Consider the following 91677-nt stretch of genomic DNA (forward strand, 5'->3'; position numbering starts at 1 on the left):
CACCAGCCTGCACCAGGTCACGCCGATCACGCGCGGAATACGTACCGCCTGTTTTTTCTGGGTGCAAAGCCTGGTGCGCGACGACGGCCAGCGCAGCATGCTGCTCGAAATGGATAACGCTATCCAGAAACTCAACCAGACCAATGCCGACGAACAGGCGCGGCGCAGCCTAATCGGCTGCTACCACAACCTGATGCGGCAATGGAGCGAGACCTGAACCAGGTTTCCTGGACCCTATCCCTCCCCTCCGCCTGACATTCGTCAGGCGCAAGTGTTACACTGGTTTGCCAGCCATGAATCCCAGGTCCGCGGACTTGATGCATACACGGCGGCATCGTTGAAACAACGTTTCTGGAATATTGACGATTCGCAGCGAATGCACGTTTCCAGGAAGAGTTGCAGCGATGTTTTCAGAATCCTCCGAGTGCCTCAGCGAAGCGCTGCGGCTGCACATGACCGATAGCCTGACAGAGCATGGCTGGTCGCAGCAAAATATTTTCCTGCCGGCAGACCTGACCCTGGAACTGGCCGCGGAATGCCGCGCGCTGGCGCTTGGCGGCGCCTTGCATCGTGCCGCCGTTGGCCGTGGCGAGGCGCAGGCGGTGCGCAGCGACATCCGCGGCGACCGGATTCTTTGGCTCAAGGCTGGACAATCGCCGGCATGCGACCGCTATCTGCTGATCATGGAAACCTTGCGCCTGATGCTGAACCGCACCCTGTTCCTGGGACTGGACGAGTACGAAAGCCACTTCGCCTGTTACGCGCCAGGCGCGTCCTACCAGCCCCATCTGGACCGCTTCCGCGACGACGACAGCCGCACCGTCTCGGTGGTCATCTACCTGAACCAAGACTGGCTGCCGGAACAAGGGGGCGCCCTGCGCCTGCATCCGGCCGGACAGCCCAGCGCAGACATTACCCCGCTGGGCAGCCGGCTGGTGCTGTTCCTGTCCGCCGACATGCTGCACGAAGTACTGCCGGCGACCCGCGACCGTATCTCGCTTGCCGGCTGGTTCAGGCAACGGCCGGCCTGACGCAGATGGACTTACTGCTTTGACTGCTCGCAGAAACGGATGCGGTTGCCGAACGGATCCGCGACTTCCATGTTGCGTCCCCAGGGCAAATCTTCGATGCCAGGTTTTGCATAAGCGTAGTTCCTGGCCAGCAGCTCGCGCTGCAAGGCATCAATATCCCGCACCGGCACAAACATGGTCGAACCCGGCGTCGCATCGCCATGGTGCTCGCTCAGATGAATGGTCAGGTCACCGCGTTTTATCTGGGCATACAGCGGAAAATTTTCCTCGAAGCGGTGTTCCCATTCCAGGGTGAAACCAAGAAAATCGAGATAAAACTCTTTGGCCTTCGCTTCCGAAAATATGCGGATGATGGGAATGGCGTGGGATAGGTGCATGAACTGTTTTCTCCTGATCGCGGTTAATTTGGCTTAGATTAAAAGCAGATACGGATCGTGCAAACTTATGCAGAGGCCGGCCCGAAAGTCCAGGTTGCGCTGAACTCGGCATCGAAGTGCAACATCGATCCGGTGCCAAAGCGGTAAATTGTCTCACCTTCTTTTTTCTTTAACAGATTCAGCTTGAGCGCAATCACGCCGCAAACCGAGGCGTAGCCTTGCACCAGATGGAATTTGAGCTCTTGCCCGCAAAAAGTCCTGGCCCCGCCTGCCGACGTTTCCACATATCCCAGCACTGCCAGCTGATGGCCAAACAATGCGATGTCAAGCGGCGCAAGAGCCAAGGTCACTTCGCTGATATCCTTGAGATAGCGCTCCGGCCGGAAGCGTGCGGCGTTATATTGTTTGCGGCTGATGCCGTCTTGTCCGGCATTCAGCCCGGGCCGGCTAAGCCTCAGGAAATCCTTGTCGTATTCCATGATGCTGGACGTAAAGGAGGCGCCAGAATCGACAAGATCCATATAGCGGAACCATGGAATTTCCTGACCGTCGAACTGGCGCCTGACCAGATCGGGGCTGGGCATATGGCCAAACTCTCGCAGGGCCGCGCAGGCACCCTCCAAGCCGCCCGCCTGATCCACGCCGAGGCAGATGCCGGCAGCACCGCTGGCCGTGTCGCCCGGCGACGGACCGAATATCTCGACGTAGGTCTGCTCGCCGTCGATATACAGGCCGCTCCAGCCACCACCGTCCCCAATGGCGACGGTAGCCGCCTCAAATGCCGCAAATTCATCTTTCAGGAAGGCCGATTGCGCGATAGCCGATCTGGTTGGGCCGTCTATATGGACGATGACGTGATTCAGATGCACTTGCGAATGAGTCATAGGTAAAGAGTCAGCAATAATGGAGGGCCAGGTTTCTCCCTGTGGCAAAATCGTCGCCTTTGACAACCTTGGCGCTACGCAGAAAGAGTCATCTGGGGTCAGAGTCAACTTTCGCGGTGCTTTATCGCGAAACTTGACTCTGACCCCACATGACGGATTCGAAGAAAGACAGAGCGCATTACATGGTTTTGCCTTCCTAACGGCGAGCCATGCACTCGGTGGCCCGCTAAGTGGGGTCGGAGTGAAGTTTCTGCAAAAAGCGCGCAGAACTACACCCCGACCCCAGTTAGCTACGTGCCTCAGGCGCGGCGAAAAACCAGGTTACGGTTTTGTCGCGGTCTATGAAATTCTCAATAAGAAACAGCAATTTAGCATACCCGGCCCCTGGAAGGATGTCTAAGTACAGTCCGGTCGCCTATACTGGTTAAATGACCTGCACGATACCTGCTCAAGCCGGCTTGCCGCCCGCTTCCGCAACCCGCGCCAGGCCATCTTCGACAAGGAAGGAGGCACAAAATGCCCTGGAATTTCGCCTGGTTCGGAATGGTCGCACTGTTTTTCGTCGTGATCATTCTGCTGAATGCATCGATTTACATCTTCCGCGAGTATGAACGCGGCGTCGTCTTCACCCTGGGACGTTTTTCCGGCGTCAGGGGGCCGGGGCTGGTGCTGCTGATTCCGGCGATCCAGCAACTGGTCAGGGTCGATCTGCGTACCGTGGTGCTGGAAGTACCGACGCAGGATGTCATCTCGCGCGACAACGTCTCCGTCAGAGTCAACGCAGTGGTCTATTTCCGCGTGATCGATCCGCGCAAGGCGATCGTGGAAGTCGCCAATTTCTTCAACGCCACCAGCCAGCTGTCGCAGACCATGCTGCGTTCAGTGCTGGGCAAACATCAGCTGGACGACATGCTGGCGGAACGGGAAAGGCTCAACCTGGACATCCAGCAAGCGCTCGACGCCCAAACCGACTCCTGGGGCATCAAGGTTTCCAACGTCGAAATCAAGCAGGTCGACCTCACCGAATCGATGATACGCGCCATCGCCAGGCAAGCCGAAGCGGAACGCGAACGGCGCGCCAAGGTGATCCATGCAGAAGGCGAGCTGCAAGCATCGGAAAAACTCTACCAGGCCGCCCACGTGCTGGCGCAGGAGCCGCAGGCCATCCTGTTGCGCTACCTGGAAACACTGACGGTGATCGGCGCCGACAAGAACACCACGGTAGTGTTCCCGTTGCCGATGGACTTGCTGTCGACGTTTTTAGGCGATAGAAAGAAAGCGCCCTGAAAACAGGCCAGTCCGGCGCGCACACACGCAGGTCGATGGGCGCAGACAATCGGCAGGCCGCGCAACGGATTGCGCGGTCTGCCATATAATTGCCTGACTGCAATCAACCTATCCGACCGCCCTGCCATGAACCCGATCACCCTGAACACCCTGGCGGCCTTTCCGCTGCAGCTGGAACAGCATTATGCCGCCATCCCGAACGCCTGCACGCACTGGAAACCGGCCTCCTGGGAAGGCGTACCGAGCGAGCCGTTCAGCGCCATCGAACAGATCTGCCACGTGCGCGATATCGAAATCGACGGCTATCATCTGCGTTTCCGGCGCACCCTCGATGAACACAATCCGCTGCTGCCATCCATCGACAGCGACCTCCTTGCCGGCGAACGCAATTACGCCAGCGCCGATCCGATTGAAGTCTTCAGGTCGTTCCGCGCCGCCCGCGCCAAGACCGTCGCTCTCATCTCCAGTCTGGCGCCGGAGCAATTCGATCGCCAGGCAGAATTCGAAGGCTACGGCTCCCTGACGCTGCGCAGCCTGGTGCATTATCTGTGCAGCCACGACCAGCAGCATCTGGCCGGCCTGCAGTGGCTGCTGGGGAAGATAGAGGCGGAATCGGCTACGGAGCCGGCTACGGCATGATCTTTTCATCTCCGGACCGCGCCGCCTGCGCCCCCTCTCTGCGCTCCTGCCGCCATCGCCGGCGAGAGCGCGACATGGTGCGCATAGCCAGCCGCGCCATCTTCAGCCAGCCAAACGGCCTCGGATCCGCCAGCATGCTCATCGCGCGCGCATAATCGAGCGTCAGGCCGGGAGTCCAGGCCATGGTTTTTGCACGCTTGCGGATTTGTCCCGCGACCCACAGCTCCGGCGTCAGGAACAGCCGCACGAAAGCCGCCCAGCTGCGGTCGTTCCCGCGCGCCCGGCATACCGCTCCCTCCAGCGCCGCTTCCAGCGCGCGCGCCACCGAACTCGAACAATTGCGATAGGTTAGATTGTAGGTATTGTCGCGCCGGTAGTGTTCCCAGAAAATACGCAGCCGTTCGGGACTATAGTTGCGGATCCTGACCTGGACGGTAGACTCGCACCAGGCGTGCGACTCGGTCCGGTAATCGGGCTGGAACACGCCGGCCACATCGTTTTCGTGAGTAGCGCGCAGCAGGCGGCCGAATTCATCCGGCGAGCGGTCGATTTCCACTCCGGGATACAAGCTGATATAGATGCCTTCGGGCGTTTCAAGCGCTGCGTGACCGGTCGATATCACGCCGGCGGAATCCACCGCGGCAATATAGCGGTCGATCACAGGCAGGCGCTGCGCCGGCATTTTCGATGAGCCGACCGGCGTCCATACGTGCACCGTCAGTGCCTTCTCGGCAGCGGCAGGCGGACCGTCCCATTCAAAAACGGCAGCCGTGCCGGCAGCATTGGGCTGAGGCGTGCGGGCGGCAGCGCTCTCCAGCACCGAGGCCACCGTGGCGCCTGCCGGCAGACGCCGCACGCGGTATGCCAGCAGCAGCATGTGCCAGCCGCCGAAAGCCAGCCCGAGCCCGATGCAATAAGGCACGGTGCCGACGTAATGGGTCGGATAGGGCTGGTAGAAAAAGATCGCAATCGCGCACTCCAGGATGCCGCTGGCGAAGGCCAGCCGCCAGCGCGGATAACGCACCACCGATGCCGAGATGGATTGCAGCAGACCGTCGGCCAGGAACAAGGTACCGAAGATCATCGACAGGATGAAATTGCCGTGATGGTGGCCGGCCAGGATCAGCAACGCCGCGGCGATAAACGCCACGCCCTTGATGTTGCGCAAGATGCGCTGTCCCGCCATCCCGGTCCACGCCACCGCCAAGGTAGCCGCGCCTTCCGCTAGCAGGAAATAGGCAAAGAAGCTGATCGGAAAATACAGCGCATCGTCCAGCGCGTCGATAAAAATCGCGACGCCCGCGATGCTCCAGATCCAGCCGATGATCCTCAGCCCGCGCCAACGCTCGCGCAGATAATCGACACCTAGCAACAGCAATACCAGACGCAGCATGATTCAGTCCTTTCAGTCGTCTTTTCTGCAGCAATCAGCGCAGCGCCAATATGGCTGCGGCGAAATCATGAGGCGCCTCCTGAGGCAGATTGTGCCCCGCTACAGGGATCACCCTGCGCTGATACGGGCCGCTAAAAAAATGCGCGTGCTGTTCCGACCCGCCGCTCAGGCTGACGCCGTCGCCGCCGCCGTCCAATGCGATGGCTGGCACGCCTATCCTCGGCTGCGCGGCCAGCAGCAGTTCCGTGCTCTCGACCGCAGGATCGCCTGGCGCCAGCCCGAAACGGTGGCGATAGGAATGAATCACCACTTCAACAAAATCGGGATTGTCGAAAGCGGCGGCGCTGCGGCGGTAAGTCTCTTCATCAAATCGCCAGTTGGGCGACCACAGCCGCCATAACAGTTTGCAGAATTCGTAGCGATTCTGCGCCAACCCGGCGCGGCCGCGCTCGCCATGGAAATAGTACTGGTACCAGTAGCGCAATTCATTTTCCGGCGACTGCGGCCTGGCGGCGCCGGCAATATCCTGGATGTTATAGCCGCCGGCCGACACCAGGCCGCGCACGCGCTGCGGCCACAAGGCGGCAACGATGCAGGCGGCGCGGCCGCCCCAGTCGTAGCCGGCCAGCAGCGCCTGCGGAATCGCCAGCGCATCCATCAGCGCCAGCAGGTCGTGGGCGAGCGCCGCCTGCTGGCCGGAGCGCGCCGTCTCCGCCGACAAGAAGCGCGTCGCTCCATAGCCGCGCAGATAGGGAGTAATCACGCGACAACCCTGCGCTGCCAGCAGCGCAGCCACTTCGTCGTAGGCATGGATATCGTAGGGGAAACCGTGCAGCAGAAAAACCGGGAGACCGGCGACGTCGCCGCCATCGTCATAGGTAACATTGAGAACACCCGCATCGACCTGTTTTAACACGACACCTCCCTGTTAATTTTTCCAGTCCATAGTGCACATCGATAGTTAGGCGCCAGCATCTAAAAATTTTATTGATGCTGCAACGCGATGCGTGGGTTAATAAATCCAGAATAAAAGAACGATCGTTCACTTATAAATCAGTTCGTCAGTTTGGCGGCAATCCATGCGCACTTGCAGGCGTCCAGCCAGAGACTGACCGATCACTACCATCCGCTGTTTCGCAATCCGCAGTCCACAGTTTCAATTAATGCAGCAATCATCATCCCGGCAACATGCTTTCCCGCGCCAGCGAGCATGCCAAACCCATGCTTACTTTGGCACAAAATAATCGATAATGTTCAGGAGAACGTCGCATGCGCATCCCGTCTTTCTTATCCTTGCCCGGCATTGCCCTGACGCTGGGCTTGAGCCTGGCGTCGGCAGCCGCCAACGCCGAACTGTGCCGCAGCGCCAGCGCGGCTGAAGCGGCAAGCTATTCCAGCCCCATGCAGTCGCCCGGCATCGTCTCGCCGATAGACGGCACCTGCTGGATTCCCGCCATGACCATCACCAGTTTCGACGGCACCAAGCTGGCCGCCAACCTGTTCCTGCCGAAACGCAGCAGCAGCGACCAGAAATTCCCGGCGATCGTCATGATCGCCAGCTGGGCAGCGCCCGGCCGTGTCGAATATATCGGCCAGCAGCAAAAACTGGCGCAGGACGGCTACGTAGTGGTGAGTTATACCGCACGCGGCTTCTATTTGTCGGGCGGCCAGGTCGACGTCGCCGCGCCGGAAGACGCGCGCGATGTCTCCTCGGTGCTGGACTGGCTGCAGGCCAATGCGCCTATCGATATCAACAACGTCGCCGCCAGCGGCATCTCCTACGGCGCCGGCCTGTCGCTGATCGCGCTCGGGCAGGACGCGCGCTTCAAGACCGCCGTGGCGCTGTCCGGCTGGGCCACCCTGGCCGATCAGCTGTACACCGCCGGCTCGCCCAACCTGACCTGGGCCACGGTGCTCGGCCTGGCCGGCAGCGTCACCGGCCGCCCGGCGCCCGAGGTGAACCAGAACATACTGGCCCTGCTTGATCCGAACAGCAGCGCGGCGACCATCGCCGGCATCACGGCCTGGGCCAAGCCGCGCTCGCCATCGAGCTACGTCGCCGCCATCAACAAGCGCAATGCGCCGGTATTCCTGAGCAAGAACTTCCAGGACGACATGTTCACGCCGAATTCATCGCTGGCGATGTTCTCCGCGCTCACCGGACCGAAGAAGATATTGCTCAATGCCGGCATCCATGCTTCCGCGGAATTGACCGGCGCTTTGCTGGGCGCCCCCAACTATCCATACGACCAGGCGCACCGCTGGTTCAACCGCTGGCTGAAGGGCGAGCAGAACGGCATCGACACCGAACCCAAGGTGACCATGCAAATCAAGTTCAGCGACCGCCGCGAATCGTTTTCCAACTGGCCGGCGCCGGAGCTGAGCAACCGGACCTACTACCTCGGCCCACGCGGCCCGGTCCGCTTCGATCTCAGCTGCTTCTGCGGCAAGGGCGACAAAGGGACCATCTCCGCAGCGCTCAATAACACCAGCGATTCCGACCTGATCCAGAATTTCTTCGACACCACTGCCACCAGCGGCCTGATTCCTATCCTCTCGACCCTGGGCGAAACCGTCAACCTGCCCGTGGTCAATTCGCTGCTGACGGTCAGCCTGGCAGCCGGCGTGCGCTATGAAGCGCCGGCCTTGGCGGCGACGCAAAAAATCCGCGGGATTCCAAAGCTGAATCTGCGCGTGACGCCGTCGCAGGCACGGGCGCAAGTAGTCGCCTATCTGTATGACGTCGACGCCATCGGCACCGGCATCCTGATTACCCATGGCGCCACCACCCTGCACTGGGCAACGCCTGGCCAGACCGTCGATTTCCCTATCGAATTCTCGGCCATCGCCTATGACGTGCCGGCCGGCCATCATATCGGCGTGGTGCTGGACACTGCCGACAGCCTGTACGCCTCGCCGGTGAATCCGGGCGAGCGTTTCGGCGTGCGCTTTGAATTCAACCCGGGTCAGCAATCGACTTTGACATTGCCAACCTTATAAGTCCGATGCGACAGCTTGCGCAATTTACCGCGCAAGCTGTTTTCTGAAGCAGCCATACCTCTAACAATTATCAACAAAAATAATATTTCCATATGAAAATATTTGTGCTATAGATATAAGCATCAACAGGGAACCGGACTTGAATAACAAGAAGTGGCAATCGGGAGATTCGTCATGCAAAAGTCTATGCAACATGGCATTTTGATCATTACCGCCCTCGCAGGCATGATCGCGGCAGGCAGCGCCTGGGCCGGGACCGCGACGGCCACCATGACCAATACGGTCACCATCGGCAACGATTGCATCATCTCCACCACCGGCTTTACCACCACCTACGATCCGGTCGTGGTCAACGCCACTGCTAATCAGGACGTCACCGCCAACGTCACCACCACTTGTACGCCGGGCGCGGCGCCGGTGATCACCCTGGGGCAAGGCGCCAACGCCAACACCGGCTCGACCGACAGCGTCCCGCTGCGCCGCCTCTCCAGCGGCGGCGGCTCGCCGACCTATCTCAACTATGCACTGTTCTCGGATTCCGGCCGCACCACGACCTGGGGCAATACCGCGGGCACCGCGCCCGCCAGCGCCACTGCCTCCGGCACGGCAACACCGCTGACCGTATATGCGCGCGTACCGTCTGGACAGTCCGGCATCGCCACCACTTTTACCGATACCGTCGTCGCTACCGTGACCTTCTAGCCCATCTCATCTGCCGGCATTTGGTGTATCCTGCCGATTATGAACAGTGAAACCGACATCAAACTCAGCGGCCCGTTCAGCGTCACCGACGCTGCAGGCCGCAAGCATGACATCCAAGCTATCCGCATCTTCGACGAAGGTTACGGAATTATCGACGTCTACGTCGATTTTGCCGTGGCGATCGGCAAGGAACGCTTGTTCGAGGACCAGCGCCTGATCGGCCAGATCCTGGCTCGCTTGCGCCAGATCGGCTACACCGGTCCCGACTTCGGCCACGGCGATCTCGGCCTGCAGGACGACAAGCTGATCGTGCTGGAAGCGCCGGAAGAATTCAATGCCTTCGCGGCGAGCAAAGGCTGGAAAAACCTGGCGGAAGAATTCGCCGAGGATGACCAGGAAGACTGGCACGGCGAAGACAGCAGCAGCGGCAGTGCGCCCTCCAGCTCCAAGCTGGATGCGCTCAAGAATAAATTCAAAGCCTGATCCTTGGCGCGATCAGCGTCATCAACGACGACGGCCGCTCGCATTGAGCCAAGCAAAAATTCACAGCCTGGCCGGCGGCGCCAGCATCCTGTCCTGCGCCTCGGGCGACAACGGTTTCTGTCTCATCCAGTCGGCCAAGAGCTGATCGTAGCCGGCCGCATAAGCCAGGTATTTGCGGCTGCCGTCAGGCATCACGGAAAAGGAACGGATGCCGTGGTCCGACTGCGGAAAAACCGCAATCGCGATATCCTTGCCGCTGCCGCGCAAGGCTTCCAGCCGGGCGATGGTCGGCGCGCTCGGAGCCACCGAATCGTCTTGCGCAAACACCCACAGCTGCGGAATGGCGAGCTGCCGCAGCACCGCCAGCGCATCGTAATGCCAGATCACTTGCGGGCTTTCACTGCGCGCCCGTTCCACCTCGCCGCGCAGCAGTTCGCCGCTGTACTGGCCATCGATTTTCGCCAGCCATGGCTCACCCGCATAATTGTCCCTGGCGCGCAGCAACTGCGGCATGCCGCGATGGAAATCCGATGCCGCTACATCGCCGGCCAGGGCAGTCAGGGTGCGCGCTTTGCCGATCACCTCGTCGCCATAGCCGAGCTGGCGCAGCTGATAATCTACCTGCCACTGGTCCTGCTCGATCGGCGTGCCGATCACGCCGTACCCGACCACCAGGAAATCCACCTGCGCCTTGACCGCCGCCAGCGGCGCGACCCAGCCGCCCTGGCTGAAGCCGGCGAGGCCGATGCGGCCGACACGGCCGGCGCTCAGCCTGCGCGCCTCCCTTGCCGCGGCGGCAACATCGTCCGCCAACAGTGCGAAATCCTGGGTATAGGCGCCGCCCGAGGCGCCGGTGCCGCGCTTGTCGAACACGAAGGAGGCGATGCCCTGGCTCGCCATCAGGAATGCATGGTTGCTGGAATCGACCGCGGCGGTCGATTCGGAGCCATGCACCAGCACGAATAGCGGCGGCTTGTCGCCGCCAGCCACAGGCTCGATCAATTCGCCGTTCAGCTGCACCGCGCCGGACATGAAACGGATGCGGGTAATCCGCAGCGGCAAGCGCGACCACTGTTGCGCGTCAGCGCCGGCAAACTGCAAGCTGACCGAAGCGGCCTGGCATCCTGCATAAGTCAAACGCCCAGCCAGCCTGGATGGATTATCGGCAACCGGCGCTGCGTTCAAAACACCCTCCTCGGCTGCCTCAAAGACGCCGCTGCGGCCGTTGAAATCGGTCGCCAGCAGTGTCTGCGGAAAGCCCGGACGCTGGGTCAGGGTGACGGTCTCGCCTGCCGGCGAACGATAGGCTCCGGTAAGGCAGGCAGGCGCCGCGGTCTGCACCGGCTCGGCAAAAGCCGTAGTTGAAAAGCAGGCAAGCGCAAGGACGAAGCAGCGCGGATTGGCAGAGGGTCGAGCTTTGGTGGATGGCATCTGAATTCCTTGACGTAGAGGGCAAATCCTACTCGACATACTTACCTCAAAGCAACCCCATTACCCGATCTGAACCGGCGACGCTAGCGCAAGCCGGCGATCAAACTGTTCACCAAAGCACTGACTTCTGCCTCCGCCGCTGCGATCGATTCATCCAGGCGCGCATCGCCGAACTCGTCGTATTCGATCGCGATGCTATGCAGGCGCTCGATGCCTATGTAGCCAAGCACGCTGCGAATGCCCGGCTCGACATGGTTCATGGACGCCATTCTTTGCCCGGCAGCATAGCCATAGTCGCCCCTGGACGAAAGCACCACCGCAAGCTTGCCGGCGTCTTTCAGCATCGGCCAGTAAGGCTCGCCCTGGCGCTGGCGGTCGAAACCGAAGGTGCGCCCTACCCTGACGATATTGTCGATCCAGGATTTGAATTGCGCCGGCACGTTGAAGTTATACATCGGCACGCCAAGCAACAGGATATCCGCGGCCAGTATTTCATCGATCAAGCCATCGCTTTCGGCCAGGGCCTCGGCCATCCACGGCTCGCGTGCCGCCGGAGCGGTAAACGCAGCGTGTATCCAGGCGCCGCTAACCGGAGACGGCGGGTTCAGGCCGACATCGCGCACTACTATCCGGTCGCCGGGACGCTGCTGCAGCCAGTGTTCGACAAAGCGATGCGACAGCCTGCGCGTATGCGAGCCATGCTGTTGCTGGTCAGAGCGCCCGCTACGCGCGCTGGCGTCCAGATGCAATAAGGTGGTCATTTTTCAGCTATCCTTCATCAATGGGAATTAATCTCATGCATCAATTTCAGAATCCACTGTAAATCCCCTTACTCATTGGGACAAACGACAATTTTTACTGATTACCTGAAAATAAAACTCATCTATGGATAACTCGAAAGGGCGCCACCTGCCGCCGCTGGCAGCCCTGAGGGCGTTCGAAGCGGCAGCGCGGCATGTGAGCCTCAAGTCCGCGGCAGCGGAACTCTCGGTGACGCCGACGGCGGTAAGCCACCAGGTCCGGCGCCTGGAAGATGCGCTCGGCATTGCGCTGTTCCAGCGCCAGCCGCGGCAACTGCATCTGACTGCCGCCGGCGCCGAGCTGTATGCCGCATTGCGCGACGGCTTCGATGCGTTCGCCGCTGTCATCAGCCGCATCCAGGACCGCACTACGCCGCGAGTGCTCACCATCTCGACCACGCCGGCATTTGCCGCACGCTGGCTGCTGCCCAGGCTGGGCGCCTTTCGCGCTGCCTATCCCAGACAGGATCTGCGGATTCACACTTCGGTGGAAATCGCGCCGCTGGACGGTCATACAGCTGACATCGCCATCCGCTACGGACTGGGGAATTGGCCCGGACTGGTCGCCAGAAAACTGTTTGACGACCGCATCGCACCGGTCTGCAGCCCGCGGCTAAAGGTAAGGAAACCCGCAGACCTGCTCAAGCAAACCCTGATTCATTGCGAATGGCAAAACACGCTGCGCAAACCGTCGACCTGGCGCGCATGGGCCCGGCACGCCGGCGTCGACCAACTGGACAGCCGCGCCGGCATGGTGTTTTCCGATGAAAGCCACGCCATCTCGGCAGCCATCGCGGGGCAAGGTGTGGCGCTGTTGAGCACCTCGCTGATCGAGCCCGAACTGCGTGGCGGCGTCTTGCGGCAACCGTTCGGTCCTGTGCTCAATACTTATGCCTTCTATCTGGTGTATCCGGGAACCAGGGAAAGCGACCCGCATGTACAAGATGCCTGCGCCTGGATCAGCGCGCAGGCCAACGCTTCAGCCCTGCTGTTTTAAAGGTCAGCCGCAGATCCTTGCCTAGAACTCAGTCGCATAGTAAAGCAAGGCAAGTATCGGCAACGCGAAACCAACCCAGGATGTAAGATGCCAGCCACCTTGCGCGTAAGCCCAGCCACCGACTGCGGAGCCGATGGCGCCGCCGGCAAAGAAGGTCGTCATGTACAGGCCGTTCAGGCGCGCGCGGAATTCCGCACCATGCATGAAGATTGCTCGCTGCCCGATCGTCATGTTGGCGGCGACGCCAAAGTCCAGCAAGATCGCGGCCGCCACCAGCAAGCCCAGGGACAGGGTCGTGCCTTGCTGGCCGACGTGCGTCATCAGGAAAGCGAGAGCCACCGCCAGCATCGCCAATCCGGTCGCCGGGCGGCTCCAGCCTCGGTCGGCGACCCTACCCGCAATCGGCGCAGCGACTGAGCCGGCCACGCCCGCCAGCGCAAACAGCGCGATGCCGCCCTGCGACAGATGGAATGACGGCCCTGCCAGCAGCAGCGGCGTGGTGGTCCAGAACAGGCTGAAAGCAGCGAACAGGAAGGCGTGATACAGCGCCCGCCGGCGCAACACAGGGGTGCGCAGCAGCAGTTGCCACATCGAAGCCAGCAGCGCGCCATAGGCCAGCTTGGCTGGCGGCATCCGCCGCGGCAAGGTCCGTGACAGCAGCAGCGCCAGCAGCACCATCAGCCCGGCGGACAGGAAAAACACCATGTGCCAGGACGACATTTGCGTGATGAAACCGGATGCCGGCCGCGCCAGCATGATGCCCAGCATCAGGCCGCTCATGACATTGCCCACCATGCGCCCGCGCACCGCTTCCGGCGCCATGTGCGAGGCGTACGGCACCAACACCTGCACCGCCACCGAGCCAAGGCCGACGAACAAGGCGGCGACTAGGAACTGCGCCGGATGGGAAGCCAGTCCCGCTCCCAGCAAAGCCAGCGTGGCCAGCCCGATCAGGACCAGCACCAGCCGGCGGTTTTCGAACAGATCGCCGAGCGGAGTAATCAGCAGCAGGCCGGCGCCATAGCCAAGCTGCGTCAAGGTCACGATCAAGCCCGCCGCTGACGGCGGCAGTCCAAGCGCGGCGGCGATCAGGCCGGCCAGCGGCTGGGCATAGTAGATATTGGCCGCGATCAAGCCGCAGGCGGTTGCCAGCAGCAAGGTAATCCACGGCGAAACCCCCACTTCTTCAGTCGCCGTATTGGCAGCAGTTGCAGTCAAATCCATTTACTTCCCCTTTAAAATGGAAACGATCACTTCCTAAATTGACAAAAAAATTTACGACAGTATTTTCATTGCCGCATCGACCACCGCCAGCATTTCCTTGCGCGTCTTACCGGTCTTGCCCACCACGCGCAGTCCTTGCAACAGGCAAAGCAACAGGCGGCCGGTGGCGGCGCTATCGATATGCGGCGGAATCGAGCCGTCGCTCTTGCCTTGCCGGATCAGCTGGTTCAGCAGCGCTTCGCGCCCCTGCATCGCCTCGGCGGCGCGTGCGCCGATCTCTGCATCAAGCGCCGCCAGCTCAACTGCCGTACTGACGACCAGGCAGCCTTCCCTGCCCTTGCTGCCGTGCGACAGTTCGGCATAGAACACAAGCGCAGCCTGCACTTTGTCGCGCCCCGACTGTGCCGCTGCCAGCACTTGGCTCAGCTCGGCGCCGCGTTGCGAAGACTGGCGGCCCAGGACCGCCAGGAACACCCCGCGCTTGTCCTTGAACGCCTTGTAGATGCTGCCGACCGTCAGCTGCATGCCTTCCGCAAGGTCGTTGATCGACGTGCCGTGATAGCCGCGGCTGCAGAACACGGGGATAGCCTTATCCAGGATTTCATCCATGTCGAACTCGCGCGGGCGTCCGCGCGGAGTTGATAATTTTGCATGCGATGAAGTGGTTTCGGTTTTCATTGATGGATTATGGAAGCAATCGTTTCCATAATCAAGTTTTTTTACGAACGGCGATGCCGTTCAGTGCGCCGCCACCTTCTCGTCCGGCGCCAAAGAGCGGTGACCGTAGCTGACGATCCGCGTCACCAGCCATTTGCCGTCCTTGTGCTCCCAAACCATCAGGAACCTGGCGATGCTTTCGCATTTGCCGGTATCGATCTGGCAGAAGCGATGCTCGCCTTCCTCGATCGCGCCATAATCCTTGATCGGATAGACCTTCAGAGTTTCCGGTAGCAGCTCGCGGCGCACTTTGCCGCAGATGTATTTACGCGTGTTTGCCACTACCGCATCGCGGTCCCAGGTCACTCCGCCCTGGTCATGATAAAACTCCACCTTGGGTATGAAATAGGCGCTGAAGGCGTCCATGTCGCAGCGATTGTAGGCATCAAACACCTGCGCATCCAGTGCCGCAACCGTCTGCGTCAGCGCCTCGCTGTCAGCGGCGACAGCCTGTGACGAAAGCAGCGCCAGCAGCGGCATGCCGATCGCATGGCGCAAGAAAAATATATAAGCCATCCGGAAAGCTCCTTGACGATTGGCGATAATGAATTCCTGGGATACCGAAGTTTCTGCCGCGGCAGCGTTTATTGTATCTGTCCGCGCAGGTAGCGCAGGAAAGCCGGGCTGCTGGCTAGGCGTTCCAGCACCGGTAGCACGATCTTGTAGCCGTTGTCGCTATTAGTCAGGATGACCGCACCGTCGCGGCTGCTCCGGTTCAGATAGGCGAACGTGAAGACACCCTCGTCCTTCCCGGTATGCATCAGCAGCGTCTCATCCTTGAAAGCCAGTATCTGCCAGCCCAGTCCAAAGCCGGCATTGGGCGGGCAGCTCTCGGCCAGCTTACCCTGACACATTTCATCCATCAAGCTGACCTGGATCTTGCCTCGCTCGCTCGCGATGGCCGGGCTCAGGCCCTGATCGGCCAGCACGCCGGCCATGAACAAGCCGTAATCATAGGCGGTGGTGTACAGCAGGTCGGCCGCATTGAAACGGCTGGCAAGCTGCGGTTGCAAGGCCTTGCCGGCGGCATTGGCGGGGACCGCGATGCGGCCCTTGAACCAGTCCCGGCCGCTATAGGCGGTCTCGGTCATGGCCATCGGCTTGAACAGATAAGCCTGCGCCAGGCTTTCGAAATCCTGGCCGGTCTTGTTTTCGGCAAAGTGCGCGAGATATTGATAGCCTTCGCCGGAATAACCCCATTTGAGGCCGGGTTCGCGCAGGATCTTCAACCCCTCCTTGCTGTCGCGCCAGTTGGGGAAACCGGTCCGATGGCTGAGCGCCAGGCGCGGCGTCAGCAAGGCGTGGCGCGGGTCGGCGGCGATGTCCGGATCCAGCCAGTAGCGGTCCATCGGCTCATCCAGCGAAATTTCGCCTTTCGAGGCCAGCCGCAAAATGATTTCAGCAGTCAGCGGCTTGGTCAGCGAGGCTGCGTTGTAAAGCGTGGCAGGCGTGGCAGGCACGCCGTCGCCCTGCTCGCCATAGGCGGCTATCAGCACCACCACGCCGCCTCTGATCTGAGCGATAGAGACGCTGGGAATCGCATGCTGTTTCAGCAGTTGCGGGATGTCCTGGTCGAGCTGCGCCTGCTGCTCGGCCTCTCCCGCCGGCAACGCCGGCGCTGCCAGCGCCAGGCTCGCGGTCAGGTTTGATAGAAGCATTAATGCCAAACGACGCATGGTGTCCCCTTGCCTTTGCTTTGCCAGCCTACGCCATTTTGCCCGAGCCTGCGATTCTCTTTGCGCAGGACGCTGCCGAGCACTGGATTGCCAAAAAATCAAGATAGTGTACTTGCGAGTTCCACCTTGTGTCCATCGCCCGGCTGCGAGCGCATGCAGTCGCTCCGCCGTCAGCGGCAGGCGGCGGGGTTTCCCGGTAAAATTGCTGCAAATCCAACATCGGAGGACAGCAATGCTGACCGATATCGCGCAACTGGAGCAAATTTACGGCAAGCCTCACGAGCGTTCATTGTGGAAGGAAATCGACCATCTGAACCAGGATTACCAGGCTTTCGTCAACGCTTCGCCATTCGTGGTGTTTGCCTCTTCCGGACCGGAAGGCATGGATTGCTCGCCCAAGGGAGACCTGCCCGGCTTCGTCCAGATCCTGGACGAACGCACATTGGCGATCCCTGACCGTCCGGGCAACAACCGCATCGACACCTTGCGCAATATCCTCAGCGATGCCCGGATCGGACTGCTGTTTATCGTACCGGGCATCGGCGAAACCTTGCGCGTCAATGGCCGCGCCGAAATCTCTGCGGAACCGGCCATGCTGGAAAAATTCGCCATCGACGGCAAGCTGCCGCGCACGGTGATCATCGTCAAGATAGAGGCGGTCTACTTCCATTGCTCAAAGGCGCTGGTGCGCTCGAAGCTGTGGGATCCCGGACAGCAAGTTGAAGCCGCCAGCTTCCCTAGCCCTGGCGCCATGCTCAAGCGCCTCAGCAGCGGCGGTTTTGACGCCGACGCCTATGACCGCGAGTTGCCGGCGCGGGTGCAGGCCAGCCTCTACTAGCAAGGAATACGCATCTGATGACAGTATTTTCTGGATGGGCCACAAGCCGCAAAATTAGCGACGGCGGCATGTCAGGCCGGCATTGGCCCATCCTCGCCGCTCAGCTCATCGCACTGGCATTTTCCGCGCCGGCCCATGCCGCCGAACCGTCGCCTTGCCCTCCCGACTGGGAATCCCAGATCTGCGAACTGAAATCGGTAGTGGAAATACTCAAGAAAGATCACCTGACAGAGATCGACGTCCCCGCCTTTCTCGACGAAACAATACGCCTGGGCGTCAAAACCCTGCCCTACGCCAAATTCATGAATGCCGAGGAACAGCAGGAGCAAGCGAAGAAGGACGAGCGCACCCGCAATGGCACGCCCGGTATCGGCATCATCTTCGAAACCCTGGCGGACGGCCTGCATATCATCGACGTAGTACCGGACGCTCCCGCGGCCCAGGCCGGCGTGCGCACCGGCGACATCGTGGTAGCGATGGACGGCAACAGCATGGCCGGCATCAGCACTACCGACATCGCCAAATACGCCGGCGGCGACGTCGGCACGCCGCTCAAGCTGACGCTGCTGCGCGGCGCAAAGCAGCAGCGGCTTGAATTCACGCTGCTGCGCGCCATCATCAAGCAACGGCCGGCAAGCGCCAAACGGTTGCCGGGCGATGTGCTGTACACGCGCATGAGCAGTTTTCCGGAACCTGCCATCGGCGACTACATCGATACAGTGCAGGCGGCACGGAAAAATGGCGCGCCGGTCAAGGCCGTGATCCTCGATCTGCGGCTCAACGGCGGCGGCGCCTTGAACGCTTCCATCGGCATCATCGGCCTCTTCACCGGCCGCAACAAGACCGCCATGGTCACGCTGCAACGCGACGACAAGATCCAGCACCGCATCAGCACCAACTGGCCGGACTACGACCTGCCGGTGCTGAAAGGCCAGGATCCGTTGGCGCCGCTGGAGGCAGACGATTGGTGGCGCAGCGTGCCGCTGATCGTGCTGGTCGACGGCCAGAGCGCCTCAGCCGCCGAAGCCACGGCGGCAGCCCTGAAGGACCTCGGCCGCGCCAAGTTGCTGGGCACGCCGACCTACGGCAAAGGCATGGCGCAAACCGGCATCGGCACGCGCGACGGCACCTACCTGAACTGGAGCAACGCCCGCAACCTGCGGCCGAACGGCTGCCCGATGGAAGGCTACGGCGTGGTGCCCGACTGGATCGTCGGACCGCGCAAGGATGCCGACATGGAGGGCGTTCTGCTCATTTACCGCGAAGTCGACATTCCGCGCGCGCCCTATGCCAACAAGCCCAATCCCGATCCCTTCGCCGATGTGCGCAAAGAACGCCAGCGCCAGCGCGACCAGCGCGCAAAAGCCAAGCCGGACCCGAACAAAAGCGCGTTGCCGCAAAAGGAATTCGGCGGCGCCAAGGATTGGCAGCTGCAGCAGGCTCTCAATGCGCTGGCCGGCAAGCCTGTGCAAGTGGTGAGCGTCAACCCGCGCTTCATGCCGGCGCAACCGGCATGCATTGCACTGGAAAAATAGGACGCTGGCGACAAGGATGACTCGGCCATTGACAACCGGCTTCAGGAAAATCCGGCATCGCCGCGTCCTGGCCGCCTCATCAAATCAGCTTGCCTTGCGCTTTTAATGCTAGATACAGCCGCTCAAGACCGATGCCGAAACCGGCCCCTTCGCGATAGGCGCCGCCGCCGACAAGCTGCTTTTGAGCACCCAGTTCAGGACAGCGTATTTCAAATCCCTCGCCCCGCAGGTAGTACGTCAATCCGCGTTTTGCAGCTATGTCGATTTCGTACTCCAGTCCTAGCGAACTCAAGAAGCCAGTACACAGATCGCGGGCTGCTTCAAGGCCACGCTCAGGACGTCCGGTCAGTATCTCGAAACCCAGCTGTGTGAATTCACGATAACGGCCGGCTTGCGGACGCTCGTATCTATAGCATCTGGCGATATAGAAATAGCTTGCCTCTTTCTTTGTACCCAACAACTCCACAGCTCGCTCCTGGAAAAGTGCGGTAGCTTCAGGAATCAGGCAGCAAGGCCGGCCCTTCTTGTCGTCAAACGCCCACATCTGCTCGAGCACTTCGCTTCCCCCGGCTTTGTCCGTGAACGTATCCTGTCCCCATAACGCGGGAACGATGGTTTCCTGGGCGTTAGCTTCAATGAAGGAAGCCCCGGAAGCGGGCCTCGATGGCGCGCAGGCTGGCAGCTTCTTGGCCGACAATAAATCTGGTTCCGCGAATCATGGTCATGATGGTTTCCTTGGTTGAATTTGAACAGGCAATAAAAAAGGCGCCATCGGCGCCTTTGATCTGGTTTTCCCACTCTTAGCATCTTGCCTGCGAAGAGTGGCTTATGGACATGACAGATTCCGGCGCAAAAATTGGCCATTGATGGTGCTTAGCGAGCTGGGTGTTCATGTTTTCCATGCATCGATGGTGTCACAATATTTCGTTCACTGTCAACTGCGGCCGAATCGCCAAGCGCATGCGCTTGATTCGCCTTTCGCCGATATCGGGGATAATAGGCGACCTCATCCGCGCTTGAAGGAAACAGAAAATGTCTGGCAATGATTCATCGGTAGCCAAGGGCCGTTACAGTGCGTTCCTGTTCGACATGGACGGCACCATCCTCAACTCCATCGCTGCGGCAGAGCGCATCTGGGGCGCGTGGGCGGCTCGTCACGGTCTCGATGTCGCGTCTTTTCTGCCGACCATACATGGCGCGCGAGCAGTTGACACGGTCGCCCGCCTGGCATTGCCCGGCGTCGATCCGGAACTGGAGGCGATTGGCATCACACAGGCCGAAATTGCCGATGTAGAAGGGATTGTCGAAGTGCCCGGCGCCGCAAGCTTTCTGAGATCGCTGCCGGCGGCCAAGTGGGCCGTGGTGACGTCAGCCCCAAGGGATCTGGCGGCGCGGCGCATGAAAGCGGCGGGCATTCCGGTTCCGGCCATCCTGGTGACGGCCGAGGATGTCGCGGCCGGCAAACCGAATCCTGATTGCTACTTGCTGGCTGCCAGCAAACTGGGCGTCGATGCCGGCGACTGCCTGATATTCGAAGATGCCCCTGTCGGCATTGCTGCCGGCGAGGCGGCAGGCGCTGCGGTGATGGTCGTTACGGCGACGCATCTCCATCCGCTGGATACTCCTCACTCGTCGATCAAAGGCTACCAAACGATGTTCGCCAAAACGGACGCAGATGGCTTCATGCTGCTTGAAGAAAGAGGCGCTTGATCAAGGGTCAGGGGCTGCCAGATCCGGGCATCAGATCGGATTTTGATCAATCCAGTCACCGGCAAAATCCAGGGCGTAAGCGAGCGCCTCGTCCTCGGTTTCGAATTCATTGCTAGGCGCCGTGCGGGTGTAACGGATTTCACCCGCGCCGTCTTTTCCTGATTGGATGGTAAAACATGCCGCGTACTTTCCACTGTCTTGTTTTTCCGGCCGCGGGAACACGGCATGTCCCTTATACGGAAAACCCTTTGTTTGAACCATAGTCATTTCTTCTGTAAGGATACGTTGCGCCCAGCATATCCTATTTTTTATCCGGCACGCTCAGTTCCCGGCTGATGCCGCCTTCCAGCGCGCTGCCGCTGGTCGTGCCTTCGCCATTCATGCGGCGCTGGCATGCATCGCGGTCGTCCACAGGAAGAGCATTGCAGCGCAACAAGGCATTTGCCTGATCCGCGGCCTGGTCGTCATGCAGGCGCCCCCTTCTCGCTTCTTGCAATGCAGCCCCGGCCTCTTTCAGGCAAGTAGCGCGGTCCTGATTCGACTGGCCGCTGATGCAACGTGCGCGCTCTTCCTGATAACGCGCGTTGGCGCCGGCGGAATCGCTTGCAGCTCCTGCCGCCGCGGCGGAGAACGACATGCTCAGAATGAGCAGCGCCAAGGCCGACAGGCAAGCGCTCTTGCTGGCGAGAATATCGGATGTTGAGGAAAGATGAAGTTGGCGATTTAGCATGATGCCCTCCGATTGGAGATTGGTGATTTAAGTCTACCGTAGAGCGTCGCCTGTTGTATGTACGCTGGCCCACATCGTTCAAATCAAAATCTGTCGCCTCCTAAGCAGACAAAGTGATTTCGATGCGCTCCTTGCCCTTGCCAAGCCGCTTACGTTTTAGCGTGAATGCGCCGATTTCAGCGGTGGACCTGGGGTGGGTGCCGCCGCAACCCATGCGGGCAAAGCCCTGGACTTGCCAGTAGCGGCGTTGAGACTGTTCATCGGTAAAATCTGTTTCTATCGGCTTGCCGGCGGCGACCAGGGCAGCGGCTTCCTGTTCAAGCAAGGGGAACAGCACGGCGATGCTGTCATCGCGGGCGAAGTCGATGCGCGCCTTGTCCTGCGAAATATGGGCGCCGATGCGCTCGATGCCCGGGCAATGCTTGTACACCAGCTGGAGAATCATTTCGGCGGCGAAATGCAGGCGCATCAGACGATAGCGCCGCTCCCAGTCAATCCGCAGTTCGACCGGGTCGCCTGCTTTCAAGGCGTGTCCAGGCGGCAACGTGTAGACGATATCCAATCCATCCTTCGCCGCGGTCAGGACCGGATAGCCGCCCAAGGTGCCGGCATCGCTTTCCTGGCCGCCCGAGAATGCGAAGAAAATCGTTGACTGCAGATACACCTGATCGCCGCGCACGGCGGCGACAGCGGTTTTCAGCTCGGTCAGATAGGGATCTTGCCAAAAGATTCTCTGCGTCATGGTTCACATTCGTCGATTGATCTGTCTTGCTCGGCCATTGCGTCGGCAGTCTCAGTGGCAATATACATCGATAATCCTGTCGCGTCAGGCGCTGAGCGCCCTCAGTTCACCACGGAAAACTCCGTACAAGGTACGCACCAGCAATCCCAGGATTGCAACCGTAGCAAAAGCCAGCAGAAACATGGCGATGCCGTCAGCGTACGCATTCTGCGCATATCCCGCGTACCGCAGCGCCGCGGTGGCGGATGCCGCCAACGGGAAGCTGACCGACCACCACGACACGCGGAATGGACAGCAGCTGCGCAGGTGCCGCAGACGTCCGGCCAGCACTGCCAATACGAACAGCATCAGCATGAACAAGGCTTCGGCGAATGCGTCAACCTGAGCGGTGGTAGTGACATAGGACGAAAAGCCGACCGAGAACGGCGCCACCAAGATCAACAACGATGGCTGCAGCGCAGCCGGCATCGTTTCGTGAAACATCAAGCGCGAAAAAATCATCGTGAATAGCGGAATGGCGAAGAACAGGCCCACCGCCAGCGCAAACATCATGACCCCATGCATCGATTGCAAGTGTAGCGACGGCACCGCGAGCGGCACATCCAGCAAGCCAACCACCGGTACGATCCAGGCCGGGGTAGCGTGCGTCGCATTCTGCTGGACACGCATCCAGCGGCTGACGATCAGCCAGGCAAATGCCGTCATGCCGACCGCACCCAGCATCCATAGCACGCGCGCCAGCGGCAGACTGATATCCGCCAACAGGATAGGCAGCAGCAGCAGGCTGATCAGCGGCGTCCCGAACAGGTTGCCGGCGATGGGATGATTGAATTCAGCTCGTACGCTGCCGAAACTGCTCAGCAGCTTGACGCCATAGCCGATTGCCATGGCGGCGAAACTCAGCATGGCGGCATAGCCGATATATTCGCCGGCCCATTGCGGCACGCCGAAATGGGCGTGCGCCATGCGCCATGCCACCGCCAGGCCGCTAAGGCCCATCACCGAACCGAACAGCGATACGGGCAGATACGCCATGAACCCGCTCTTCATATCGATTCCTGCTGGATTTGCAATGCTAGCCATATGCTCTCCTGTCGGTTCAGGCAAGGGATTGTATTGCGTTGAGAATGATCGCTTCGGCTTTGCTCAGGTTTGCAGCCTTGTCGCTGGCCAGTCCAACTGAATGGAGCAGCGCCGCGGCGGCATGGAACATCACTTGCGTGACGCCGTCCGTGTCTTCCCTGACCAGCACCCGCAGCGGCAGGTCCAGCGCAAGCGCCGGCGCCTCCAGCATCAGCGGCGTGCCGCCTTGTGGATTGCCGTAGACCAGCACAGTTGTCGGCGGCATCGCCAGGCCGACCTGCGCTGCCGCGGCCTGATGGTCAATGCGGGCAAAAAGTGTCATGCCGGATACAGCAATCGCATCGGTCAGTCGCTCAAGCGTTTGAGAAAATGTGAAAGCGCTGGCTGACTCGATCGGGTCACGGGGTGAGGTAGCAGCGCCGGCAGACGTAGATCCGGCCATCATCAAGAGAGGAGCGAAATTAACTACGTTCCAGCTTAAGCTTCCACTCCAACGCATCCAGTTCAGCACGGCCAGCTCCTCAATTTGTATGTCGAGAAATCCCTTGCACACAATATACGGCTGATGAAAGGCATGTTGAATGCTCAAATTCATCAAATTTAAGCTCAATCGTCTCAACAGGAAGATTCGTGAGGTATCACCATGGCGATCTCGGCAGCGGCAGCCTCACGGCTTGCCGTGCCCTGGCTCAAAGGTTCAATACTTCAGATGAGGACTTATATGGTTGCTGCTGACGTGCTCATGACGCTTCCTGGGAACTGTTGAACGAGATGGCGCTGACTGATTTCGGCGCGACGTCGTTCACGGAAGGCGATTTCAACACCCAGGCCACGCTTGAAAGGCACAAGATCATTCCGACCCACTCGCTCAGACCCGGGCGGTAGTGTTCCATTTGAATCGACAGCAGTACCGAAATAACTGGTGTGACGACGCCGATATACACAGCCTTTTGGGCGCCGATGCGATCGATTAGCGTGAAGTAAGCATAAAACGCAATCACGGATCCAAAAATGGCGAGATAAAACAGCCCCATCCAGTAATGCGGTTTGGATGGCAGGCGCCAGGGCTGGCCGCTCGCCAAGGCCCAGACCGCTACCAGCACGCAGCCCCATAACATGGCCCACGCCATCGTCAGCATTACGTTCGACGAATGTCGCCTTACCTTAACCACGAGCGCATTACCGATCGAACTGGAAAGCGTTGCCGCCAGCGCCAGCGCGAAACCGATCAGAAAATGACCGCTGCCGCCCGCCATAATTTCTTGCCACGCCGTGCGGATCGAGTGGTAGAACATCAGGGTCACGCCAAACATTGCCGCAGCGGCTGCGCACCAGACGCGCCAGGTTAGCGCGGTGCCGAAGGCGATGCGGCTGCAAATCGGCGTCCAGAACACCATCAGCGCAAACAAGACGCTAACCAGGGCCGACACCAGGTATTGTTCCGAGCTATAAGTACATACATAGCTTAAACCGAAGGAGGCAAAACCCTGCAGCATCACCCAGCGCTGCGCTTTCCAGGATAGGCGCAAGCTGTCCCGGCGCAAATAGCACAAGGCGAACAAGATGGCAGAGGCCAGCCCGAAGCGATACAAGACCGATATAGCTGGCGCGACTTCACCTAGCTGCAAAGTAATGGCCCAGAATGTGGAGCCCCAGATCAAGGAGGCGATGATGAAAAGAGCTGGGGATGGCATGAGAAGAGTTTACCGTGCCCGTATTTTCCTGACAACGGAAATAAAGAGTTTGTGTGCTCTTTGCCGGCAAGCAGGCTTGCCAACCTCCAGTCAGGAGCCACGGCAACCGACCCGGTCGATTACGCCGCGCAGCGAAAGCCCAATCAATATAAAAACCAGCGGCTCGAACAGGAAAATCATAACTTGCCGGAATGCGGTGCCGCGCGTACGTACAGTCGCGGGCGCTATTTCACGCTGATTCCAGCCTGGCGTCATGCCGTAGGCAACGGTCGGCGGCACGTACGCGAAGCTCACAGCCTCCGCCTGGCGGATAGCCAGCGCCCGAGCATTGCAGCAAGCGCGATGCATGCTTCACATCACGCTTGCCTGCAATGCGATTCCGTTCGACAGACCGGAATCTGTCGACGAATTTACCACTGCTTGTATGTCAAGACCCTCTGATCATAATGATTTTGAAACGCAGGCATGATGTTTTGGTAGAAATTCCGGTTGTTATTGAGATCCACCAAATCCTGAAAGCGATATGGCGCGGGGGCAAAGGTGGTCCGATTTCCGGCGGGGTCATTCCAACGGGCGGGAACGCCATTCCACGCCAGGAAATTATCGACATTGCTGCCATTGGCGACGATTATTCCCTCGGTGAAATAGACTTTGCTGCGGAATATCGGGTTGGAATACATCATCCAGAACTCGTGGCCCGTATAGCTGACGCGATTTATGCCTTCGTACAGATAACCCAAAATCGCATCCAGCGGTGGCGCGGGCATTGAATTGGTGCAGCCTGAGCGGTTTTCCGCATTTCCATACAATAAGCAAACCTGGTTCTGCCCGAATATCGTTGGGGTCAGGTCCATCTTGATTTTCTGTGCTGCATACATGAGTACGGCTTCGCGTTCGCCGTTTCCTACAATGGTATAGCCACTCGCGATGCGAGGATCGGCGCCACCTTGCCCCATTGCGAAAATAATGAAGTTATTCAACATATTCGCATCCGCCGGAAATTGATATAGCTGCCGATCGTTTGGTGTCCAGGGGAGCCCGCAACGCGCCAGGATAAAGGCTCGTCTCAATTTTTGTTGATTGTCTAATCCGGCGTCGCGGTTGGCGTCGCCGATAACAAAGTGGAACCAGGATAGTTCGTTCCCGATACTGGCCGGATTTACCCGAGCCAGCAGGCGCGCGGTGGTAGACAGCACAAAGGTAAAGCGCGCATCCACATGGTTCAACGCGATTCCCCCGCGATTAAAGCCGATGTCGTTGAAGCCTTGGGCGTTATTCTGGCACTCGGCCGGGACGTCGATGGTTCTCTTGGTTCGGTCTATATCCACCGGAACGGCACTGGCGGCACAAGAAAGCAACGACGCGAAAACAAAGATTAAACAGCTCTTGATGAGGTGGCGCATTTCTTGGTTCTCCCAAAAGAAAAGTGGTCAGCTGGTGCCAGGAATTATCTGAATCAACGTTGAACAAGCGTTGTGAATCCGCGCCATGAGATCGGCTATGGCAGTGGCTGCATCTGGACGGAAACTTATTCAGCGTCGTTTTAGATTAACGATTGGGCCATGCCGCGGCATGACATTTTCTGACCGCACGATGCTGGCAGTTTGCTGCCTTGGGTAATTTTTCGGGTGAGTGGAACGCATTTCACACATAGCAACGAGTGCGAGCGTCGGAGCGGAGACTTATCCAGCAAGAATTTTACGCCGGCGCATGCCGACGCAAACTGCGCCGCTCACTCGATGAGCTGCGGACGGATATAGACGAATGGATGTGCGGCTATAATGAAGAGCAGGCGCATTCCGGCAGAAAAGCAGTTGGCATCCATCAAGTCTAGGTTAGGATAGGATACATGAAGATTTAACCGTTTCCATCGCGCAGAGTCTACCGGACCAAGCCATGCTGAGAAAACGTCCACGTTTTGTGAAGCTCGTTATTCTCCTCGCGATCTTGCTATTGATCGCGGTGATGATGTATTTCATCGCCGACGAGCTACGCACCTCGAGGCTACAAGCCAGCTATCTGGCACGCCTCGGGCATGAGCTTAATTTTCATGTGGAACCTGGCCCGAGCCGGTCGATCCTGTTCCCGAACGCGGGTCCCTATGATCAACGTTTGGGCTACACCCAATTGCAGACCTACCAGGAACGACTGGATGAGCTTGAATATGCCGTGACTGAACAAGCTCGCCTGTCGCCACGAATGGGCGAACTGATCAAGCGCGGTTTGTACGCTCCCTATCCGGAAAAGGATCAGGCCGGCCTGACAATTTTAGACTGCAACGGACTACCTATTTATGCTCCAGTCTTCCCGGAACGGATCTACTCAAGTTTTGCCGCCATCCCGCCCTTGCTAACCAGTTCTCTCCTGTATATTGAAAACCGTACCCTGCTGGATGCCGGCCAGCCGCAGCGTAACCCTGCTGTCGAATGGGGACGCTTTTCTCATGCAATATGGGATCGCGCCGTGCACTTATTCCGCGCCAATTCTGAATCGCCAGGCGGCAGTACATTGGCGACCCAGATCGAGAAATATCGACACTCCCCAGATGGCCGCACGGGTTCCGCCACGGAAAAACTGCGCCAGATGATTTCTGCCTCAGTGCGCGCCTATCTATATGGCGAAGACACAACCGAAGTGCGCCACCAATTGGTGACCCACTATGTGAACACCGTCCCATTAGGAGCGCGTGCCGGCTTCGGCGAAATCAACGGTGTAGGTGACGGTTTGTGGGCATGGTATGGCCGCGATTTCAAACAAGTCAATCTGCTGCTGGCGGATCATTCCCAAGCCCCTCTTCCGATGCGCGCGCTAGCCTACAAGGAAGTGCTCAGCTTGCTGATTTCGCAGCGCGGCCCCTCCTACTATCAAGCCCACATCGATGAACTGGAAACGCTCACCGACTCCCACCTGCGCCTGTTGGCAAATGCGGGAGTGATCACCCCTACGCTGCGCGATGCGGCGTTGGCGCAGTCGCTCAAGCCGCACGGTAAAGACGCCCGGCCATCGTGGCGACCTGCTGAACGCAAAGGGGTCAACGCCGTACGGGGAAATCTGGCATCTCTACTGAGCGTGCCGCGCATGTATGATCTGGATCGCCTGGATCTGGTTGTCGACAGCGCGCTGGACTCTCAGTTACAACAGGAAGTAACTGCTGAGCTGTATAAATTGCGCGACCCGGCGAACGCCAAGACAGCTGGCTTGATCGAACCTCAATTGCTCCAGCAAGGTGATCCGCGCGGCGTGACCTACAGTTTTACGCTGTTCGAACGCACTCTGGGCGGAAATCGTGTGCGCGTGCAGACAGACAATTTCGACCAGCCGCTCGACATCAACAAAGGGATCAAGCTCGATCTCGGCTCTACGGCCAAGCTGCGCACGCTAATCACCTACCTTGAGATCGTCACCGACCTGCATCGCCGTTACGCCGCTCTCGATCGGCAAGAGCTGAAGAAAATAAGCGTGGCGCTGCAGGACCCGATTCGACGCTGGGCGCTCGATTATCTGGCGCAAACACCAGACCATAGCCTGACCGCAATGCTGGCTGCCTCTCTGGAACGCAAGTACTCTGGCAATCCGGGCGAATGGTTCTCCACCGGCGGCGGCATGCAGCATTTCGAAAATTTCGAGAAATTCGAAAATGGCCAGAACTTCACCGTGCGTGAAGGTTTCCGGCACTCGGTTAATCTGGTGTTTGTACGACTGATGCGCGATATCGTACATTTTTACATGTACCAGGTGCCTGGTTCGAGCGCGCAACTGCTGGAGAACATTGATACACCCGACCGCAAAGGATACCTGCAGCGCTTCGCCGATACCGAAGGACGCACATTCATATCGCACTTCTACAGCAAATATCGCAACAAAAGTGTTGGGGACCAGGAACGCATCCTGATCCAGGGCATACATCCAACCCTCAAACGTCTCGCAATGATTTTCAGGACCATAGCGCCGCAAGACAGTCCAGCCCAATTCACTAAATTCGCCAACACCTACCTGCCTGCAGTCGGCCTCAACGACGAGATGCTGAGCAAGCTCTACGATGAATCTGCTCCGCAGCGATTCGACCTCTCTGATCGCGGCTATCTGGCAGGCGTACACCCGCTGGAACTATGGGTGGTCGGCTACCTGCGAAAATATCCCGATGCCACACTCACGCAAGCTTTCGCAGCTAGCGCAGGCGAGCGGCAAGAGGTTTATAAATGGTTGTTCAAGACCCGTCATAAGAATGCGCAGGACAAACGTATAAAGCAATTGCTTGAAGTAGAAGGCTTCCAGGAAATCCACAAAGCGTGGACACGCCTGGGGTATCCGTTCGAATCGCTGGTCCCGTCATATGGCACAGCCATTGGCGCCTCGGCAGATCGCCCGGACGCGCTGGCGGAATTGATGGGAATTATCGAGAATCACGGTTTGCGCCTGCCAACGGTGCGAATTGAGCGCCTGCAGTTCGGCAACGGCACACCGTATGAAACGACATTCGCCCGGACTGCCAGCAATGGCGAACGGGTCTTGACACCAGAAATCCCGTTGCTGCTGCGCCCAGTCCTGGCTGAAGTAGTCCAGATGGGAACAGCCAAGAGGCTGGCTGGGGCCTTCAAATCAGCAAATGGAACACAAATAACGGTAGGTGGGAAGACCGGCACAGGCGACAATCGTTATAAGACTTTCGCCAAGGGCGGCGGGCTGATTTCCGAGCGAGTGGTTAGTCGTTCGGGGGTATTGGTGTTCTACATTGGAGATCGGTATTTTGGCACGGTAATGGCATACGTGGCAGGACCTAAGGCGGGCGAATACAAATTCACCAGCGCCCTGACGGTGCAGATTCTCAAAGTGCTGGCCCCGACGCTGATGCATGGCCTCGGCTATAGCGAGGTCGGTCGCCAGCCGCACGAATGCGCCGGGTCATAGGGCGAGACGACTAGAGACAATGCCGACGAAAGCCAGATACGCCAGCTGCCGAAACAGGCTAATGGTAAGTGAGGGTAATCATCAGGACGATGATAGAGAAATCAGACACTATTTGCAGCGCCCGCGCTGCGCTTGAATCGACGGACATTTTACCGAGCCGAAGGAACAAAACACACAGCAATCGCCCGGATTAGGCCGCAGCAGCGCCTTGCAGTTACTGCACTCGTAATAGAACTGGCAAGCGTCGGCAGGCATGGTCTCCAGCTTGGCAAAGTCGCATTGCGGGCAAGTCAGGACGGATTCAAGGACGATGGCGTTCAGCATGGCGTATCATTTGTGCAAAGTGGATGGATAGGTTCTAAGCCGCAAGGCAACTCAATACACATGCAGCAACTTGCCAATATAATTAAAAAATATGCAATACAACATGATCGGCAATGGCAAACCGAGCATGGTGCCAATCAGGTATTTATAAAACTTCACGCCGGACAAAGCCAGCGCGTAATTCAGGGCAGGAACGGTCTGAAACAATACTCTTAACAATGCGATGCTTTTAATGGGGTGCGCATCCAGGCCATCGAGGATTTGCAAGGCATAACGGTTTTTCAATTCTCGCATGGCATCGCCGCCGATGAAGCGTATTGTCAAAAAAGTAAATGCACAGGAGATGACAGCCGCGATATAGGTCGCCAGACCACCCGCGAACTTTCCCAAGGCCAGTACAGCCGCCGCGAGAAATATCCAGCCGGGTATTTGAATCAGATTACCCAGGCAAAACAGTAGAACAAAGATCAGCAAACCGCTGACTTTATTGTCGACGATCTGTTGATGAAGAAACGCCAAATTGAAATTTTCCCTAAGCCCCGAAAATTGAAATAAGGCGAGCAACGCAGCCAGAAACAGAACAACGATCAACAGTCGTTTGTAGTGACGCATGTCAGGGGCTCGCAAGTAGAGGTGGCTGCCTAAGCAATAAATCAGCCATTATTTATGTGTACGTAGTTATCGCACATACTCGCTAATCTGGATAGCTGAGAAACATCCAGTCTAGCAAGTAAGGCTATTCTTACCTCAAATTTTTCTCAGGCTACTCTTGTAACCTCGATGTGCTCTAATATTTGAAGTATACGTTTGACGGCGCATTACGCCGAGGCAAGGGGCAGCGTGTTCGGACGCTGACCGAAGTTGTTGATCATATCAATCACAGTAAAGCATCGCCGAACCGCCCCATCGCACTCGCCACACTGATTTTGCTTTGTTACGCTTCGCTGCAATCTGCCTGTCCTCACAGTAATATTTCCGTTCATCCAATCATGTCAGAACCGGCATTTGAAAACACCTGAAATCACAATCACGTATTCAATAGTAATGATGAAGAACATACTCTTGATACATTTCATCGACGATCCAGGCTACGATGACTGAGAACGGAATCAGCAGAACAAATACCCACCCAAGTTCCATAAAATAAAATCACCTTTCGATGAACCCTCTCTCAATGAAGCCACGTTCAGACTAATAAATCCTGCAAGAATTACAAGTGCACGTTGATATCCTTTTCTCATGGACATTGCACACAACCGCCGCTCTCAGCCATTTGCGTCAGTCAATATTTCATATGTTTACTTGGCTCGTTTCCACACCAGTTCTAGCATCCGACTCGCAGTCATCTGCTTACCTACCGATAATCGCGATCGCGTAAAAAATTCACGCGATCGAGACCTATGCAGATCGAAAAAAATCAACACAACACCTCGATGCGCAGCCCATTCCGCACATAAATCCACCTATGCATCCCATAGAAAAACAGCACTCTGCATGCAGTTTCAGCGAAACAATCCAACATCTGTGCGTGTTGTTTTACGCCTTATCAAAAACGGACATCGCATTCTCTTGACAGTTTTCCCGTGCGTCACTATTCGCGGCGACGCCATTTCAGACGCCAAGAATGAAATGGCATTTTTTATTTTTTCTGCTAGCTCCCCCAGGATACAGAACGGAAAAACACTAACCAAACCGGCCAACTTATCTGCCTGAAGCTGACAAGGTTTTGTCGTAAACACTAGGTTTTGCACTCCTATTATCAGTGCAACGCAAATGCACTCGCTCAACGAGCCCAATGCTGATCGCATCCAAATCAAGGCATTTCGATCACCCTTTGCCCTATCGAAAAGAGACATTTTCGTTTAACTCGGCGAAACATTGGCAACGTTTGTTGCAGCATAAGAATTTCGCTCTCACTCGGCGCACTTCTTATGCACAGCACGCTGCCGACTTGATCTTTATTTGTGGGAACACTTGCCGATGGCCGGGGGCGCATGGGCAAGACAATCTGATGAATGATGTCCCACTCCAAGGAGAAACAGAAATGAAAAAGCAAACTATTGCCGCATCCATAGTTTCATTGTTCGCCGTCTCTGCATTCGCCCATAACTCTTCGAGTTCAAGTACAACAACAAACACCACCACTAGCGTCGCAACTGCGGTGTCGGTCGGCCGCGCAGGCGGCACAGGCGGCTCGGCAACTTCAGGCGGCGCAAAAGGCGGATCGGCCACCGACGGCACAGCAGCGGGCGGCAATGCAACTCAAACCATTACCGGCGGTGCAGCAACCAGCGGCAACAACTCGACCGGCGCTGGAGGCGGATCAGCAACTGGCGGCGCTACTACAGCCAGCGGCGGAACTAGCGGCGGCGGCGCCAGCGGTGGCAATGCCGGCAACACCATGCATGGCGATTCGACTGGCGGCGCAGGCGGCATGCCAAGCACCACCGGCAGTACACAAGCCAATAACGGCAATGCACTGGCAGGCGGCGGATCGGCCAACTCCCACACCGGCAGCTCTGACGCATGGATCAGCGCCAGCAATACCGGCGGCTCGGCTAGCAACTTCGTGTTCGCCGGCGGCGCCAAATCCGGCAGCGCTTATGCTGGAAATGGCGGCAATGCAAAATCAAAAGCAATCTCTGGATTTGAATAACAACAACAGGCAACGGCTCGGTTAGCTATGAGTTGCGAGAGGGGAAAGAAATTTTCCCTCTCGTTTATAAAACCAGCCATTACACTGCTTCCAACACGATATCGTCACTTCGGTGCTGCGGTTAAAGTAAATGTCAGAATGCATAAAAATCGCCCTTCTTTGCAGATCCTCCATTTTCTGATCTAGCATCCGATTTGCAATCAAGAGATTGCGGGTCCAAGTTCTGCCGCCGCGCTAATATCTAACAGGCCCACAGCAATGCGGGCCTTTTTTCTCCGCAATCACGTTTCTTTTGCGGAGCAGTTCTAATGCGCATACACACACAATGACAGCTTCCGCCAATAGCGGGCACTAGAACCCACGAAATCGTCGCACTGAATCAGCCATTCGGGGTATGCGATAGGAATAGGCCGAAGCACATCAAGCCCAGCCGGATTGCAGGGAGCGCCCAAAATCCAGTGGATAAATCTGTTCCGCTTATACGGCGTTTTCGGCTAGCGGCAGGCTGATGGTTAATCCGGGTTTTTGCAGGGAATATCAACGATGTTCGACTTATCCTCTTTACTCGAGGATGGCTAAGCGCGTTGTCACACACTTGAGCGGCGTCGCGGTCGCGTATCTCAGGGAAGACAACGTCCCGGCGCGCCAGGTACAGATCGATTTCCTGCGTCTTGACAGGGTTGTTGTTACTGCCCCGATCGGGTCGAGGTCTGAAACAAGTTGGCCGTATTATTTGTTGAAAGACCAGCGTCGCCACGCACTGGCGACGCTGGCGCAGCAGGCCCTGTCTGTCCTTGAACCAGACAAGGCCCCTGGCAATCGGCATTACGCGAGATCGAAGCGGTCCGCGTTCATGACCTTGACCCAAGCCGCGACGAAGTCCTTGGCGAACTTCTCCTTGGCGTCCACAACTGCATAGACCTCGGCATAAGCCCGCAGCACCGAGTTGGAACCGAAGATCAGATCGTTGCGCGTGCCTGTGTATTTGACCGCGCCGGTCTTGCGGTCGCGTCCTTCGAACAGTTCGGCCTCGCTGTCCACGGCTTTCCACTCCAGGTCCATGTCCAGAAGATTGACGAAGAAGTCATTGCTGAGTACGCCGACCTTGTCGGTGAACACACCGTGCTTGCTACCATCAAAGTTGGCGCCGAGTACCCGCAGCCCACCGATCAGCGTGGTGAGCTCCGGTGCAGTCAGCGTCAGCAACTGGGCCCGGTCGAGCAGCAACGCTTCGGTCGCAGCACTGGACTTGCCCTTATTGTAGTTGCGGAAACCGTCGGCGAGCGGCTCCAGCACGGCAAAGGCCTCGACATCCGTCTGTTCCTGCTTGGCGTCGGTGCGGCCCGGTGCGAAGGGCACCTCGATCGAGATCCCGCCCGCCTTGGCCGCCTGTTCAACACCAACGCCGCCGGCGAGCACAATCACGTCAGCCAGCGAGGCTTTGCCCGAAGCCTTCTGAATGTCGACCAGCTTTGGCAAAACACTCACTGCCGTCGCGTTGACTTCCCAGTCCTTCTGAGGGGCCAGAGCCAGGCGTGCGCCATTGGCGCCGCCGCGTTTGTCACCGCCACGGAAGGTGGAGGCGGAAGCCCAGGCCACCGACACCAGCTCGGCTACCGATAGACCAGAGGCTGCGATTTTGGCCTTGATATCGGCAATGTCGGCCGGTGATGGCTGGTGCGTCGCAGCCGGCAATGGGTCTTGCCAGATCAAATCTTCCTTCGGCACTTCGGGGCCGAGGTAACGTGCCTTTGGGCCCATGTCACGGTGGGTCAGCTTGAACCAGGCGCGGGCAAAAGCTTCTGCAAAGGCTTGCGGGTCGTCATGGAAGCGCTTGGATATCTTGCCGAACTCCGGGTCGAAGCGCAGGGTCAGGTCGGTGGTCAGCATGGTGGGCTTGTGGAACTTGCCTTGCACATGCGCGTCGGGAATGATGTCCTCGGCATCCTTGGCCACCCACTGTTTGGCGCCAGCCGGCGAATGAGTGAGCTCCCAGTCGTACTTGAACAGGTTTTCGAAGAAGTTGTTGCTCCACAATGCCGGAGTTTTGGTCCAGGTCACTTCCAGGCCACTGGACACGGCGTCTTTGCCGTGGCCGCTGCCAAAGTTGCTGTTCCAGCCCAGGCCCTGGGCTTCGATGCCCGCGCCTTCTGGTTCGGGGCCCTTGTGCGATTCGGGCGCGGCGCCATGCGCTTTGCCGAAGGTGTGTCCACCTGCGATCAAGGCGACAATTTCCTCATCGTCCATGGCCATGCGGCTGAAAGTGGCGCGGATGTCCTTGGCCGCAGCCATGTAGTCGCCGCTGGCGTTCGGGCCTTCCGGGTTCACGTAGATCAGGCCCATGTGGGTGGCAGCAAGGTTGTTGTCCAGTTCGCGGTCACCATGGAAACGTTTGTCGGTCCCCAGCCATGTGGTCTCGGCGCCCCAGTTCACGTCCAGGTCCGGTTCCCACACGTCTTCACGGCCGCCGGCAAAGCCAAAGGTACGGAAGCCCATGGACTCCAGCGCCACATTACCGGTCAGGATGAAAAGGTCGGCCCAGGAGATTTTCTGGCCATATTTTTGCTTGATCGGCCACAGCAGGCGGCGCGATTTATCAATATTGACGTTGTCCGGCCACGAATTGAGCGGTGCGAAACGCTGTTGTCCACGACCACCGCCGCCTCGACCGTCGAGGGTGCGATAGGTACCGGCCGAATGCCAGGCCATGCGGATGAACTGCGGACCATAGTGACCAAAATCGGCCGGCCACCAGCTCTGGCTGTCGGTCATGAGTTTGATCAGGTCTGCCTTGAGCGCATTGTAGTCAAGTTTCTTGAACTCTTCAGCGTAGTCAAACTTCTCGCCCAGCGGGTTGGACTTGTTGGAATGCTGGTTCAGCAAATCAACGCGCAGCTGGTTAGGCCACCAGTCTTTGTTCGTTGTGCCGCCGCCGGCGTGGTGGAAAGGACATTTGGCTTCAGTTGACATGGGGATCTCCTTTGTCGTGGGTAGGTTAGGTGACTACAACATCTCTTTGACCAGGCCGTTAGGGCCAACAGTTTGTAAACTTTGATTATCGCCTATTGCTGCGTCCTTATCCCGACTGGGAGCTGCTGCAATACTTGGACCGCTGCCAAGAGCAATGACCGCCACCGCGATGGTTGCTAGACATAGAGCTGGGAGTCCGATATAACGCCCTGGAAGTGAAGTGTTTTTCATGAGACATCTCCTAATTATCGGATAGCGCATTCATAGTAGTTTCAATTTAGTGATATATGAAATTAATTATTCTCATTAAATCAATAGCTATATACAATCACTCGCTCGACTTAGGCTGAGGTAGTCCGAGTCATTCGACCATCTGCATCCAATCGCCTCCGGCTACAATCAGATCAAGTGTAATGCGCCCCGCCTGCCAGGGCGTGTTGACATTTCGTTCCGATCTCCGCACGGGTCTTACCATGGTAGATACTGAACGGACTATCTATATTGGGTTGTTTCGAGCCGGCGGCAACAGGTCTGGAGGAATAAGATGCTGGGTCTATTTATTCGTAAGCGGAGCAAGCTGCTGTAAGCAACTGTTTTGTTCGAATACCCGCTTTTCCAAAGGAATTTTCTCGATGCAACGAATGGCTGAGCGGACTCGGCGAAGACGTTGCTCGGAATGGTTGACGTCGCATTTGTTGGCATAGGTCGAGGGCCATGTGCCACCGGCGCCAGTTAGAGAACCAATTAATTCACACTCTTCGTCCCGGTACTTTAGCCAGGCGACTTGCTGAGTTTTGAGTGCGGCCAAAAGCCTTCCATCTACTGTGATTCCATTGGTCGATGAAGAAGAAACAAGCTTAATTAGCTCGTCGTGCTTGCTAGCCAAAATTTTCCCAACAGCCTGCTGTTGCTGAACGAGTAGAAGCCCTGTATGCATTGAGCTTCCCTCCGGCCAGCACTCAGGACGATCCGTGCATTCGACTTCGGCGAACGCAAAAGGTGATGTCAATGCCAGCGCAAGAGCGGAGAGCGCAACTGCGACGACGGGCAAAAGAAAATAAGATTTCATGGCGTCATGGTACAACATGGCTCCATAGCATTATTGATCAAAAGGCAAAAATATCTAGCAAAGGAACTAAGTCCCTCAAACTGGACGAAGCGTTCCCGCCAACGTATAAAATTGGTCGGCGAACTATCTCGCGTCCGCACAGTCGATAGTCGAGGATTCAACTTAGCAACCATATAGCGCTATGATTCCGACGAAGGTGATCCGAAGACTGCCAGAGAGACCAGAGATTTGGGCGGGACTATTTTCAAGAAGTTCTATCGAAGAAATGCGTAACTGGGCAACTCTGCCCAAATGTTCATAAGCGAGTGGCACCTATTTTATCTATCCCAATCCAATTCAGGAGAGCCAACATGGTCAGCAAAAACACGATTTGTCTCTGGTTCGACGGCGCCGCGCTGGACGCCGCCAAGTTCTACTCCGAGACGTTTCCGGACAGCGCGGTTGGAGCAGTCCATCGCGCACCTGGCGACTATCCCGCGGGTAAGGAGGGCGATGTCCTGACGGTCGAATTTACTGTGATGGGCATTCCTTGTCTCGGTCTGAACGGAGGATCGGGAATCAAGCACAGCGAGGCTTTCTCGTTCCAGGTCGCGACCGACGACCAGGCCGAAACGGACCGCTTGTGGAATGCGATTGTCGGAAACGGCGGCCAGGAAAGCATGTGCGGCTGGTGCAAGGACAAATGGGGATTGTCGTGGCAGATCACGCCACGCGTCCTCACAGCTGCGTTCGTCGACCCTGATCGTGCTGCGGCCAAACGTGCCTTCGATGCCATGATGACGATGAAAAAAATTGACGTCGCTGCGATTGAAGCGGCTTGGCACGGTTAAAGCTTCCGATACCGTCCCATAGTGTATCGGGCGACTGCTTCTGATATCGAAATATAGACGGACAAAAGATAATTTTTGGAAGCCCAAGCTGGGCATTTGCCGCTGAAGTCCGTTAGACATTCCGATATCACCAAAGCTTTGAAGATCAGGGAACCCTATTAGAATCCGACCTTGAAGTTGCTAGGCATACGTCGTCGGCGTCCATACTGCACGAGGGTGACATATGTGCCCGTGGGATTGATGGCGGGTGCCCGACCAGCAGACATGGCTGCACAGCTAGGACATAGCTTGGACGTGTTTTACAGGGACTATGCGAAGTGGATTAGTCACCAGGACGATGACAGAGAAATGATCAAAATCGAAGCTCAGATTAATGAAAGTATCCCTTAACTATCCCTGAGACTTTCACGACCGGCTTAACTTATTGATTTAAAACAGGAATTCTGGTGGGAAGTACAAGTTTCGAACTTGTGACCTATCGCGTGTGAGGCGATCGCTCTACCCCTGAGCTAACCTCCCGGAGAGGCCGCCATTATGACACAAACTTTCTGGAAAATAAAGTAGGCGCGGAGACAAAGCTGACAGCCCTCCCCGCGCCTGTCGAACCAGGCTTATTGGCGCTTGGCTTCCAGCACCCCTTTCACCTCGCGTATCACCGTCAGCGCCTTCTGCAGCTGGGCGGTAGAGGCGATTTCGGCGGTGAACGCCATCCGCGCATGGGCCTTCGCACTTTGCGTGCTGACGCCGATGACGTTGATTTTCTCGCGCAGGAACACTTCCGAGATATCCCGCAGCAGGCCCTGGCGGTCGCTTGCCAGCACGAAGATGTCCACCGGGTAGACGGTTTCCGCTTCCTGTGCGCCCCAGGTGGTCTGGATCACCCGCTCCGGCGCCTTGATGCGCATCTCGGCGAAGTTCTTGCAGTTTTCGCGATGGATAGAGACGCCCTTCCCACGCGTGATGAAGCCGACCACGGGATCGGGCGGCGCCGGCTTGCAGCACTTGGCCAGCTGCGTCATCAGGCCGTCGGTGCCGACCACCAGTACGCCTGACTTCCCGCCGTGCACCACGCTGGAGGCGCGGCTCTTACGGGTTATCGCGGCTTCCTCGAATTCGGTGCTGTGTTCGAGCGATTTGATGCCGTGGTCGTCGTGCAGCGCCTGTTCGACGTGGCGCAGGCTGAACTCATCCTTGCCTAACGCCAGCAGCAAATCTTCCAGCTTGGCGAATTCCAGCTTGCGCGCCAGCTCTTCCAGGTTGACCGCGGTCTTGCCCTCGCGCTGCAGGGTCTTGTCCAGCAGGCTGCGGCCGGTGGCCAGGGTCTCCTGCTGTTCGATGGCGTTGAACCAGGCGCGCACCTTGGAACGGGTACGGGCGCTGGCGGCGTAGCCCGGCGTCAGCCAGTCGCGCGAGGGACCGGAGCCGCCGGGAGCGTTCTTGGCGGTGATGATTTCCACCGTCTGGCCATTCTTCAACGGCGTGTTCAGCGGCACCATGCTGCCGTCCACCCGCGCGCCGCGGCAGCGGTGGCCGACGTCGGTGTGCAGGTAATAGGCGAAATCGATAGGCGTGGCGCCGCTCGGCAGTTCGATCACGCGCGCTTGCGGCGTCAGCACGTAGATGTGGTCGTTGAGGGTAGCCTGCTTGAGTTTTTCCAGCCACTCGCGGCGGCTGTCCTCATGCTCCACCACCGCATCCACCACTTCGCTTTTCCAGGCCAGCAGCTGACGCAGCCAGGCGATTTTCTCGTCGTATTTCTGCGCCGAGAAATTGGAGCTGCCAGATTCCTTGTAACGCCAGTGCGCCGCCACCCCGTATTCGGCGAAATGGTGCATTTCATTGGTGCGTATCTGCACTTCGAGGGCGCGATCGTCATCGGCCAGCACCACCGTATGCAGCGACTGATAGCCGTTCTGCTTCGGACGCGAGATGTAGTCGTCGAACTCTTTCGGGATCGGCACCCAGATATTGTGCACGATGCCCAGCACTGTGTAGCAAGTCTTGACGTCGTCGACGATCACGCGGAAAGCGCGGACGTCGTAGAGTTCGGAAAAATCCAGGTCCTTGCCTTGCATCTTGTTCCAGATGCTGAAGATATGCTTGGGCCGTCCCGAGACTTCGGCCTTGATGTCGGCCGCCGCCAGCTCGCTGCGCAAACGCGTGATAGCGGCATCGACAAAGCCTTCGCGCTCGATGCGGCGCTCTTCCAGCATCTTGGCGATGCGCTTGTAAGTAACCGGATCGATGAAGCGGAACGACAGGTCTTCCAGCTCCCACTTGAGCTGCCAGATGCCGAGGCGGTTGGCCAGCGGCGCATACAGGTCCAGCGTCTCGCGCGCATACTGGCTGGTGCGCTCGTTTTCCATTTTTTGTTCGGAAAAATAGCGCAGCGCGGTGACGCGCGAAGCCAGCCGCACCAGCACCACCCGCATATCGGTGGCCATCGCCAGCAGCATCTTGCGCAAGGTTTCCACCTGGCTGGCGGCCTGCTGCGCGGCGTTCTTGCCGCGCATGACTTCCTGCGGCAAGCCGAAGGTAAAGCCGTGCAGGCGCATCAGCTGACGGATGCCGCTGACCAGGTCGGAAATTTCCTTGCCGAAGCGCTGCTCGATGGTGTCGGCATAGCTGGCGTCCAGCAAGGGCAGCTCGAACAGCAAGGCGGCGATGCGGGTTTCGACATCGGTATCGAGCAAGGCCAGGATGCTGGCCACGCCTTGCGAAAAATCGAGCGTGCTCTGACCGGTAGTGATGACATTATCGGCGTACAGCGGTTCGACGAACGCCAGCGCGTCCAGCACGCGCGCGCTATCCGCCGCACTCAGGCCGGCGGTGCACAGCTGGATTTGCGTAGCGCGTTGTGTTGCAGTGAGCGAAACCATGCTTGCATCTTTATTTTTGCGCGGCGACCACGATAATTTCTATCAGGATTTCAGGACGCGCGAGTTTAGCTTCTACCGTGGCCCGCGGCGGCGCATTGCCGGCGGCGACCCACTCATCCCAGACCAGGTTCATGCCATCGAAATCCTTGACGTCGGCCAAGTAGATCTGGCAGGACAGGATGTGATGCTTGTCGCTGCCGGCTTCGGCCAGCAGGCGGTCGATATGGCCGAGCGTCTCGCGCGTCTGGCCTTCGATGTTCTGGGTGGTGTCTTCAGCCAGTTGCCCGGCCAGGTACACGGTACCGTTATGGATGGCGACTTCCGAAAGTCTCTTGCCGACATGCAGGCGCTGGATAGTCATGAATCATCTCCTATAAGAATAAATGGCAAAAAATCAGCCGAGCAGAAAATCGCTGACAATTTCAATCTGATCGGTATGCAGCAAGGTAGGCGCATGGCCGACCCCGGCCAGCTCCACCAGCTTGGCCTTGGGGCCACACTCCGTCATCAGCCGCGCCGTCTCCGGCGACAGCAGGTCCGACTGGGCGCCGCGCAGCAGCAAGGTCGGGCAGCTGATCGCCTTGTAGGCGTTCCACAGCAGCGTTTCCGACAGCTTGAAGATTTCCGGCGTGGTCGACTTGAAAGGCTCTGCCAGTTTCAAATCGTAGTGGCGGGTCCACTCGCCGCCGGCATTCTGATGCAGCACGTCCGCCGCCAGCTTGCGCCATTCGGCGTCGGTGTGCGGGCCGAACGATGCCGAGATGGCGCGCACGTAGGCGGCCGCTTCGTCAAACGTGGGAAAGCGCATATCGGCGCCGATGTATTCGCCGATGCGCCCCATCGCATCCGCATTCAGGGTCGGGCCGACATCGTTCAAGACCAGCTTGCGCAAGGGATTGTCCGGCAGCGAGGCCAGACCGATGCCGATCAGGCCGCCCATCGAGGTGCCGACCAGGTCGACGGTTTCGGCGTTGAGCCGGGCCAGCAAGGTGACCACGTCGTTCAGGTATTGCGGCAGCACATAGTATTGCGGATCGCGCAGCCAGCCGGAACGGCCGCGCCCCACCACGTCCGGACAGACCACCCGGTAGGTATCGCATAGCGCGCGCGCCAGCTGGTCGAAATCGTCCGAGACGCGGGTGACGCCGTGCAGGCACAGCAATACATTCGGATTATGCGGATCGCCCCACTCCTGGTAGGCCATTTTGTGCAAGCCGGCGGGAGAAATGCATTGAACAGACTTGTGCGCGGCGATGGTCATCGGTACCCCGTTTCGGTTAAGGCTTGCTGGACGGCGGCAAACAGCTGCGGGCAGCGCGTTTGCTTTGCGGATATACAACATCTTATCGCATATGGCCCCTCCCTTGCACCTTACCTTGAACATTAGGGATGCATCCGGGCAGCACAAAGAAAAAGCGGCGCCTGACAAATGTGTCAGACGCCGCCTTTTTGGAACGCCGGCCAGGCCGGCATCCTCCCGATCTTAGTGCAATGCGCTCAGATCCAGCTCCGCTCCGGTTTGCGCGACGATATCTTCGCGGCTGACGCCCGGCGCCAGCTCGATCACCTTCAGGCCCTGCGGCGTCACGTCCAGCACGCCCAGGTCGGTGATGATGCGGTTGACCACGCCGACGCCGGTCAGCGGCAGGTTGCAGGCTTCCAGTATCTTGTGCGAAGTCGTGCCGTCCTTGGCCTTGGCCACGTGCTCCATCAGCACCACTACACGGCCGACGCCAGCCACCAGGTCCATCGCGCCGCCCATGCCCTTGACCAGTTTACCCGGAATCATCCAGTTGGCCAGATCGCCATTCCTGGACACCTGCATGGCGCCCAGGATCGCGATATTAATCTTACCGCCGCGTATCATGGCGAAGGAATCGGCGGAACTGAAATAAGCCGATCCTGGCAAGGAAGTCACGGTCTGCTTGCCGGCGTTGATCAGGTCGGCGTCGACCTTGTCTTCGGTCGGAAACGGACCGATGCCGAGCAAGCCGTTTTCCGACTGCAGCCAGACTTCGATTTCCTTAGGTACATGGTTGGCAACCAGGGTCGGCAAGCCGATGCCGAGGTTGACGTAAAAACCATCTTGCAATTCCTTTGCCGCGCGCGCGGCCATTTCATCACGTGTCCATGCCATTTTGTTCTCCTGGTCTGGTTTATTCTGCTGGGCGAACGGTACGCTGTTCGATACGCTTTTCCGGTGTCGCATTGACTACGATGCGGTGCACAAAAATACCCGGCGTATGGACCTGGTCCGGATCGATCTCGCCTACTTCGACCAAGTGCTCGACTTCCACCACGGTGATTTTCCCGGCCATGGCGACGTTCGGGTTGAAGTTGCGGGCGGTCTTGTTGAACACCAGGTTGCCGCTGCGGTCAGCCTTGTAAGCCTTGACCAGGGACACGTCGGCCACGAGCGAACGCTCCATCACATACTTGGCGCCGTCGAAGTCGCGGATTTCCTTGCCTTCCGCAACCAGCGTGCCGACCCCGGTCTTGGTAAAGAAGGCAGGGATACCGGCGCCGCCGGCGCGCAGCTTTTCCGCCAGCGTGCCCTGCGGAGTGAATTCCAGCTCAAGTTCGCCAGCCAGGTATTGCCGCTCGAACTCCTTGTTCTCGCCGACATACGAAGCGATCATTTTCTTGATCTGGCGGGTGGTCAGCAATTGCCCGAGGCCAAAGCCGTCGACGCCGGCGTTGTTGGAAATCGCCGTCAGCTCTTTCACGCCGGAATTGCGCAGCGCCAGGATCAGCGCTTCGGGGATGCCGCACAGGCCGAAACCGCCTACGGCGATGGTCTGACCATCCTTGACTATGCCGGCCAACGCGCTTGCCGCGTCAGGATAAACTTTGTTCATGCCTTGCCTCCTGTTTGTGTAAACTAGCTATTATTGCTATGCCCTTGGTCTGTTAGCATATGATGAAGTAACACATCCAACAATACCGTAAAACTACGAACTCAAGCTGCAGCCAGTGCCATTGCCTAATTCTGCTATCGATTACCAGACCATTTTCGCCCATGCGCCGATAGGCATGTGCGTTTCCGAACGCCGCATCATGCAGGTGTGCAACCTGGCCCTGACTCGCATGTTCGGCTACCAGCCGGAGGAATTGAACGGTCAGTCGTTCCAGCTACTGTACCCGACCCAGGACGAGTTTGAACGCACCGGCGCGCGCATCGTGCCTATCATGAACGCCAAAGGGATCTATTCCGACGAGCGCATCATGCGGCGCGCCAGCGGCGAGTTATTCTGGTGCCATGTCACCGGCCACGCGCTGGTGCCGACGGACACCCACGCGGCAGGGATCTGGACTTTTGAGGATTTGAGTGAAAAACGCCGGGCTTCGGCCGTGCTGTCGCCACGCGAACGCGAGATCGCGGCCTTGCTGGTAGAGGGTAAGACCAGCAAGCTGATCGGCAAGCAGATCGGCCTCAGTCCGCGCACGGTGGAAATGCATCGGGCCAACCTGATGAAGAAATTTGCCGCATCGACGTCCAGCGAACTGGTGCACCGCCTGCTCGGCATTACGCAGGCAGAGCGGGTTTAACGAACGCTCAGACTGGCGCAGCAGGATTGCTCAGCAACTGGCGCAGATCATCGGGCAAAGGCATGGATTTTTCCAGGTCGAAATTGACCCAGACAATTTTTGCCGTACCTTCGGCGAACACCACGTCCGGCATGTCGGCGCGGCGGATTTCGTAGCTGGCCTCGAAACTGGAGCGGCCGACGGCGCCGATATAGGATTTGACCTCGACTTCGCAGGGGTATTTCAATTGACGCAAGAAACTGCACTGCGCATTGACCAGCACCGGCCCGTGGCGGGAATCGAAATCGCTGCCGAGCTCTTGCAGCCATTCGATGCGCGCCTGTTCCATATAGCGGAAATAGATCGTATTGTTGACGTGGCCAAGCGCATCCATATCGCCCCAGCGCATCGCGATCCGCGTGGTGTGGACGTGTTTTCTGGTTTCCATTATCTCAACTTTCGTGAATACTGCCATGATCTACCCTCAGCCGGCTGCAAGCAGCATCGGCCCGGTGCGTTGCTCAACATGCGAGGAACAACACTAACCGCAGACGAAGCCTAGCATTCTGCCGCAAAATCCCCGACAATTAGCACATCCGTTCGAAAAATTAATTATAGGTAAAGAGACAATGACTCCAACCCCAGGGCAGAACCAGCAGAATTTCCTAGAACAATACGGTCCGCGCGAAGCGATGGAATACGATGTAGTGGTGGTCGGCGGCGGCCCCGCCGGCCTGGCGGCCGCGATCCGCCTCAAGCAGCAAGCCACCGAACAAGGACGCGAAGTGTCCGTCTGCGTACTGGAAAAAGGCAGCGAAATCGGCGCCCACATCCTGTCCGGCGCGGTGATGGACCCGCAGGCGCTGACCGAACTGCTGCCTAACTGGAAAGAACTGGGCGCACCGCTGACGACTGAAGTCAGCGAAGACCGCTTCCTGTTCCTGACCGAGAAAAAAGCCTACAAGACGCCTAACTGGATGCTGCCAGCCTGCTTCCAGAACCATGGCAATTACGTCATCTCGCTGGCGAATGTGGTGCGCTGGCTCGGCCAGCAGGCTGAACTGCTGGGCGTGGAAATCTTCCCCGGCTTCCCGGCTGCCGAAGTACTGTACAACGAAGATGGTTCGGTCAAGGGCGTCGCCACCGGCAACATGGGCGTGGACCGTCACGGCCAGCCTACCGACGCCTTCCAGCTCGGCATGGAACTGCACGCCAAGTACACCCTGTTCGCCGAAGGCGCGCGCGGCCACCTCGGCAAGCAGCTGATGGCGAAATTCGACCTCAACAAAGGCAAAGATCCGCAGACCTATGCGATCGGCATCAAGGAACTGTGGGAAATCGATCCCAAGCTGCATCAGCCAGGCCTGGTGGTGCATACCGCCGGCTGGCCGCTGGATACCCAGACCTATGGCGGCTCCTTCCTGTATCACCTGGAAAACAACCAGGTCGCGGTCGGTTATGTGGTCGGCCTGGCTTACGAAAACCCCTACCTGTCGCCTTACGAAGAATTCCAGCGCTACAAGACGCATCCGGAAATCAGCAAATTCTTCCAGGGCGGCAAGCGCATTTCCTACGGCGCCCGCGCGATTACCGCTGGCGGCTTGCAGTCGCTGCCCAAACTGACCTTCCCGGGCGGTGCGCTGATCGGCTGCGACGCCGGCTTCCTCAACGCCAGCCGTATCAAGGGCAGCCACGCCGCCATCAAGACCGGCATGCTGGCCGCCAACGCTGCATTTGAAGCCCTGGGCAACAACCGCCAGTTCGATGAGCTGAGCGCCTACAGCCAGGCATTCGAGCAGTCCTGGCTACACGAAGAACTGCACAAGGCGCGCAACTTCAAGCCATGGATGAGCAAGGGCCTGTACCTGGGCACCCTGATGGTCGGCATCGACCAGGTGGTGTTCGGCGGCAAGGCGCCGTGGACCCTGCGCCACACCCATGCCGATCACGAATGCCTGAAGCCAGCCGCCAACTACACGCCGATCAAGTATCCGAAGCCGGATGGCAAGCTGACCTTCGACCGCCTGTCGTCGGTGTTCATTTCCAACACCAACCATGCCGAAGACCAGCCCATCCACCTGACCCTGAAAGATCCGAACGTGCCGGTCAACGTCAACCTGCGCGACTATGCCGGACCGGAAGCGCGCTACTGCCCTGCCGGCGTGTATGAGTTCGTCACCAATGAGGATAATACCGAACGCCTGCAGATCAATGCGCAGAACTGCGTGCATTGCAAGACTTGCGACATCAAGGATCCGACGCAGAATATCGTGTGGGTGACGCCGGAAGGCGGCGGCGGTCCGAATTATCCAAATATGTAATTCCATCCCAAAGGCTGCGCATGCAGCCTTTTTCATACCTATCCGATGACAAGCTGGCGCGGCAGACACAATTACCCGGCACGCAGGTTGAGTGAACGTACACTCAACCTCCTGCTGCTCAATGGCCTCTTCGCCAAATTGAGCTATCGGCTTGGTTTGCACGGCAAGCTAGGCGTATCGCACTACGCCGTGGAACTGGAAGCGGGAAAAAGACTAACCACGCCGCTGCGCATAGGATTTGCATCTGATTTCCACGCCGGCCCGACTACCAGCCCACGGATATTTGCAGATCTCTTCGATGAAATCGATCGCCAGCAGCCAGACGTACTGTTGCTAGGCGGGGATTTTGTTTCCGGGCATGCGCATTATGCGCAGGCGCTCACAGCAGGATTGGCTGCCATCCAGCCCCGCTACGGGAAATATGCGGTCATGGGAAACCACGATCTGTGGACGAACGATGCGCAGCTGTCTGCGATTCTGGACGAAGCTGGCGTAGAGGTTTTGATCAACCGCAATCGTCCGCTGCCGGCGCCCTATGAAGCCGTCTCGATCTGCGGCCTGGACGATCCTTGGACCGGCACGCCGGATATACATCGAACGGTCGGCAATGCCAGGGAAATACGCATACTGCTGATGCACGCGCCCGACGGCTTGCTGCTGCTGGAGGGCCAGCGCTTCGATCTCAGCTTCGCCGGGCATACGCATGGCGGCCAGGTCGCCTTCGCGGACGGCACGCCCGTCCTCGTGCCGCACGGACCGCTTTGCCGGAAGTACCACTTTGGCCGCCACCAGATAGAGCACAACGGCAGTCTGATCGTGAGCCGCGGCGTAGGATGCAGCACTTTGCCGATCCGCCTGAATGCGGATCCGGAGCTGGTGATCTGTACGGTGTACTAAGAGATACCAATGTAGGGTGGGCACCTGTGCCCACGCGGATGCGGTCCGCTGCCAAGTAGGTAAAAAAACTTGCCTACCCTACGATGCTTAAGACAGCTTCCAATCGCCGGCGACGATTTTTTCAAGCCAGAAAGTGCCGATCACGGTTTTGACGTCGGTAACCTTACCTTCCCTCACCCAGTCCAGCATATCCGTCAGCCGCGCCTTGAAGACGTCCAGGAATTCGCCGTCGTCGAGCTTGCGTTCGCCGGCCACCAGGCCGCGCGCCAGGAACAGCTCCAGATGCTCGTCGGAATAGGCGATGGCGTTGTGGATGGTGCAGACGTGCTGCCACTCGGTGGCGGTATAACCGGTTTCTTCCAGCAGTTCGCGCTTGGCGCAGCTCAGGTGATCTTCGCCTTCGTCGATTTTTCCGGCGGGATATTCAATGAACACTCGTTCCAGCGGATAGCGGTATTGCCGCTCCAGCAGCACCGTACCGTCTTCGAACAGGGGAAGGATGACGACTGCGCCGGGATGTTTGATGTATTCGCGGGTAGTGGCTTTGCCGTCAGGCAGTTCTACCTTGTCGCGCTGCACTTTGAGGAAGTGGCCGTCGTAGGCGACGGCGGTGGCGATCCGGGTTTCTTTCAGGTGACTATCCATGCAAACGCTCCGGCGAAATGGTGGCAGATGAAACAAGCAGACTGATATGGGATTGTAATGCCTGGGCGCGCAGGCTGTGCCGCGCAGCATATGAGGCGATGCAGGGGGAAGATACCTCCCCACCCTGCTTCAGCGATGCTTCTTCAGATAGCGCAGCACGTAGCCGGGATAGGCCAGCACCAGGAACATGCAGCCGGTGACTGCATAGAATTCCCAGCCTTGCGTGAAGGCGTTGCCGATATTCGCTTCCAGCACATGGGCCAGCAAACCGACCAGCGCATACAGGGCGAGCAGCTCCAGCAGGCGCACCCAGATCGGCTTGACCGCCGCCTGGCCGCCGGACTTGAGCGGCACCAGCGCGAACAAGCGTTCGTTAAAGAACGGCAGGTTCGCCGCCAGCAGCGCTAGCAGGATGACGAACAGGCTGGAGAGCGAAACGTTCACGCTGTTACGAGGTAACGCGGGCGATGAAACCGGCCAGGGTGCGGACGATCGCCAGGTTGCTGGCATCCATCAGCAAGCCGGGCCACAGACCCAGCACCAGCACCGAAATGCCGTTCAGGCTGAGCAGCACGCGCACATCGGCATGGGCTACGATAGGTGCACGGTCTTGCGGCTCGTCGAAGTACATCATCTTGATCACGCGCAGGTAGTAGAAGGCGCCGATCAGCGAGAACAGCACAGCCACCACTGCCAGCCAGATCTGCTGGGTGCCGATCACGGCCTGCAGCACCGACAGTTTGGCGTAGAAGCCCATCAGCGGCGGAATGCCCGCCAGCGACAGCATCAGCACCAGCATCACGCCGGCAAACCAAGGGCTGCGCTGGTTGAGGCCTTTGAAGTCGTCCATGTTTTCTGCTTCGAAACCGGCACGCGACAGCAGCATGATGACGCCGAAGGTACCAAGCGTGGTCATGACATAGGTAATCGCATAGAACAAGGCCGAGCTGTAGGCATTGGAGGTCGAGAACAGATTGTTGTCGACGATGCCGCTCAACAGGCCTAGCAGCATGAAGCCCATGTGCGAGATGGTCGAGTAAGCCAGCATGCGCTTGATGTTGGTCTGCGCAATCGCGGTGATGTTACCGATCGCCATCGACAGCACCGCCAGCACGGTCAGCATCTGCTGCCAGTCGACTGCCAGCGGCAATAGCGCCTCCACCAACAGGCGGAAGCAGATCGCAAAAGCCGCCAGCTTGGGTGCGCCACCCAGCAACAGGGTAACCGCGGTCGGTGCGCCTTGATAAACGTCCGGCACCCACATATGGAATGGCACTGCGCCGAGCTTGAACGCCAGGCCGCAGACGATGAACACCACGCCGAATACCAGCACGGTATGGTTGATGTTGCCGGAATCCGCGGCGCGCGCCACTTCCACCAGGTCGAGCGAACCGGTGGCGCCGTACAGCATCGACATCCCGTACAGCAGGAAGCCGGACGCCATAGCGCCCAGCACGAAATATTTCATTGCAGCTTCAGTCGCGGAAGTATTTTCACGACGCAGAGCCACCATCGCGTACAGCGACAGCGACATCAGTTCCAGGCCCAGATAGATGCTGAGGAAGTTGCTGCCGGAAATCATCACCATCTGGCCCAGCAAGGTGAACAAGGCCAAAGGATAGAATTCGCCGCCCAGGTGGCCACCCACCATGTCGCGCGCGCTCACATAGCTGCGCGAGTACACCAGGGTCATAGCCACCGCCACATAGGAAACCAGTTTCAGCAGGCTGCTCAGCGGATCGGAAACGAACATATTGTGGAAGGTATAAACCGTCTCCCCGCTTTCGAATGCGCCCAGCGTCAATACAAAGCACACGGCCAGTACGGCCAGCGTCAGGTAATAGGTGATGTGGCGCTTGGCATCCGAAACAAACATATCGATCAGCAGCACGACCGAAGTCGCAATCAGCAGAAAGATTTCCGGATAAACAGGGATCAGATTCATGTTATTCATTTATTTGCCACTTATTTTTGTACGCTGCGCTTCTAGTCAGTTGAGGACAGAGCCGCACGGGTAGTGTAATTCGCCACGCTACGGCGACTCCTAAACACTCGCCGTGCGCCTCTGTCCCGCAATTTATTAATTTAACTTGGTGATCGCGACGTGCTTCAGCAGATCGGCCACCGATACCTGCATGGCATCGGTGAACGGCGCCGGATACAAGCCCATCGCGATGACGGCAATCGCCAGGACACCCAGCATGGCGAACTCACGCTTGTTCAGGTCCAGCATTTCTTTCACATGCGAATTGGTGACGGCGCCGAACACCACGCGCTTGACCAGCCACAGCGAATACGCTGCGCCCAGGATCAGCGCGGTCGCCGCCAGCAGGCCGATCCAGAAATTGAACTTGACCGCACCCAGGATCACCATGAATTCGCCGACGAAACCGGAAGTACCTGGCAAGCCGGAATTGGCCAGCGAGAACAGCACGAACAAGGCAGCGAAACGCGGCATGACGTTGACGACGCCGCCGTAGGCCGAAATTTCACGGGTATGCATGCGGTCGTACAGTACGCCGATACACAGGAACATTGCGCCGGAGACGAAGCCGTGCGAAATCATTTGCACGATGCCGCCCTGCACACCGATGTCGTTGAAGATAAAGAAGCCGAGCGTGACGAAGCCCATGTGCGCAATCGACGAATAAGCAATCAGCTTCTTCATGTCTTTTTGCACCAGCGCCACCAGACCGATATAGATCACAGCGATCAGCGATAAGGTAATGATGAAGCCGGCCAGGTAGTGGCTGGCGTCAGGCGTGATCGGCAGCGAGAAACGCAGGAAGCCGTAGCCGCCCAGCTTCAGCATGATGGCCGCCAGCACCACGGAGCCGCCGGTCGGCGCTTCCACGTGGGCGTCAGGCAACCAGGTATGCACCGGCCACATCGGCACCTTGACGGCAAACGCGATCAGGAATGCCAGGAAGATCAGGATTTGTTCCGACATGTCCAGCGGCAGCTGGTGCCAGGTCAGGATTTCGAAAGTGCCGGAATGGAAGTACAGGTACAGCAAAGCCACCAGCATCAGCAGCGAGCCCATCAGCGTGTACAGGAAGAACTTGATCGCTGCATACACCCGGTTAGTTCCGCCCCAGACGCCGACGATGATGAACATCGGGATCAGGGTGGCTTCAAAGAATACATAGAACAGCATGCCGTCCAGCGTGCAGAAGACGCCGATCATCAAGCCCGACAGGATCAGGAAGGCGCCCATGTATTGCGCGACCTTCTTCTCGATCACCTGCCACGCCGAGATCACCACCAGCACCGTGATGAAAGCGGTCAGCGGGATGAACCACAGCGAGATGCCGTCGATGCCGAGGTAATAATTGATGTTGAAGCGGTCGATCCATACCGACTTTTCAACAAACTGCATGCCCTGGAAACCGTTGTCGAACTGCCGCACGATCGGCAAGGTGACCACGAAGCTGACCGCTGCGCCCAGCAGCGAAAGCCAGCGCACCAGAGTTGGATTGTCGTCGCGGCCCACTGCCAGGACGAGGATACCAAACGCGACCGGACACCAGATCGCGAGGCTGAGAAGAGGGAAAGTTGACTGCATCATATGTATTATTTATCTACCTTGCTGAGTTTGCCGTGTGTGCTTTAGCAGCTTATTTGAACGGATACGGCATGAACCAAACCAGGAAACCCAGCACGCCGATGATCATCACGAACGCATAGTGATAGATGTAGCCGGATTGCCAGAGACGGGTGATCTTCGAGAACCAGTTGACCGCCTTGGCGCTGCCGTTGACGATCAAGCCGTCGATCAGGCCACGGTCGCCGGCATTCCACAAGCCGCGACCCAGCATGCGGGCGCCGCCGGCAAACACGATGTCGTTGAACTTGTCCATATAGTATTTGTTGTCGAGCAGCGTGAAGATCGGCAGAAACTTCTGCTTGATCGCTGCCGGCAGACGCGGATTGGCCATGTAGCAGTAGTACGCTGACGCTACGCCGGCGATCGCCAGCCACAGCGGCGCCGAGCCGAATGCGTGCGCGACCATGCCGATCGGGCCGTGGAAATCGCTGCGCAGTTCTTCCATCGCATGGTGAGCTTCGTTGACGAAAATCACATCCTTGAAGAAGCTGCCGAACAACATCGGTTCGATTGCAAAGAAACCGATGACGGCGGATGGAATCGCCAGCATGACCAGCGGCAGCGTCACCACCCAAGGCGACTCGTGCGGCTTCTGACCTGGGGCCAGGCCGTGATGCTCGTGCTCTTCTTCGGCCTCGTCATGATGGGCGTCGTGCGCATCGTGAGCAGCATGGGCGTCGTTGGCCGCATGCGCCGGCGCATGGTGGCCATGGTCATCGTGCGCCTTGCCGAAACGTTCTTCGCCATGGAACACCATGAAGTACATGCGGAAGGAATAGAAGGCGGTCACGAAGACGCTGGCCAGCACGGCGAAATAGGCAAAACCGGAGCCGAACAAAGTCGATGCATGCGCCGCTTCGATGATGCTGTCCTTGGAATAGAAGCCAGAGAAGAATGGCGTGCCGATCAGGGCCAGCGAACCGACCAGCGAAGTGATCCAGGTGATCGGCATGTATTTGCGCAGGCCGCCCATGTTGCGCATGTCCTGGTCGTGGTGCAGGCCGATGATCACGGAGCCGGCGCCAAGGAACAGCAAAGCCTTGAAGAAGGCGTGCGTCATCAGGTGGAACACCGCCACCGAGTAGGCTGAAGCGCCCAGCGCCACGGTCATGTAGCCCAACTGCGACAAGGTCGAGTATGCAACCACGCGCTTGATGTCGGTCTGGATCACGCCGAGGAAGCCCATGAACAGTGCCGTGATCGAGCCGATGATCAGGATGAAGGACAAGGCGGTATCGGACAGCTCGAACAGCGGCGACATGCGGGTCACCATGAAGATACCGGCGGTCACCATGGTCGCCGCGTGGATCAGTGCGGAAATCGGGGTCGGACCTTCCATCGAATCCGGCAACCAGACGTGCAGCGGGAACTGCGCCGACTTACCCATGGCGCCGATGAACAGGCAGATGCAGGCCACGGTCAGCAGCATCCAGTCGCTGCCCGGCAGGGTCAGTTGCGCCAGGATGCCCTTTTGCGCGAACACTTCGGTGTAGTTCATCGAGCCGGAATATGCCAGCAGCAAACCGATGCCGAGGATGAAGCCGAAGTCGCCGACACGGTTGACCAGGAAGGCTTTCATGTTGGCGAAGATCGCCGTCGGACGGGTGTACCAGAAACCAATCAGCAGATACGACACCAGGCCCACCGCTTCCCAGCCGAAGAACAGCTGCAGGAAGTTGTTGCTCATGACCAGCATCAGCATCGAGAAGGTGAACAGGGAGATGTAGGAGAAGAAGCGGTTATAGCCTTCGTCGTCCTTCATGTAGCCGATGGTGTAGATATGCACCATCAGCGAGACAAAGGTCACCACGCACATCATCATCGCGGTCAGGCTGTCGATCAGGAAGCCGACCTCCAGCTTGACGCCGCCGACCGTCATCCAGGTGTACAAGGTGCCATTGAACGTGGCGCCGTCGATCACCTGCAGCAAGGTCTGCATGGAAATGATCAGGGCGATCAGCACGCCCAGGATCGTGACCGTATGCGAGGTCTTGCGACCGACCAGATTGCCGAAGAATTTGGTACCGAATAAGCCCGCGATCGCGGCACCAGCCAGGGGTGCCAACGGTACGGCAAGAAGTAATTGTGGGTTAAGTTGCCCCGCCATGATGAACCTTATCTTTATTCGTTATTTGTTGTCTGCGTACTCTTCACATGCCTCGCCAGCCCTCGCCGGCAAGACAAACCTCGTCAACCCTTCAGGCTATCGAGATCCTCCACGTTGATGGTGTCCAGGTTACGGAACAACGCCACCAGAATCGCCAGGCCGATCGCCGCTTCAGCGGCAGCTACCGTGAGGATGAAGAAAACGAAAATCTGCCCTGCCGCATCACCCAGGTAATACGAAAAGGCGATGAAGTTCATGTTCACCGCCAGCAGCATCAATTCGATTGCCATCAGCAATACGATCAGATTCTTGCGGTTCAGAAAAATGCCGACGACGCCGATCGAGAACAGGATCGCGCCGAGGATCAGATAGTGAGCGAGCGAAAGTACCATGTTGCGTCCTTGTTATTTTTGTGGGGCTGGCGGCGCAGCCGGAGTGGCCGGAGCAACAGGCACGGCTGGTGCGATCGGATCCATCTTGGCTTCCGATTTCATCTTGACGATGCGCACGCGGTCGGTGCTCTTGACCTTGACGGCGGCCGAAGGCGCGAAATACTTGCTGTCCTTGCGGCGACGCAGGGTCAGCGCAACCGCAGCCACGATCGCCACCAGCAGGATCACTGCGGCGATTTCAAAGGCATACACGTATTCGGTGTAGATCAGCTTACCCAGTTCCTTGGTGTTGCCGATGTTGGCGGAGATCGCCGGCACGTCGGCGTCGCCGCCCTGGAAACCGTGGAATATGACGCCAGCCATTTCCAGCACGATGATGGTGCCGACCGTGGCTCCAAGCGGGAAGTAACCCCAGAATCCCTCTCGCATTTTCTCAATATTGACATCCAGCATCATCACCACGAACAGGAACAGCACCATCACGGCGCCGACATACACCAGCACCAGCACGATAGAAAGGAATTCAGCTTTGAGCAGCATCCAGATACCGGCTGCGGAGAAGAACGCCAGCACCAGGAACAGCGCAGAGTGCACCGGATTGCGGGCGGTGATAACGCGCAAGGCGGCCAGCACCAGCACCACCGAAAACGCGTAAAAAAGAAAGGTCTTAAATTCCATAATGGCCCAGAAAGTCGGCTAAAAAAGCTTCATTAATTACTAGAACTGCGTACTAGAACTGCGTCATTCCCGCGCATGCGGCAATCCATGTTAGTCAACAACCTGGATTCCCCACCTTGGTGCCCACGTTCGCGAGGATGACGGCATTTGACTAGCGATATGCAGCATCCGCTGCGCGTGCCGCAGCAATTTCAGGTTCGTAACGATCGCCCACCGCCAGCAGCATTTCTTTGGTGTAGTACAGATCGCCGCGTTTTTCACCGTGGTATTCCAGGATGTGGGTCTCGACGATCGAATCGACCGGGCAAGACTCTTCGCAGAAACCGCAGAAAATGCATTTGGTCAGATCGATATCGTAGCGCGTGGTGCGGCGCGAACCGTCGGCACGCTGTTCCGATTCAATCGTGATGGCCATTGCCGGGCACACTGCTTCGCACAGTTTGCAGGCGATGCAGCGCTCTTCGCCGTTCGGGTAGCGGCGCAGCGCGTGCAGGCCGCGGAAACGCGGCGACTGCGGCGTCTTCTCTTCCGGGAACAGTATCGTAATCTTGCGTGCAAACAGGTAGCGCCCGGTCAGACGCAATCCCTTGAGCAGCTCCAGCAGCATCAGACTGCCGAAAAAATCCTTGATGGCTTCCATTTACTCTATACCTTCCATTACTTCCAGATATTCCATGGACTTTGAATCCAGGCTGCGACGATCACCAGATACACGAGAATCAGGGGGATGAATACTTTCCAGCCCAGGCGCATGATCTGGTCATAGCGATAACGCGGGAACGAGGCACGCACCCAGATGAACACCGACAGCATGAAGAAGGTCTTCGCACCGAGCCAGATCCAGCCCGGGATCCAATCCAGCAGCGCCAGCGGCGAAGCCCAGCCGCCCATGAACAGCAGCGCCGTCAGGATCGACACCAGGATCATGTTGGCGTACTCAGCCAGGAAGAACATTGCGAACGACATGCCCGAGTACTCGATCATGTGGCCGGCCACGATTTCCGATTCGCCTTCCACCACGTCAAACGGGTGACGGTTGGTTTCGGCGATGCCGGAGATGAAATAGATCAGGAACACAGGCAGCAGCGACAGCCAGTTCCAGGACAGGAAGCCGACGCCATGATCGAAGAAATAGCCCTTGCTCTGCGCGTTGACGATATCGATCAGGTTCAGGCTGCCCGACACCATCAGCACGATCACGAGGGCGAAGCCCATCGAGATTTCGTAGGACACCATCTGCGCCGAGGCACGCATCGCGCCGAGGAAAGCGTACTTGGAGTTGGAAGCCCAGCCGGCGATGATCACGCCGTAGACTTCCATCGATGTGATGGCCATCACGAACAGCAGGCCGGCGTTGACGTTGGCCAGCACGGTTTCCGGACCGAACGGCACCACCGCCCAGGCCGCCAGTGCCGGCATGATAGTCATGATCGGTGCGATGAAGAACAAGATCTTGTTGGCGCGCGTCGGTACTGTTACTTCCTTCAGTAGCAGCTTGACGGCGTCGGCGATCGGTTGCAGCAAGCCGGCCGGACCAACCCGGTTAGGACCGATGCGGATATGCATCCAGCCGATCAGCTTGCGTTCCCAGTAAGTCATGTAGGCCACGCACAGCAGCAGCGGCACCAGCACGACGATGATCTTGATCAGGTTCCAGACCAGGGGCCAGAGGCCGCCGAGCAAGTCGGCGCCGGTGGCGTTGATGGCGGTGATGAAATGATCCATCATGCTTTCTCCACTACGATAGAACCAAACATCGCGCCCAAGGCTGCGGTCGAGGCATGCGAAGCGGCTACCCGCACCACATTTTCCGGCAAGGATGCGTCAATCGCTGCCAGCAGCGAAGCACTACCCTGCCCTTGCTTGACAGTCACGCGGTCGCCACCGGCGATGCCTAGTTTAGCCGCCAGCGCTGCTGGCAACCATGCTTGCGGCGCCTGGCCGTCCGCGGTTTCCTGCAGCGATGCCGCACGCCGGACTACGGCGTCGCCAAAATAGATAGGCACGTCGGCAATCCGTTCCAGCGCGCCGTCGGCGACTTGCGCTACAGCTTGCGGCTGCAGGTCGCTGATATTATTCAGGCCGGCTGCCTGCTTGGCCGCGGCGACTTCGCCGGTGCCCAGCACTTCGTCGCGGATCGCTTCCGAAGTGTCATAGTCGAAACCAGCCAGGCCCAGCAGGTTACCCAGCACGCGCAATACCTTCCAGGCAGGACGGGCATCGCCGGCAGGACGCACGGTGCCGTTGAAGCTTTGGGCGCGGCCTTCGCAGTTGACGAAGGTGCCGGAAGTTTCGGTGAACGGTGCGATCGGCAGCAGTACGTCGGCGTAATCGGCGCCATGCTTGTAAGCGGACAGTGTGACCACCATCTCGGCTTGCTTCAGCGCCGCAACCGCGACTTGCGGATCGAAGCTGTCCAGTTCCGGTTCAGCGTTCAGCAGCACATAAGCTTTGTGCGGTTGCGCGAAAATCTGTTGTGCGTTGCGGCCCTTGCCGGCAGCAGGCAAGGCATTTGCCCAGTAACCGCCGACGGTGTTGCCGGCTTCTGTCAGGTAACCGAACTTGGCGTCGGTCTGCTGCGCGATCCATTGCGCTACAGCGTGCAATTGCGACGCTTGCGGATGCTGCGCCGCTGCGTTGCCTAGCAATACTGCCTTGGCGTCGCCCGACAACAGGCTGGCCGCGGTCTGCTTGGCTGCCGCCGATGGCTCGACATGCTCGAAGCCGGCCGGCGCCGCCACGCTCTTGGCTTGCGCCACGGCGACCGCTACTTCGCCCAGCGCCGCCAGCCAGGCTGACGGTGCGGCGATGATCTTGTTGGCGACCGGCATCAGCAGGTCGTCGTCGGTGGCATGCAGGATACTCAGCTTGGCGCCGCGCTTGACGCTCAGGCGCATGCGGGCCGACAGCAAAGGATGATCCTTGCGCAGGAAGGAGCCGATGATGAAGGCACGGTTCAGCTGTGCGAATTCATTGATCGACATGCCCAGCCATGGCGTGACCTTGCCGTCCAGCGCGAAATCGGATTGGCGCAGGCGGAAATCGATGTTTTCGGAACCCAGGCCGCGCACCACTTTTTGCAGCAGCGACAGTTCTTCCAGGGTCGAATACGGCGTGCCGACAGCGGCGATTGCATCGGCGCCGTGTTCGTGGCGGATGTTGCGTAAACCGTGCGCGACATATTCCAGCGCGGTTTGCCATTCGACTTCCTGCCACTTGCCGTCTTGCTTCAGCATCGGCTTGGTCAGACGCTCGGCGCTGTTCAAGCCTTCATAGGCGAAGCGGTCCTTGTCCGACAGCCAGCATTCGTTGACGTCGTTGTTTTCCAGCGGCAGCACGCGCATCACCTTGCCGGACTTGACTTGCACCACCAGATTGGCGCCCAGGCCGTCATGCGGGCTGACCGATTTGCGGCGCGACAATTCCCAGGTACGGGCGCTGTAGCGGAACGGTTTCGATGTCAGCGCGCCGACCGGACACAGGTCGATCATGTTGCCGGACAGTTCGGAATTGACAGTCTTGCCGACGAAAGTAGTGATTTCGGAATGCTCGCCGCGGCCGACCATGCCGAATTCCATCACGCCGGCAATTTCCTGGCCAAAGCGGACGCAACGGGTGCACTGGATGCAACGACTCATTTCCTGCATGGAGATCAGCGGACCGGCGTCTTTCGGCGCCACTACACGCTTCTCTTCTTCGTAGCGGGACGACGATTTGCCGTAGCCGACCGCCAGATCCTGCAGCTGACACTCGCCGCCCTGGTCGCAGATCGGGCAATCCAGCGGGTGGTTGATCAGCAGGAATTCCATCACGCTCTTTTGCGCGGTAGTGGCCTTGTCGCTGGCGGTGCGCACGATCATGCCGGCGGTCACCGGCGTGGCGCAGGCCGGCAGGGCCTTGGGCGCTTTTTCCACCTCGACCAGACACATGCGGCAGTTGGCCGCGATGGAGAGTTTTTTGTGATAGCAGAAATGAGGAATGTAGGTGCCAATCTTGTTGGCAGCATCCATTACCATGCTGCCCTCTTGGACTTCCACTTTCTTGCCGTCTATTTCGATTTCAACCATGGCTTTTGCTTTTCTTGCCTAAGTGTTTTTACGCGCTATTTGCGCCGTACCTTACATAACCCTACCCGGCTACGTGCCCCGGTCATTCCCGCGAACGCGGGAATCCATCTTAGCTGCAATCCTAGGCAGTAACATGGATCCCCGCGTTCGCGGGGATGACGTTGTAGTTAGCCTTAAACATACGCCGGCACCAAGCAATGCTTATGCTCGATGTGATATTCAAATTCTTCGCGATAATTCTTGAGGAAACCGCGCACCGGCATTGCTGCCGCATCGCCGAGCGCGCAGATGGTGCGGCCCATGATGTTGCCGGCTACCGTATCCAGCAGATCCATGTCTTCCGGGCGGCCGTGGCCGGTTTCGATGCGATGCACCAGGCGGTACAGCCAGCCGGTGCCTTCGCGGCATGGCGTGCACTGGCCGCAGGATTCTTCAAAGTAGAAGTAAGACAGGCGCAGCAGCGATTTCACCATGCAGCGCGTTTCATCCATCACGATCACGGCGCCCGAACCCAGCATCGAGCCGGCCTTGGCGATCGAATCGTAATCGAGATCTGTGTCCATCATGACCTCGCCGCGAATCACCGGAGCGGAGGAGCCGCCAGGAATCACAGCCTTGATCTTCTTGCCGCCGCGCATGCCGCCGGCCAGTTCCATCAGCTTGGCGAACGGCGTGCCGAGCGGCACTTCGTAATTGCCCGGCTTTTCAACGTCGCCCGAGATCGAGAAGATCTTGGTGCCGCCGTTGTTCGGCTTGCCCAGCGCAGCATAGGCTTCGCCGCCCATGTTCAGCAGGAACGGCACCGCAGCGAAAGTCTCGGTGTTGTTGATGGTGGTCGGCTTGCCGTACAGGCCGAAGCTGGCAGGGAAAGGCGGCTTGAAGCGCGGCTGTCCCTTCTTGCCTTCCAGCGATTCCAGCAAGGCGGTTTCTTCGCCGCAGATATAGGCGCCGTAGCCGTGGAATGCGTGCAGCTGGAAATTGAATTCGCTGCCGAAGATCTTGTCGCCCAGGGCGCCGGCGGCGCGCGCCTCTTCCAGCGCTTCTTCAAAGCGCTCGTAGCCGGACCAGATTTCGCCGTGGATGTAGTTGTAGCCGACCGTGATGCCCATGGCGTAAGCGCCGATGGCCATGCCTTCGATCAGCGAATGCGGGTTGTAGCGAATGATGTCGCGGTCTTTGAACGTGCCCGGCTCGCCTTCGTCGGTGTTGCAGACCAGGTATTTCTGGCCTGGGAACTGGCGCGGCATGAAGCTCCACTTCAGGCCGGTCGGGAAACCCGCGCCGCCGCGGCCGCGCAGCGAACCGGCCTTGAGTTCGGCGATGACTTGTTCCGGCGTGATTTTTTCAGACAGGATGCGCTTGAGGGCGGTATAGCCGCCGCGCTTGACGTAATCGGCGTAGTGCCAGTTGTTGCCGTCCAGGTCAGCCAGGATCAGCGGGTTGATGTGACGATTGTGCAGACTGGTCATTTCTTCAGTTCCTCGATCAAGCCGTCAATCTTTTCGTTCGACATCCAGCTACACATGCGTTTGTTATTCACCAGCAGCACCGGCGCATCGCCGCAGGCGCCCATGCATTCGCCTTCCACCAGCGTGAACTGGCCATCGGCCGTGGTTTCACGGAAGCCGATGCCGAGCTTGTGCTTCAGATGCTCCGCCGCGCGATCGCCGCCGGACAACTGGCATGGCAGGTTGGTGCAGATGCTGATCTTGTGCTTGCCGACCGGCTTGGTGTTGTACATATTGTAAAAGGTCGCGACTTCCTGCACCGCGATCGCTGGCATGTCGAGGTAATCCGCGACATCCTGCATGGTTTCCGGCGCCAGCCAGCCCTTTTCGTCTTGCGCGATCGCCAGCGCGGCCATCACCGCTGACTGTTTCTGGTCGGCGGGGAATTTCGCGACTTCGCGATCGATCTTTTTGTATGTATCTTGACTTAACAACATGTGTTGGCCATTCGTGCGCGGTGTTTTGCGCGAGTAGTATTTAACAAATTGGGAGCAGAGCTCGAGAACCACTGTAGCGTGGCGAATTACACTTCTCGTGCAGCTCTGTCCTCAACTGACTAATAGTTGTAACAACAGCGATTGTTTAACAGCAGCCTTAACGGTCAATCTCACCGAACACGATGTCTTGCGTACCGATGATGGTGACGGCATCGGCGATCATGTGGCCCTTGGCCATTTCGTTCAAACCTTGCAGATGCGGGAAGCCAGGTGCGCGGATCTTCAGGCGGTAAGGCTTGTTGGCGCCATCGGAGACGATGTAGACGCCGAACTCGCCCTTTGGATGCTCGACTGCGGCATACGCTTCGCCCGGCGGCACATGGAACCCTTCGGTGAAGAGCTTGAAGTGATGGATCAGCTCTTCCATGTTCGATTTCATGTCGACCCGCGACGACGGCGCAACCTTGTGGTTGGTGGTCATCACCGGGCCGCTGTTGTTGCGCAGCCATTCTACGCATTGCTTGATGATCCGGTTGGACTGGCGCATTTCTTCCACGCGCACCAGGTAACGGTCATAGCAGTCGCCGTTCTTGCCGACCGGGATATCGAAGTCCAGCAAATCGTACACTTCGTAGGGCTGCTTCTTGCGCAGATCCCACTCGACGCCGGAACCGCGCAACATGGCGCCGGTAAAGCCCATGGCCTTGGCGCGCTCTGGCGACACCACGCCGATGCCGACCAGGCGCTGTTTCCAGATGCGGTTGTCGGTCAGCAGGGTTTCGTATTCGTCGACGTATTTCGGGAAGCGCACGGTAAAGTCTTCGATGAAATCCAGCAGGGAACCCTGGCGGTTTTCATTGAGCGCGCTGATCGCCTTGGCGTTGCGCACCAGCGAAGCCTTGTGCTGCGGCATGGTGTCCGGCAGGTCGCGATAAACGCCGCCCGGACGGTAGTAAGCCGCATGCATACGGGCGCCGGAAACGGCTTCGTAGCAATCCATCAAGTCTTCGCGTTCGCGGAATGCGTACAGCAGCACCGCCATCGCACCGACGTCCAACGCATGCGCGCCGATCCACATCAGGTGGTTCAGCAGACGCGTGATTTCATCGAACATGACGCGGATGTACTGGGCGCGCAGCGGCACTTCCAGGCCCAGCAGGCGTTCGATCGCCATCACATAGCCGTGCTCGTTGCACATCATCGACACGTAGTCAAGGCGATCCATGTACGGTACGGATTGCAGGTAGGTCTTCTGTTCCGCCAGCTTTTCGGTGCCACGGTGCAGCAAGCCGATATGCGGGTCGGCACGCTGGATCACCTCGCCGTCCAATTCCAGCACCAGGCGCAAAACGCCGTGCGCGGCCGGATGTTGCGGACCGAAGTTCAGCGTGTAGTTCTTGATTTCTGCCATTATTTGATCCCGTAGTGTTCTTCACGAATCACCCGCGGCGTGATTTCGCGCGGATCGATCGTTACGGGTTGATAAATTACGCGCTTCTGTTCGGCATCGTAGCGCATCTCGACATAGCCCGACACCGGGAAGTCCTTGCGGAACGGATGGCCGATGAAGCCATAGTCGGTCAGGATGCGGCGCAAGTCGTTGTGGCCTTCGAACAGGATGCCGAAGAAGTCGAATGCTTCGCGCTCGTACCAGTTGGCCGAAGCCCAGATATCGGTCAGCGAGGCCAGCACCGGCATCTCGTCGTCCGGCGCGAACACGCGCACCCGCAGGCGCCAGTTGTGCTCGATCGACAGCAGATGGGATACCGCGGCAAAACGCGCGCCATCCCAGGCGCCGTCGCCGTAGGTCGAATAATCGACGCCGCAAAGGTCGATCAGCTCTTCAAAACGGGTATCGGCGTGATCGCGCAGGACGCGCATCGCCGACAGGTAGTTGGCAGCCTTGACGATGATGGTGATCTCGCCGAAGGCCACGGTCAGACTTTGCAGGTCGTCGCCAAGCGCATTGCGCACGGCGGCTTCCAGGGTTTCCAGTTTGGTCGTCATGGTGCTCTCTTAACGCGCAATCGTATTGGTGCGGCGAATCTTGTTTTGCAACTGGATAATGCCGTACAACAGTGCCTCGGCAGTCGGCGGGCAGCCCGGGACATAAATATCCACTGGCACGATGCGGTCGCAGCCGCGCACCACCGAATACGAGTAGTGATAGTAGCCGCCGCCATTGGCGCAGGAACCCATCGAAATCACCCAGCGCGGTTCCGGCATCTGGTCGTACACCTTGCGCAAGGCCGGCGCCATCTTGTTGCACAGCGTGCCGGCCACGATCATGACATCGGACTGACGCGGCGACGGACGGAAGATTACACCAAAACGGTCCATGTCGTAGCGCGAGGCGCCGGCATGCATCATCTCGACGGCACAGCAGGCCAGACCGAAGGTCATCGGCCACAGCGAGCCGGTACGGGTCCAGTTGATCAGCTTGTCAGCAGTAGTGGTGACAAAGCCTTCGTTCAATACGCCTTCAATAGACATGACTTACTCCCAATCCAGAGCGCCGCGTTTCCAGATGTACCAGAAGCCCACCGCGAATTCGGCGATAAACACCATCATCGTGACAAAGCCCTGCCATCCGAGGTCGCGCATGGCAACCCCCCACGGGAAGAAAAAAGCGGTTTCCAGATCGAACAAAATGAACAAAATGGCGACAAGGTAGTAACGCACATCGAACTTCATGCGCGCGTCTTCGAATGCTTCAAAGCCGCATTCGTAAGGAGATGTTTTTTGGGAATCGGGCCGATGCGGCCCCAGTATCCGACCCAGCAATTGCGGTGCTACACCTACCGCGATACCGATCAGAATAAACAGCAGGACGGGAAAGTAATTTTCGAGGTTCACGATTATGCGCCAGTAGTTCAAACGATTAGCAGAATGATTTGCGGATCTGATGTATCAGACCTGACGCCCCCAATCCAGCAAACCACACTACAAGTTCCTCGACAAAAAGCCAGCGCAGGGGCAACCGTTGCTGGCCTCGTATTCTTTGGTGCCGACGGCGAGACTCGAACTCGCACAGCTTTCGCCACTACCCCCTCAAGATAGCGTGTCTACCAGTTTCACCACGTCGGCATAAGCGCGTATTTTAACCTGATTTAGTACTTTTGTTCAATGCACAATCGGATTAAAAGTCAGCAATTTCACTCTAGAACAGCTACTAATTTACTGCAGGGAGAAGATTTCGCCGCAATGCGGCAAATCCTACCCTTTTTCCGGCAAATACTTACTTCGGAATCTGATTGGACTGGGCGCTGCCGGTCGCCGGCGCAGGCACCGAAGCAGCCGCGCTGGCCGAGCCGGAAGCAGCCGGAACTGCTGCTGCAGGAGCCGAAGTTGCAGGAATCGCCGCCGGAGCAGATGCCGCCGCCGGCGCGGTAGCTGCCGGCAGATTGTCCATCAGGCCGCCGGTAGCGACCGAACGGTGATTACCGAGATACACCAGGGCCAGGGTGGCGATGAAGAACAGCGCTGCCGCGGCGCCGGTCGACTTCGACAGGAAATTCGAAGAACCAGTAGCGCCGAACAGGCTGCCGGAAGCGCCGGAGCCGAAAGCGGCGCCCATATCGGCGCCCTTGCCATGCTGCAGCAGCACCAGGCCGATAATCGTCAACGCCGACAACACCTGAACGATGACAATGATATTGAATACTGTGTTCATTTAATGATTTCCAAGGAGAGTTGATTCTTTATTTTTACTAAAACTGGATTACCGCGTACAAAATCGGCACTACCGGGCGGCTACTGCAATCGCCAGGAAGTCGGCTGCCTTCAAGGCCGCGCCGCCGATCAGGCCGCCGTCGATATCCGGCATGGCCAGCAGTTCGACAGCGTTGTCCGGCTTCATGCTGCCGCCATACAAAATCTTTACTTCAACTGCCGCCGTGGGATTCTTCCCGGCCAGCTTGGCGCGCAGAGCCAGATGCACATCTTGCGCCATTTGCGGCGTCGCCGTCTTGCCGGTGCCGATTGCCCATACCGGCTCGTACGCCACCACAATCCCGCCCACCTGCGCCATATCCAGCACATTCAGTACTGTCTGCAGCTGACGGCCAACCACCGCATCAGTCTGGCCCGCCTCGCGCTCGCTCAAGGTTTCGCCGACGCAGACGATAGGCGTAACGCCGGCCTGCAACGCACGCAGCGCCTTCTGCGCCACCACTTCATCGCTCTCGCCATGATAAGCACGGCGCTCGGAATGGCCGACGATCGCATAGCGGCAAGCAAAATCCTGCAACATGCCGACCGCGACTTCACCAGTATACGCGCCTGCCGCATGGGCCGACACGTCCTGGCTACCCAAGGCGATTGCCGTTCCGGCAAGTTCAGCCTGGCATTGCGCAAAGTAAGGCGCCGGCACGCACACAGCCACATCGCAGGCAACAAGCGCCATGCCAGCCTTGATTTCTGCCAGTAAAGCAGCGTTGGCAACCAGACTGCCATTCATTTTCCAGTTACCGGCTACAAGTTTACGACGCATATTTGGCAAGGCCCAGGTTTTCAATAACCCGGCATTCTAACGCGCCGGGGGGAAAGCGGTCAAACCGGCAAGAAATGTTTACCGATTGCTGCTGCCCCGTCCGACGCCGCAATAAGCAGCAAATCCATGCTCTCGACCTTCCCCATCAACAATAAATCAGGGGCGAAGATATCAGGAAAATGCTTTCGCAGCAGCAACAGATTGCGAGAAAAGCGTCATATCGACATTGCCGCCGCTCACGATCACCCCTACTTTTGCCCCGGAGAATTCGATTGCCTTGTGCATCACGGCCGCGGCAGCCAGGCATCCTGCCGGCTCGACCACGATCTTCATGCGTTCAGCAAAGAAACGCATCTGGGTGCGCAACTGGTCGTCGCTGACGGTAAGGATATCCTTGACATAGGCTTGCAGAATCGGCAAGACCAGCTTGCCAATGTGTTGCGTCTGAGCACCATCGGCGATGGTATCGGGCACCGGGATGTGCACGATATTGCCACTTCGCAAAGATTGCTGAGCATCATTACCCGCTTCCGGCTCAACCCCATACACGACGCAGTCCGGCGACAAGTGCGCCGCCGCTATGGCGCAGCCGGACAGCAAACCGCCGCCGCCGGTGCATACGAACAGGTAATCGAGCGGCCCGACGGCATCGAACAATTCTTTCGCGGCCGTGCCCTGCCCGGCGATCACGTCGCGATGATCATAGGCCGGAATCACAGCGCAGCCGCGCTCCGCCGACAGGCGCGCGGCGATCACTTCGCGGTCTTCGCGCTCGCGGTCGTACAAGATGATTTCGGCGCCGTATTCGCGGGTTGCCGCCAGCTTCATCGCCGGCGCATTGCTCGGCATGACGATGGTTGCATGCACGCCGAGCATGCGCGCCGCCAGCGCCATCCCCTGCGCATGATTGCCGGACGAAAAAGCCACCACGCCCTGCTGCTTCTGCTCTTCGCTCAGGCAGCTGATGGCGTTATAGGCGCCGCGGAACTTGAAGGCGCCGACGCGCTGGAAATTTTCGCACTTGAAGAAGATGCTGGCGTCCGCATGACTGTCGGCCTGGCTTGATGTCAGCACTGGCGTCTTGTAGGCGACCCCTTCAAGGCGCTTGGCCGCAGCGGCGATATCCTGGTAAGTTACAGCGAGTTCGGTAGCAGCCATTTTTCATCCTTTATAAATGTGATACATGCCGAGGCGGCTGTCGCTTACTCTGCAAGACGGCGCCGGAACATCCAGCGGCCGCTGTCGGAATCCTGCGGAATGTATTGATAGCCGCCGAGGTCGAAGGCTTTCAGCTGCTCTGCGTCGGTGATCTTGTTCAAGGCCGCATAACGCGCCATCAGGCCGCGTGCGCGCTTGGCGTAGAAAGAAATGATCTTGTACTTGCCGTTCTTCCAGTCTTCGAACACCGGCGTCACGATGCCGGCATCCAGCACCGCCGGCCGCACCACCTTGAAATATTCTTCCGACGCCAGGTTGACCAGTGTCCTGGCCTTTTGCCGGCCGATCTGCCGATTGAGCGCCTGGGTCACGGTATCGCCCCAGAACGCGTACAGATTCTTGCCGCGCGGGTTGGCCAGGCTGGTGCCCATTTCCAGCCGGTAGGGCTGCATCCGGTCCAGCGGCCGCAGCACGCCATACAGCCCGGACAGGATCCGGATACGGCTCTGCGCATAGTTCAGCTGGGTGGCGTTCAGGGAAGCGGCATCCAGGCCTTCGTAGACATCGCCGTTGAAAGCCATGACGGCCTGCTTGGAATTGGCGCTGGTGAATTGCTTCGACCACGAAGCGAAGCGCGCTGTGTTCAGCTGCGCCAGCGGATCGGAGATTTTCATCATGCTGCCGATCTGGTCCGGCGACAGCTGTTGCAGGACGCTGATCAGCTCGGCGGAATGGTCGATGAAATCGGGGGTGGTGTGGGTTTCTGTCGTGCTGGGGGTGCTGTAATCGAGGGATTTTGCAGGCGACAAAACAATCAGCATTGTGGAGATCCGAAATAAGCAGAAGAATGTCCGCAATGATACCGAAACAATGCCGACGCTGCTGGCGCCGCCTCTCAGTCGAAAGCACCCTGCAGCAGATCGCGCTCGAATTCGGCCACCCAGGTAGAGCCGTCGCCGATCGGATACTGGCTTTTCCGCCCGCTGGATTTTCTGCTGACGGTCACAAACCCGGCCAGCCCCAGGATCTCGTCGGTCTTCGGATCGGTGGTATCCACTTCATGCAGCTCAAAATCGTCGGCGGCAAGATGCCGTGCTTGCAAAACCGCGTGGAAATCCTTTTTTTCGCCTGGTTCGATCAGCTTCATCATGGCTCCTGAAGTATCGTCATTGGATTCCTACCTTAGCACAGCCGGGCTGCGCCCAAATATTCCACCCGAATTACTTTCTTAATAGTAATATTTCGGCGCGATTTTCTATCCACAAAACAAATAGATTGCCGCCTTCGGCAGAACCCACCATGCCGGTCAAAAAAACATCAACTTTACAAAAGTTCGAACAGGAGACGCGTAGTGCAAAACAATATTCCCATGACTTCAAGTAGCGAACGCAAAATCAGCTGGCAAAGCGCCAGCCAATGGCCACTGCTGCGCATCCTGCTAGGCATCGGCGCCATCGTGATTCCGATTGCGCTGGCCCAGTTCGCCCTCAGCCAGCTCAAGGGCGCAGTGCCGCTGGCGCACGACATTGCGCGCGCGATCTCGCTCGGCAACCTGCTGACTATCGTGCTGGCGCTGCTGGCTTACCGCTTTTATGTGCATAGCGTGGAGCGGCGGCGTTGCGATGAATTTTCCTCATCCAGTGCTTTTCTGGAGTTGTCCGGCGGCGTGCTGCTGGGCGCGGCCATGTTCAGCCTGGTGCTTGCGATCTTGTGGCTCACGGGTCATTACCGGATTACCGCAAACGGGGCATGGAGTACGCTGTTTCCGGCAGCCATGGCAGCGGGCGCCGCGGCGGTCAGCGAAGAACTGATTTTCCGCGGCCTGATTTTCCGCATCAGTGAACGCGCCCTGGGAACCTGGCTAGCCCTGCTGATTTCGGCGGCCCTGTTTGGCGCCGTGCATTACCTCAATCCCGGCGCCGGCCTGCAAGGTGCGCTGTCCATCATGCTTGAAGCCGGCATCTTCCTGGCCGCCGCCTTCATGCTGAAGCGCCGCCTGTGGCTACCGGTGGGAGCCCACTTTGCCTGGAACTTCACTCAGGGCGGCATCTTCGGACTAGCGGTTTCCGGTGGCAAGGGATCCGGCCTGCTGCAGGGAGAAGTGAGCGGACCGCTATGGCTGTCCGGCGGCGTCTTCGGCCTGGAGGCCTCCGTGGTCGCCATCGCCATCTGCTTCCTGGTCGCCACGCTGCTACTGCTGCGTGCCGCCGCCAAGGGAAACTGGGTCAAGGCGCCGTGGAGGCATCGCAGCCTGGCCCCGGCCGCAAGCTGATATATAGTCAGGCGCCCGTGCCGCCACGGCGGCGCGGGTGTCGCGCCATCAGAATTGATACGCAAACAGCTTGGTGTCGGAACCGTCGTCCTTCAGCTGCAGTATTTTTTCAAACTGCAAACCCATCTTTTCCAGCAGCCTGATCGAGGCATGGTTGTCCGGCGCAGTAATGGCCACCACCCGCTGCAGGCCGCAAACGCGGTTGGCATGCTGCAGCACCGCGGACGCGGCTTCGTAAGCGTAGCCCTTGCCCCAGAACTCCGGCAGGAAGGCGTAGCCGATATCGACATCGTCCAGGGTTTCCCGTTTTACCAGGCCGCAGATGCCGATCGGCAGTCCGCCCTCTTTCAATTCCGTCATGTAGAAACTGAAGCCGTCGCGCGCCTGCGCCACTACCGGGCCGCTCAGGATCGCAGCCTGCGCCGCCTCCACCGTCCGGATGCCGCGGTCGCCGATAAACTTCAGCCAGGCCGGCTGGGTCACCAGACTCAGGTAAAACTCGGCATCGCCGGCGTTCAAGGTGCGCAGGATCAAGCGTTCCGTTTCTAGGATTTTCATCGTGGTGGTTTTCCCTTGGGTGGATATTTACCTGTAACATGGGAGCATAAGCAAAGGTTTGTCGCTTGTCCAGCGAGCGCATCCTTGATCCAAAAAACGCACCCTCCCTTATTCCAGGAAGCCGCAATGAACGCCAGCCCGCGAACCGTCCTGATGCCGATCCCCAACCTGGATTTCGACCCGAGCGAAGTGGCTGTCTGCTGGCGCATATTGACGGCGCAGGGACATCGCGTGGTGTTCGCCACGCCCGATGGCCGGCCTGCGGCCGCCGATCCGCTGATGCTGTCCGGCGAAGGCCTGGACCTGTGGGGCGGCATCCCGTTGCTGAAGAAAGTAAAGCTGCTGGGCCTGGCCTTGCGCGCAAATGGCGCCGCGCGCGCCGACTACGCGGCGCTGCAAAGCGATCGCGCCTTTCTTGCGCCGCTCAGTTACGCCGAACTGCGGCTGGCCGACTACGAGGGCCTGCTGCTGCCCGGCGGCCACCGTGCACGCGGCATGCTGGCTTACCTGGAGAGCCAGCCATTGCAGGATTTCGTCGGCGCCTTTTTCGACAGCGGCAAGCCGGTAGCCGCCATCTGCCACGGCGTCGTGCTGGCCGCCCGCAGCCGTTCACCCCATACTGGAAAATCGACGCTGTACGGACTCAAGACCACGGCGCTCACCTGGAAACTGGAACGGACTGCCTGGAAGCTGATGAAATTTTGCGGCCGCTTCTGGGATCCAGCCTATTACCGCACCTATGGCGAGCAAAGCGGCGAGGCGGCCGGCTACCGCAGCGTCCAGGCCGAAGTGAGCCGCGCCCTGGCGCAGCCCGGCGACTTCCTCGACGCCAGCCCGGCGGCGCCGGATTTCTTCCGCAAAAGCAGCGGCCTGTTCCGCGACAGCGGCAGCGACAGCCGGCCGGCGTTTGTGGTCACGGACGGCAACTACGTCTCGGCCCGCTGGCCCGGCGACGTCCACTTGTTTGCCAAGACCTTCGCCGATTTGCTGGAAGCCGCTTCAGGACGGCAGAGCGCAGGGTAAAATGCGCGCAACCGATTGATGGAAACCCGCATGCACCCAGATTTACCAACCCAGACGCCCGCCGCGCAACGACAGCAACCGCAGCAACGGCCGCGCATTGTCATCGACACCAATGTCTGCCTCGATCTGTTCGTGTTCCGCGATCCGCGCTGGCAAGGCTTGATGAGCGCCTTGCAAAGCGGCGCCGTGGAAGCTGTGACGCGCGCCGACTGCCGCCTGGAGTGGCAGATGGTTTTGCACTACAGCCACTTGCCGATTACCGACCAGACCCGGCCCGGCTTCAACGCCGAATATGATGCCCTGATCACCTGCCTGGCGGCGGAAGCGCTGACGCCGCGCACCGACGTCCGCCTGCCGCTGTGCACCGACCGCGACGACCAGAAGTTCCTGGAACTGGCGCTGGGCGCCCATGCCACCACCCTGATCACCAAGGACAAGGCGCTGCTGAAGCTGGCGCGCAAGACCGCCAAGATCGGGCTGTTCGCCATCATCCCGCCGCAGGCCTGGCCGCCAGCCGTTTCATAATCAGGATCAGACCGCTTTATTGCCCGAACAGCAATTTGGCGCAGCGCTGTGCGGTCTGCGACAAAACGCTAAAATGCGGGATCCAGACATAAGCCCAGATAGCCAGCAAATGAAACGTGATTCAATAGATTCAAACAGCAAGGCAGCAGCACGTCAGCTCAGCTCCAAACTGCCACGAGTCGGCACCACCATTTTCACGGTGATGTCGACCCTGGCCAGCGAAAAATCGGCGGTCAACCTGGGCCAGGGCTTCCCGGATTTCGATTGCGACCCGGCTTTGGTGGACGCCGTCAGCGGCGCCATGAAAAGCGGTTTCAACCAGTATCCGCCCATGCCCGGCGTGCCGGCCCTGCGCCAGGCCATCGCCAGCAAGATAGAAACCATCTACGGCCAGCGCTACGATGCCGCCAGCGACATCACGGTCACCGCCGGCGCCACCCAGGGCCTGCTGACCGCGATCATGTGCGCGGTCCATCCCGGCGACGAAGTGATCGTGATCGAACCGGCCTACGACAGCTACGTGCCAGCCATCGAACTGGCGGGCGGCAAGCCGGTGCTGGTACAGATGGTGGTGGGCGCGGATGGCTACAGCATCCCCTGGGCCCAGATTGCCGCCGCGGTTACCGCACGCACCCGCATGATCATGATCAATTCGCCGCACAACCCGACCGGCAGCGTGCTGAGCCTGGCCGACATCGAAGCGCTGAAAGACATCGTGCGCGGCACCGACATCCTGATACTGTCCGACGAAGTGTATGAACACATGGTGTTCGACGGCGCCCGCCATGAATCGGTCTGCCGCCACCCGGAACTGGCCGAGCGCGCCTTCGTGGTCTCCAGCTTCGGCAAGACCTACCACGTCACCGGCTGGAAAATCGGCTATGTGGCGGCGCCGGCGGCGCTGTCGGCGGAATTCCGCAAGGTCCATCAATACAATATCTTTACCGTCAACACCCCGGTACAGCACGGGATTGCACAGTACATGCAGAATCCGGCGCCCTACCTGGAGCTGCCGGCCTTCTACCAGCGCAAGCGCGACCTGTTCCGCGCCGGCCTGGAAAACACCCGTTTCAAGCTGCTGCCGGCGGACGGCACCTATTTCCTTTGCGTCGACTACTCGGCCATTTCATCGCTGAGCGAAGCCGACTTCGCCATCTGGCTGACCTCGGAAATCGGCGTTGCCGCCATCCCGGTCTCGGCTTTCTACCAGTCGCCGCGCGAATCGGGCATCGTCCGTTTCTGCTTCGCCAAACAGGACCAGACACTACAGCTGGCGCTGGAACGGCTGGCCAAGATCTGAGCAAGACCTGCTTCCATTACAAGTCCTCACTTTCAACAAAAGGGAATAATCATGATCGATGTCTATAGCTGGGCCACGCCGAACGGGCACAAGATTCACATCATGCTGGAAGAGCTAGGCCTGCCGTATCGCGTGCACGCCGTCGATATCGGCGCCGGCGACCAGTTCAAGCCGGATTTCCTGTCGATTTCGCCCAACAACAAGATTCCCGCCATCGTCGACGCCGACGGTCCGGACAGCAAACCGATTTCATTGTTTGAATCGGGCGCGATCCTGGTCTACCTGGCCGGCAAGAGCGGCAAGTTCCTCGGCAATACCGAGCGCGAGAAATTCAATACCCTGCAATGGCTGATGTTCCAGATGGGCGCCGTCGGGCCGATGCTGGGCCAGACCCACCATTTTCGCATCTACGCGCCGGAAAAGATCGAATACGCCATCAACCGCTACAGCAACGAAGCCAAACGCATCTATGGCGTGATCGACAAGCAACTGTCGCAGCACCCGTACCTGGCCGGCAATGAATACACTATCGCCGACATCGCTACCTTCCCGTGGATACGTTCATGGAAAAACCAGGGCATCGAATTGAGCGACTATCCGCACCTGCAAGCCTGGTTCGACACCATCAGCGAGCGGCCGGCGGTCAAGCGCGGTGTCGAGGTGCTAGCGTCGCACCGCAAGCCGCTGACGGATGACAAGGCGCGGGATATCCTGTTCGGCAGCCAGCAGTATCAGAAACGGTAAGGTGGGCACGGGGTGCCCACCCTACGGTTGCGGGTAGCTGACCGCCAGTATTTCCAGCTCATCCAGCCCGGCCGGGGTCATGAAGGTCACCGTTTCACCTTCGTGCGCCTTGGTTAGAGCGCGCGCGACCGGTGAAATCCAACTGATTTTTCCATGCAGGGGGTCCAGCTCGTCGATGCCGACAATGGTCACAGTGTGTTCCTCGCCGGCGGAATTCTGGTAAGTCACCGTGGCGCCGAAGAAGACCTGGTCCCGGCCATGATGGACGCTGGGGTCCACCACTTCCGCCAGATCGAGCCGCTTGGTAAGAAAACGGATGCGGCGGTCGATTTCGCGCAGCCGGCGCTTGCCATAAATATAATCGCCGTTTTCCGAACGGTCGCCGTTGGAGGCGGCCCAGGAAACGATACGCACCACCTCCGGCCGGTCGACGTCGATCAGGTGCAACAGCTCGTCTTTCATGCGCTGATAACCGGCCGGCGTCATGTAGTTTTTTGTGCCAGGCGGGATCGGCGGCAATCCGAATTCCAGATCGTCGTCGTCGCCTTCTGATTCTTTAACAAATGCCTTGTTCATAGCAGACATTGTAGTTCCAATTGCGCGCCGGCTGACGATTTTGCCTAAAACTGGGGGCTTGCCCACCATGGCGGTATGGTAAAGTCAGGCCGGTGCAATGTTGCCCGTGCTGACTCACTATCCTGCCCTATGCCTGCCAATTCCTCCCGCCCTGCCCGCTCAGATTCCGTCACCCCGTTCCGGATTGGCCTTGCCACCAGCCGCAGCCATCAGCACGGCCAGGAATCGGCGCTGGCGCAGCTGCTCAACGGCAGCCGCAAGATCATCGAACAGCAGTTGCAGCCGCAGCTGATCGTGGTGGGACGCACCCTGGACGCCATGCAGCAACTGGGCCTGTTGCCAGACTATCCACACATCGAACGCTTTCCCTACGGCCGCCATGGCGGCCTGATGAAGCTGGTGTCGCGGGTGGTGGATGCCGATCCGGCGCGCACCCTGGATGCAGTGATCTACCTGATGGATCCGGTCGATCCGTCCTCGACTTTTCCGGAAGCGGTGGCCTTGAAACGGCAATGCGTGATCCATGGCAAGCCATTCCTGTCGACCCTGGCCGGTGCGCTTGAATGGCTGGAACTGGAAGCGGTGGCGGCCGGCGCCGCGCCGAATCCGCTGCTCGACCCGACTTTCGACCTGGGACAGGAAGGCATTGCCCTGATCGCCCACGATGCCATGAAAGAACGCATGCTGGATATCGCGGAACGCCATTTCGCCCTGCTCGACCAGTTTGCTTTCCGCTGCGCCACCGGCACCACCGGCAGCCTGCTCAACAAGCTGGCGCAGAAAATCAAGGGAGAGGAAGCCGGCCGCAACTGGGTCAAGCCCTTTCTCAGCGGCCCGCTCGGCGGCGACGCCCAGATCGCCGAACTGATCCTCGAGCGCCAGCAATGCCGGCGCGTGCTGTTCCTGGAAGACCCGCACGTGGCGCGCCAGCATGAGGCCGATATCCAGCTATTGGAGCGCGCCGCCCGCACCGTCACCGACTACGCACTCTGCATCAGCGATGCCGAGTGCGGCGAACGCTGGCTGAGTTTGCTGCAGCAGCGCGCGGCATTGGCCAAATCCTAGGACCTGTCTTGGCGGCGACGCTTGCCGTCATTGGTATTCAATCGTGAAAGTCGCGGTGCCGTTGGCCGGTCCGGTGGTGATATTGGGCGCGGTCTGGTAGTAGCGCGCCGTGAACGGCACCACGTATTGGATGTCGGCGGATGGACCGACCGTCGCCGCGGTGCCGAACACCACCGGGTTGCTGTTCTTGTCCAGAATCTGGATGCCGACCCCGGTCGCCACGCCTGTCCCTTGCGTCAACTGTGTAACTCCGGGACTCTTCGATAGATCTGCCGTAGCCTGCATGTTCAGCAGGATAGTGTTCTGTGCATTCTCGCCGCGCTGGCAATTCAGCTTGATATTGAAGGGACGGGCTCCGGCAGTCGAACCGACGCCTTTGAAACTGCCCCTGGAAATCGAGCCGAAATTCACCACCACGTTCTGCGAGCCGGTATCGACCGTGCATGAGGGCGTGATGATGGTGATGCCATTGCCGGACAGGATAGAGGTGATGGCGGATTTGCCGTCGCCATTGCCGACGTAGGTGGTGTAAGTGCCGGCAGCCAGCGGACCGTTGCCGGTCTTGGTGGCGATCTTGACCAGTTCGACCGTGAAATAAGACGGGCTATAAAAAGCCACCGTGGTGGAAACCGACCAGCTCAGCACATGCGGGTAAAAAGTCTGGCCGATCCCGGTAATCTGACGCGACAGGCGGATGCCTACGCCGGTAACGGCTGTCGTGTAGACATTCGGCATGCCCGGCACTGCCGTTCCTTGCAACATGCTGCCGGTCGCCGTGCCGCCGCCGTTGCAGTTCCAGGCCGTTTCAGAAGCCCCCGAAATCGGAATCGGAAAGCTCTTGGTGGCGAATACCGCGCCGATGGCGGCGCTGTTCGGAATCACCACCGTGCCCATATCCATCTGGATGATTTTCTCGGTAGCGCCGGCCGGCCTCACGCAAGCGGCCTGCGCATTGCCCACAAAAAATATGGATAGCAGCGCCAATAGTCCCAGCACTGCCAGCCATGCCAGAGCGCCGTTGATCTTGTCTGTAGTTGCTTGCGTTCTCTTCATGCCACTCCTCGTTTGCCGGGCTTCAGGCCGGGTCAACGGCCTGAACCGTGCCGGCAGGCAGCTGGCTATTGATATTCAATCGTGAAAGTCGCGGTGCCGTTGGCCGGTCCGGTGGTGATATTGGGCGCGGTCTGGTAGTAGCGCGCCGTGAACGGCACCACGTATTGGATGTCGGCGGATAGACCGACCGTCGCCGCGGTGCCGAACACCACCGGGTTGCTGTTCTTGTCCAGAATCTGGATGCCGACCCCGGTCGCCACGCCTGTCCCTTGCGTCAACTGTGTAACTCCGGGACTCTTCGATAGATCTGCCGTAGCCTGCATGTTCAGCAGGATAGTGTTCTGTGCATTCTCGCCGCGCTGGCAATTCAGCTTGATATTGAAGGGACGGGCTCCGGCAGTCGAACCGACGCCTTTGAAACTGCCTCTGGAAATCGAGCCGAAATTCACCACCACGTTCTGCGAGCCGGTATCGACCGTGCATGAGGGCGTGATGATGGTGATGCCGTTGCCGGACAGGATAGAGGTGATGGCGGATTTGTTGTCGCCATTGCCGACGTAGGTGGTGTAAGTGCCGGCAGCCAGCGGGCCGTTACCGGTCTTGGTCGCGGTCTTGATCAACTCGACCGTAAAATACGATGGGCTCAGAAATACCGCGGTGCCGCTGGTGATATTGATGACGTGGGGATAATAAGTCTGCCCTATGCCGGTAATCTGGCGCGACAGCCTGATTCCCACGCCGGTCACGGCCGTGGTGTAAACATTCGGCATGCCGGGTACCGGCGAACCTTGCAATATGCTGCCCGTTACATAGCCGCCGCCGGTGCAGATCCAGGACGTTTCCGATGCGCCGGCAATCGGGATGGTAAAGCTCTTGGTGGCAAAAACGGCGCCGATGGCGGCGCTGTTTGGAATAACCACCGTGCCCATATCCATCTGTATGATTTTTTCGGTAGCGCCGGTCGGCCGCACGCATGCCGCCTGCGCGCTGGCCGCGCTCAACAAGGCAGCCGCCGCAAGCGCCATCAATGCCAGGCTGCACCTTCCACCGGCGATCTTTTCCCGTAGTGATTTCATGATCATTCGCATTGCCCGTTCAATTCACGGATCGGCGCCGGATTTTTATCCGCCGGGACGTGGTATTTGACGCTGCACTGTTCCGCCGCGCCCTGCCCCCACTTGACGTTCAGCACGCCGCTTTCCCTGGCGCCGGTGATGAAGGTCTGGCCTTCGCTGCCGACGATCCCCATATCCTGCCCTTGTTCGTTCTCGACCTTGGCCCCGAACGGCAGCGGCTTGCCGCTCTTGTCGCTCAGGTTCAGCATGATGCGCAAGCCGATCGAAGTTTCGAATTTCGCCAGCACCACGGCGCCACGGGTCGGCACCACATCCAGCGCTGCATTCTTGACTTCGACGTTGTCGCCCAGGTCTTCGGTGCGCACCGCCAGCCGGTTGACCCGGTACGGGCTCAAATTCGCCAGCACCGCATTGCCGCGGCTGTCGGTACGCACACCCGGATAGACTTCAAAGCCGACGTTGGCGGCGTCCGGCGCTTCCACCAGCGCCATGGTTTCGCCCAGAGGCTGCGACAAGGTAACGCCGCCGCCATGCGCCACCAGGCCGCCGGCCATGCCGAGCGTGGTCTGGCCGTAGCCGGAGCCTTGCGCGCGGCCGAAGTCGACGCGGCCGTATTGCGACAGGTAACTGGCGGAGGCGCTGCCGCTGTTGTCGTTCTGATTCGAGTGAGCGGCCGTGACGTTGTAAGTCAGGCGGCCATCATCCAGCGCCGAACCGTAGACGCTGGCTTGCTGCGTCACCTCGCCGTTGTTGCCCTTGGCCACGGTGTAGCGCGCATAGGAGCGGCTGTCGCCGAGCGGGATCGACAGGGTCGCCATCAGCTGGCGGTTCGATGGGCCGTTCAGATTGGTGCTGTAGTTATAGAAAATACTGTAGCTGAACTGCTTGTAAAAATTCGAGTAGCCGACCTGCATCAGGCGGTCTTTCTGATCGGTGCCCCAGTAGCTTTGCTGCTGGATCGAGGCGTAGGCGGTGCCACCCTTGCTGCCCAGCTGCTGCGCCAGTTCCAGCCGCACCTGGTTGCGCCGGTTGTTGAGTACCTGGCCGTTCTGCAGATCCTGCATCTGCGCCGCTTCCTGGAAGGTGCGGAAGCCGCCGGTGGAATAGCGGTAGCCGGCCATGCGCACGCTGGTGCCGTAGTTCTCGAAGGATTTGGCGTACAGGAAGCGCAACGACTGGCCGTCATAGTTCTGGTTGAACGGTCCCTTGGTATGCGCTTGCGAGACGTCGGCGGAAATCGCGCCGAAATCGCGCAGGTTCTTGCCGACCCCGAACAATGCCGACTGATAGATATCGGAGCCGATCACACCGCCGTACACCGAATATTCTTTGCCCAGGCCGCGCGCCACCGTGCCTTGCACGAAATTCGGCTTGGCGTTGCTGGAGCCGGCGTTGATGGTGGAATAGCCGTTGCGGTACTGGCCGCCGGTCACGCTGTAGCGCCAGACGCCTTCGCGCAGCAAGGTCGGCACTGCCGAAAAGGCCTGGCGGAACTTGGTTTCACGGCCGTCGGCTTCGGTAATCGTCACTTCCAGGTCGCCGCTGGTAGAGGTCGGATACAAGTCGTCCAGTACAAACGGACCAGGCGCGACATAGGTGCTGTACACCACGAAGCCGTTCTGCCGCACCGTCACGCGCGCGTTGGTCTGCGCCACGCCGCGGATGGTCGGCGCATAGCCCTGCTGGCTGTCGGGCAGCATGCCGTCGTCGGACGACAGCTGCACGCCGCGGAACTGGAAAGCGTCGAAGAAATTACCAGGGGTAGTGCTATCGCCGATCGTCAATTGCCCGCCGAGCGAGGCGATATCGCGCTGCAGGTAGGAGGTCACCGACTGCCAATGGCCTTCGCCGTCGACGCCGCGGTTATAGGTCGAAAAATTGCGGAAACGCCAGTCTCCCAGGTTGAAGCCGCCGCGCAGGCCTGCATACAGGGTGTTGCGGGCTTGCGTGGTGGCGCTGGGGTTGGCGTTGAATTCGGTAATGCTGCTGTTCATAGTGCTGGCGGCATTATTGCCGCCGTCATAGCGCGCCGCTGAAATCTGGTAGTCCAGCATGGCGACATTGATGCCCTTGTCCCATTTGTCAGGACTGATGGCGCCGCGCGCCTGGCGCTTCATGGCAGCTTGCGGGATGCTCAGGGTCAGGCGCAGTTTCTCGCCGTCGTAGGAAACGCTGGAACCAGGGATTGCCTGCGCCAGGTCGACGCATTGGTCGCCGGCCGCCATCAGGACCGGAAACACTTCCACCTTGACGCCCCAGCCTTCCAGCATGGCGCGGGTGATGCAAGCCTGGGCATTCTTGCCCTCGCCCTGGTCGCTGAACACTACCTGACTCTGGCCGACGCTACTTTCGTTGAGGCTGACATCCACCAGGTAGCTGCCGGGCATGACCCGGTTGCCGAACGCGAACAGCGACAAGTCGGCGCGGCTTTGTTCGCCGCCGATATCCAGGAACTGCTCGTTGAATACCGAGCCGCCCTGGCCTTGCGCCTGAGCCAGCTGCGACAGCACGGCCAGCGTGATCGCTGACAGCGCCAGGCGTACCGGTTTGCGTTGATGCGACAATCTGATCACAGCTTTCCCTTCCTTTGTTTCTGCCTTGCGCGGCAGACTGACTTGCCCTGACAGGATCTGGTGCTTGCTACCTGGGAGATGACGACGGTGTTACTTGCCTGCAGGCTCAACTGAAGTCGTTGTCGCAGCCGGCGCAGCGGGCTGCGCTGCGGCTGCGGCGCCGACCGCCACCTTGGTCACGACCTCCGGCGTTTCGCCGCCGTAGTCATTGATGGTGGTGTAGCTGACGTCGATCGGCTGCGGCGTGCTGATCGCGGTCAGCGGGAAATCGCTGGCGCCGAAAGGCAGCACCATGCCGGCCTTGGTCTGTTCCTTGTTGCCGTTGATTTTGAAACCGGTGAAGGTCAGGTTGTAGGCGCTCGGATTGTTGACCCGCAACGCGGCGCCCTTGCCGTCTTGGCCAGGCACCACCGACAGCGTCACCAGGTTGCGCGCTTCATCCGGCTTGCCGGCCAGGCCCGCCGGCCGGTAGAAAATCTTGATGCGGGTGCGCACGGCGACCTGCAGCACGTTCGGTTGATCCGATTTTTCCGGGATTTCCTTGACGTTGAGCCAGAACACCGTTTCGCGGTCGCTCGGCAGATCGCCGGAAATGCGGACGATGCGCAAGATGTTTTCGGCGCCGGGATCGAGCCGCGACAAAGGCGGCGTCACCAGCAGCGGCGCCTTGTTCTTGCCTTCGCCGGCATCGACCCAGGTTTGCACCACGTACGGCGAGGTACCGGTGTTCTTCAGCGGAATCGACGCTTGCCGGTCTTTTTCGCCCAGGATCACGCGGGTGCCGCCAAGCATGACGCTGGCGTTTGCCGCCAGCGCGCTCATCATCAGCACGCTGCCGAGGATGGCGGAAGTGATGATTCGTTTGTTCAACATGGAAAACCTCGTCTGTCAAATGTCCTATGCACAAATTTCTAAGCAAGCACAGGCCGCTATCGCGTGCTCACAAATTGATGCATGGGTATCGCTGGAAAATGATGGCCGGCTTGCCGCTACCGTTGCGGCTTGCCAGCCCATCCTTAAAACCTGGCCGCAGCAAGCACCAGGCTGCCCGTCCCGCCGCAAGCGGCGCAACGAGGTAATGCCGTTTCAGGATTTTTGCGAAGCGCGCTGATTACAGGTAAGTAACGACGAACTGTGCAGTGGAGTTAGCTGGACCAACGGTGACTGCAGGACCAGTCGAAACGTAGGTAGCCTGGAAGTTCAGAGGATTGTTGCCCAGACCCAGAACGTAAGTGCCCGATGCCGAACCGACAGGGATCTTGGTGCCGGCGGAGTCGCCCAGCTCGATCGCCACGCCAGTTGCTGTAGTAACGCCAACCTGGCCAGCGTTAGCCAGAGCCAGATCGTCGGTGACGTTAGCATCGGTTGTGCCGGTGAAAGTCACGGTTGCGCCTTTGGCGGTTGCGCCGCAGTTGGTCAACAGGATCTGAAACTTCGATGGCGTTGCCTTCTTGCCGGCGGCGCCGTTCAATACTGCGCGCGACACTGTGCCCATAGGAACAGTGATGTTTTGGCTGGAAGGATCGATCGAGCAAGGCGAGTCAACGATCTGGCCGTTGAAATTCACGGTGCCGCCGTCAGCGAAGGCCGCTTGGGACAACAGACCTGCAGCAGCAACTGCAACCAACTTAGCGATAGTCATTTGTTTCATTTTTACCCTCAGATATAAAAGTAGATGTTCGATTCAAATTAATGAATTGCCAACACGGCGAAACAAATTGTAGGGGCAAAAATTCACAAAATGTCATTACTGACAATGTTTAACAATTACTAACAAACACTTATTATTGGGCGGAAATAAAAGATGGCCTAAATATTGATTATTGGTAAAAATATAATCATTAATGACAATCAACTAAATGTAAGAAACCCGCTCCTGGCTTGCTTTTGCGGCCCATGCGGCAAAGCGCCATCAGTCTGAAGGGCAACTAAATTGAACTAAGGAAATTCTTAAAATGTCCGCAGGAAACATGGTGTTTGTCGTGGGATTGCAACAATTCTTTACGAATCTTTACACTCGCGCGTCGTAGCGTTTGCGGTTTCCTCACGTTTTGCGGCAACCCGCCGTTGTTTCTGGCAGCCGTCGCCGCCATGCTCGACAGCGAGGCGCTCAGGAAGATGCCAGTTGCCGGTACTGTACTATCGCTCACATCCGAGAGGCTGGCGCAGATGTCGGTTCGCTGGCGCAGGTATAAGCCTTGCGTAGCGTCGGCTACGGCATCTCGCATGTGGAATGAAGGAAGTGCTGGCCAGCATCAAGCTGTCTGAGTGGGTAGCTGACGCGCTCCGGCCCCTGCGGCCCTTATGTGGAGCTGGCCGAGGCTTGTGAGTTGAATTTGCCGCTGGCCGGGCCGCTCTCGGCTTCGCTGAAAATCATTCCGATGGACGTCACCTGGCGCACCTGTCGCCGCTGGCCTTGGCGCAGAATCTGGGTGTACCAGCAGCGTAGATGGCGCTGCCAAGCCGCAATTATTATTTGCGCTTTGCTGTTGTAGGGTGGGCACTCCGTGCCCACGCGTACGTAGCGGGGGGCGCGAAGCCCGGGACACGAATGTCCGCAGCGCTGCGTGGGCACGGAGTGCCCACCCTACAGCGCTGCAGCGGCCGCCGGCGGGTGATTCCCGGGCAACTGCCGCCGCCAATTGCGCAAGCCGACAAGCGCCAGCACGATGAATCCCGCGTACAAGCCTGCGGTCAGGTTCAGGTCTTTATAGATGTACACGCCGACGTAGATAATGTCGACCGCAATCCACAGCCACCAGTTGGCGACATATTTGCGCGCCATCCAGAACTGGGCCACCAGGCTGAAGCTGGTCAGCGCCGAATCCAGCCATGGAATGTGGGCGTCGGTGAAGCTGGCCATGACATAACCCAGCACTACGCTGCCCGCGGCGCCGGCCAGCAGGCCGGTCAGCAAACCCCGCTTCGGCAGGCGCTGCGGCTGGATATGCTGACTATCCTGGTCCGACGTCCCGCTTCTCCATTGCCACCAGCCGTACAGCTGCATGACGGCAAAGATCAGTTGCAGCAGCAAGTCCGAATACAGTTTCGCCACCAGGAATATGCGCGCATACAGCAGCACCGATACCAGGCCTATCGGCCAGCACCACAAATGACGGCGCGCAGTCAGCCAGACCGCCAGGGCGCTCACTATGACTGCAACGATTTCCAGACCTGACATCAAGACTCCTGTGTATCGGTTTTACGTTCGCAGCGACGCTGCAGATGGTCGAGCAGATAGCGGCCGGCATCGCTGTTGAACCATGCCGCATGGCCGAGAAAATAAGTATCGTAGGCCAGCGCCGCATTTTCAGTGGAGTGCTGCACGCCATGAAAATACGCCAGCTCGGATAGCGCGAACTCGATATGCACCAAGGGCAGCATGGCCGGCAATGCCGCCGCTTCCAGCGCCGACAAGGGCGTCACGCTTTCATAGGCGTCCAGCATGGCGTCCAGCTGATCGATATGCACCAGATGGCGCTGGCTGCCGCTGGCCAGGGGCAAGGCCAGCCATTCGATCAGGTTGCGTTCAATCGCGTTGGCCAGGTCGTAGACCGCGCAAGTGCGGTCGGCCAGGCCGAAATCCAGCACTGTCTTGACAGCAGCCGGCGCCGGCGCGGCCTGCCACAGCAGATTGGAAGCGTGCCAGTCGTTATGCGTCCACAACGGCGCCAAGCCATGCAGCAAGGGACTGAGGCGGGCGTGGAACGGCAGCAGCACCCGCGTCACGTCGGCGCGCCAGTCGCGCGGCGCCAGATAGTCGCTCAATGCCGGGCGCTGCTGGATATAAAGCTGGATGCGCTCCAGCACTGCTTGCGGCTGCTCTGCATGCAACAAGGTAAAGCCGGAGGACAGCAGCCTGGTGCTGCGCGCCGGCGCATCATGGCCGCGGGCGGCCAGGTGCAGCAAGGCCAGTTCGCGGCCGGCAGCGGCGGCGTCGGCGCAACTCAGGAAAGGCGTCCATGAGGTGGCGTCGCGGTAGCGGTCGACGCCCTGGCCGACGCGCTGCACTTCGTAAGTCCAGTCGCCGTCGGCATAGGCCGTATTGCCGTCGCCGGTGCTCAGCACTTCGCTGACCGCCAGTCCATTGCCCCGCAGATGAGCCATGAAACGATGCTCGTCCATCAGCTCGTCAACCGTGCGGATGGCACGCAGCAGGCGCTTGATGAACAACGGGCCCGAGTCCGTCGCCGCCACGCAGGCGCTGGAAAAGGGCCGCGGGCTATGCCAGTCGAGCCGCGTCACTACGCCCGCCAGCGGGTAGTGACGCAGCAGGCGCGCGACTTCATCCAGCGTCAATGACGGCCAGCTGGGCTGCACCACGTCCATGCCCATGCCGTGGCTCAGCACTGCTGGCAGGCCGCTGGCGTCGTCTGGTTTTGCATCCTTCATGCCGCTTCCATCCCGCCCTTAAAAATCGTACTGGACTGACAGCCGCGCGGTGCGCGGCGCCCCCAGATGCAGGTAGCTGTCGCCGAAATATTCGCCGACATCTTTCCAGTAACGCTTATCGAACAGATTATCCACGCTCAGGCGCAGCACCGTCGGATGCCCCGCCAGGATGGTTTTATAGCGCAGACCGGCATCGAACAAACTATAAGCCGGGACATTGACGTCGCCTTCACGCGTCGCCACCTTGCTGGCGCTGTACTGCCAGCCGCCGAGCAGGGTCAGGCCGGTGACCTGCGGCAGCGCATAAGACGCATACAGGGCGGCGCGCAGGCGCGGCACATTGATGGCCTGGTGGCCGTCGTAGGCAGGCGTGCCGGTATCTTCGGCGCGCGCTTGGATCAGGGCCAGGCTGGCCGTCAGCCGCAACTGCTTGCTGACCTGGCCGGCCGCGCTCAGCTCTAATCCTCTATGTGTTTCGGTACCTTGCTGGGTGTAGGTATAGCCATTCTCGTCCGGCTTCGGATACTCGTACGGCTTGCTCATCTGGAACAGCGCCGCGCTCAGGCTGAGCTGGTCGCGCCAGTCGTACTTGACGCCGGCTTCAAGCTGGCGCGACACGGTCGGCGCCAGGAAAGCATAGGCATTCTCGGCCCAGAACGGCGCCTGGCCGCCCATGCTCAAGCCTTTGCTATAGCTGGTGTAGAGCGAGAGATCGGCCTGCGGTTTGTAGACCAGCGCGACTTGCGGCAGCAGCAAGGACTTCTCAGTGGTGCGGGTCGCGGCGCCAGTGATGTCCAGCGCCCGTTCGTTCAGCCACACCTGGCGGCCGCCGGCGATCACCTGCCATTGCGGCGTCAGGCTGATGCGGTCGACTGCAAACAGTGCTTTTTGCCGGCTGTCGAGCCGCAGATAAGAGGCATCCGGCGACAACGGCGAAGGCGCGTAGACGATAGGATTCGGGTTATAGATATTATCGCTGCCGACATACTCGTTGACGCCATCGCTCTGCGACACCGTACGGCGGAACATGCTCGCCCCCAGAGTCAGGTCGTGGCGGATCTTGCCGGTATCGAGTTTGCCTTGCAGCACCGCCTGCAGCTGGTCGTTGCGGCGGGTGTCGTCCGGGAAGCGGTAATCGTATATATCGAAATCGCCGTTGGCGCTGAAATAACGGGCCGGCGTGCCGCCCGCGCCGCATGTCGCGCCATAGCCGCAGCCATAGGGAAAGGCAGAATTATCGTCGATCACCACGCGGCTGCGGCTGCCTGCCAGATAGGCGTGCCAGTCAGGCGCCAGATCGAGATCCAGGCGCAGGTTCAGATTAACGGAATTGATCGTCACCGGCTTGGCCCACGGCTGCACCCCCAGCAAGGTCGCGGGCGACACATTGCCAGGGACGACGGCGCCGCCGAGCAGCTGGTAGCCCGGCGCGGAACGCTGCTCGCGGTGCTGGTACTCGGCGTCGAACTGCAGGCGCGCCTGCGGACTGATCACCCAGTCGGCGGCCAGCGAGGCGAAATTGCGCTCACCGTCGGCGTTATTAACATAGGAATGCAGGCTCTCATGAGCCGCATTGATGCGCAGGCCAAACTGCTTTTGCGCGCCGAACAGGGTGCCGATGTCGGTAGCCAGATAGCGCGAGCCGCGCGAATCTGTTTCCAGCGTAATCGAACGCACATCGGCCGGCCGCTTGGTGACATAGTTGATCAGGCCGCCGGGCGGCGTCATGCCGCTTTGCAGGCCAGCCAGGCCTTTCAGGATCTCGACGCTTTCCTTGTTTTCCAACGCTACATTCTGCTCGCCGGCGATGCTCATGCCGTTGATTTGCAAGCTCGTCGCCAGGTCCAGCGGAAAACCGCGGATGCTGAAATTTTCGTAGTAGCCGACCGGCGTGTAATTGTCGCCGACGGCAGCGTCGTTGCGCACGACGTCGCTCAGCAAGCGCGCCTGCTGATCATCCAGCTGGGTGCGCGTGACCACGGACACCGAGGCTGGCGTATCGAGCAGCGAGGCGGCGCCAAAGCTGGCGACCGAGGCCGAGGTCTTGCGATAGCTGTCGGCGGCGGGACCGGCGCCGGTCACCGTCACGGTCGGCAATGTGGTTTCATTCTGCGGCTGGGCGCCCTGCCCGGCACCGCTAGCCGGCCTGCCATTTTGTTCAGGATCGCTTTGCGCATGCGCCATGCCGGCGGTCGCTGCTGCAATCAGAGTAATCAGCAATTTTCTTTTAGTCTGCAGCGCTACCCGGCCTCCGGCCGCTGGATAGGTTCTTTTCGTAGTTGTCATTATTGTGTCGACGCCATATTAAATAGATAACGCACCCGCACTTTGCGTCTGGAAATCCGGGCGTGATTAAAACAGGATCCGCATTATCCGTCCAATTTCCAGCCGATACTTAAAAACTGCGTAATACACCTATATGGCTGACGGGCATTGACAACAGGAGAATGCTGCAAACCCCCATAAATTTACCGCAAGGAAACATTTTTTAGGGATTTGCCTCTGCTTGTCCTACAGGGACGCCTGCGGCCAGCAGACTGGCGCAATTCGGCGCAAACTGGCGAGAACACAGCTGTTTGCATCCGTGCGCCGGATTTCTTCGTATATTGATTACACGGAATCACACAATACAAAACTGCAGGCTGCATACGCACAGCGCAAGAACGGCCTGCGCCGGCCATCGATGAGATAAGGAGAGATTGCCATGCCAACCCGACGCACCGTGATGTTCAGGACCGGCGGCCTGCTGCTGGGGAGTGTGCTGGCGACGCTGGGCTGGCGCGCCAGCGCGCTGGAAAAGTATGAAATCATGCATACCGACGCCGAATGGAAGCAGCGCCTGAACCCGACCCAGTATGCGATTTTGCGGCAGGAAGCGACCGAGCGGCCGTTTTCCAGTCCGCTGGACCATGAAAAACACGCAGGCACCTATTCTTGCGCCGGCTGCGAGCTGGCGCTCTACTCTTCCAAGACCAAGTTCGACAGCGGCACCGGCTGGCCCAGTTTCTGGCAGCCGCTGCCGAACGCCGTCGCCACCCGCATCGACAGCACGCTCGGCATGAGCCGCACCGAAGTGCACTGCCGCCGCTGCGGCGGCCACCTCGGCCATGTCTTCGACGACGGCCCGAAACCTACCGGCCTGCGTTATTGCATGAATGGCGCGGCATTGAAGTTCATGCCGGAAATCTGAGCCATCGGCCAGCCTTGCACGCGACAGTAGCATCTGCTTGGAATCATGATAGATACCTCCAGCGGATTCTCGCCTTGTTGGCAAAAGGTGTAACCCAGGCAGAGCGCCGGGGTCGTTCGTTTTCAACTGCTCGAAAAAAATCCAATAAAAAAACGGCATACATATTGCATGTATGCCGTTTTTCACACTACAACTTATTCAAATGTGGTTTATGGGCCAACGGGCACAATAGCCAGCAGGGGATCGTTGGTGAGGCCTATTAGCATCAAGCCATCTCCAGACACAGCCATTTGACGGTCGAGCAGATTTTTTGCATAGCCGGCGAATTTAAAACCACGTATTAAAGTGCCGTCAGCGCCATGCACCCATACATCGGATGAGCTGTACCAGCCAGAGATACCGCAAAAAACTCGGCCGTCGCTAGCAACTTTGACGTTGTTGGGATATGCATCTCCACCAGGAAGGGCGCTGATGAAACTCAAGTTGACCGGAGAAAGCGAGCTGCATCGATAAGGGGCGCCATTGGCTGTGTACACCCGGCTGCCGTCGGCGCTGACAGCGATGTCTGCGCCATTGGACATCACTCCGCCACTGGATATGCCGGTGACTCCTGTAGCCGGCGCCAATGGCGAGACATTCAAGGTACCGCCATTCAAGTCAGAGTAGTCGACGCTATAAGCCCAGGTTGTAGACGGGCTGATACCTTCGTTCTGAGCATAGATTTTTTTGCCGTCAGCGGTTGCCGTCAAATCCCCGACGTTGATACCGGTGTTCGTGATGAATTTGCCATTTGACGCCAGGTACGCGCTGCCGATGTTGGTGATGATGATTTCCACGCCATTCGGCCGGATTGCTTTTATGCGCGTCGCGTTTGTCAATGCGGAGCTCAAGTTCCACGTATTGATTTTGGCTGCAGTAGCCAAATCAATGGCAACCAGACTGCTCGTAGCCATGTCCAAGGCATACAATTTATCGCCGTTTGGACTGATAGTCATATTGCCAAGGGTGGCGCCGAGTCCAGTGAGAGTAGCAGTCTTTTGCGATGTATAAACATTGTAGACATCAATGGCAGAGCCACCGTTATGGACATAAATCAGCGGGCGAATCGGGTCGGCAGCGATATTTGTATAGACTTGATTTATCCGCGTAATGGCGGTTGGCGTTGTGGCGCCATTCCACAAGGCCACTTTAATCGGCTCCGGTGCGCTTATCGAAGGATTCGTGGAACGCAGGGTAACCGTCGCATAGCTGATGGCATTCGAAGGCAGGCTGGCTGGATTTGCGCTAAGCGTAAGACTGTTCCCGCTCTTTGCGGTACTTAACCAAGCTTGATCCGAACTGGCGCTCCAGTTGCCGATAGCCCCCGAACTGTCATTGATCTGCAAGGTCCGGGTCAGACGCGACCAGGTGGGGGTTACAGTCAATGCCACACCGGCTTCCGAAGCCAATATCTTATCTGAGGCAGGTTTGACGGTAAGCGTGACTGGCAGACCGACACTCTGGCCATCGTTTGATTTGATCGTGATTAAACCTGTGTAGATCCCGACTTGCAGCTTCGAAGGAAGGTAATCAAGTGTCAAACTCGCTTTCCCTGCCCCCGTCCCATTACTTAGTTTTAACCAAGGGACATCCGCTGTCGCGGTCCAGGTTCTTCCTTCTCCATAGACCGTGATAGTGGCTTGAGCGGGCGCGGCAGCGCCTAGATACATGTCTGTGGTGAGCGCTACACTCGCGTTTGCGCCAAAGGTCGGCAAGACTGCGGGCGCGTTAACCTGGAAACTATAAGGCAGCAGCATGGGCGACCCTGGGAATTGACTGGCGCAGTTACTGTCGCGACAGAGCTTAACCGTGAGATTTCCTTGATGACTCCCTACGGACAAGGTCGGGGACGTATAGAGTGCAACGCTGTATTGGGTCGTCGAATTTTGCGATATTTGCGTATTCGGCAACAACACTCCTATATCGTCAACAAAATAGGCATAAACGGCTGATGCCCCATTGAAATCGGATGGCTTGTTGACTGTGGCGGCAAGACTGATCTTGCTCGACACCCCTCCAGTAAGAGTCTGGGTTATCGTGGATGGCGTGAAGGTCAGCGCCGCAGCTGCGGGTGCTGCGCCGCCGTTATTCGAAGCAGGTCCTGGCGAGGAATTGCCGCCATCTCCACCGCCTCCACCACATGCGGTGAGAAATAACGTCATCAATAAAGAGAAGAACACTTTTTTCATTATCATTATCTTTCTTACACAAATTGTTATGCTGGCTCTGCATCAAATACATCGCTCTGACTGGCTTTATTGGCGATGTCTTAACCCCAAGCAATTGTAACAGCGTGTATTTATTTGTAACAATAAAATATGTGTCTTTAGGCAAGATATTTTGAATTGAATATCAGAGTTCATTCTTCATTGAATTTCAATGAGCCAAACGCTATAGCGTGACAGAGGGAGCGCATGAGGCAGCAAAGACCGGCAAGCCAAAAATGCAGTGCCCGAGGTCGCACTCATATGACTGGTCGAGGAGCGTAGTATTCTGGAACAAGGGACGCGTACATTGCCCATGCGTGCCAGTGAGGTACATGTTTAGCCATGAGCGTCATGCGGAAACCAGGAGGACTGCGGCAGTCCATGCGTGCTCCGCCAACTGCGGCTTCACTTGCAAGTAATGAGCCCCAAAAGAAAAATCCTGAGAATTTCAAGTGAAATTCTCAGGATTTTCTTATCTGAATTGTCGAGTACTACACGCGCCGGGTGCCGGTATCGACCGCCTTGGTCTGCCCTGATTCCAGGGTAAAGCCGGCGCCGGAATCGGTGCCCATCACCTTGACCAGGTAGGGCATCAGTTCCTTCAGCATCGGCTCCAGCGTCCACGGCGGGTTGATCACGAACATACCGCTGCTGTGCAGGCCGAAGCCATCCGGCGACGGCGTCTTCACCGTCAGCGTGACGTTCAGCCAGCCATTGGCTTTCATGCGCTTCAGCTTGTCCGGCAGCTGGCGCGACTCCATGCGGTTCAGCAGTGGATACCAGACGGCATAAGTGCCAGTGGAAAAGCGCGTGAGCGCATCTTCGATGGTGTTCTTGACGTGGCGGTAATCTTCTTTCACTTCATACGGCGGATCGATCAGCACCAGGCCGCGGCGCGACGGCGGCGGCAGCAAGGCCTTCAAGCCGAGGAAGCCGTCGCCCAGCTGGATCATGACGCGCTTGCCGCGGCCATTGCCGCGCGGGTTGCGCTCGGCGTCCAGGCGGCGGAAATTGTCGGTCAGGATCTTGCCGTCGCTCGGATGCAGTTCAAACAGGCGAAGGCGATCCTGCTCGCGCATGACGGCATCGGCGCAGTACGGCGAGCCGGGGTAATAACGCAGCTTGCCGTCCGGGTTCAGCTGCCTGACGATTTCCACATACTCGGCCGCGGCCGGCGGCAGGTCCTTGCGATCCCACAGGCGGCTGATGCCGGACTCGTATTCGGCGTTTTTCGAGGCGTAGCCGTCGTCCAGCGCATACACGCCGGCGCCGGCGTGGGTATCGATGACCATGTAGGAAGTATCCTTCTGGCCCAGATAACGCAACAACTGGATGGTGACCAAGTGCTTCAGCACATCGGCATGATTGCCCGCATGGAAGGCATGGCGGTAACTCAACATAGGGAACTCTATCGTGGTGAAGTGTGTTGCCACACTCTACATCAAAGAGCCGGCCGCTCAACGCGATAAAGACATTGCGGGCCGGGCTGGCGTGTAGAAGTGCGGTAAAGTCGCGCGAAAGCAGCTGTTTTCAGTGTTCCGCAACGCAAACGACCCGCATTCTATCATTGCAGCAGGGGATGGCGGAGAAGGATGCGCCGGCCGCGCCGCAAGCACTGCAAACAAGCCAGATGCCAGGCAGGCAACTCACTTCCCCGCGTCTTGCATTTTCAACATCTGTTCAGCCACTTGGACGCAAGCTTCGATATGCTTGTTGCCGATCGCCCGGAACGCGGAAAAGCCGATCGCCGCCGACACCATCTGGCCGGCGATGGGCACCAGCCGGGTGGCGTTCTTGGAAACGACCTTGACGCCGCTGCGGGTCAGGATTTTCAGCAGCAGCTCGCGCGTCACCACCCTGCCCACCAGCGTGCTGCCGAGGCCGACGATGGTGCTGTAGGTGGCTATCCGCAGCTTGGGCTGGAGTTTTTCAATCTGCTGCGGGGTCAGGCCGAAGGCCGCATTGATGTCTTCGATCAGGCGCGACAGCAAATGGATATCGACCGCGATATCGACACCCATGATCGGCAAGGCGGACGCGCCAGCCGACAGCAGCGCGCGCTTGGCCACCATCTGGCGGCAGCGCAGGCGCACCGCCTGCAGCGCCGTGTCGGAGGCCGGCAGCAGCACGCCCGCAGTCTGCCGGGCGGGCTTGCGCCATGGCAGGCGGTCCAGCATCAGCTAGCCGCCTTGCCTTTGATAAAGCCGTAGATCACTAGCAGGATAAAGGCGCCGATGATGGAGCCGATGAATCCTGCGCCCTGGCCAGCGTGATACCAGCCCAGCGCCTGGCCGACGTAGCCTGCCAGGAAAGAGCCGGCGATGCCCAGCAAGGTAGTAACGATAAAGCCCATGTTCTCGCGTCCGGGATGTATCAGTTTAGCGATCACGCCGACGATGAAACCCACGATGATTGTCCCCAGAATTTCCATAGATGCTCCTCATGGTTGATGTTGGCTGCGGAATGGCCGCACCAGTATAAGGCGCCGGTGCGGGATCCAATATAGAGCAAAGTGCGGCCATCTGCAGCGCTTGCAAGGTAAACTTATGTCAAATAGTCATTCCCGCGAACGCGGGAATCCATTCTAATCGTTATATATCATCAACATGGATCCCGCGTTCGCGGGGATGACGGCATT

Annotated in this window: 89 protein-coding genes, 2 tRNA genes and 1 pseudogene (1 of these 92 cut by a window edge); 25 read left to right on the top strand and 67 right to left on the bottom strand. The window is 58.8% G+C overall.

What is annotated here, in order from left to right; all coding sequences use genetic code 11:
* Together BCF11_RS26850 and BCF11_RS26855 are read left to right on the top strand one after the other, a co-directional pair.
* Positions 1-217: the final stretch of a Fe2+-dependent dioxygenase gene (locus tag BCF11_RS26850; protein ID WP_098497905.1), read on the top strand. It extends 470 nt beyond the left edge of the window; 217 of the gene's 687 nt are visible here — the last part of the coding sequence; the start codon falls outside the window, past its left edge; the stop codon is at positions 215-217.
* Between the two features lie 187 nt (positions 218-404).
* On the top strand, positions 405-1031 hold the full coding sequence (locus tag BCF11_RS26855) for a 2OG-Fe(II) oxygenase (protein WP_098497906.1): 627 nt from the start codon (positions 405-407) through the stop codon (positions 1029-1031).
* 11 nt (positions 1032-1042) lie between these two features.
* Here BCF11_RS26855 and BCF11_RS26860 read toward each other — a convergent pair whose 3' ends face one another.
* Together BCF11_RS26860 and BCF11_RS26865 are read right to left on the bottom strand one after the other, a co-directional pair.
* A complete protein-coding gene (locus tag BCF11_RS26860; RefSeq protein ID WP_098497907.1) occupies positions 1043-1408 on the bottom strand; it encodes a glyoxalase superfamily protein in 366 nt (121 codons plus the stop codon).
* 65 nt (positions 1409-1473) lie between these two features.
* Positions 1474-2292 carry a DUF5829 family protein gene (locus BCF11_RS26865; RefSeq protein ID WP_098497908.1) on the bottom strand — a complete coding sequence of 273 codons (819 nt, stop codon included), beginning with the start codon at positions 2290-2292 and terminating at the stop codon, positions 1474-1476.
* Positions 2293-2808: 516 nt separating this feature from the next.
* Here BCF11_RS26865 and BCF11_RS26875 point away from each other — a divergent pair.
* Together BCF11_RS26875 and BCF11_RS26880 are read left to right on the top strand one after the other, a co-directional pair.
* Complete coding sequence (locus tag BCF11_RS26875) at positions 2809-3579, top strand: slipin family protein (protein ID WP_369827877.1); 771 nt, start codon at positions 2809-2811, stop codon at positions 3577-3579.
* 126 nt (positions 3580-3705) lie between these two features.
* The gene (locus BCF11_RS26880; RefSeq protein ID WP_098497910.1) at positions 3706-4218 is read left to right on the top strand and encodes a DinB family protein; all 513 of its coding nucleotides are present in this window, start codon (positions 3706-3708) and stop codon (positions 4216-4218) included.
* Here the strand turns inward: BCF11_RS26880 and BCF11_RS26885 are convergent.
* A complete protein-coding gene (locus BCF11_RS26885) occupies positions 4208-5611 on the bottom strand; it encodes an HdeD family acid-resistance protein (protein ID WP_098497911.1) in 1404 nt (467 codons plus the stop codon). The genes BCF11_RS26880 and BCF11_RS26885 overlap by 11 nt on opposite strands.
* A 34-nt stretch (positions 5612-5645) precedes the next feature.
* Positions 5646-6527 carry an alpha/beta fold hydrolase gene (locus BCF11_RS26890; RefSeq protein ID WP_098497912.1) on the bottom strand — a complete coding sequence of 294 codons (882 nt, stop codon included), beginning with the start codon at positions 6525-6527 and terminating at the stop codon, positions 5646-5648.
* 353 nt (positions 6528-6880) lie between these two features.
* Here BCF11_RS26890 and BCF11_RS26895 point away from each other — a divergent pair, with 353 nt between their 5' ends.
* The 3 genes from BCF11_RS26895 (at position 6881) to BCF11_RS26905 (ending at position 9796) form a co-directional block, all read left to right on the top strand.
* Positions 6881-8611, top strand: coding sequence for a CocE/NonD family hydrolase (locus BCF11_RS26895; RefSeq protein WP_098497913.1), 1731 nt, complete (start codon positions 6881-6883; stop codon positions 8609-8611).
* A gap of 174 nt (positions 8612-8785) precedes the next feature.
* On the top strand, positions 8786-9313 hold the full coding sequence (locus tag BCF11_RS26900) for a spore coat U domain-containing protein (RefSeq protein ID WP_098497914.1): 528 nt from the start codon (positions 8786-8788) through the stop codon (positions 9311-9313).
* A gap of 39 nt (positions 9314-9352) precedes the next feature.
* A complete protein-coding gene (locus BCF11_RS26905; protein ID WP_098497915.1) occupies positions 9353-9796 on the top strand; it encodes a hypothetical protein in 444 nt (147 codons plus the stop codon).
* 60 nt (positions 9797-9856) lie between these two features.
* Here BCF11_RS26905 and BCF11_RS26910 read toward each other — a convergent pair whose 3' ends face one another.
* Complete coding sequence (locus BCF11_RS26910) at positions 9857-11227, bottom strand: S9 family peptidase (RefSeq protein ID WP_158229298.1); 1371 nt, start codon at positions 11225-11227, stop codon at positions 9857-9859.
* Between the two features lie 83 nt (positions 11228-11310).
* Positions 11311-11988 carry an FMN-dependent NADH-azoreductase gene (locus BCF11_RS26915; RefSeq protein ID WP_098497917.1) on the bottom strand — a complete coding sequence of 226 codons (678 nt, stop codon included), beginning with the start codon at positions 11986-11988 and terminating at the stop codon, positions 11311-11313.
* 124 nt (positions 11989-12112) lie between these two features.
* Here BCF11_RS26915 and gcvA point away from each other — a divergent pair, with 124 nt between their 5' ends.
* Positions 12113-13024 (top strand): transcriptional regulator GcvA, encoded by a 912-nt coding sequence (gene gcvA, locus BCF11_RS26920; protein ID WP_098497918.1) that lies wholly within the window; start codon positions 12113-12115, stop codon positions 13022-13024.
* Between the two features lie 21 nt (positions 13025-13045).
* Here gcvA and BCF11_RS26925 read toward each other — a convergent pair whose 3' ends face one another.
* The 4 genes from BCF11_RS26925 to BCF11_RS26940 all read right to left on the bottom strand — a co-directional run bounded on the left by BCF11_RS26925 (position 13046) and on the right by BCF11_RS26940 (position 16623).
* On the bottom strand, positions 13046-14248 hold the full coding sequence (locus BCF11_RS26925) for an MFS transporter (protein ID WP_098497919.1): 1203 nt from the start codon (positions 14246-14248) through the stop codon (positions 13046-13048).
* Positions 14249-14299: 51 nt separating this feature from the next.
* Positions 14300-14926 carry a TetR/AcrR family transcriptional regulator gene (locus tag BCF11_RS26930; RefSeq protein ID WP_098497920.1) on the bottom strand — a complete coding sequence of 209 codons (627 nt, stop codon included), beginning with the start codon at positions 14924-14926 and terminating at the stop codon, positions 14300-14302.
* Positions 14927-14986: 60 nt separating this feature from the next.
* The gene (locus BCF11_RS26935; RefSeq protein ID WP_233212731.1) at positions 14987-15481 is read right to left on the bottom strand and encodes a nuclear transport factor 2 family protein; all 495 of its coding nucleotides are present in this window, start codon (positions 15479-15481) and stop codon (positions 14987-14989) included.
* 68 nt (positions 15482-15549) lie between these two features.
* Positions 15550-16623, bottom strand: coding sequence for a serine hydrolase (locus BCF11_RS26940; RefSeq protein ID WP_098497921.1), 1074 nt, complete (start codon positions 16621-16623; stop codon positions 15550-15552).
* 250 nt (positions 16624-16873) lie between these two features.
* Here BCF11_RS26940 and BCF11_RS26945 point away from each other — a divergent pair, with 250 nt between their 5' ends.
* Positions 16874-17479: a pyridoxamine 5'-phosphate oxidase family protein gene (locus BCF11_RS26945; protein WP_098497922.1), complete on the top strand. Its 606-nt coding sequence runs from the start codon at positions 16874-16876 to the stop codon at positions 17477-17479.
* A gap of 68 nt (positions 17480-17547) precedes the next feature.
* Positions 17548-19014, top strand: a complete 1467-nt coding sequence (locus tag BCF11_RS26950; protein ID WP_098498008.1) for a S41 family peptidase — start codon at positions 17548-17550, stop codon at positions 19012-19014.
* A 79-nt stretch (positions 19015-19093) separates the two neighbouring features.
* Here the strand turns inward: BCF11_RS26950 and BCF11_RS26955 are convergent, their stop codons facing one another.
* The gene (locus BCF11_RS26955) at positions 19094-19711 is read right to left on the bottom strand and encodes an ATP phosphoribosyltransferase regulatory subunit (protein WP_199111265.1); all 618 of its coding nucleotides are present in this window, start codon (positions 19709-19711) and stop codon (positions 19094-19096) included.
* Between the two features lie 335 nt (positions 19712-20046).
* On the opposite strand from BCF11_RS26955, the gene BCF11_RS26960 reads away from it, so the two are divergent.
* On the top strand, positions 20047-20724 hold the full coding sequence (locus tag BCF11_RS26960) for an HAD-IA family hydrolase (RefSeq protein WP_098497923.1): 678 nt from the start codon (positions 20047-20049) through the stop codon (positions 20722-20724).
* A gap of 30 nt (positions 20725-20754) precedes the next feature.
* On the opposite strand, the gene BCF11_RS26965 is transcribed toward BCF11_RS26960, so the two are convergent.
* From BCF11_RS26965 to BCF11_RS27000, 8 genes and pseudogenes are all read right to left on the bottom strand, one after another.
* Entirely contained in the window at positions 20755-20991 is a 237-nt protein-coding gene (locus BCF11_RS26965) for a hypothetical protein (RefSeq protein WP_098497924.1), read from the bottom strand.
* Between the two features lie 34 nt (positions 20992-21025).
* The gene (locus BCF11_RS26970; protein WP_143751537.1) at positions 21026-21454 is read right to left on the bottom strand and encodes a hypothetical protein; all 429 of its coding nucleotides are present in this window, start codon (positions 21452-21454) and stop codon (positions 21026-21028) included.
* A 100-nt stretch (positions 21455-21554) separates the two neighbouring features.
* The gene (locus tag BCF11_RS26975) at positions 21555-22196 is read right to left on the bottom strand and encodes an alanyl-tRNA editing protein (protein WP_098497926.1); all 642 of its coding nucleotides are present in this window, start codon (positions 22194-22196) and stop codon (positions 21555-21557) included.
* Between the two features lie 84 nt (positions 22197-22280).
* Positions 22281-23279 carry an SLAC1 anion channel family protein gene (locus BCF11_RS26980; protein ID WP_098497927.1) on the bottom strand — a complete coding sequence of 333 codons (999 nt, stop codon included), beginning with the start codon at positions 23277-23279 and terminating at the stop codon, positions 22281-22283.
* A gap of 16 nt (positions 23280-23295) precedes the next feature.
* Positions 23296-23874, bottom strand: coding sequence for a DUF302 domain-containing protein (locus BCF11_RS26985; RefSeq protein ID WP_233212732.1), 579 nt, complete (start codon positions 23872-23874; stop codon positions 23296-23298).
* A gap of 145 nt (positions 23875-24019) precedes the next feature.
* Positions 24020-24973: a DMT family transporter gene (locus BCF11_RS26990; protein WP_098497928.1), complete on the bottom strand. Its 954-nt coding sequence runs from the start codon at positions 24971-24973 to the stop codon at positions 24020-24022.
* Between the two features lie 96 nt (positions 24974-25069).
* Positions 25070-25243 (bottom strand): annotated as a pseudogene (locus tag BCF11_RS28475) (Na+/H+ antiporter); the annotation flags it as partial.
* A gap of 140 nt (positions 25244-25383) precedes the next feature.
* Complete coding sequence (locus BCF11_RS27000) at positions 25384-26376, bottom strand: hypothetical protein (RefSeq protein WP_098497930.1); 993 nt, start codon at positions 26374-26376, stop codon at positions 25384-25386.
* Positions 26377-26869: 493 nt separating this feature from the next.
* Between BCF11_RS27000 and BCF11_RS27005 the strand changes: the two genes are divergently transcribed.
* Complete coding sequence (locus BCF11_RS27005; RefSeq protein ID WP_098497931.1) at positions 26870-29881, top strand: transglycosylase domain-containing protein; 3012 nt, start codon at positions 26870-26872, stop codon at positions 29879-29881.
* Between the two features lie 108 nt (positions 29882-29989).
* Here BCF11_RS27005 and BCF11_RS27010 read toward each other — a convergent pair whose 3' ends face one another.
* Together BCF11_RS27010 and BCF11_RS27015 are read right to left on the bottom strand one after the other, a co-directional pair.
* Positions 29990-30202: a GDCCVxC domain-containing (seleno)protein gene (locus BCF11_RS27010; RefSeq protein WP_098498011.1), complete on the bottom strand. Its 213-nt coding sequence runs from the start codon at positions 30200-30202 to the stop codon at positions 29990-29992.
* A 54-nt stretch (positions 30203-30256) separates the two neighbouring features.
* Positions 30257-30817, bottom strand: coding sequence for a TVP38/TMEM64 family protein (locus tag BCF11_RS27015; protein ID WP_199111267.1), 561 nt, complete (start codon positions 30815-30817; stop codon positions 30257-30259).
* 1183 nt (positions 30818-32000) lie between these two features.
* Between BCF11_RS27015 and BCF11_RS27860 the strand changes: the two genes are divergently transcribed.
* A complete protein-coding gene (locus tag BCF11_RS27860) occupies positions 32001-32861 on the top strand; it encodes a hypothetical protein (protein ID WP_143751538.1) in 861 nt (286 codons plus the stop codon).
* 825 nt (positions 32862-33686) lie between these two features.
* On the opposite strand, the gene katG is transcribed toward BCF11_RS27860, so the two are convergent.
* From katG to BCF11_RS27030, 3 genes are all read right to left on the bottom strand, one after another.
* Positions 33687-35831 (bottom strand): catalase/peroxidase HPI, encoded by a 2145-nt coding sequence (gene katG, locus BCF11_RS27025; RefSeq protein ID WP_098497933.1) that lies wholly within the window; start codon positions 35829-35831, stop codon positions 33687-33689.
* 33 nt (positions 35832-35864) lie between these two features.
* Entirely contained in the window at positions 35865-36062 is a 198-nt protein-coding gene (locus BCF11_RS27865) for a hypothetical protein (RefSeq protein WP_143751539.1), read from the bottom strand.
* A 322-nt stretch (positions 36063-36384) separates the two neighbouring features.
* Entirely contained in the window at positions 36385-36918 is a 534-nt protein-coding gene (locus BCF11_RS27030) for a lysozyme inhibitor LprI family protein (RefSeq protein WP_098497934.1), read from the bottom strand.
* 332 nt (positions 36919-37250) lie between these two features.
* Between BCF11_RS27030 and BCF11_RS27035 the strand changes: the two genes are divergently transcribed.
* Positions 37251-37730, top strand: a complete 480-nt coding sequence (locus BCF11_RS27035; protein ID WP_098497935.1) for a VOC family protein — start codon at positions 37251-37253, stop codon at positions 37728-37730.
* Between the two features lie 444 nt (positions 37731-38174).
* On the opposite strand, the gene BCF11_RS27040 is transcribed toward BCF11_RS27035, so the two are convergent.
* The 6 genes from BCF11_RS27040 to BCF11_RS27065 all read right to left on the bottom strand — a co-directional run bounded on the left by BCF11_RS27040 (position 38175) and on the right by BCF11_RS27065 (position 43467).
* A tRNA-Val gene (locus BCF11_RS27040) sits at positions 38175-38249 on the bottom strand.
* 92 nt (positions 38250-38341) lie between these two features.
* Entirely contained in the window at positions 38342-40609 is a 2268-nt protein-coding gene (locus BCF11_RS27045) for a bifunctional (p)ppGpp synthetase/guanosine-3',5'-bis(diphosphate) 3'-pyrophosphohydrolase (RefSeq protein WP_098497936.1), read from the bottom strand.
* A 10-nt stretch (positions 40610-40619) separates the two neighbouring features.
* Positions 40620-40970: a RidA family protein gene (locus tag BCF11_RS27050; RefSeq protein ID WP_098497937.1), complete on the bottom strand. Its 351-nt coding sequence runs from the start codon at positions 40968-40970 to the stop codon at positions 40620-40622.
* A gap of 33 nt (positions 40971-41003) precedes the next feature.
* Positions 41004-41870 (bottom strand): alpha/beta fold hydrolase, encoded by an 867-nt coding sequence (locus BCF11_RS27055; protein ID WP_098497938.1) that lies wholly within the window; start codon positions 41868-41870, stop codon positions 41004-41006.
* Between the two features lie 222 nt (positions 41871-42092).
* The gene (locus tag BCF11_RS27060) at positions 42093-42746 is read right to left on the bottom strand and encodes a 3-oxoacid CoA-transferase subunit B (protein ID WP_098497939.1); all 654 of its coding nucleotides are present in this window, start codon (positions 42744-42746) and stop codon (positions 42093-42095) included.
* Between the two features lie 19 nt (positions 42747-42765).
* A complete protein-coding gene (locus tag BCF11_RS27065) occupies positions 42766-43467 on the bottom strand; it encodes a CoA transferase subunit A (protein WP_098497940.1) in 702 nt (233 codons plus the stop codon).
* Positions 43468-43582: 115 nt separating this feature from the next.
* Between BCF11_RS27065 and BCF11_RS27070 the strand changes: the two genes are divergently transcribed.
* The gene (locus BCF11_RS27070) at positions 43583-44158 is read left to right on the top strand and encodes a LuxR C-terminal-related transcriptional regulator (protein WP_369827878.1); all 576 of its coding nucleotides are present in this window, start codon (positions 43583-43585) and stop codon (positions 44156-44158) included.
* A 7-nt stretch (positions 44159-44165) separates the two neighbouring features.
* Here the strand turns inward: BCF11_RS27070 and BCF11_RS27075 are convergent, their stop codons facing one another.
* Positions 44166-44585: a thioesterase family protein gene (locus tag BCF11_RS27075; protein WP_098497942.1), complete on the bottom strand. Its 420-nt coding sequence runs from the start codon at positions 44583-44585 to the stop codon at positions 44166-44168.
* A 181-nt stretch (positions 44586-44766) separates the two neighbouring features.
* Here BCF11_RS27075 and BCF11_RS27080 point away from each other — a divergent pair, with 181 nt between their 5' ends.
* Together BCF11_RS27080 and BCF11_RS27085 are read left to right on the top strand one after the other, a co-directional pair.
* Complete coding sequence (locus BCF11_RS27080) at positions 44767-46458, top strand: electron transfer flavoprotein-ubiquinone oxidoreductase (protein WP_098497943.1); 1692 nt, start codon at positions 44767-44769, stop codon at positions 46456-46458.
* Positions 46459-46503: 45 nt separating this feature from the next.
* The gene (locus BCF11_RS27085; protein WP_098497944.1) at positions 46504-47355 is read left to right on the top strand and encodes a metallophosphoesterase; all 852 of its coding nucleotides are present in this window, start codon (positions 46504-46506) and stop codon (positions 47353-47355) included.
* 87 nt (positions 47356-47442) lie between these two features.
* Here the strand turns inward: BCF11_RS27085 and BCF11_RS27090 are convergent, their stop codons facing one another.
* From BCF11_RS27090 to BCF11_RS27195, 22 genes are all read right to left on the bottom strand, one after another.
* Positions 47443-48000 (bottom strand): NUDIX domain-containing protein, encoded by a 558-nt coding sequence (locus tag BCF11_RS27090; RefSeq protein ID WP_098497945.1) that lies wholly within the window; start codon positions 47998-48000, stop codon positions 47443-47445.
* 129 nt (positions 48001-48129) lie between these two features.
* Positions 48130-48444, bottom strand: coding sequence for a DUF2818 family protein (locus BCF11_RS27095; RefSeq protein WP_098497946.1), 315 nt, complete (start codon positions 48442-48444; stop codon positions 48130-48132).
* Between the two features lie 4 nt (positions 48445-48448).
* Positions 48449-49954: an NADH-quinone oxidoreductase subunit NuoN gene (nuoN, locus tag BCF11_RS27100; RefSeq protein ID WP_098497947.1), complete on the bottom strand. Its 1506-nt coding sequence runs from the start codon at positions 49952-49954 to the stop codon at positions 48449-48451.
* Between the two features lie 126 nt (positions 49955-50080).
* On the bottom strand, positions 50081-51568 hold the full coding sequence (locus BCF11_RS27105) for an NADH-quinone oxidoreductase subunit M (RefSeq protein WP_098497948.1): 1488 nt from the start codon (positions 51566-51568) through the stop codon (positions 50081-50083).
* Positions 51569-51617: 49 nt separating this feature from the next.
* Positions 51618-53714 carry an NADH-quinone oxidoreductase subunit L gene (gene nuoL / locus BCF11_RS27110; protein WP_098497949.1) on the bottom strand — a complete coding sequence of 699 codons (2097 nt, stop codon included), beginning with the start codon at positions 53712-53714 and terminating at the stop codon, positions 51618-51620.
* A gap of 83 nt (positions 53715-53797) precedes the next feature.
* Complete coding sequence (gene nuoK, locus BCF11_RS27115) at positions 53798-54106, bottom strand: NADH-quinone oxidoreductase subunit NuoK (protein WP_098497950.1); 309 nt, start codon at positions 54104-54106, stop codon at positions 53798-53800.
* Between the two features lie 12 nt (positions 54107-54118).
* On the bottom strand, positions 54119-54784 hold the full coding sequence (locus BCF11_RS27120; protein ID WP_098497951.1) for an NADH-quinone oxidoreductase subunit J: 666 nt from the start codon (positions 54782-54784) through the stop codon (positions 54119-54121).
* A 151-nt stretch (positions 54785-54935) separates the two neighbouring features.
* Positions 54936-55424 (bottom strand): NADH-quinone oxidoreductase subunit NuoI, encoded by a 489-nt coding sequence (gene nuoI, locus BCF11_RS27125; protein WP_098497952.1) that lies wholly within the window; start codon positions 55422-55424, stop codon positions 54936-54938.
* A gap of 17 nt (positions 55425-55441) precedes the next feature.
* On the bottom strand, positions 55442-56509 hold the full coding sequence (nuoH, locus tag BCF11_RS27130) for an NADH-quinone oxidoreductase subunit NuoH (RefSeq protein WP_098498013.1): 1068 nt from the start codon (positions 56507-56509) through the stop codon (positions 55442-55444).
* Complete coding sequence (gene nuoG / locus BCF11_RS27135) at positions 56509-58851, bottom strand: NADH-quinone oxidoreductase subunit NuoG (protein WP_098497953.1); 2343 nt, start codon at positions 58849-58851, stop codon at positions 56509-56511. The genes nuoH and nuoG overlap by 1 nt, the downstream gene beginning before the upstream one ends.
* Positions 58852-59024: 173 nt before the next feature.
* On the bottom strand, positions 59025-60320 hold the full coding sequence (gene nuoF / locus BCF11_RS27140; protein ID WP_098497954.1) for an NADH-quinone oxidoreductase subunit NuoF: 1296 nt from the start codon (positions 60318-60320) through the stop codon (positions 59025-59027).
* Complete coding sequence (gene nuoE, locus BCF11_RS27145; protein WP_098497955.1) at positions 60317-60796, bottom strand: NADH-quinone oxidoreductase subunit NuoE; 480 nt, start codon at positions 60794-60796, stop codon at positions 60317-60319. The genes nuoF and nuoE overlap by 4 nt, the downstream gene beginning before the upstream one ends.
* Positions 60797-60953: 157 nt before the next feature.
* A complete protein-coding gene (locus BCF11_RS27150; protein ID WP_061539686.1) occupies positions 60954-62207 on the bottom strand; it encodes an NADH-quinone oxidoreductase subunit D in 1254 nt (417 codons plus the stop codon).
* Entirely contained in the window at positions 62207-62803 is a 597-nt protein-coding gene (locus BCF11_RS27155) for an NADH-quinone oxidoreductase subunit C (RefSeq protein WP_098497956.1), read from the bottom strand. Before BCF11_RS27155 ends, BCF11_RS27150 begins: the two co-directional genes overlap by 1 nt.
* Positions 62804-62812: 9 nt before the next feature.
* Positions 62813-63289 (bottom strand): NADH-quinone oxidoreductase subunit B family protein, encoded by a 477-nt coding sequence (locus BCF11_RS27160; protein WP_014005578.1) that lies wholly within the window; start codon positions 63287-63289, stop codon positions 62813-62815.
* Between the two features lie 3 nt (positions 63290-63292).
* Complete coding sequence (locus tag BCF11_RS27165) at positions 63293-63652, bottom strand: NADH-quinone oxidoreductase subunit A (RefSeq protein ID WP_061946053.1); 360 nt, start codon at positions 63650-63652, stop codon at positions 63293-63295.
* A 146-nt stretch (positions 63653-63798) separates the two neighbouring features.
* Positions 63799-63883 (bottom strand) — tRNA-Leu (locus BCF11_RS27170).
* A gap of 151 nt (positions 63884-64034) precedes the next feature.
* A complete protein-coding gene (gene secG / locus BCF11_RS27175; RefSeq protein ID WP_098497957.1) occupies positions 64035-64469 on the bottom strand; it encodes a preprotein translocase subunit SecG in 435 nt (144 codons plus the stop codon).
* A gap of 69 nt (positions 64470-64538) precedes the next feature.
* On the bottom strand, positions 64539-65288 hold the full coding sequence (gene tpiA / locus BCF11_RS27180) for a triose-phosphate isomerase (protein ID WP_098497958.1): 750 nt from the start codon (positions 65286-65288) through the stop codon (positions 64539-64541).
* A 171-nt stretch (positions 65289-65459) separates the two neighbouring features.
* Positions 65460-66446, bottom strand: a complete 987-nt coding sequence (locus BCF11_RS27185; RefSeq protein ID WP_098497959.1) for a threo-3-hydroxy-L-aspartate ammonia-lyase — start codon at positions 66444-66446, stop codon at positions 65460-65462.
* Between the two features lie 44 nt (positions 66447-66490).
* Positions 66491-67267 carry a peroxide stress protein YaaA gene (yaaA, locus tag BCF11_RS27190; RefSeq protein ID WP_098497960.1) on the bottom strand — a complete coding sequence of 259 codons (777 nt, stop codon included), beginning with the start codon at positions 67265-67267 and terminating at the stop codon, positions 66491-66493.
* 74 nt (positions 67268-67341) lie between these two features.
* Positions 67342-67596 carry a transcriptional regulator gene (locus tag BCF11_RS27195; protein WP_233212733.1) on the bottom strand — a complete coding sequence of 85 codons (255 nt, stop codon included), beginning with the start codon at positions 67594-67596 and terminating at the stop codon, positions 67342-67344.
* A 201-nt stretch (positions 67597-67797) separates the two neighbouring features.
* On the opposite strand from BCF11_RS27195, the gene BCF11_RS27200 reads away from it, so the two are divergent.
* The gene (locus BCF11_RS27200) at positions 67798-68718 is read left to right on the top strand and encodes a CPBP family intramembrane glutamic endopeptidase (protein WP_158229299.1); all 921 of its coding nucleotides are present in this window, start codon (positions 67798-67800) and stop codon (positions 68716-68718) included.
* A gap of 48 nt (positions 68719-68766) precedes the next feature.
* Here the strand turns inward: BCF11_RS27200 and BCF11_RS27205 are convergent, their stop codons facing one another.
* Positions 68767-69276, bottom strand: coding sequence for a GNAT family N-acetyltransferase (locus BCF11_RS27205; protein ID WP_098497963.1), 510 nt, complete (start codon positions 69274-69276; stop codon positions 68767-68769).
* A gap of 126 nt (positions 69277-69402) precedes the next feature.
* On the opposite strand from BCF11_RS27205, the gene BCF11_RS27210 reads away from it, so the two are divergent.
* The 4 genes from BCF11_RS27210 (at position 69403) to BCF11_RS27225 (ending at position 72868) form a co-directional block, all read left to right on the top strand.
* Positions 69403-70299: a type 1 glutamine amidotransferase domain-containing protein gene (locus BCF11_RS27210; RefSeq protein WP_098497964.1), complete on the top strand. Its 897-nt coding sequence runs from the start codon at positions 69403-69405 to the stop codon at positions 70297-70299.
* 30 nt (positions 70300-70329) lie between these two features.
* A complete protein-coding gene (locus tag BCF11_RS27215) occupies positions 70330-70824 on the top strand; it encodes a putative toxin-antitoxin system toxin component, PIN family (protein WP_098497965.1) in 495 nt (164 codons plus the stop codon).
* Positions 70825-70933: 109 nt separating this feature from the next.
* Positions 70934-72124, top strand: coding sequence for a pyridoxal phosphate-dependent aminotransferase (locus tag BCF11_RS27220; protein WP_098497966.1), 1191 nt, complete (start codon positions 70934-70936; stop codon positions 72122-72124).
* 51 nt (positions 72125-72175) lie between these two features.
* Positions 72176-72868, top strand: a complete 693-nt coding sequence (locus BCF11_RS27225) for a glutathione binding-like protein (protein ID WP_098497967.1) — start codon at positions 72176-72178, stop codon at positions 72866-72868.
* A gap of 21 nt (positions 72869-72889) precedes the next feature.
* Here BCF11_RS27225 and greB read toward each other — a convergent pair whose 3' ends face one another.
* Positions 72890-73444, bottom strand: a complete 555-nt coding sequence (greB, locus tag BCF11_RS27230) for a transcription elongation factor GreB (RefSeq protein WP_098497968.1) — start codon at positions 73442-73444, stop codon at positions 72890-72892.
* Positions 73445-73573: 129 nt separating this feature from the next.
* Between greB and BCF11_RS27235 the strand changes: the two genes are divergently transcribed.
* On the top strand, positions 73574-74509 hold the full coding sequence (locus BCF11_RS27235) for a methylglyoxal synthase (RefSeq protein ID WP_098497969.1): 936 nt from the start codon (positions 73574-73576) through the stop codon (positions 74507-74509).
* 27 nt (positions 74510-74536) lie between these two features.
* Here BCF11_RS27235 and BCF11_RS27240 read toward each other — a convergent pair whose 3' ends face one another.
* The 4 genes from BCF11_RS27240 to BCF11_RS27255 form a co-directional block, all read right to left on the bottom strand.
* Positions 74537-75562: a fimbrial protein gene (locus BCF11_RS27240; RefSeq protein WP_098497970.1), complete on the bottom strand. Its 1026-nt coding sequence runs from the start codon at positions 75560-75562 to the stop codon at positions 74537-74539.
* 65 nt (positions 75563-75627) lie between these two features.
* The gene (locus tag BCF11_RS27245) at positions 75628-76638 is read right to left on the bottom strand and encodes a fimbrial protein (RefSeq protein ID WP_098498014.1); all 1011 of its coding nucleotides are present in this window, start codon (positions 76636-76638) and stop codon (positions 75628-75630) included.
* A gap of 2 nt (positions 76639-76640) precedes the next feature.
* A complete protein-coding gene (locus tag BCF11_RS27250) occupies positions 76641-79211 on the bottom strand; it encodes a fimbria/pilus outer membrane usher protein (RefSeq protein ID WP_098497971.1) in 2571 nt (856 codons plus the stop codon).
* Positions 79212-79301: 90 nt separating this feature from the next.
* On the bottom strand, positions 79302-80084 hold the full coding sequence (locus tag BCF11_RS27255; RefSeq protein ID WP_098497972.1) for a molecular chaperone: 783 nt from the start codon (positions 80082-80084) through the stop codon (positions 79302-79304).
* Here BCF11_RS27255 and BCF11_RS27260 point away from each other — a divergent pair.
* Positions 80065-80322: a hypothetical protein gene (locus BCF11_RS27260; RefSeq protein ID WP_143751540.1), complete on the top strand. Its 258-nt coding sequence runs from the start codon at positions 80065-80067 to the stop codon at positions 80320-80322. The genes BCF11_RS27255 and BCF11_RS27260 overlap by 20 nt on opposite strands.
* On the opposite strand, the gene BCF11_RS27265 is transcribed toward BCF11_RS27260, so the two are convergent.
* The 4 genes from BCF11_RS27265 to BCF11_RS27280 all read right to left on the bottom strand — a co-directional run bounded on the left by BCF11_RS27265 (position 80323) and on the right by BCF11_RS27280 (position 85889).
* Positions 80323-80853, bottom strand: a complete 531-nt coding sequence (locus BCF11_RS27265; protein WP_230427135.1) for a fimbrial protein — start codon at positions 80851-80853, stop codon at positions 80323-80325.
* A 945-nt stretch (positions 80854-81798) separates the two neighbouring features.
* Complete coding sequence (pnuC, locus tag BCF11_RS27270) at positions 81799-82392, bottom strand: nicotinamide riboside transporter PnuC (RefSeq protein ID WP_199111270.1); 594 nt, start codon at positions 82390-82392, stop codon at positions 81799-81801.
* Positions 82392-83603 (bottom strand): phosphotransferase enzyme family protein, encoded by a 1212-nt coding sequence (locus BCF11_RS27275; protein WP_098497976.1) that lies wholly within the window; start codon positions 83601-83603, stop codon positions 82392-82394. Before BCF11_RS27275 ends, pnuC begins: the two co-directional genes overlap by 1 nt.
* A gap of 18 nt (positions 83604-83621) precedes the next feature.
* Positions 83622-85889 carry a TonB-dependent siderophore receptor gene (locus tag BCF11_RS27280; protein ID WP_098497977.1) on the bottom strand — a complete coding sequence of 756 codons (2268 nt, stop codon included), beginning with the start codon at positions 85887-85889 and terminating at the stop codon, positions 83622-83624.
* 418 nt (positions 85890-86307) lie between these two features.
* On the opposite strand from BCF11_RS27280, the gene msrB reads away from it, so the two are divergent.
* Entirely contained in the window at positions 86308-86793 is a 486-nt protein-coding gene (gene msrB, locus BCF11_RS27285) for a peptide-methionine (R)-S-oxide reductase MsrB (RefSeq protein ID WP_098497978.1), read from the top strand.
* A gap of 209 nt (positions 86794-87002) precedes the next feature.
* Here the strand turns inward: msrB and BCF11_RS27290 are convergent, their stop codons facing one another.
* From BCF11_RS27290 to BCF11_RS27305, 4 genes are all read right to left on the bottom strand, one after another.
* Entirely contained in the window at positions 87003-89021 is a 2019-nt protein-coding gene (locus BCF11_RS27290; protein ID WP_143751541.1) for a YncE family protein, read from the bottom strand.
* Positions 89022-89530: 509 nt separating this feature from the next.
* Positions 89531-90439 carry a 23S rRNA (adenine(2030)-N(6))-methyltransferase RlmJ gene (locus BCF11_RS27295; RefSeq protein WP_098492911.1) on the bottom strand — a complete coding sequence of 303 codons (909 nt, stop codon included), beginning with the start codon at positions 90437-90439 and terminating at the stop codon, positions 89531-89533.
* A gap of 246 nt (positions 90440-90685) precedes the next feature.
* Positions 90686-91216, bottom strand: coding sequence for a hypothetical protein (locus BCF11_RS27300; protein ID WP_098497980.1), 531 nt, complete (start codon positions 91214-91216; stop codon positions 90686-90688).
* Positions 91216-91470 (bottom strand): GlsB/YeaQ/YmgE family stress response membrane protein, encoded by a 255-nt coding sequence (locus BCF11_RS27305; protein ID WP_098492913.1) that lies wholly within the window; start codon positions 91468-91470, stop codon positions 91216-91218. The genes BCF11_RS27300 and BCF11_RS27305 overlap by 1 nt, the downstream gene beginning before the upstream one ends.
* Positions 91471-91677: the final 207 nt, after the last annotated feature.

Source organism: Collimonas sp. PA-H2 (assembly GCF_002564105.1).
Taxonomy (GTDB): Bacteria; Pseudomonadota; Gammaproteobacteria; order Burkholderiales; family Burkholderiaceae_D; genus Collimonas.

Coding starts and splice junctions, on each gene's coding strand:
- BCF11_RS26960 (WP_098497923.1), top strand. CDS start 20,047: ATGTCTGGCAATGATTCATCGGTAGCCAAGGGCCGTTACAGTGCGTTC.
- BCF11_RS26985 (WP_233212732.1), bottom strand. CDS start 23,874: ATGAATTTGAGCATTCAACATGCCTTTCATCAGCCGTATATTGTGTGC.
- BCF11_RS27220 (WP_098497966.1), top strand. CDS start 70,934: ATGAAACGTGATTCAATAGATTCAAACAGCAAGGCAGCAGCACGTCAG.
- BCF11_RS27305 (WP_098492913.1), bottom strand. CDS start 91,470: ATGGAAATTCTGGGGACAATCATCGTGGGTTTCATCGTCGGCGTGATC.
- BCF11_RS26865 (WP_098497908.1), bottom strand. CDS start 2,292: ATGACTCATTCGCAAGTGCATCTGAATCACGTCATCGTCCATATAGAC.
- BCF11_RS27185 (WP_098497959.1), bottom strand. CDS start 66,446: ATGGCTGCTACCGAACTCGCTGTAACTTACCAGGATATCGCCGCTGCG.
- BCF11_RS27000 (WP_098497930.1), bottom strand. CDS start 26,376: ATGCGCCACCTCATCAAGAGCTGTTTAATCTTTGTTTTCGCGTCGTTG.
- nuoE (WP_098497955.1), bottom strand. CDS start 60,796: ATGTTGTTAAGTCAAGATACATACAAAAAGATCGATCGCGAAGTCGCG.
- BCF11_RS26980 (WP_098497927.1), bottom strand. CDS start 23,279: ATGGCTAGCATTGCAAATCCAGCAGGAATCGATATGAAGAGCGGGTTC.
- BCF11_RS27215 (WP_098497965.1), top strand. CDS start 70,330: ATGCACCCAGATTTACCAACCCAGACGCCCGCCGCGCAACGACAGCAA.
- BCF11_RS27060 (WP_098497939.1), bottom strand. CDS start 42,746: ATGGCATGGACACGTGATGAAATGGCCGCGCGCGCGGCAAAGGAATTG.
- BCF11_RS27090 (WP_098497945.1), bottom strand. CDS start 48,000: ATGGATAGTCACCTGAAAGAAACCCGGATCGCCACCGCCGTCGCCTAC.
- BCF11_RS26975 (WP_098497926.1), bottom strand. CDS start 22,196: ATGACGCAGAGAATCTTTTGGCAAGATCCCTATCTGACCGAGCTGAAA.
- BCF11_RS26880 (WP_098497910.1), top strand. CDS start 3,706: ATGAACCCGATCACCCTGAACACCCTGGCGGCCTTTCCGCTGCAGCTG.
- BCF11_RS27150 (WP_061539686.1), bottom strand. CDS start 62,207: ATGGCAGAAATCAAGAACTACACGCTGAACTTCGGTCCGCAACATCCG.
- msrB (WP_098497978.1), top strand. CDS start 86,308: ATGCCAACCCGACGCACCGTGATGTTCAGGACCGGCGGCCTGCTGCTG.
- greB (WP_098497968.1), bottom strand. CDS start 73,444: ATGAACAAGGCATTTGTTAAAGAATCAGAAGGCGACGACGACGATCTG.
- BCF11_RS27160 (WP_014005578.1), bottom strand. CDS start 63,289: ATGTCTATTGAAGGCGTATTGAACGAAGGCTTTGTCACCACTACTGCT.
- BCF11_RS26970 (WP_143751537.1), bottom strand. CDS start 21,454: ATGCTAAATCGCCAACTTCATCTTTCCTCAACATCCGATATTCTCGCC.
- gcvA (WP_098497918.1), top strand. CDS start 12,113: ATGGATAACTCGAAAGGGCGCCACCTGCCGCCGCTGGCAGCCCTGAGG.
- BCF11_RS27045 (WP_098497936.1), bottom strand. CDS start 40,609: ATGGTTTCGCTCACTGCAACACAACGCGCTACGCAAATCCAGCTGTGC.
- BCF11_RS27065 (WP_098497940.1), bottom strand. CDS start 43,467: ATGAACAAAGTTTATCCTGACGCGGCAAGCGCGTTGGCCGGCATAGTC.
- tpiA (WP_098497958.1), bottom strand. CDS start 65,288: ATGCGTCGTAAACTTGTAGCCGGTAACTGGAAAATGAATGGCAGTCTG.
- nuoK (WP_098497950.1), bottom strand. CDS start 54,106: ATGGTACTTTCGCTCGCTCACTATCTGATCCTCGGCGCGATCCTGTTC.
- BCF11_RS26940 (WP_098497921.1), bottom strand. CDS start 16,623: ATGCTTCTATCAAACCTGACCGCGAGCCTGGCGCTGGCAGCGCCGGCG.
- BCF11_RS26945 (WP_098497922.1), top strand. CDS start 16,874: ATGCTGACCGATATCGCGCAACTGGAGCAAATTTACGGCAAGCCTCAC.
- nuoG (WP_098497953.1), bottom strand. CDS start 58,851: ATGGTTGAAATCGAAATAGACGGCAAGAAAGTGGAAGTCCAAGAGGGC.
- BCF11_RS27210 (WP_098497964.1), top strand. CDS start 69,403: ATGAACGCCAGCCCGCGAACCGTCCTGATGCCGATCCCCAACCTGGAT.
- BCF11_RS27055 (WP_098497938.1), bottom strand. CDS start 41,870: ATGACCATCGCCGCGCACAAGTCTGTTCAATGCATTTCTCCCGCCGGC.
- nuoH (WP_098498013.1), bottom strand. CDS start 56,509: ATGGATCATTTCATCACCGCCATCAACGCCACCGGCGCCGACTTGCTC.
- nuoI (WP_098497952.1), bottom strand. CDS start 55,424: ATGGAAGCCATCAAGGATTTTTTCGGCAGTCTGATGCTGCTGGAGCTG.
- nuoF (WP_098497954.1), bottom strand. CDS start 60,320: ATGACCAGTCTGCACAATCGTCACATCAACCCGCTGATCCTGGCTGAC.
- nuoN (WP_098497947.1), bottom strand. CDS start 49,954: ATGAATAACATGAATCTGATCCCTGTTTATCCGGAAATCTTTCTGCTG.
- BCF11_RS27865 (WP_143751539.1), bottom strand. CDS start 36,062: ATGAAAAACACTTCACTTCCAGGGCGTTATATCGGACTCCCAGCTCTA.
- BCF11_RS27205 (WP_098497963.1), bottom strand. CDS start 69,276: ATGAAAATCCTAGAAACGGAACGCTTGATCCTGCGCACCTTGAACGCC.
- BCF11_RS27255 (WP_098497972.1), bottom strand. CDS start 80,084: ATGTTGAACAAACGAATCATCACTTCCGCCATCCTCGGCAGCGTGCTG.
- BCF11_RS26875 (WP_369827877.1), top strand. CDS start 2,809: ATGCCCTGGAATTTCGCCTGGTTCGGAATGGTCGCACTGTTTTTCGTC.
- BCF11_RS26990 (WP_098497928.1), bottom strand. CDS start 24,973: ATGCCATCCCCAGCTCTTTTCATCATCGCCTCCTTGATCTGGGGCTCC.
- BCF11_RS26855 (WP_098497906.1), top strand. CDS start 405: ATGTTTTCAGAATCCTCCGAGTGCCTCAGCGAAGCGCTGCGGCTGCAC.
- BCF11_RS27235 (WP_098497969.1), top strand. CDS start 73,574: ATGCCTGCCAATTCCTCCCGCCCTGCCCGCTCAGATTCCGTCACCCCG.
- BCF11_RS27265 (WP_230427135.1), bottom strand. CDS start 80,853: ATGACTATCGCTAAGTTGGTTGCAGTTGCTGCTGCAGGTCTGTTGTCC.
- BCF11_RS27860 (WP_143751538.1), top strand. CDS start 32,001: ATGCTGATCGCATCCAAATCAAGGCATTTCGATCACCCTTTGCCCTAT.
- BCF11_RS27030 (WP_098497934.1), bottom strand. CDS start 36,918: ATGTTGTACCATGACGCCATGAAATCTTATTTTCTTTTGCCCGTCGTC.
- BCF11_RS26910 (WP_158229298.1), bottom strand. CDS start 11,227: ATGCCATCCACCAAAGCTCGACCCTCTGCCAATCCGCGCTGCTTCGTC.
- BCF11_RS27155 (WP_098497956.1), bottom strand. CDS start 62,803: ATGACGACCAAACTGGAAACCCTGGAAGCCGCCGTGCGCAATGCGCTT.
- BCF11_RS26860 (WP_098497907.1), bottom strand. CDS start 1,408: ATGCACCTATCCCACGCCATTCCCATCATCCGCATATTTTCGGAAGCG.
- BCF11_RS27035 (WP_098497935.1), top strand. CDS start 37,251: ATGGTCAGCAAAAACACGATTTGTCTCTGGTTCGACGGCGCCGCGCTG.
- BCF11_RS27260 (WP_143751540.1), top strand. CDS start 80,065: ATGATTCGTTTGTTCAACATGGAAAACCTCGTCTGTCAAATGTCCTAT.
- secG (WP_098497957.1), bottom strand. CDS start 64,469: ATGAACACAGTATTCAATATCATTGTCATCGTTCAGGTGTTGTCGGCG.
- BCF11_RS27275 (WP_098497976.1), bottom strand. CDS start 83,603: ATGAAGGATGCAAAACCAGACGACGCCAGCGGCCTGCCAGCAGTGCTG.
- BCF11_RS27120 (WP_098497951.1), bottom strand. CDS start 54,784: ATGGAATTTAAGACCTTTCTTTTTTACGCGTTTTCGGTGGTGCTGGTG.
- BCF11_RS26950 (WP_098498008.1), top strand. CDS start 17,548: ATGTCAGGCCGGCATTGGCCCATCCTCGCCGCTCAGCTCATCGCACTG.
- BCF11_RS27075 (WP_098497942.1), bottom strand. CDS start 44,585: ATGGAAACCAGAAAACACGTCCACACCACGCGGATCGCGATGCGCTGG.
- BCF11_RS27245 (WP_098498014.1), bottom strand. CDS start 76,638: ATGAAATCACTACGGGAAAAGATCGCCGGTGGAAGGTGCAGCCTGGCA.
- BCF11_RS27300 (WP_098497980.1), bottom strand. CDS start 91,216: ATGCTGGACCGCCTGCCATGGCGCAAGCCCGCCCGGCAGACTGCGGGC.
- BCF11_RS27005 (WP_098497931.1), top strand. CDS start 26,870: ATGCTGAGAAAACGTCCACGTTTTGTGAAGCTCGTTATTCTCCTCGCG.
- BCF11_RS26925 (WP_098497919.1), bottom strand. CDS start 14,248: ATGGATTTGACTGCAACTGCTGCCAATACGGCGACTGAAGAAGTGGGG.
- BCF11_RS26900 (WP_098497914.1), top strand. CDS start 8,786: ATGCAAAAGTCTATGCAACATGGCATTTTGATCATTACCGCCCTCGCA.
- BCF11_RS27240 (WP_098497970.1), bottom strand. CDS start 75,562: ATGAAGAGAACGCAAGCAACTACAGACAAGATCAACGGCGCTCTGGCA.
- BCF11_RS27105 (WP_098497948.1), bottom strand. CDS start 51,568: ATGATGCAGTCAACTTTCCCTCTTCTCAGCCTCGCGATCTGGTGTCCG.
- BCF11_RS27225 (WP_098497967.1), top strand. CDS start 72,176: ATGATCGATGTCTATAGCTGGGCCACGCCGAACGGGCACAAGATTCAC.
- pnuC (WP_199111270.1), bottom strand. CDS start 82,392: ATGTCAGGTCTGGAAATCGTTGCAGTCATAGTGAGCGCCCTGGCGGTC.
- BCF11_RS26905 (WP_098497915.1), top strand. CDS start 9,353: ATGAACAGTGAAACCGACATCAAACTCAGCGGCCCGTTCAGCGTCACC.
- katG (WP_098497933.1), bottom strand. CDS start 35,831: ATGTCAACTGAAGCCAAATGTCCTTTCCACCACGCCGGCGGCGGCACA.
- BCF11_RS27195 (WP_233212733.1), bottom strand. CDS start 67,596: ATGATGAAGCTGATCGAACCAGGCGAAAAAAAGGATTTCCACGCGGTT.
- BCF11_RS27085 (WP_098497944.1), top strand. CDS start 46,504: ATGACAAGCTGGCGCGGCAGACACAATTACCCGGCACGCAGGTTGAGT.
- BCF11_RS26895 (WP_098497913.1), top strand. CDS start 6,881: ATGCGCATCCCGTCTTTCTTATCCTTGCCCGGCATTGCCCTGACGCTG.
- BCF11_RS27295 (WP_098492911.1), bottom strand. CDS start 90,439: ATGTTGAGTTACCGCCATGCCTTCCATGCGGGCAATCATGCCGATGTG.
- BCF11_RS27290 (WP_143751541.1), bottom strand. CDS start 89,021: ATGAAAAAAGTGTTCTTCTCTTTATTGATGACGTTATTTCTCACCGCA.
- BCF11_RS26915 (WP_098497917.1), bottom strand. CDS start 11,988: ATGACCACCTTATTGCATCTGGACGCCAGCGCGCGTAGCGGGCGCTCT.
- BCF11_RS26885 (WP_098497911.1), bottom strand. CDS start 5,611: ATGCTGCGTCTGGTATTGCTGTTGCTAGGTGTCGATTATCTGCGCGAG.
- BCF11_RS27015 (WP_199111267.1), bottom strand. CDS start 30,817: ATGCGTCACTACAAACGACTGTTGATCGTTGTTCTGTTTCTGGCTGCG.
- BCF11_RS27050 (WP_098497937.1), bottom strand. CDS start 40,970: ATGACTATCCAGCGCCTGCATGTCGGCAAGAGACTTTCGGAAGTCGCC.
- yaaA (WP_098497960.1), bottom strand. CDS start 67,267: ATGCTGATTGTTTTGTCGCCTGCAAAATCCCTCGATTACAGCACCCCC.
- BCF11_RS27080 (WP_098497943.1), top strand. CDS start 44,767: ATGACTCCAACCCCAGGGCAGAACCAGCAGAATTTCCTAGAACAATAC.
- BCF11_RS26965 (WP_098497924.1), bottom strand. CDS start 20,991: ATGACTATGGTTCAAACAAAGGGTTTTCCGTATAAGGGACATGCCGTG.
- nuoL (WP_098497949.1), bottom strand. CDS start 53,714: ATGGCGGGGCAACTTAACCCACAATTACTTCTTGCCGTACCGTTGGCA.
- BCF11_RS26930 (WP_098497920.1), bottom strand. CDS start 14,926: ATGAAAACCGAAACCACTTCATCGCATGCAAAATTATCAACTCCGCGC.
- BCF11_RS27280 (WP_098497977.1), bottom strand. CDS start 85,889: ATGACAACTACGAAAAGAACCTATCCAGCGGCCGGAGGCCGGGTAGCG.
- BCF11_RS26935 (WP_233212731.1), bottom strand. CDS start 15,481: ATGGCTTATATATTTTTCTTGCGCCATGCGATCGGCATGCCGCTGCTG.